This is a genomic window from Pseudomonas ficuserectae, from assembly GCF_024584585.1.
In the GTDB taxonomy this organism is placed as follows: Bacteria; Pseudomonadota; Gammaproteobacteria; order Pseudomonadales; family Pseudomonadaceae; genus Aquipseudomonas; species Aquipseudomonas amygdali.
This window is the reverse complement of sequence record NZ_CP085684.1, coordinates 3680616-3794440: the sequence shown is the minus strand read 5'-3', so window position 1 is coordinate 3794440 and position 113825 is coordinate 3680616. Positions and strand designations below refer to the sequence as shown.

The following is a 113825-nucleotide window of genomic DNA, read 5'->3' as shown; positions in this document are numbered from 1 at the left end:
ATGTCCAGACCGTCGATGAAAGTCTGCAACGCTTCCGGGCCGATGCCCTTGCCGCGTGTCAGTTCTTTCAGTTTTTCGTACGGGTTTTCGATGTTGTAACGACGCATGACGGTCTGAATCGGCTCTGCCAGAACTTCCCAGCACGCGTCCAGGTCGGCAGCAATGCGTTGCTCGTTCAGTTCCAGCTTGCTGATGCCTTTGAGGCTGGCTTCATAAGCAATAACGCTGTGGGCAAAACCGACGCCCAGGTTGCGCAGTACGGTGGAGTCAGTCAGGTCGCGCTGCCAGCGAGAGACAGGCAGTTTGCTCGCCAGATGCTGGAACAGCGCGTTGGCGATGCCCAGATTGCCTTCGGAGTTTTCGAAGTCGATCGGGTTGACCTTGTGTGGCATGGTCGACGAGCCGATTTCGCCAGCAATGGTGCGCTGCTTGAAGTAGCCCAGGGATATATAGCCCCAGATATCGCGGTCGAAGTCGATCAGGATAGTGTTGAAACGCGCAATCGCATCAAACAGCTCGGCGATGTAGTCATGCGGTTCGATTTGCGTGGTGTACGGGTTGAAGCCCAGCCCCAGCTCGTCTTCGATGAACGCGCGTGCGTTGGCTTCCCAGTCGATATCGGCATAAGCGGAGAGGTGGGCATTGTAGTTGCCGACCGCACCGTTGATCTTGCCCAGCAATGGCACTGCGGCGATCTGGTTGATCTGGCGTTCCAGACGGTAAACCACGTTGGCCAATTCCTTGCCCAGCGTGGTCGGGGACGCTGGCTGACCGTGGGTACGCGAGAGCATCGGCACGTCGGCGAAGCGGATCGCCAGTTCACGGATAGCATCGGCAATCTGGCGCATCAGCGGCAGCATCACAGTGTCACGGCCTTCACGCAGCATCAGGGCGTGAGACAGGTTGTTGATGTCCTCGCTGGTGCAGGCAAAGTGGATGAACTCGCTGACCTTGTCCAGCTCCGGCAGTTTGGCAGCCTGCTCCTTGAGCAGATACTCAACGGCTTTGACGTCGTGGTTGGTGGTGCGCTCAATCTCTTTCACGCGCTCGGCGTGCTCAACCGAGAAGTCTTCAGCCAGGGTGTCGAGGATGGCGTTGGCTTGCGCAGAGAACGCCGGGACTTCGGTAATCTGCGGGTGGGCCGCCAGACGCTGGAGCCAGCGAACTTCAACCATCACACGGAAACGGATCAGGCCGTATTCGCTGAAAATAGGGCGCAAGGCCTGGGTTTTGCCGGCGTAGCGGCCATCAACAGGGGAAACCGCAGTGAGCGAAGAAAGCTGCATGGGATGCTCTCGGACAGTCGGGCAACGAAAAGGGCGCATATCATACATGAAAAGTCACTCGGACCGGAGCCCGCTGACCAGCGTAGACAGCGCCGTGCCTGTGGTGGTGAAGGTCATTGGTGCGTGGCGGATCAGCCGTGCAGCAATGGGTAGAGTTCTTTCAATAGCTTGCGACGGCTGAACACCAGTTGCCAGCGATGACCGCCAACTTGTCGCCACAGGCGTGCGGAGCGAATGCCTGCCAGCAGGATGGCGCGAATCTTCGACGCGTTGTTCGGTTGCTGCAGGTTGCGCATGTCGCCCTGGACCTGAATGCGTTGGCGCAGGGTGCTCAGGGTGTCTTCATAAAGGGCGCCGGTCGCAGCGATCACGTTTTCGTGAGCGATACCGAAATGTTCGACCTGAGACTGAATCACCGGGATGCGCCTGCCGATGATTTCGAGCAAGTCGTCGCGCTTGGCCAGCTGTCGCTCCAGGCCGAGCATCGACAGGGCGTAACGCAGCGGTTCGCGCTGCAGTGTTGCAGGGTCGCGTTCCAGAGCGCTGGCCATGGCGCGATAGCCTTCGTGCAGGTTGAGGTCATCGCCGCCGTAGACGTCCAGCGTATCTTTCGGGTCAACCACCAGCAAGCTGCCGAGCATGCAGCTCAGCGCGGCTTCGCTGACCTGTCCGGTCTTGGCGATCCGGTCGACCAGTACGGCGGCCTGAAATACGCCACCCAGAGCGATCAGTTGTTCCTGAATCGGGGTCATCAACGCTTGTCCTTGCTGGTCCAGGGTTCGGCAATTTCGATCACGCCGCCGCCCAGACATATTTCGCCATCGTAGAACACCACGGACTGTCCGGGTGTGACGGCCCGCTGCGGATCATCGAATGTGGCTCGGTAGCCGTCGGCGGTCTTTTCCAGTGTGCATGGCTGGTCGCCCTGACGATAACGGACTTTGGCCGTGAGTTTGCGCGGGCTGCTCAGATCAATCGGGTTGACCCAGTAGATTTCCGAAGACACCAGTGCGCGGGAGAACAGCCACGGGTGGTCGTTGCCCTGGCCAACGATCAGTTCGTTGTTGTCCAGATCCTTGACCAGCACGTACCACGGATCATCGCTGGCGTCCTTGAGGCCGCCAATCCCAAGGCCCTGGCGCTGGCCGATGGTGTGATACATCAGGCCGCTGTGACGACCGATGACTTCACCTTCGGTGGTCTTGATCTCTCCGGGCTGGGCGGGCAGGTACTGACGCAGGAAGTCGGTGAAACGGCGCTCGCCAATGAAGCAGATTCCGGTGGAGTCCTTCTTTTTGGCCGTCGCCAGGCCGTGTTTCTCAGCAATGGCACGTACTTCCGGTTTTTCCAGCTCGCCCACCGGAAACAGCGTCCGGGCGATCTGTTCGCCACCGACGGCATGCAGGAAGTAGCTTTGATCCTTGTTCGGGTCCAGGCCCTTGAGCAGTTCGGTGCGGCCATCGATATCGCGACGGCGCACGTAGTGACCAGTGGCGATCAGGTCGGCACCCAGCATCAGCGCATAGTCGAGAAACGCCTTGAACTTGATTTCCCGGTTGCAGAGGATGTCCGGGTTGGGGGTGCGCCCGGCCTTGTACTCTTCAAGGAAATGTTCGAAGACATTGTCCCAGTACTCGGCAGCGAAGTTGGCCGTGTGCAGTTTGATGCCGATCTTGTCACATACGGCCTGGGCATCTGCCAGGTCTTCGCGGGCGGTGCAATATTCCGTTCCGTCGTCTTCTTCCCAGTTCTTCATGAACAAGCCTTCCACCTGATAACCCTGCTCCATGAGCAGTACGGCGGAAACGGAAGAGTCCACGCCGCCGGACATGCCGACTATGACGCGCTTCATTTCTGAGTTCGAGGGGGCTGGATCACGCATGGGGATTCAACGGCTGACCTGTAAAAGGACGCGATTCTATCAGGCTGAGGGCGTCGAGTCTCACGCCTTGTCGCGCAGCAGGTCGAGACTGAAATGTTCGGCATTGAGGTAATCGTCCAGGCAGCGCAGTACCAGCTCGCTGCGCCAGCGTTCCTGTTGGGCCAGCAGTTCGTCGCGAGTCAGCCAAACGGCGCCAACGATGCCTTCGTCCAGCTGATATTCAGGGTTATGGCGTATGGCCTTGGCGGCGAAACATATCCGCTGGTAGGTCACGCCGTTGCTCGGCGCGGTGTACAGGTAAATGCCCACCACGCTGGTCAGTTCGACATCCCAGCCGGTTTCTTCAAGAGTCTCCCGCACTGCCGCACGTTGCAGGCTCTCGTTCGGGTCAAGGTGCCCGGCGGGTTGGTTGAGTACGGCGCGTCCGCCTTTCATTTCTTCGACGAACAGGAAGCGTCCCTGATCTTCGACGATGGTGGCGACGGTAACGTGGGCTTGCCAGGTCATGGATTGATCCTCTGCTGCCAGATAAGAATGTTCAGTACGTGGGCTGCCGGTCTGTCTTTGGCCTTAATGCAAAAGCCCCGACACGCGGGCCGGGGCTTTTGGCTGGGCGACGCAGTAATGCGTCGCACCGGTCTCATGCCGCTTACGCTTTCAACGCATCGATAGCTGCGTTGAGAGTGGCGCTTGGGCGCATGGCCTTGCTGGTGACTTCCGGGTTAGGGAAGTAGTAGCCGCCAATTTCCACCGGCTTGCCCTGAACAGCGTTCAGCTCGGCAACGATTTTTTCTTCGTTGTCAGTCAGGGTTTTGGCCAAAGGCGTGAACTGTGCCTTGAGGTCTGCATCGTCGTTTTGAGCAGCCAGTGCCTGAGCCCAGAACAGGGTCAGGTAGAAATGGCTGCCGCGGTTGTCGATGCCGCCGACCTTGCGCGAAGGCGACTTGTTGCGGTCCAGGAACTCGCCAGTGGCCTGGTCGAGGGTCTTGGACAGAACCAGCGCTTTCGGGTTGTTGTAGGCATTGCCCAGGTGTTCCAGGGACGCCGCCAGAGCCAGAAACTCGCCCAGCGAATCCCAGCGCAGGAAGTTTTCTTCAACAAACTGCTGCACATGCTTGGGAGCCGAACCGCCAGCGCCGGTTTCGAACAGACCGCCGCCGTTCATCAGCGGAACGATCGACAGCATTTTCGCACTTGTGCCCAGTTCCATGATCGGGAACAGGTCGGTCAGGTAATCGCGAAGCACGTTGCCCGTTACCGAGATCGTGTCCTTGCCGGCGCGAGTGCGTTCCAGGGTCAGCTTCATCGCGTCGACAGGTGACAGGATCTGGATATCGAGGCCCGACGTGTCGTGGTCGCCCAGGTACTTGCGGACTTTCTCGATCATCACGCTGTCATGGGCGCGAGACGAATCCAGCCAGAAGATAGCCGGTGTGTTGCTGGCGCGAGCGCGGTTGACGGCCAGTTTTACCCAATCCTGGATCGGCGCGTCCTTGGCCTGGCACATGCGCCAGATATCGCCCGCTTCGACGTTCTGTTCCATCAGCAGGTTGCCCTGGCTGTCGGTTACACGAACCACGCCGTTGGTCTGGATGTGGAAAGTCTTGTCGTGGGAGCCATATTCTTCGGCTTTTTGAGCCATCAGGCCAACGTTCGGTACGCTGCCCATAGTGGTCGGGTCGAATGCGCCATTTTTCTTGCAGTCTTCGATGACCGCTTGATAGATGGTGGCGTAGCAGCGATCCGGGATCACTGCCTTGGCATCGTGCAGTTGACCGTCGGTGCCCCACATCTTGCCGGAGTCACGGATCATCGCTGGCATCGATGCGTCGACAATTACGTCGCTCGGCACGTGCAGGTTGGTGATGCCCTTGTCGGAGTTGACCATCGCCAGTTGTGGGCGAGTGGCGTAGACCGCTTCGATGTCAGCCTTGATTTCGGCCTGTTTTTCAGCAGGCAGGCTGGTGATACGCTCGTACAGGTCACCGATGCCGTTGTTCAGGCTGAAGCCGATCTGCTTCAGCGTGTCAGCGTGCTTGGTCAATGCATCCTTGTAGAACTCATCAACGATCTGGCCGAACATGATCGGGTCGGAGATCTTCATCATGGTGGCTTTCAGATGCACCGAGAACAGAACGCCTTGCTTGCGGGCGTCTTCGATCTCGGCGGCAATGAAGCTGCGCAGAGCTTTGGCGCTCATTACCGAGCAGTCAACGACTTCGCCAGCCTTGACGGCGGTTTTTTCCTTCAGAACGGTGGTGGTGCCATCCTGAGCGATCAGTTCGATTTTAACGGTGTTGTCGGCTGCGATCTGGGCTGCTTTTTCGCTGCCGTAGAAGTCGCCGTTGCTCATGTGCGCAACGTGGGCCTTGGAGTCGGCAGACCAGGCGCCCATTTTGTGTGGGTGCTTGCGAGCGTAGTTCTTGACCGACAACGGTGCGCGACGATCGGAGTTGCCTTCGCGCAGCACCGGGTTCACGGCGCTGCCCTTGGTCTTGTCGTAGCGTGCGCGGGTTTCTTTTTCCGCGTCAGTGGCAGGGTTTTCAGGGTAGTCGGGAATCTTGTAGCCCTGATCCTGAAGCTCCTTGATGGTCGCCTTCAATTGAGGGACCGAGGCACTGATGTTAGGCAGCTTGATGATGTTGGCTTCTGGCGTAGTGGCCAGTTTGCCCAGCTCGGCGAGATGATCCGGCACTTGTTGATCGGCGCCAAGCGACTCCGGGAAGCTTGAAAGAACACGGCCCGCCAGGGAGATGTCGCGCGTTTCCACGTCGATATCGGAGGAGGCTGTGAAAGCTTCGATAATAGGCAGCAGCGAATAGGTGGCGAGGGCCGGAGCTTCGTCGGTGAAGGTGTAGATGATCTTCGAGCGGTTGGACATTCGTATTAACTCTCTGTTTTGCTGAGCATGCACAAAATCTCGATACGCGCAGGGTATGCACTCTTGCCCACGGTTCGGCCATGGGCCCAGGTCGAGGTTCATTCGCGGTGATGTTGGGTGCATCAGTCGAGCGTCAAGCTGTCAGGCCAGGTAGCGACCCGACGCATAGGAAGGTTGAGGGTCTGATTTCAGACGGGTCAGCCTTTATGACTCTTCGGTCACGGCGCGAGTATATCAAACCATTGGCGCGAGGCATTAATGCTATGCGTGCTATCGAATAATGAACATCCGCCGTTGGTCGAACGACCGGGATGTCTACGAGGTGTCAATCAGGCGTCAAGAGGCGGGATCTGGCGGAGGAGTGGGGCGCTGATGGCTCTGTCACGGTAGGGGCATCCGCGGTGCAATAACCGCTAATTCGATACCCTGTGGAGTCGCATCGGTTCAAGCTACCAAAGCTGCGGTTTCTCAAGATCCGGTACAGGCTCATTGCGTGTTTCTGATTACTCAGTCAGCTGGCGCGAAAGGCCATTGATCTGCTGTCAGGCTGTTTCCATGGAGGATTTCAAGCGTGTGCATGTTCAGGTTCATGCTCAGACGCAGCATGGGTTTCCTTCACAGGCTCACCTGCTTTAGCCAGCAATGGCGCGATATTCACGGCATGCAGCCCTTTTGGCCCCTGAATGATTTCAAAACTGACCGGCTGGCCGGCTTTGAGGGTCTTGTAACCTTCCATCTGGATGGTCGAAAAATGGGCGAACAAGTCGTCATCCGGCTTGCCGTCTTCGATTATGAATCCATAACCTTTTGCATTGTTGAACCACTTGACTTTTCCGTTAAGCATCGCCATATCCCTCTGCAAAGGACTCCGTCAGGAGTATCATCCACTTCAATCCGCCTCCCCAAAAATTTTGGTTGACTGCGCGGACCCTTTTTACCCAATGTGGGCTCTATTGTTTGTAACACCGTTTAGCTGATAGTCAAGGTCATGTGGCGGTCTGTTTGAAAAGCGTCCAAACTGCGACTGACAGCTCAATCCGCCCTCAAACGAACATTTCTTTCCATGCATGCATTTAGCAAGATTCGACTAACATTCAATCAGGACAGTCCGCAGTCGCACGAGGACGACGCGGCAGGCATCGCGGTGCAGGACGCCAAGCCGACCCTGCAGGCGCCACCGATGTACAAGGTGGTTTTATTCAACGATGACTACACCCCGATGGATTTCGTCGTAGAAGTACTCGAGGTGTTTTTTAACCTGAATCGTGAGCTGGCCACCAAAGTCATGCTGGCCGTCCATACAGAGGGACGGGCAGTCTGCGGATTGTTTACCCGCGACATCGCCGAGACCAAGGCAATGCAGGTCAATCAATACGCCAGGGAGAGCCAGCATCCGCTACTCTGTGAGATCGAGAAGGACGGTTAAACGCCGACCACTTGGGTATGAGGTGAAGCTATGTTAAACCGTGAGCTCGAAGTCACCCTCAATCTTGCCTTCAAGGAGGCACGTTCGAAGCGTCATGAGTTCATGACGGTCGAGCACCTCCTGCTGGCTCTATTGGATAATGAGGCTGCAGCCACTGTTCTGCGTGCCTGCGGTGCAAACCTCGATAAACTCAAGCATGATCTGCAGGAGTTCATCGACTCCACCACTCCGCTGATCCCCGTTCATGACGAGGATCGCGAGACACAACCGACGCTCGGGTTCCAGCGTGTGCTGCAACGGGCAGTTTTCCACGTGCAGAGCTCCGGCAAGCGCGAAGTAACCGGCGCCAACGTGCTGGTTGCAATTTTCAGTGAGCAGGAAAGCCAGGCCGTGTTTCTGCTCAAGCAGCAGAGCGTGGCCCGGATTGATGTCGTCAACTATATCGCCCACGGTATCTCCAAGGTTCCGGGGCATGGCGAACACTCTTCTGAAGGTGAACAGGATATGCAGGACGACGAGGGCGGTGAAGCATCTTCCTCAGGCAATCCTCTGGATGCCTATGCCAGCAATCTGAACGAATTGGCGCGCCAGGGGCGCATCGATCCGCTGGTCGGTCGCGAAAGCGAAGTCGAGCGCGTAGCTCAGATTCTGGCTCGTCGTCGCAAGAACAACCCGTTGCTGGTCGGTGAGGCTGGGGTCGGTAAAACGGCTATTGCCGAAGGCCTGGCCAAGCGTATCGTGGACAATCAGGTCCCTGATTTGCTCGCCAGCAGCGTTGTCTACTCGCTTGATCTGGGTGCCCTGCTGGCCGGGACCAAATACCGCGGCGATTTCGAGAAGCGTTTCAAAGCGTTGCTCAATGAGCTGCGCAAGCGTCCTCAGGCGATCCTGTTCATTGACGAGATCCACACCATCATTGGTGCTGGTGCGGCATCAGGCGGGGTGATGGATGCCTCTAACCTGCTAAAACCGTTGCTGTCGTCTGGCGAGATTCGTTGCATCGGCTCTACGACCTTTCAGGAGTTTCGCGGGATTTTCGAAAAAGACCGCGCCTTGGCGCGTCGCTTCCAGAAAGTCGATGTGTCCGAGCCTTCGGTCGAAGACACCATCGGCATCCTTCGTGGCCTGAAAAGCCGTTTCGAGCAGCATCACAGCATCGAGTACAGTGACGAAGCGCTGCGCGCCGCAGCTGAGCTTGCGTCGCGTTACATCAATGACCGTCATATGCCCGACAAGGCGATCGATGTTATTGATGAAGCCGGTGCCTACCAGCGTCTGCAGCCTGTCGAGCAGCGCGTCAAGCGCATCGATGTGCCTCAGGTCGAAGACATCGTCGCCAAGATCGCGCGTATTCCGCCAAAACACGTCAACAGCTCGGACAAGGAGCTGCTGCGTAACCTGGAGCGCGATCTGAAGCTCACCGTGTTTGGTCAGGATGCAGCCATTGACTCGTTGTCGACGGCGATCAAGCTTTCGCGTGCAGGCCTCAAGTCGCCTGACAAGCCGGTCGGTTCGTTCCTGTTCGCAGGCCCTACCGGTGTCGGCAAGACCGAAGCCGCTCGCCAGTTGGCCAAGGCGTTGGGTGTCGAGCTGATTCGTTTCGACATGTCCGAGTACATGGAGCGGCATACCGTTTCCCGTCTGATCGGCGCGCCTCCGGGCTACGTCGGTTTCGATCAGGGCGGTCTTTTGACCGAAGCCATCACTCGTCAACCGCATTGCGTGCTGCTGCTCGATGAAATCGAAAAGGCTCACCCGGAAGTCTTCAACCTGCTTTTGCAGGTGATGGACCACGGTACGCTGACCGATAACAATGGGCGCAAGGCAGATTTCCGCAATGTGATCGTGATCATGACCACCAATGCCGGGGCTGAGTCCGCCGCGCGTGCTTCGATCGGTTTCACGCATCAGGACCACTCGTCTGATGCGATGGAAGTGATCAAGAAGAGCTTCACGCCGGAGTTCCGCAACCGTCTGGACACCATCATTCAGTTTGGCCGTCTCAGCCACGAAGTCATCAAGAGCGTGGTCGACAAGTTCCTTACCGAGCTTCAGGCCCAGCTGGAAGACAAGCGCGTACTGCTCGAAGTGTCCGAGGCGGCGAGAAGCTGGCTGGCGCAGGGTGGTTACGATGCGGCGATGGGTGCCAGACCGATGGCTCGCCTGATTCAGGACAAGATCAAGCGGCCACTGGCCGAAGAGATCCTGTTCGGCGAATTGTCAGAGCACGGCGGTGTGGTTCACATCGATATCAAGGATGGCGAGATTACCTTCGACTTCGAAACCACAGCAGAAATGGCCTGACGCCCAAGCCTCGCTCCGCATCGTGAATGGATGCGGGGCAGGCCGAGGTCTCTGGTTGTATGAAACAGGCAAACAAAAACGCCCGGCTTATGCCGGGCGTTTTCGTCAATGCCTGTTTAACGAGCGCGGTAGGTGATGCGCCCTTTGCTCAGGTCATAGGGCGTCAGTTCTACACGCACTTTGTCACCGGTCAGAATACGGATGTAATTCTTGCGCATCTTGCCGGAGATATGCGCGGTTACGACGTGCCCGTTTTCCAACTCCACGCGGAACATGGTGTTGGGCAGGGTGTCGACGACAGTGCCTTCCATTTCGAAGCTGTCTTCTTTCGACATGCAGTAAAGCCCTCGGTATACAAATGAGTGGCCCGGTGCAAGTGGCGCCAGGCAAAAGCGGCGTGCATTGTGCCCGAAAAAACCAGTTTAAGCCAAGGGGTTCAATACAGAGTGACCCATCTTTGATTGGTAAGTAGCTCAATGGGCCGATATTGGGTCTTGTAATTCATCTTTTTGCAGTTTTTGATCCAGTAACCCAGGTACACCGCCTGCAGTTGAAGTCTGGCGGCTTCGGCGATCTGCCACAAAATCGCGTAACGGCCCAGACTGCGGCGCTCTTCATCAGGTTCGTAGAACGTGTAGACCGCGGAAAGGCCGTTGGGCAAAAGGTCGGTGACCGCAACTGCCAGCAGTCGTTGGTCGACGCGAAATTCGTAAAAACGCGAAAAGGGCAGGTCGCGAACCAGAAATGTCGAAAACTGCTCGCGGCTGGGTGGAAACATGTCGCCGTCAGCATGCCGTTGCTCTATGTAACGTTGATAAAGATCGAAATATTCCTCGGTGAAAGCCGGTCTGGCGCTTTGCACCTGTACATCGGCATTACGTTTCAAAATCCTTTTTTGCTGTCTGTCGGGTACAAAAAGGTTCACGGGGATGCGTGCGGGCACGCAAGCGCTGCAGTTCTGGCAGTGGGGGCGGTAAAGATGATCGCCGCTACGGCGAAAGCCCATGTCCGAGAGGTCGGCGTAGACCTGCACATCCATTGGCTGGCTGGGGTCCAGAAACAGGGTCGTCGCCTGCTCTTCAGGCAGGTAACTGCAGGTGTGCGGTTGAGTGGCATAAAACTTCAGCCTCGCCAGCTCTGTCATGGTCGTCGCCTAATGGTAAATCCTTACGTGTGAGTGTATGCCAGCCTGTCAAACTCCCCTAGATGACCAGTCGGCACCGCTTGGCTGATCAAGATGCCGGGACAGATAGTCGGCAAAAGTCTGCCGAGGAATCGAGCGTGCGCCGAAGCTGTGAAGGTGTTGGGTCGGCATCTGGCAATCGATCAATACAAAACCCCAGTCAGTCAGGTGCTGCACCAGTGTGGCGAATCCGACTTTGGAGGCGTTGTCTGCACGGCTGAACATGGACTCACCGAAGAACAGCTGGCCCATTGCCAGGCCATACAGCCCGCCGACCAGTTCATCCTGATCCCAGACCTCGACGCTGTGCGCATGGCCGCGTCGGTGCAACTCAAGATAGGCATCCTGCATCGAGCCGGTGATCCAGGTTTCATTGGCGTAACTTCTCGGCGCAGCGCAGGCCTTGATCACGCTCGCAAAGTCCCGGTCAAAGGTCACGTGGTAGCGAGACTGGCGCAACATTTTGCCGAGGCTGCGCGAAACATGCAGTTCTTCGGGAAACAGTACGGTACGCGGATCGGGAGACCACCAGAGAATCGGCTGGCCGTCCTGAAACCACGGAAAGCAGCCGTGCCGGTAGGCATTGATCAGGCGATCGGCTGACAGGTCTCCACCGGCGGCAAGTAATCCGTTGGGCTCGCGGAGGGCTTTCTCCAATGGCGGGAAATCCAGGCTATTGCGGTTCAACCAGGTCAGCATGGCATCACAACTTTGCGGAAGGGGAGGGCGCACCCGCCTGTCAGTGCAACTCTGTGCGGCAGGCGTGGTCACAAGCGGTTGTCATTATGGCGCGTACCTGACACATACGGTAGGGCAAGGGCGCGGTGATGATGGTGCAGCCCTTGAAGTTGTGGGCGGTTGATAGAAACACGTCATAAGCCTTTGTCACAAAACGGAATGCATGCTCAAATTGAACATCATCAACGAACATGAAAGCATGTCCGGCGTTGCGGAACTGGCTGAAGTCGGTCTGACGCGTTTTCGTACAGACCCAAGCGCCCGTAAAGCCGTACAATGCCTGCTTTGGGCGTTATCATTCAAACGTCTGCCGAACGGGCTTCCCGATGTCTGCTATCCCTGTTCATGCGGGAGCATTCAGCGCCGTCCGACAGCCGTTTCTGGTCAATCAACGAGATGTTCGCGCTACAGCGCAGGAATTAAAGCGTTTTGAAGAAATCCACCCCAGCACCCAGCGCTGTTCCGCTTTGGCGGCAGCAATTGCACTACCGGCTCAAGGAAGGGGCCCTGATCGCCTTTGGCGCCCTGTGCCTGTACCTGATAATGGCATTGTTGACCTACGATCAGAGTGATCCCGGCTGGAGCCACACCAGCAGTAACGCCGCGCAGGTACAGAACGCTGCGGGGCGTGCCGGTGCCTTCTGTGCCGATATCCTGTTCATGATCCTGGGCTATTTCGCCTATATTTTCCCGCTGCTGCTGGCAATCAAGGCCTGGCAGGTGTTTCGTCATCGTCACGAACCCTGGCAGTGGAGCGGCTGGCTCTTCTCCTGGCGTCTGATCGGGCTGGTATTCCTGATACTGGCGGGCGCGGCGCTGGCGCACATTCATTTTCACTTTTCGGCAGGCTTCCCGGGCTCGGCGGGCGGTGTGCTGGGCGAAGTGCTGGGCGATCTGGCCAAGAAAGCCCTGAACATCCAGGGCAGCACCTTGCTGTTCATCGCCCTGTTTCTATTCGGTCTGACAGTGTTTACCGATCTGTCATGGTTCAAGGTGATGGACGTCACCGGCAAGATCACCCTTGACCTGTTCGAATTGTTCCAGGGAGCGGCGAACCGCTGGTGGACCGCCCGTGCCGAGCGCAAGCAGATGGTCGCGCAGTTGCGTGAAGTCGACATGCGCGTCAACGATGTTGTCGCGCCCGTTGCCCCTGACCGTCGCGAGCAGGCCAAGGCCAAAGAGCGCCTGATGGAGCGCGAAGTGTCGCTGAGCAAACACATGACCGAGCGCGAAAAGCACGTGCCTGCGGTTATTGCGCCAGCCCCTTCAAAGCCTGCAGAACCGAGCAAGAGGGTCATGAAGGAAAAACAGGCCCCGCTGTTCGTTGACAGCGCAGTCGAAGGCACCTTGCCGCCCATCTCCATCCTTGATCCGGCAGAAAAGAAGCAGCTCAACTACTCGCCAGAGTCCCTGGCGGCGGTCGGTCATCTGCTGGAAATCAAGCTCAAGGAATTTGGTGTCGAGGTCTCGGTTGACTCCATCCATCCCGGTCCGGTCATCACCCGTTACGAGATTCAGCCGGCCGCTGGCGTCAAGGTCAGTCGCATTGCCAATCTCGCCAAGGACCTTGCCCGCTCACTGGCGGTCACCAGCGTGCGCGTGGTCGAGGTGATCCCGGGCAAGACCACCGTCGGTATCGAGATCCCCAACGAAGACCGCCAGATCGTGCGCTTCTCCGAGGTGCTGTCGACCCCTGAATACGATAATGCCAAGTCGCCGGTCACCCTGGCGCTGGGCCACGACATCGGCGGCAAGCCGGTGATTACCGACCTGGCCAAGATGCCCCACTTGCTGGTGGCCGGTACGACCGGTTCCGGTAAGTCGGTTGGTGTGAACGCCATGATCCTGTCGATCCTGTTCAAGTCCGGCCCGGAAGACGCCAAGCTGATCATGATCGATCCGAAGATGCTTGAGCTGTCCATCTACGAAGGCATTCCGCACCTGTTGTGTCCGGTCGTTACCGACATGAAGGACGCTGCCAACGCCTTGCGCTGGAGCGTTGCCGAGATGGAACGCCGTTACAAGCTGATGGCGAAAATGGGTGTGCGTAACCTTTCGGGCTTCAACCAGAAGGTCAAGGATGCGCAGGATGCCGGGGAGCCACTTGCCGATCCGCTGTACAAGCGGGAAAGCATTCATGACGAAGCGCCGTTGCTGAGCAAGCTGCCGACGATCGTGGTAGTGGTGGATGAATTCGCCGACATGATGATGATTGTCGGCAAGAAGGTCGAAGAGCTGATCGCCCGTATCGCCCAGAAGGCTCGTGCGGCAGGTATCCACCTGATCCTCGCGACACAGCGTCCTTCGGTGGATGTGATTACCGGTCTGATCAAGGCCAACATCCCGACGCGCATGGCGTTTCAGGTGTCGAGTAAGATCGATTCCCGGACCATTATCGACCAAGGCGGTGCCGAACAACTGCTGGGCCATGGCGACATGCTGTACATGCCGCCGGGCACCAGTCTGCCAATTCGCGTGCATGGCGCGTTTGTTTCCGACGAGGAAGTGCATCGCGTGGTAGAAGCCTGGAAACTACGTGGTTCGCCTGACTACAACGACGATATTCTCGCCGGTGTGGAAGAGCCCGGCAGCGGCTTTGATGGCGGTGGCGGCGAAGGCAGTGAAGACAGCGAAAGCGACGCGCTTTACGATGAGGCGGTCAAGTTTGTACTCGAAAGCCGTCGTGCATCGATTTCCGCAGTGCAGCGCAAGCTGAAGATCGGCTACAACCGCGCTGCGCGCATGATCGAAGCGATGGAAATGGCTGGCGTCGTGACCTCCATGAACACCAACGGCTCGCGTGAAGTTCTGGCTCCAGGACCGGTGCGCGACTGATTTTTATCACCCCGAACTGCGGCGGCAGCGTGCCAGGCACGCTGCCGCATCATCATCGACTTCAAAGAGGAATCCCATGCGTCTTATCCGCATGCTGTTGGCCACCGCACTGACCTTCTCCGTGATGTCCGCCCATGCCGACAGCAAGGACGTGGCTCGCCTGACCCAGTTGCTGGAGAAATCCCAGACCCTGACCGCACGCTTCTCGCAATTGACGCTGGACGGTGGCGGCACGCAATTGCAAGAGACTACCGGCGAAATGACGTTGCAGCGTCCAGGCCTGTTCAACTGGCACACCGATGCGCCACAGGAGCAATTGATGGTTTCCGACGGCAAGAAAGTGTCGTTGTGGGACCCTGATCTGGAGCAGGTCACCATCAAGAAGCTCGATCAGCGCCTGACCCAGACCCCAGCCTTGCTGCTGTCCGGTGACGTGTCGAAGATCAGCGAAAGCTTCGATATCACGGCGAAAGAGGCGGGTGGTGTGATCGACTTCGTGCTCAAGCCCAAGACCAAGGACACCCTGTTCGACAGCCTGCGTTTGTCGTTTCGTAACGGCATCATCAACGACATGCAACTGATCGACAGCGTGGGCCAGCGCACCAATATCCTGTTCACCGGCGTCAAGGCCAACGAGCCTGTTGCGGCCAGCAAGTTTCAGTTCCAGATTCCCAAGGGTGCTGATGTCATTCAAGAGTAAAAGGGTTAATTCCTGATCATGGATCTGTTCAGCCGCGAACCGATAGCTCAGCCTCTGGCTGCACGTTTGCGTGCTACCAATCTGGATGAATACGTCGGTCAGGAGCACGTGCTTGCCCACGGCAAGCCTCTGCGTGAGGCGCTGGAGCAGGGTGCGCTGCATTCGATGATTTTCTGGGGCCCGCCCGGTGTGGGCAAGACCACCCTGGCGAGGCTGCTGGCCAAGGTGTCGGACGCGCATTTCGAGACTGTTTCCGCCGTGCTGGCGGGGGGCAAGGAAATTCGTCAGGCAGTGGAAGTCGCCAAACAGCAGGCCGGGCAATATGGCAAACGCACGATTCTGTTCGTCGACGAAGTGCACCGTTTCAACAAGTCGCAACAGGATGCGTTCCTGCCTTATGTCGAGGATGGCACGCTGATTTTTATCGGCGCTACTACCGAAAATCCTTCGTTCGAACTCAATAATGCCTTGTTGTCCCGTGCCCGTGTCTATGTGCTCAAAAGCCTGGACGAGGCGGCGCTGCGCAAGCTGGTCCATCGTGCTCTGACCGAGGAGCGCGGGTTGGGCAAGCGCCAACTGACCCTGAGCGATGAAGGCTTCACGATTCTCATGGCCGCCGCTGATGGCGATGGTCGGCGCATGCTCAATCTTCTGGAAAACGCGTCCGATCTTGCCGAAGACGGCAGCGAGATCGACGTCGAGCTGCTGCAGAGCCTGCTGGGTGACAGCCGACGCCGCTTCGACAAGGGCGGCGAGGCGTTCTATGACCAGATATCGGCCTTGCACAAGTCAATACGTGGTTCTGACCCCGACGCAGCCCTGTACTGGTTTGCCCGGATGATCGACGGCGGCTGCGATCCGCTGTATCTGGCGCGTCGCGTGGTGCGCATGGCCAGTGAAGATATCGGCAATGCAGATCCGCGCGCCTTGCCGCTGTGCATGTCGGCCTGGGACGTACAGGAGCGTCTGGGCAGCCCCGAGGGCGAACTGGCGGTAGCGCAGGCCATCGTCTATCTGGCCTGTGCGCCAAAAAGCAACGCGGTCTACATGGCCTTCAAGGCAGCAATGCGCGAAGCCGGCGAGCATGGTTCGCTGGAGGTTCCGCTGCATTTGCGCAATGCGCCGACCAAGCTGATGAAGCAGCTCGGTTATGGCGAAGAATACCGATACGCCCATGACGAGCCTGAAGCCTATGCGGCGGGTGAGGACTACTTTCCGGACGAGCTGGAACCACGGCAGTATTACCAGCCTGTGCCACGCGGTCTGGAACTCAAGATCGGTGAGAAGCTCAGGCATCTGAGCGCATTGGACGATGCCAGTCCCCGCCAGCGGAGAAAGTGATGATTCAGACCATTCTTGCGGTGTCGATTGCCGGGATCGCTGGTACATTATTGCGTTTTGCAGCGGGTATCTGGGTAAGCGCCAACTGGCCACGACATTTTTACGCAGCAACGCTTGCGGTCAACATCGTAGGGTGCCTGATAATCGGCGTACTGTATGGATTGTTTCTGCTGCGCCCGGAAGTGCCCATCGAAATTCGTGCCGGCTTGATTGTCGGCTTTGTAGGCGGTCTGACGACCTTTTCATCCTTTTCACTGGATACGCTGCGCCTGCTGGAAAGCGGGCAAGTACCGCTGGCCCTTGGTTATGCCGGTATCAGCGTATTCGGCGGGCTGCTCGCAACATGGGTTGGCCTGTCCCTGACCAGACTTTTATAGACGAGAGAACGATATGCTCGATTCCAAACTGTTACGTACTCAACTTCAGGACGTAGCGGATCGCCTGGCTTCCCGTGGCTTTACACTGGATGTGGCGCGCATTGAATCGCTGGAAGCCCAGCGCAAGGTGGTGCAGACCCGCACCGAACAGCTGCAGGCCGAGCGCAATGCACGTTCCAAGTCCATCGGTCAGGCCAAGCAGCGCGGCGAAGACATTGCGCCGTTGATGGCTGACGTCGAGCGCATGGGCAACGAGCTGAGCGAAGGCAAGGTCGAGCTGGACGGCATTCAGGCCGAGCTGGATGCGCTGGTGCTGAGCATTCCGAACCTGCCTCACGAATCGGTGCCGGTCGGTGCTGACGAAGAAGGCAACGTCGAAGTGCGTCGCTGGGGTACGCCGACTGCTTTCGATTTCGAGGTCAAGGATCACGTCGCTCTGGGCGAGAAGTTCGGCTGGCTGGATTTCGAGACCGCTGCCAAGCTGTCCGGTGCGCGTTTTGCGTTGCTGCGTGGCCCAATCGCGCGCCTGCACCGTGCGCTGGCGCAGTTCATGATCAATCTGCATATCAACGAACACGGTTACGAAGAGACCTACACGCCTTACCTGGTGCAGGCACCTGCGTTGCAGGGTACGGGCCAGTTGCCCAAGTTCGAGGAAGACCTGTTCAAGATCACCCGCGAAGGCGAAGCTGATCTGTACCTGATTCCGACCGCGGAAGTATCGTTGACCAACATCGTGTCGGGTGAAATTCTTGATGACAAACAGCTGCCTCTCAAGTTTGTTGCCCATACCCCTTGCTTCCGCAGCGAAGCGGGCGCGTCGGGTCGTGATACGCGTGGCATGATCCGCCAACACCAGTTCGACAAGGTCGAGATGGTTCAGATTGTTGCGCCTGAGGACTCCATGGCTGCGCTTGAATCGCTGACCGGCAACGCCGAGCGCGTTCTGCAGTTGCTGGAACTGCCGTACCGTACGCTGGCGCTGTGCACCGGCGACATGGGTTTCAGTGCCGTGAAGACCTACGACCTGGAAGTGTGGATTCCAAGCCAGGCCAAGTACCGCGAAATCTCTTCGTGCTCCAACTGCGGTGATTTCCAGGCGCGCCGCATGCAGGCCCGCTGGCGCAATCCGGAAACCGGCAAGCCGGAACTGGTCCATACCCTCAACGGGTCGGGGCTGGCGGTGGGTCGTACACTGGTCGCGGTGCTGGAAAACTACCAGCAGGCGGATGGGTCGATTCGTGTGCCCGAGGTGCTCAAGCCTTACATGGGCGGCCTTGAGGTCATCGGTTAAATGGAATTTCTGCCGCTGTTCCATAACCTGCGTGGCAGCCGGGTGCTGGTGGTCGGCGGTGGTGAAATTGCCCTGCGCAAATCACGCCTGATTGCCGACGCTGGCGCAGTGCTGCGCGTGGTTGCGCCAGAAATCGAGGCCCAACTGAGCGAGCTGGTCGTCCAGAGCGGCGGTGAGATGATCCTGCGTGGCTACAGCGAAAGCGATCTTGATGGTTGTGTGCTGATTATTGCCGCGACCGATGACGAGCCGCTCAATGCCCAGGTTTCCCATGACGCCCGGCTGCGCTGCGTTCCGGTCAATGTGGTGGATGCCCCGGCGTTGTGTACGGTTATCTTTCCGGCGATTGTCGACCGCTCGCCATTGGTGATCGCTGTGTCCAGTGGCGGCGATGCGCCGGTGCTGGCACGTCTGATCCGTGCCAAGCTGGAAACCTGGATTCCCTCCACCTACGGGCAGCTCGCCGGGCTGGCTGCGCGCTTTCGCAATCAGGTCAAAGGTCTGTTTCCGAATGTGCAGCAACGCCGAGCGTTCTGGGAAGATGTTTTTCAGGGTGCCATTGCCGACCGCCAGTTGGCCGGGCAGGGGGCCGAGGCCGAGCGTCTGCTGATCGCCAAGATCGCTGGCGAGCCGCCGCCGGAGACCGGCGAGGTGTATCTGGTCGGTGCTGGCCCCGGTGATCCTGACTTGCTGACCTTCCGTGCGTTGCGCCTGATGCAGCAAGCGGATGTGGTGCTGTATGACCGCCTTGTCGCGCCGACGATTCTTGACCTGTGCCGTCGCGATGCCGAGCGTGTCTATGTCGGCAAGCGTCGTGCAGAGCATGCTGTTCCGCAGGAGCAGATCAACCAGCAGTTGGTTGCACTGGCCAAGCAAGGCAAGCGGGTAGTGCGCCTCAAAGGCGGCGATCCGTTTATCTTCGGCCGTGGCGGCGAGGAAATCGAAGAACTGGCTGCGCATGGCATTCCGTTTCAGGTGGTTCCAGGTATTACTGCCGCCAGCGGTTGTGCGGCGTATGCCGGTATACCGCTGACGCACCGTGATCATGCACAGTCTGTGCGTTTCATTACCGGTCACTTGAAAGATGGCACAACAGACCTGCCCTGGTCAGACCTGGTTGCGCCTGCTCAGACGCTGGTGTTTTACATGGGGCTGATCGGTTTACCGGTCATCTGTGAAGAGCTGATCAGGCATGGTCGCTCTGCCGACACGCCTGCTGCGCTGGTCCAGCAGGGCACGACGGTCAATCAGCGTGTGTTTACCGGCACTCTGGCCAATCTGCCGCAACTGGTTGCCGAGCATGAGGTGCATGCGCCAACGCTGGTAATCATCGGCGAAGTGGTCAAGTTGCGTGAAAAACTGGCATGGTTCGAAGGGGCTCAAGCGACTGTCTGAAGCCGATTGCGGATAGCCCGTTCGGGCTATCCATCCTTTTTTGCCAATCTGTCAATTGCTCCAGACACCCTCACCGGACAGCCGCTGCCGGTCGTGACCTGCTTGCAGATCAAGCGCTGGCCCCTTGGGTATGATGCCGGTCGGGTTGATGGTGCGATGGCTCGCGTAGTAGTGGCCCTTGATGTGCTCGAAGTTCACGGTCTCCGCGATACCTGGCCATTGGTACAACTCACGTAGCCAATTGCTGAGGTTCGGGTAATCCGCGATGCGCCGCAGGTTGCACTTGAAGTGGCTGTAATACACCGCATCGAAGCGCACGATGGTGGTGAACAGGCGTATGTCGGCTTCGGTCAGGTGCTTCCCTGTCAGGTAGCGCTTTTCCCCGAGCAGGTTTTCCAGCACGTCCAGTTCGGCAAACACATCATTGAATGCATCTTCGTATGCCCCCTGTGAGGTGGCGAACCCGGCCCTGTAGACACCGTTGTTGACGTTCGGATAAATCTGCTCGTTGAGCTCGTCGATGCTCGCCCGCAAGGCTTGCGGATAAAAATCCAGCGTGTTGCCGGTCAGTTCGTCGAATGCGTCATTGAACATGCGAATGATTTCCGCAGACTCATTGCTGACGATGCATTTCCGCTGTTTGTCCCACAGCACAGGGACAGTAACGCGTCCGGTATAGCTGGGATCATCGGCCGTATAGCGTTGGTGAAAGAACTGGAAATCATCCAGCGCATCGCCGCTGGAGCCTTTCTGCTGATCAAAAGTCCAGCCATTTTCCAGCATCAGCCAACTGACCACTGAAACACCGATCAGACTTTCCAGGCCTTTGAGCTTGCGTACGATCAGCGTGCGGTGTGCCCACGGGCATGCCAGTGAGACATACAAGTGGTAGCGGCCGGCCTGTGCAGCAAAACCGCCCTCACCGGATGGCCCCGCTTGTCCATCGGCTGTGACCCAGTTGCGTCGTTGCGCGTTTTCTCGCTGAAAGGCGCCATCTTTGCTGCTTTCGTACCACTGGTCTTGCCAGTGTCCTTCGACCAGAAGGCCCATGTCTGACTCCCATTTCCAGGTTATAGAGCTTGGAGGTCAGCCAGGGCGCATCGGTTCGACCGAAAAAGCGCAAGATTATGGGGGCTGGTGATCGTCACAGCCGATAGGTCAGAGGTTCTTGTCGCGGCGATCCCAGAACACTCGGGCTTGCTCGAACGCTTCGTCGCGAGCGACACCCAGGCCGCGCAGGGCAAGCGCGATGGTCGATATCAACGCCAGTTGCGGGTAGCTGTCTTCGATTTCCCCGCGCCACAAGGCCAACAGTTGCTGCGGGTCGAGTGTCGCTGGTTTTACGTGACGGCGCGGCGAAAGCGCTGGCCACTCCTCGTCCCAAGGCTGGCCGCCAGTGGTGCCGTACAAATGGCTGATAGTGTCCGGGTTGATCTCGATTTCGCCACCGTCACCCTTGACCACAATGGCGTTGTCGCCCAGCAGGCTGCTGGCATCGCGATGCACGCTCTGATAGCCCGGATGAAAGATGCTTTGCAGGCCGCAACGGGCCTGAAGCGGGTTGAGAATGCGTGCCAGAGAATGAATGGGGGAGCGCAGGCCCAGCGTGTTGCGCAGATCAATCATGCGTTGCAGCTGTGGTGCCCAGTCCCCTAGCGGAATGAACGCTATATTGCCTTGCTCAAGCGAGGTTTCGACTGCCGACCAGTTGCGGCACAGGGGAATATTCAGCAGGCCGAGCAATTGTTCGGTGTACAGGCGTCCCGCAGTATGGGCACCGCCGCCGTGCAGGAGGATCTTCACGCCGTTTTGCGCCAGACACTTGGCCGCCAGCAAGTACCACGGCAGATGACGCTTTTTCCCCGCGTAGGTCGGCCAGTCGATATCGACCTGAATCGCCGGAGCATTGAGGCGTTCGCGCACGGCTTCGGTAAACCCCGCCAGTTCCTCGGGGCTTTCTTCCTTATGGCGCAGCAGCATCAGAAAAGCCCCGAGCTGGGTGTCCTCGACTTTTTCATCGAGCAACATACCCATGGCCTCTCGCGCTTCTTCGCGCGTCAGGTTGCGCGCACCGCGTTTGCCTTTGCCCAGGATGCGCACAAATGTCGCAAAGGGATGTTCTTCAGGTGTTTCGGTAACAAGCGCGGTGTAATCGTTCATATGCAATTGGTCGGTTTAGGCAGGCCCGCCAGCTTGGCGGCGAGTTTGGCGGGAGTGCCGTTGAACAGGCGGTTGAGGTGCATGCTGTTGCCTTTTTCCGTACCCAGCTTCAGTGCGGTGTATTTGATCAGCGGCCGAGTGGCCGGCGAAAGCTGAAACTCGGCGTAGAAATCCCGCAGCAACTGGAGGATTTCTACGTGCTCGGCACTCATGGCGATACCTTCCTCGGCGGACAGGGCGTGGGCGACGTCAAGCGACCAGTCGTTGAGGTCCTGCAGAAAGCCATCCTTGTCCAGTTCGATGCTATGCCCGTCAATCGTCAACTGTTTCATAGCCAGGTATTGACCTTGTCGAAGCGTAAGGACAGTTCCACGAAGGCAGGGTAGTCGATGCTGTTTACTCCGGTGGGCAGTGGCAGATTGCGTGCCTTGATGTCTTCATCAAGCACAAATAACTGCAATGAATCGACCAGGGGCTGTAGGGATTTCAATGGTGCGCATGACGGCGTCAGTGCATAAGTAGCGTCGCCACAGAGCAATACGCCGTCGTCACGCCCCAGCAGGCGCAGGCAGCTGTCCAGTCGGGTGTCAGCAAAAGGCGAATGGGAGAGAACGTGCAAAGTAGCCATCAGATCGTAATCACCTCGTCGTAGCGGTCAAAAAGTGCCGACAGTTCGGAGCGTGTGTACAACTGACTGATTTCTTCGCTCAATGCGCTGGCAGGGATGCCGCGCTCGGTCAGGCTTTGCCCGCAGGCATACAGGTCTTCAACGCCGAACATCGACAGGGCCTTGAGGTTTGCGGTCAGGTCTTTCTGTTGCAGGGCGTCGGGCAACTGCTTCGGCGACAACTGGAAAACCCCGTCATCCAGAAACAGCAGTCCGACCGACAGATCGAATGCACCACCCGCCAGCACGATGTCCAGCGCTTCACGGGCACCGGGACCGGACCACGGCGACTGGCGGCTGACTACCAATAATGATCTGGGCATGTCACGGCCCTCCAAAGCAGATCAAACGATCAGCCGATTGCACGGCATCGTGCAACTGCCCCAGCCCAGACAATTCCCAAGGCTCCCGCAGATTCGCCGCTGGCCGCTGATAACGCTCGGCCTCTTGGGCATCAAGCACGCCACGACGCAGCGCGGCGGCGATGCATACCACGCCATCCAGGTGGTGTTCGGCGATGAAGTCACGCCATTGCAGGGCCATATCCTGCTCATCCTGAGGCGTCACGACATTGGCCGACGCGCTGTGTACGCCGTCCTGATAAAAAAACAACCGGACGATCTCATGTCCGCCTGCGAGTACGGCTTTGGCGAACAGCAAGGCTCTTCGCGAGGAGGGCGCATGGGCGGCGGAAAAAAGTGAGATGGCGAATTTCATGATCGGCTCTGCCAACAAAACATCCGCAATGATAAAGAATTCAAGGGCCGACGTGTGAGTTTGGCGCGGTTCGACCTGCAAGCGTTGGGTCAGGGCGAAACCGTCTGAGTGTCGATTGATGTTCATCGGGCATCAATCGATGAAAACATAGCACTTATCGTTTCAAAGTGTGTCCGGCAGACTCCTTCCCCATAAGCGCTTACAACACTCTAATAAGATCGCTGGAGAACACTGATGCACAACTCATCCCCATCAGGAACAGGCAACACCCGGTCGAAGGCCGGAGCAGTATTTCGCGTCACTTCAGGCAACTTCCTCGAGCAATTCGACTTCTTCCTATTTGGCTTTTACGCCACTCAGATCGCCTCCGCCTTTTTCCCGGCCAGCAGTGAGTTTGCTTCGCTGATGATGACCTTCGCGGTCTTCGGTGCGGGCTTCCTGATGCGCCCGCTGGGTGCCGTGATTCTGGGCGCTTACATCGATGACGTGGGCCGGCGCAAAGGCTTGATCGTGACCCTGTCGATCATGGCCAGTGGCACGTTACTGATTGTCCTGGTGCCCGGTTACGCGAGCATCGGCTTGTGGGCACCGGCATTGGTGCTGGTCGGCCGCTTGCTGCAAGGCTTTTCCGCCGGCGCGGAATTGGGCGGCGTGTCGGTGTATCTGGCAGAGATGGCGACACCCGGCCGCAAGGGCTTCTACACCAGCTGGCAGTCAGGTAGCCAGCAGGTGGCAATCGTTGTCGCCGCCGCGCTGGGTTACGGCTTGAACCAATGGATGACACCTGCTGCTGTCGCCGACTGGGGCTGGAGAATTCCGTTCGCCATCGGCTGCCTGATCATCCCGTTCATTTTCCTGCTACGCCGCAGCCTGCAGGAAACCGAAGAGTTCGCCACGCGCGCTCACCGTCCGACCATGAGACAGGTGTTCGCGACGCTGCTGCAAAACTGGCGCGTGGTGATTGCCGGCATGCTGATGGTGGCGATGACTACCACCACGTTTTACCTGATCACCATTTATGCACCTACATTCGGCAAAACCGTACTCAATCTGAGTACCTCCGATGCGCTGCTGGTGACGTTGCTGGTCGGTGTATCCAACTTTATCTGGCTGCCGGTCGGCGGCATGTTGAGCGACCGTTTCGGACGCAAGCCGCTGCTGGTAGCGATGACCCTGCTGACCATCATCAGCGCTTATCCGGCGCTGTCCTTTCTCGCTCAGGCGCCAAGCTTTGCTCATATGCTGGAAGTGCTGTTGTGGTTCTCGTTTCTCTACGGTTTGTATAACGGCGCGATGATTCCGGCACTGACTGAAATCATGCCGGTAGAGGTACGGGTGGCCGGTTTTTCTCTGGCCTATAGCCTGGCGACAGCGGTTTTCGGCGGTTTTACCCCGGCAATCTCGACCTGGTTGATCCATCTGACCGGTGACAAGGCCGCACCTGCTTACTGGATGACGTTCGCTGCAGCTTGCGCGCTTGGCGCGACCCTGCTGCTCTACCGGCACCTTTCGGTTCGCCCGCAACTGGCTGTTTAATAAAGGAAAAAACTATGAAACTGTTGCATAAACATCAATTGGCGGTGCTTTTTCTGGGCTGTATGGCAGTCAGCGTTGCCGCTCAGGCTGAAGAGCTCAAGGTCATGACATCAGGCGGCTTTACTGCTGCATATAAACTGCTGGGGCCGCAATACGCGACGTCTTCCGGGGATACACTGGACACCATCCTTGGCCCGTCGATGGGCAAGGCCCCCGAGGCCATTCCAAACCGCCTGGCTCGTGGCGAGCATGCCGATGTGGTGATCATGGTCGGCTATGCGCTGGATGATCTGATCAAGCAAGGCAAGGTAGACCCGGCATCGCGGGTCGAGCTGGCCGATTCGCGGATCGGGATGGTGGTGAAGGAGGGGGCGGCCAAGCCTGCAATCGGTACCGACAGCGAGTTGAAAGACACGCTGCTCAAGGCGAAGTCGGTTGCTTACTCCGACAGCGCCAGTGGTGTGTACATCGAAAAAGAGCTTTTCAAAAAGCTCGGTATCGAGAAGGAACTCGCGCCGAAGGGCAAGATGATCGAGCGCATCCCGGTTGCTTCAGTGGTTGCCAAGGGCGACTACGAAGTGGGCTTTCAACAGGTGGCCGAACTGTTGCCGGTTCCCGGCGTGACATTCGTGGCGAAGATTCCGGAAGACGTTCAGTCGGTTACCCGCTACGCCGCTGGCATTCCGGTCAATGCCGAGCACCCGAAGCAGGCGAAGGCATTGCTCGATTACCTGGCGTCCCCAAAAGCGCAGGCCACGGTGCAGTCTACCGGGCTGGATTCAGTTCCCCGCTGAACGTAGCGGCATCTTCCTGACCAGTCGTTCCAGTTCAAGGGCTGCAGGCGTCAATGTCCTCCCGCGACGTTTGATCAGCCCTACGTTGCGAACCACTTCAGGTGCAACCAATGGCACGCTCACCAGAAACGGGTGAGCGGTCATCGGCATGGCAATCGAGGGCACCGCCGCCACGCCGAGGCCGGCCTCCACAAGGCCGATCATGGTGGTGACATGCACTCTCCTTGTTCGGGCGTGAGAGCGCCAGTGCCTGATCCAGTACCAGCCGGTTCCCTGACGTTATGTCCAGAGCGATGTAGTCGTGGCGGTACATTTCCTCCCAGCTCACGCTGGCGCAGGTCGCAAGCGGGTGATCCCGGCGGCAGGCCATCACATAGCGTTCCTGCAGAAGCAATTCGAAGTCGACCTCCGGTGCCAGATTGCCGCTGAAACTCACCCCGAAATCTGCCTCGCCAAGGGCAACTGCGCTGTTGACCTCGTTGGCGCTGGCATCCATGACGCGGATTCTGATTTTTGGAAACAGCTTATGAAACTCGCTGATGACCTGCGGCATGAAGTAGTAGGCGGCTGACGGCACGCAAGCAATGGTGACGCTACCCATCCGGGTGGAACCGACGCCATCGATGGTCATCAATGCGATGTCGAGGTCATCCAGTATTCGCTCGACCTGAGGCAGAAATGCGCGGCCCACCGTGGTCAGGCTGACCCTGCGGGTGGTCCGTTCGAACAGCTTCACGTTCAGCGCAGACTCAAGCTTTTCTATACGGCGGCTGAGTGCAGGCTGGGTGATCTGCACGGTTTCAGCGGCCTTGCGGAAGCTGCCATTCTCGACCACGGCACGAAATGCCTGGAGGTCGTTGAGGTCGAAATTGATGGGCATTGCATGACCAGGATTATTGATTCGGTATGGACATCAATATATCAGGTTGCGCGGGCCCGCTGGCAAAGGGGAGGAGAGGGGGTATTTTCATAAACCCCAGAAACGACAAAGCCCTGAATAATCAGGGCTTTGCGCTACCAAATATGGCGGAGGCATAGAGATTCGAACTCTAGGACCTGTTACAGTCGGCAGTTTTCAAGACTGCTGCCTTAAACCACTCGGCCATACCTCCACTATCGTTGCGGGCGCCATAATACCGGAATGAAACAAGCTGTCAAACTCTGTGACTAGCCAGTTGCAGCGCCTCTGTTATGATCTTTGCAACTCAACATTTCAACAGGAAGGAGTTTCGCCATGCGCGAACAGGATTACAGCCTTAAAACCGGCATGCAGGCCGACCAGCTAGAGGTTAGTCGTGTCCTGCGCAACACTTACGGTCTTCTCGCTCTGACGCTGGCTTTTAGTGGTGTCATGGCATTTGTCGCTCAGCAGATGCGCGTCGGCTATCCGAACATTTTCGTGGTACTGATCGGCTTCTACGGTCTGTTTTTCCTGACCAATAAATTGCGCGATTCGGTCTGGGGCTTGGTTTCGACCTTCGCCCTGACAGGTTTCATGGGTTTCCTGCTGGGCCCGATCCTCAATCGTTATCTGGGCATGGCCGGTGGCGCTGAAGTCGTCAGCTCCGCTTTCGCGATGACCGCACTGGTTTTCGGCGGTCTGTCGGCTTACGTGTTGATCACCCGCAAGGACATGAGCTTCCTGGGTGGCTTCATCACCGCAGGCTTCTTCGTTCTGCTTGGCGCAGTAGTGGCCAGCATGTTCTTCCAGATCAGCGGTTTGCAACTGGCGATCAGCGCAGGCTTCGTGCTGTTCTCTTCGGTCTGCATTCTGTTCCAGACCAGCGCGATTATTCAGGGTGGTGAGCGCAACTACATCATGGCGACGGTCAGCCTGTATGTATCGATCTACAACCTGTTTATCAGCCTGCTGCAGATTTTCGGCATCATGAGCCGCGACGACTGATGACTTCGGCCTGAGTACTCAGGCCGTTGCGCTTCAAACGTGTTAAACAAAAGCCCCGATCTTTCGGGGCTTTTGCATTTCCGGGATTTGAGAAGTGTCAGGATCCCAGGTGATAGCGATATGCCTTTCCGGCAGCCTGGGAAGGGCAAGCCGGATTGGTCAGAGACTGTCCGTCCAGTCAAATTACGCATGGTGGGCAACTTGACCGATCAGTCATCTTTATCAAGATTGTCCTCGTCTGCTCAAGCACTTATCAGCTTTTGATCATCACAAAAAATAATATCGGACGATTCCCCAAGGCCTGTGGGCACTTCCTCGTTTTGGGCTAATTGACATCATGGAACAGAGCTGGACACAAGATTTCTAAATGTGTCAGCTTTGTTACGCTTCAATGCATTACGCATCACAAGGCGAGTGACTGGACTCTCTCGCTACAGGGGGAGTCCCGCCGTACCTAACCTGTTAATCAGCAAACAAGGAAGTGTCATGACGAAAGACAAAGAAAATGCTGCAATTCAACTCTCTGCTGCTACCAGCACCTCTTTCGACCAGATCAATACGTTCGCTCACCAGTATGACCGTGGCGGTAACCTCACGATCAATGGCAAGCCTTCGTACTCGGTCGATCAGGCCGCCGATTACATCCTTCGCGACAACGCTGCGTGGACTGATCGCGATGGCAACGGCACTATCAACCTCACATACACCTTTCTGACCGCCAAACCTGCCGGGTTCGACAATTCGTTGGGGACTTTCAGTGCGTTCAACGCACAGCAGAAAGCACAGGCCGTATTGTCGATGCAATCCTGGGCAGACGTTGCCAAGGTCAGCTTTACCCAGGCTGCTTCCGGCGGCGACGGGCATATGACCTTCGGTAACTACAGCAACGGCAGCGCAGGCGGGGCGGCTTTTGCCTACCTGCCCAGCGGCAACAGCCGTACTGACGGTCAGTCCTGGTACCTTGTCGATAACAGCTACAAGGTCAACACGACACCGGACAATGGCAATTACGGTCGTCAGACCCTGACCCATGAAATTGGCCACACCCTGGGCCTGTCTCACCCTGGCGACTACAACGCTGGCGAAGGCAACCCGACCTACAAGGATGCCAGCTACGCAGAAGATACGCGTGGCTACAGCGTCATGAGTTACTGGAGTGAGTCCAACACCGACCAGAACTTCGTCAAGGGCGGCGTTGCCGCGTAGTCCTCGGCACCGTTGCTGGACGATATTGCGGCTGTTCAACAGCTCTATGGCGCGAACATGAGCACCCGTGCCGGTGATACGGTCTACGGTTTCAACTCCACCGCCGGGCGTGATTTCTACAGCGCCACTTCTGCCTCTTCCAAGGTGGTGTTCTCGGTGTGGGACGGCGGGGGCAAGGATACCCTCGACTTCTCGGGTTTCACCCAGAACCAGAAGATCAACCTCAATGCGGCCTCGTTCTCGGACGTGGGTGGCATGGTGGGCAACGTCTCAATTGCCAAAGGCGTGGTGGTTGAAAACGCGGTGGGCGGTTCGGGCAACGACCTGTTGATCGGCAATGCCGCTGCCAACGACCTCAAAGGTGGTGCCGGCAACGACATCATCTACGGCGGTGGCGGTGCCGACAGCCTGACCGGTGGTGCTGGTGCAGACATTTTTGTGTTTGGTGCCAGTTCCGATTCCAACCGTGCAGCGCAGGATACGATTCGTGACTTTGTCAGCGGTCAGGACAAAATCGATGTATCGGCCATTTCCACGCTGAGCGCTCTGCAGTTCGTCAACGCGTTCAGCGGCCATGTCGGCGAAGCGATCCTCAGCTACAACCAGAGCAGCAACCTGGGTAGCCTGGCGATCGACTTCACGGGTCAGGGTGTGGGGGACTTCCTCGTAGGGACTGTTGGTCAAGCGTTGGCTACTGATATCGTGGTTTAATCTGTAACAATCATGGACGACCCTGCTGTCGTCCATGATTTGGAAAGTACCCCATCATGAAGATCAATCACGTTGTTCGAATCGTGCCAGTGGCCTTTGCGCTGCTGGTGGGTATTTCTGGAGCAAGCATGGCCATGAGTTTGAAACTGCCCGACCCAGCTGAGCTAAGTGGCAAGTGGCGACTTTCGCTTCAGGGAAACACGGACGAAGTTTGTGAGCTGCACCTCAACACTGATGTACCGAAACTGACGGGCGATCTCGCCTGCGCAGTAAAGTGGTTGCACGAAGCCCCCACTGGCTGGTTTCCGACTCCGGATGGCCTGGCATTTACCGACAAGGAAGGCAATCGCCTGATTCACCTCAATAACATGGGGGAGCAGATCTACCAGGCGCGTCTGCCCGGCGGTGAAGTGCTGGTTCTTGGACGGCTCGCCGATTAAGCGTTTCATGGACCTGCGCGAGTTGTTTTGTTAAAACCCAGGGATGTCACTACGTCACCAGCAAGACCATCAAGGAACAACCATGAGTGCGTTGCCCCAAAGCGCCCGGCCGCCGCTTTATAAAGCGCTGGCTGACTACAAGAGCGCGTTGATTGGTGTCGGTTGTTTTACCGCGCTGATCAACGTGTTGATGCTCGCTCCATCGATTTACATGTTGCAAGTCTATGACCGTGTACTGACGTCGCAGAACCAGACTACCCTGGCCATGCTGACGCTGATGGTGGTCGGGTTCTTTGCGTTTATCGGCCTGCTGGAGATGGTCCGCAGCTTTGTGGTAATCCGCATCGGCAGCGAGCTGGAGAGGCGTTTCAATCTGCGCGTCTATCAGGCTGCGTTCGAGAGCAACCTGCACGCCGGACAGCGTCAGGCTGGGCAGGCGCTGGGTGACCTGACCTTTATCCGTCAGTTTCTCACCGGGCCGGCGTTGTTCGCGTTCTTCGACGCCCCGTGGTTTCCCATCTACCTGGCGGTGATCTTCCTTTTCGACCCTTGGCTTGGCGTGCTGGCCAGTGTGGGGACAGTGTTGCTGGTCGGACTGGCCTGCCTCAACGAATGGCTGACCCGCAAACCGTTGGCCGAGGCCAGCGGGTACTCGCAGCAGTCTGCGCAATTGGCGACCCGGCACCTGCAACAGGCCGAGGCGATCCAGGCGATGGGCATGCTCGAAGTGTTGCGGCGTCGCTGGTTCCATGTGCATGGGCGCTTTCTGGCCTTGCAAAACCGTGCCAGTGACACTGGAGCGGTGATCAGTTCGATCAGCAAGGCCCTGCGCCTTTGTCTGCAGTCGCTGGTGCTGGGCCTGGGCGCACTGCTGGTGATAAACGGAGACATGACCGCAGGCATGATGATCGCCGGTTCGATCCTCATGGGAAGGGTCCTCAGCCCCATCGATCAACTGATCGCAGTCTGGAAACAATGGAGTTCTGCACGCCTGGCTTACGGACGTCTGGACCAGTTACTCAAGACCTACGCCGAGCCCGCGCCGCGCATGCCACTGCCAGCACCGCGCGGTCAGATCAGCGCGGAACAGGTCAGCGCTGCGCCTCCGGGCAAAACATCGCCGACGATTCAGCAAGTGAGCTTTCAACTGCAAGCTGGTGAAGTGCTCGGTGTACTGGGAGCATCCGGTTCCGGCAAATCGACCCTGGCACGCGTGCTGGTCGGTGTCTGGCCGGTGCTGGGTGGAACGGTACGTCTGGACGGGGCCGACATGCATCGCTGGGACCGCGAGGCGCTGGGCCCCTATATCGGTTATCTGCCGCAGGACATCGAGCTTTTCGGTGGCACCGTGGCAGAAAACATCGCGCGTTTTAGCGAGGGCGACGCGAGCGCCGTGGTTGCTGCTGCGCAACTGGCGGGCGTACACGAATTGATTCTGCGCCTGCCGCAGGGCTACGACACGCGGCTGGGCGACGATGGCGCTGGCTTGTCAGGCGGTCAGAAACAGCGCGTCGCGTTGGCCCGAGCATTGTATGGCGATCCGCGACTGGTGGTGCTTGATGAGCCCAATTCCAATCTGGACGCCGCTGGCGAAGCGGCCCTGACTCAGGCGATCGCTGAGCTCAAGACTCGCGGCTGTACCGTCGTGCTCGTCACTCACCGCACTCAGTCGTTGAACCAGACCGATCGTCTGCTGGTGCTGAGCGAAGGTCGCATGCAGGCATTCGGCACCACGGCTCAGGTGTTGCAGGCCTTGTCCGGACAGGCATCGCCCGGGCAAGCACCGCAAGCGCACCCTCAATCGCAATCTCGCCCTGCACCCGCCGGGCTTTCCATGAGCCGTCAGTACGGCACGCAGAACAGGCAGTCCGACGTATGAACAGCCCCATCGACACTCATTACGCCGTGCCAGGCAAGGAGCGCGGCGTGCAGTTTTTCGTTCGCGCAGGCTGGATTCTCATGCTGGCAGGGGCGGGCAGCTTCTTTCTGTGGGCCAGTCTGGCCCCGCTGGATCAGGGCATTGCCGTGCAAGGCACCGTCGTGGTGTCGGGCAAGCGCAAGGCCGTGCAGTCGCTGGATGGCGGCGTTGTAAGCAAAATTCTCGTCAGCGAAGGCCAGTCGGTAAAGGAGGGCGAGCCGCTGTTTCGCCTTGATCAGACTCAGGTCGAGGCCGACGTGCAATCGTTGCGTGCCCAGTATCGAATGGCCTGGGCCAGCCTGGCCCGCTGGCAGAGCGAGCGCGACAACCTGGATGAGGTGCACTTTCCCGCAGAACTGATTGCCGCCGGGCAGGGGCAGAACCCCGACCCGCGTCTGGCGCTGGTGCTTGAGGGCCAGCGGCAACTGTTCAGCAGTCGGCGACAGGCCCTGGCTCGAGAGCAATCAGGTTTGCAGGCGAGTATCGAAGGTGCCGGGCTGCAACTCGCCGGTATGCGCCGCGCTCGATCGGACCTGCTGGCTCAGGCTGACTCGCTACGCAAGCAACTGAGTAACCTGGAACCCTTGGCGCAGAACGGTTTCATTCCGGGCAACCGTCTGCTGGAGTTTCAACGCCAGCTTTCTCAAGTGCAGCAGAGCCTGGCGCAGAACGCAGGCGAAACCGGGCGGATAGAGCAGGGGATCGTCGAGTCGCGGTTGCGTCTTCAGCAGCAGCGCGAGGAATATCAGAAAGAAGTGCGCAGCCAGTGGGCCGATGCCCAGGTCAAGGCGCTTACCCTTGAGCAACAACTGGCTTCGGCAGGTTTCAGTCTGCAGCACAGTGCAATTCTTGCCCCTGCTGATGGCATCGCCGTCAACCTGGGCGTGCACACCGAAGGCGCAGTGGTGCGTGCCGGTGAAACCCTGCTGGAAATCGTACCGCAGGGCACACGGCTTGAAGTCGAAGGGCGTCTGCCGGTGCAGTTGATCGATAAGGTCGCCAGCCATTTACCGGTCGATATCCTCTTCACTGCGTTCAATCAAAGTCGCACGCCGCGGGTTTCCGGTGAGGTAAACCTGATTTCTGCCGATCAGATGCAGGATGAGAAAACCGGCCAGCCCTATTACGTGCTGCGCACTTCGGTGGGCGATGCGGCACTGGAAAAACTCAACGGGTTGGTGATCAAGCCGGGCATGCCCGCTGAAATGTTTGTGCGCACGGGTGAACGCTCGCTGCTCAATTATCTGTTCAAACCTTTGCTGGACCGTGCCGGCTCCGCGTTGACGGAGGAATAGGATGTCTCGTCATCCCCTGAAAGCCGCTTTGCTGACGGCCATCCTGCTGGGCACTGCTTCATTGAGTCATGCGATGGGCCCGTTTCAGGTCTATGAGCTGGCGCTTCGCAACGACCCGACTTACCTGGGCGCGCTCAAGGAGCGCGATGCGGGCCTGGAAAACCGGGTGATTGGTCGTGCAGGCTTGTTGCCGCGTGTTTCATACAGCTACAACAAAGGACGCAACGACTCCAAGGCCACCCTCAAAGGCGGCCGTGAAGACACCACTGACCATCGCCACTACAACAGCTTTGGTTCAAGCCTGACGATTCAGCAGCCGCTGATCGATTACGAGGCCTACGCCAATTACCGCAAAGGCCTGGCTCAGGCGTTGTTTGCCGACGAGACCTTTCGCAGCAAGAGTCAGGAATTGCTGGTGCGGGTTCTGACCCTTTATACCCAGGCACTGTTCGCGCAGGACCAGATCAATATAGCCCGCGCCAAACAGCAGGCGTTCGAACGCCAGTTTGCACAGAACCGGCAAATGTTCCAGCAAGGCGAGGGTACCCGCACCGACATTCTTGAAGCGGAATCGCGCAACGAGCTGGCGATTGCCGAGCAGATAGAAGCCAGCGACGAGCAGGACGCGGCCTTGCGCGAACTGGCCGCGTTGCTGGGGGAGTCGAGTATCGATGTTGCGCAGTTGGAGCCGTTGAGAGACAGTTTTCAGGCGCTGGTGCTGGCACCGTCCAGCTTTACCGAGTGGCATGCGCTGGCCATGGCCAACAGCCCGATCCTGGCCTCGCAACGCCAGTCGCTGGAAGTGGCGCGATACGAGGTGGAGCGCAATCGCGCCGGGCATCTGCCGACGGTGAATGCTTATGCAAGCATCCGTCAGAACGAATCGGACAGCGGCAACACCTACAATCAGCGTTACGACACCAACACGATAGGTATCGAGCTCAGTCTGCCGCTGTACGCCGGAGGCGGCACCAGCGCCTCGGTGCGTCAGGCCAACAGCAAGCGCGAGCAGGCGGAATACGAGCTGGAGGGCAAGACCCGCGAAACCCTGATCGAGCTGCGTCGCCAGTTCAACGCCTGTGCGTCAGGGGTGAGCAAGTTGCGCGCTTATCAGAAAGCACTGGTCTCTGCGCAGGCACTGGTCGAGTCGACACGTCAGAGCATTCTCGGCGGCGAGCGCATCAGCCTGGACGCACTCAACGCCGAACAGCAGCTTTACAGCACCCGGCGTGATCTGGCGAAAGCCCGTTACGATTACTTGATGGCCTGGATCAAACTGCATTACTACGCCGGTACGTTGCGCGACACCGATCTGGCGCGTATTGACGAGGCCTTCGTTGTGGCGCGCTGAATGTCGTTGGTCAGTTCTGCGCGGTGAAACGCGCCAGCGAGAAGGCTGAAAGGTCTACATCGCTGGTGCCGTGAATACAGCGTTGCGCAAGGGCCAGCCCGAGCCCGGCTGAGTGTTTGAAGCCGTGACCGGAGCAGGCCGAAACCACTGTCACGTTCTTCAGATGGGGGTGTTCATCAATGATGAAGTGATAGTCCGGCGTGACGGTGTAAGCGCAGACCGAAGACTTGACCACGTTTGGCGTCAGTCCCGCAATCTTGCCCTTCACCTGGGTCTGGAACATTTCCTGCTCCTCCCTTGCCGTAACAGTGCGATCCAGCTGGTCGGCAGCGGATGCTTCAATGTATTGCTCGGTGGCGACCTTCATACTGTTTTCACCGGGCAGGGGCGGGAAGCCATAGTTGACATCATCCTCCCCGGGCCCGTGAGTCAGAATGAAGCTCGGCGAACGTGGTGCAAAAGCGGCATTCTCCTGCAATTCGAACCAGAACAGCTTTTGCCGACACACCCGCAGCAGATCGCTAAAAGGCGCGCCGAGCAATTCGGCTGACCACATGCCCGCACTGACCATGACTTTGTCGGCGATGATTGAGCCCTTGTCGGTGGTAATGCGCACCTGATCACCCTGTGCCTGTAAGTGCGTAACCGTTTCATGGGTCAGCAACCTTGCGCCGTGTTGCCTCGCCAGCCGCAGCTGTACCTCGATGCAGCGCTCTGGACGGACAAATCCGCCTTCGGGTTCAAAGTAGCCAATGGAGGTATCCCGAACAGGGGTGAACTGGGGAAAGCGCTCGCGAATGGCCGCCGCCGACAGCACTTCGTGCGTCACGCCATAGGTGCGGGCCAGGGCGATGGTCTTGTGGGTGAAGTCGTTACTGTCTTCAGGATCGTACGCAGGGCTGGAAGTCATCACCAGTACACCGCACTGCTCGAACAGCGACTCGCCGCTCAGCGCCTCAAGTTCGCGCCAGATGCTGTGCGAACTGCGTACCAGCGGCAGGTATTGCGGGCCCTCGCCAACCGACAGTCGTGTGATGCGGGTATCGCCGTGGCTGGAGCCTTGTGTGTGCGGAGGGGCGTAGCGATCGACGCCAATTACACCGACCCCGGCCTTCGCCAGTTGATAGACAGTGGCTGCACCCATGGCACCCAGACCGAGCACGGCCACTTCACAACGCTGCTGCATAATCGGAATGCCTCGATAAATCTCTTATTTCACGCCGGACAGTCTGCCGAATCAACCGCCAAACGTGCATAAGGTTATGTCACGAAGCCCCAAGGGCCATTACCAGTGCCATCACACATGAGGGTGTGGGGAACCTGTAAAAATTTACGCTTGCGCTGCTCCGGGTTTTTAAGGTCCGAAATTGATGAAAAGTTGTCCACGGAAATCGTGGGTATGTCTGTGGGTAACTTTTTGAAACCCTTGTTACACGTGGCTTACAGCTGTGTGGTTATTTTATGAACAGCTCATGTCTTGCACTTCCATGGTGCTGCCACCAGGCTGGAAAACAGGTCCGCTATAAGCGATTTAAAGCACAAAAAAGAAATATTTTTCAAAAAAAAGCGCGACCCTCATCAGGTCGCGCTGCTTTTTTTACGAGTCAAGCGATGGTTGTTACACGAGAGGCTGATCGCTCCATTCACCGTTGACCAGACGACGCAGACCCAGCGGGTTGGCATTCTGCAATGCAGGCGGCAACTGGCTGTCGGCCAGGTTCTGATAGCAGACCGGGCGCAGGAAACGGTCGATGGCCAGAGTGCCTACCGAAGTACCGCGTGCGTCCGAGGTTGCCGGATATGGACCGCCGTGAACCATGGCTTCACAGACCTCGACACCGGTCGGGTAGCCGTTGAACAGAATGCGCCCGACTTTCTCTTCGAGTATCGGTTGCAGCCAGCTGTACTGGCTCAAGTCCGCAGGCTCGCCGATCACGGTCGCAGTCAGCTGACCACGCAAGGCCTGCAGCGCGTCTTTCAACTGCGCATCGTCAGCGACCTCGATTATCAGCGTGGTCGGGCCGAAGACTTCTTCCTGCAACAACTGGTCGCCGTTCAACAGCAGACTGACGTCAGCCTTGAACAACTGAGCCTGCGCCTTTTTGCCTTCCTGCGGTTTGCCAGCCAGATGCGTCACGCCCGGATGCGACAGCAAATGCTCGACGCCTTTGCTGTAGCTGCGCAGACCGCCTGCGTTGAGCATGGTCTGCGGTGCCTGACTGCCCATCTGTTCGGTCAGTTGTTCGACGAACGTCGAAAACGCCGGGGAGCGCAGGCCGATGACCACACCGGGGTTGGTGCAGAACTGACCGGCACCCATCACCACCGAACCGGCGAGCTCTTTGGCCACGGTTTCGCCGCGTGCCTGCAGGGCACCTGGCAGCAAGACTACCGGGTTGATGCTGGACATCTCGGCAAACACCGGAATCGGCTGTGGACGCTCGGCGGCCATTTTGCAAAGAGCGTTGCCGCCGTTCAGCGAGCCGGTGAAACCGACGGCCTGGATAGCCGGGTGTTTGACCAGACCTTCACCCACGCCGTTACCGAAGATCATGTTGAATACGCCTTTCGGCATTTGGGTGCGTTCTGCGGCGCGGATGATAGCGCTGGCCACCAGATCGGCAGTCGCCATGTGGCCACTGTGCGCCTTGAACACCACCGGGCAACCGGCAGCCAGTGCAGCAGCGGTGTCACCGCCAGCAGTGGAAAACGCCAGCGGGAAGTTGCTCGCGCCGAACACGGCAACCGGGCCCACACCGATGCGGTACTGGCGCAGGTCGACGCGTGGCAACGGTTTGCGATCCGGCAGGGCCAGGTCAATGCGTGCACCGACGAAATCCCCGCGACGCAGAACTTTGGCAAACAGGCGCATCTGGCCGCTGGTACGACCGCGCTCACCCTGAATACGTGCCTGGGGCAGAGCGGTTTCCTGGCAGACGATGGCGACGAAATCATCACCCAACTGATCCAGTTCATCGGCAATGGCGTCGAGGAAGTCGGCGCGACGGGCCGGGCTCAGTTGACGGAATTCTGGAAAGGCAGCCTTGGCGGCGAGGGCGGCAGCGTCGATTTCGCCGTCGGTAGCCTGATGGAAGCTGTAAGGCAGTTCTTCGCCTGTTGTGGCATCCAGACTTTTTTGCAGGCTTTGGCCAAGAGCGCTGCGGCCGCCAGCGATGAAATTCTGGCCGAGAATGTTAGGCATCGGTATCTCCTGTTGTTTTGAGGTTGGAGGTCGGTATGGAAGGTATCCGGACCGGCGCTCCTTATGGGTTGCCGAGTTGCTTTACAGATTGTCAGTGATGTGGCGTGTAAAAGCAGGCCAGCGATCATTTTTTCTAAAACCAGTGGGCAGTCATCGTACAACTTGATTCGCTGCTGATGCAACTGTCGGCCTGATTTGCCAAGTCAAGCGCCGCTGCTCTTTATAGCGCATGGGCGCGATCAGGCTTCTATCGTGGCGCGCTTTTGTGACCTTTTAAGGTGGTGTGGCGTTGAGGTTGTGCAATGCATCCAGCACCTGGCGCAACGCCTTGCTGACCGGTTTGTCCTGGCGCAATGCAATTCCCAGCGTGCGGCTCAACCCCGGCACCAGCTGCAGCACCTGCAAACCGCGGCGGTGATGGACTGCAGCAACCGCCATGCGCGGCACGATGCTGTAGCCCAGGCCCGCAGCAACCATTTCCTTGATGGCCTCGATGTTGCCCAGTTCCATGACCGGTTTTATCCGGATCCCGGCCTGCAAGAACCATTCATTGATCAGCAGCCGCGTACTGCTGCCTGCTTCGAAGACCACCAGCGGTAGTTCGCAGAGGTGCTCCGGGGTCATTTCAGCGGCAATCGGCTGCTGGCTGCTGGCGAAGATCGCCACGAACTCATCCTCAAGCAGCGGGGTGATATGCAGACTGCGACCCGAGGCGGGCAGCGTCACCAGTGCGAGATCCAGACGGTTTTCTTCCACAGCCTTGAGAATGCCGTCCGTGTTGCCGGTGCTGACCCGCACATCCAGTTGTGCAAAGCGACGGCGCAGTGCCTGCAACATGGGCGGCAGCAGATGAATGCAGGCGGTCGCGCCGGTACCGATCGCAACCTTTCCGGCAACGCCGCTGGCGTGACTGGACAACTCCAGCAGGGCGTCTTCGACCACCGCCTCAATGCGCGCAATATGCTCCAGCAGCGTAGTGCCCGCCGAGGTGGGCTTGAGCCGCTTGCCTACGCGCTCGATCAATTTCAGGTTCAACTGGTCCTCCAGCTGCCGAATTTGCAGGCTTACCGCTGGCTGGGTCAGGTGCAGTCGCTCGGCCGCTGCGGAGAAGCTGCCATGCGCTATGACCAGCGAGAAGGTGTGCAAGTGATTCAGGTTGAGTCGGCGCATGGCAAAGTATTTCTTATGCTGTGAATGATAAATCATAGCTTTTTTAACAGTTTGGTGAGCGGCATGATTGCACTCATCCAACGACATTTGCCCAGAGCCCGATATGACCCCGACCTTTATCCTGCGTGATGCGTGTGATCAAGACATGCCTGCCGTACAGGCGATCTACGCCGATCATGTGCTGCATGGCATTTCCAGTTTCGAACTCGATCCGCCGAGTGTCGCCGAGCTGCTGCAGCGCCGTGCGCAGGTGCTCGTCAACGGCCTGCCATATCTGGTGGCCGAGCTCGCCGGGGAGGTGGTCGGCTATGGCTACGCCACACCCTATCGTCCGCGTCCTGCCTACCGCTTTACCGTAGAAGACTCGGTTTATATACGGGACGGTATGGGCGGGCGGGGCATCGGTCTGGCATTGCTTGGCGAGCTGGTACAGCGCTGCGAGCAGGGCGGCTGGCGGCAGATGGTCGCGGTGATCGGCAATAGCGAGAATATCGCGTCGCTGCGTCTGCACGAGCGCCTGGGTTTTCGCCGTGTCGGGGTATTCGAGTCAGTCGGCTTCAAGCACGGTCGCTGGGTGGACACCGTGCTGATGCAGCGCATGCTCGGCGCCGGCTCGGGCAGTGCACCTTCCGAGCGGGCCTGACTGACGTGGACCGCGCTGATCTGTCCAGGCTGGCGGTAGTCAAACTGGGGCTCGCGCAACTGATCAGTTGGGGTGTGACGTTTTATCTGCCGGGGGCTTTCGGCAATGCGATTGCCGATGATCTGGGCTGGAGCGGCCAGCAGGTCTTTTCCGGGCTGTCAGTCGCACTGTTGATCATGGGCCTGGTTTCGATCTCCAGTGCGCGTTTGCTCCAGTGTCTCGGTGCACGGCAGGTGTTGCAATACGGGGCCGGGCTCAACGCACTTGGCTGCTGCATGCTGGCTGTGTGCGAGACACCTCAGTCGTGGTTTTTTGGCTGGGCAGTGCTGGGCGTCGGCATGCGTTTGTCACTTTACGATGTGCTGTTTGCTGCCCTGGCAGCGCTGTTCGGTGCACGCTCGCGGGCGCTGATGGTGCAGATTACCTTGTTGGGCGGGCTGGCCTCGGCGGTATTCTGGCCGCTGGGCCACGGCTTGTTGAATGCGTTGGGCTGGCGTAGTGCGATTGCGGTCTACGGCTGCCTGGCATTGCTCAGCGGGTTATTGGTCAGCGGCCTGCCGGACTCCCGGTTGCCGGTCTTGAACGCCGGGCCAGCCGCGCCTGCGCCCGCTGACACCACGGCCTGGATACCTCAGTTCGGCTACGCCCTGAGCATGTCCCTGATCGCGTTCCTGTCAGCCGGCTTGTCTGCCCATTTACCCGCGTTGCTGGCTGGTTTGGGCGTGCCGGTCGTGCTGGCAGCGCTGTGGGGCATCGGTCAGACCTGCGCGCGTCTGGCGCAAGCTTTGTTGGCGCAGTCGATGCCTGCACTACGCCTGAATGTCTGGGTCGCTGCCGGAATGGTGCTGTGTTTTACCCTGGGGCTGCTCAGTCAGGGCCATACCCTGCTGGCCTGCATGTTCCTGTTCGGTTATGGCGCGATGAACGGACTGGCCACATTGCTGAGGGCGAATCTACCCTTTGAGCTGTTTGCACATTCGCATTACGTACACCTGCAGGGCCGATTGCTGGCTCCTGCCTTTCTGCTGTCAGCTGGCGCTCCGTGGTTTTTTGCGTGGGCGCGTGAAGCGCAGGGCGGTAGCGGCCTGCTGTGGTTGTCGCTGGCGATCAGCCTGATGTTGATTGCAGTGGCAATTGCATTGAATCTAAATGGCCGCGCAAAATGAAATTGTCCAACAATCCGGTTCAATAGCGTTGCCAGTAGTCGCCTGAATGGTTAGGGTACGCGGCTGTTCAAGAAGGAGCCTGATATGACTCTGCATGACCCCACGGAAACGGGCACGGCAGTCACCCGGCAGCGGCGCGCGCCAAAGGGTGAAAAGCGCCGCAAAGAGCTGCTTGATGCGGCCTTGCAAGTGTTTTCCCTTGAGGGCTATACCGGCGCTTCGGTGGCTAAGGTAGCGGCCATTGTCGGTATTTCCGTCGCCGGGCTGCTGCACCATTTTCCCAGCAAGATTTCGCTGTTGATGGGCGTGCTGGACCGACGCGATGAGGTCAATAGCCGAATTGCTGCCGAGGTGCGCACCGACAACACGTTGACCGGCCTGCTTGGCGGCCTGCGCGCAATCAACCGTTCAAACGCCACGGCGCCCGGCGTGGTGCGTGCCTTTTCGATTCTCAATGCTGAAAGTCTGCTGGAAAACCAGCCAGCCTTTGAATGGTTCCAGACGCGCTACGAGCGTATTCACGCGCACTTGATGGGACAGTTTGCAGGTTTGGTGGAGCGCGGGGAGGTGCGTGCGGATGTGGATCTGGACAAGATCATCCGGCAGATTCTGGCGATGATGGATGGCTTGCAGATTCAGTGGTTACGCTTTCCCGATCAGGTGGACCTGGTCGAGTGTTTCGATACCTACATTGCGCAGGTCGATGCAGCGGTAAGGGCTCGTCCCTGAGCCTTTATTTGTCCGTTTACCCTTCAGTCAGCTAACGCTTACTCGACGGTCTGCTTGAATACACCGCCGGTCTTGATCGGTGGTTTCTCGACCAGAACCGAGTTCAGAGCGGAGCGTGGCAGCGGGTTGCTGGTGGTGGTCGACAGTTCCTGACGGAACGAGTTGACCAGCTTGGCGTTCAGGCGGATGTCCTGCGACGAACCACCGAGCGACAGGTTGAAGGTGTCGGCATCAACCACCCACTGATTGGTTTTAACGTCGAAGTAGGCCAGCGAGCGATCATTGAGCTCAATGGTCACGCGCTTGCTTTCGCCCGGCTTGAGGAACACTTTCTTGTAGCCTTTGAGTTCCTTGATCGGACGCTCGACTTTCGGGTTCTGCTGGCCCACGTACAGCTGAGCGACTTCAGAACCGCCAACCTTGCCGGTGTTGGTCAGATCGAAGGACACCTTGATCGGCGTATTGCCCACCGCAACGCCCGGCGTCACTTTGATGTTGCTGTAACCGAACGTGGTATACGACAGGCCGTAACCGAACGGGTAGAGCGGCTTGATGCCTTTCTTCTCGTAACCACGATAACCCAGCATCAGGTCATCCTTGTAATCCATGTCGGTCAGAGTGTTCTGATTGTCGAATTTCGGGAAGGAAGCGTAAGCCGGGTTATCTTCGATGTTGCGTTCGATACTGATCGGCAGCTTGCCCGATGGGTTGACCTTGCCGAACAGGATCTCGGCCAGGGCCTGACCACCGTTCTGACCCGGGTAGAAGGCATGCAGCGCTACCGGAACCTGTTCGATCCAGTCGCTCATCTTCAGACCCGTACCGCCATACATGGTCACCACGGTGTTCGGGTTGACCTTGGCGATGTTCTGGATCAGCTCGTTCTGGAACTCAGGCAGATCGAAGCTGTGGTCGAAACCTTCACCTTCGTATTCGTTGCTGTTACCCACTGCAACCACGACCGCATCGTAGCCGGACAGGTCCTGAGGAGCGTTCAGCGAAGCCGAACTCAGCTGCACACCTACCAGGCCACCCATGGTCGACAGGTAACCGGCGCGACGCGAGTACTCGAGCTTCACATCGTAAGACTGGCCAGCTTCCAGATTGATCTTGGCGAACTCTGGAATGGTCGGCGGGATGCTGTTGCCCGGCAATGGCTTGCCGTCACCGTTGTCGATGATTTTCTTGCCGTTGACCCACAGACGCACGGCGCCGTCGGCACGAACCTTGAACACCTGCTCGCCGCTCTGGGTCGGGGTGACCTTGCCGGTGTAGCGAATCGAAGTCGACGATGTATCGCCATTCAGTTCGCCAGCGGTCGAACCTTTGCTGGTGTACGGATCGGACGTCGAAGTGTTGCTTTCGAACGGCAGGTTCTTGTCGTTGGCCCAGTCCAGGTCGACATGCTTCTCGGTACGGTGACCGCTGCATCACCAGACCAGTTGGTGTTGCTGAAGTACTCGACTTTCATGCCCTGGACTTCATTGCCAGTTGCGTCGGTGGTGGTCCAGGCACTGGTGCTTGGGTCCAGCGACAGGCCTTCGATGAAGTCGACTTTGGCGTTGGGCGCGATTTGTTGCAGACCGCTCAATTCGCTGACGTAATGGCTGGCCATGACGTTGGCGCTGCCGAAACCGGTCGGTGGCGAGTACTTGGCCAGGGTGCCGACAACGGCGATTTTCTTGACCTTCTGCTTGTCCAGCGGCAACAGATCGCCCTGGTTTTTCAGCAGCACGATGCCTTCACGTGCAGCATTCAGAGCAACCTTGTTGCTGGTCGAGCTGTTCATGTTGTGCGTGGTCAGCGGCGTCTTGCTGTCGAACTTGTACAGGTAGATCTGCTTGAGGATGCGGCGGACCTTGTCGTCGATGGTCGCAGCGCTCAGGTCACCGGCGTCCAGATGAGGCTTCAGCACGGAGCTGTTCATCTGGTAGCCCATCATGTCCAGATCGGCCCCGGCGCGGGCGGCTTCGAAGCCGTGCACGACAGCGTTGTAGTCGCTCTGTACGAAGCCCTTGAAGCCCCATTCCTTTTTCAGGATCTGCGCGATCAGGTGCTCGCTTTCGCAAGCGAAATCACCGTTCACTTTCTGAAAGGCGCACATCATCATCGCAACGTTGCCGTTCTTCGAGGACGACTCGAATGCAGGCAGCGACATTTCGCGCAGGACGCGCTCTGGCATCTTCTGGTCCAGGTTGAAGCGGTTGCTTTCCTGGTCGTTGGCCGCGTAGTGCTTGGCGTTGGCCCATACACCACGAGACTGGATACCGTTGATGACGCCCGGTGCCAGGCTGGCACCCAGGAACGGGTCTTCACCGGAGAGGTATTCGAACGCGCGGCCGCCGTAAGGCATGCGGTACAGGTTGACGCCGGGGCCAGTGATGAACTGGTAGCCGCCGACGGCAGTGTCATAGCCCAGCGCACGGCCGAGGTCGATGGCACGACGCGGGTTGAAGGTGGCTGCCAGGTTAGGGCCGGACGGATAGACCACGCCCTGATCGTTGCCTTCGCTGGTGTAGCGCACGCCCACGCCGCCGTCGGCACCGTGAATCTGCGGAACGCCGTAGTTGGTCAGCGGCTTGACATCCCAGCCGCCGGTGCCGCCGATGTAGGCCAGCTTTTCTTCCATGGTCATCTTCGCCAGGGTCTTCTGCGCGGCTTTTTCAGCGCGGTCCTCGCGACCTTGTTGCACAGTAGGGTCAGCGGCGTGCACCTGGGATACTGCCAATGCCAGCAAGGCCAGCGCCGAGTGCGCGCCTATCATCTTTCGCTTGTTCATATTGCTCTCCAACTACGTTTCAATTAACTGGTTGCCTGCGCACGTGCGAAGGACTAACTCGTCGTCATTTGCCTTTGCGGCTTACTCTTTTCTCCGGGCAAAAGTTGCCCGCTGTCGCGTTTTTTCCCCTCTTAACAGGGGAGCGACTTATGGCTGTTTAATTACTGTTTCGATGTTTTATTTATTATCTTTTCTACTTCTCGAAAGCCATCAAATTGCTATCGCATGGTGGCACTTTGAATATCAAAACAGTTACAATTAACCCTAAAACAAGGCATAAATGTCAAATAAAAGCGTATTTTTCTTTCATTTCGTATTTTTTCTTTACAATTTAGGAGCTCTTGTTAAACCTACTGTTCGATGGGTTTAAGATTTTTCAGGACGAAGAAAGACAGCTCGCAAGTTGCGATGCGTGCTGTACGCTATTTCTTGCCCGGTCTTTATCCGATTTCTGCCTTTTGCAGAATTCACTTCTTTTTTCTGTGGAGTTAACTACGATGAAATTCTCTGTAATCAGTGCGGGCGTTGTTCTGGGTCTGGCCCTTAGTGGTGCAGTAGTTGCCGCTGAAGCGACCGATGACGATGCAACATCCGGTGCAAGCGATTCGACGGTCATGACTCAGACCCAGGACGCCAAGGCAGCGCAGAAGGCGCAAAACCAGAAGACCGAAACGACAAAAGGTGGTCGCCCGCAGAACGCAACCCCTCAAAAGCAGTCAAACTGATCGTTTGAAGCCTTTTAACACAGCACTTTCCTGTCGGAGAGTGCTGTAACATGTCCCTCCGAAGTAGCAAAATGCCCTCATTCATGCCGCCAGTTCCCGTCGATGTTTCCCGCCTCCTCATTCCGGATGCCGCGCAGGTTTGCGCCTGGCTGACCGAGCACGCGGGTCTGAAAATGGCCGATCTGGAGCGGGCGCAACGTTTGCAGCAGGAGTCTGAAGGCACCGAGCTGCTCGGGCTGTTGACTCGTCTGGGTCTGATTTCCGAATTTGAACTGGCCCGCGCATGGGCAGCCCTGTTGCAGGCACCGCTGCTACTTGCTGACGCTGTGCCGCCGCTGCTCGACCCCTTGCCGCCTTTGACCGAGCGCTTCATGCGCCACTATCAAGTCGTGCCCGTAGGCTGGAGCGATCAAGGGCTGCAAGTGCTCAGCGCCAACCCCGGTACGCTGTACCCGTTCCAGGCCATCGCTTATGCCTGCGAAGTGCCGGTGCGGCTGTCCATCGGGCCGCGCAATGAAGTCGAAACCCTTATTGAGCGTTATTACGGACAGGGCCGCTCGGCAATGGGCACCCTGATCGAGAACCTGGATGAGGAGGGCGGCTCGCTGGAAGACATCGAGCACCTCAAGGATCTGGCCTCCGAAGCGCCGGTCATTCGTCTGGTCAACCTGATTCTGCAACGCGCGGTCGAACAGCGTGCGTCGGACATTCATATCGAGCCGTTCGAGAGCCAGCTAAAAGTGCGCTATCGCATCGACGGCGTGTTGCATGAGGCCGAAGCGCCACCGTCCAGTTCTTCGGCGGCGGTTATTTCCCGGGTGAAGATCATGGCGCGGCTGGACATCGCCGAGCGTCGTCTGCCGCAGGATGGCCGGATCATGCTGCGCATCCAGGGCAAGGAGCTGGACCTGCGGGTGTCTACGGTGCCCACCAGCTTCGGCGAATCGGTGGTCATGCGTTTGCTGGACCGGCAGACCATCAATTTCGATTTCCCCAGCCTGGGTTTCGACGGCGAGCGGCTGGATGAATTTCTCGACGTGCTGGAGCGTCCGCACGGCATTCTGCTGGTCACCGGGCCGACCGGCTCCGGCAAGACCACCACTCTTTATACTGCGCTCTCACGGCTCAATACCGCCGAGCGCAAGATCATCACCGTCGAAGACCCGGTCGAGTATCAGCTCGAGGGCATCAATCAGATTCAGGTCAAGCCTTCCATCGGCCTGGACTTCGCCGGGGCACTGCGCTCCATCGTGCGTCAGGACCCGGATGTCATCATGATCGGTGAGATGCGTGACCTGGAAACCTGCCGTATCGCCATTCAGTCCTCGTTGACCGGTCACCTGGTGCTCTCGACGCTGCACACCAACAGCGCGGCGGCGAGTATTACCCGTCTGCTGGACATGGGCGTCGAAAGCTACCTGATCGCTTCGACGGTCAACGGCATTCTGGCCCAGCGTCTGGTCCGCCGTCTTGATCCGGCAACCCGGGAAGCCTTCGATGCGCCGCCGGAGTTGATTGCCGAGCACGGGCTGGAGCGCTTCACTGACGAACGCCCGATTCGCCTGTATCGCCCGCGTGCCGATGCACCTGGCGGCGGTTACCGGGGGCGCAGTGCAATCACCGAGTTGCTGGTCATGAACGAAGAGCTGCGCAGTCTGTTGATGCGCCACGCCGATGCGTCGACTCTGGAAGAAGCTGCCCGACGTGGCGGCTTGCGCACGCTGCATGAAGAGGGCCTGCGCCAGGCCGTGGCCGGGGTGACCTCGCTGGAGGAAGTGCTGCGCGTCACCCGAGGTGAAGGCACATGAGCCTGTTCAAGTACCGCGCACTGGATGCTCAAGGTGCGTCGCAGAACGGCACGCTGGAAGCCCGCGACCAGGATGCTGCAATCGCCGCGCTGCAAAAACGTGGCCTGATGGTCTTGCAGATTGACGCGGCCGGTATGGGCGGGTTGCGCCGCGCACTGGGCAGCGGCTTGCTCAATGGGGCAGCGCTGGTCAGTTTCACGCAGCAGCTCGCAACGTTGCTCGGTGCCGGACAGCCGTTGGAACGATCTCTTGGAATTCTGCTCAAACAGCCTGGACAACCGCAGACCAAGGCATTGATCGAGCGCATCCGCGAACAGGTCAAGGCCGGCAAGCCATTGTCCGTTGCGCTGGAAGAAGAGGGCACACAGTTTTCGCCACTTTATATAAGCATGGTCCGCGCCGGTGAAGCCGGGGGCGCGCTGGAAAGCACGCTGCGTCAATTGAGTGATTACCTTGAACGTAGTCAGCTGCTGCGTGGCGAGGTCATCAACGCGCTGATCTATCCGGCCTTTCTGGTGGTCGGCGTACTGGGCTCGCTGGCCCTGTTGCTGGCTTATGTAGTGCCGCAATTCGTACCGATCTTCAAGGATCTCGGCGTGCCGATTCCGTTGATCACCGAGGTCATTCTCAACCTCGGACAATTTTTGAGCAACTACGGCCTGGCTGTTCTGGCGGGCCTGATCGCGCTGATCTGGGGCATGGCCATTCGCATGCGCGACCCACAGCGCCGTGAACGCCGCGACCGCCGCATACTCGGCATTCGGGTAATCGGTCCCTTGCTGCAACGCATCAAAGCAGCGCGTCTGACTCGAACGCTTGGCACGCTTTTGACCAATGGAGTGGCGTTGTTGCAGGCGCTGGTGATCGCTCGCCAGGTCTGCACCAACCGCGCCTTGCAGGCGCAGGTGGAGCAGGCTGCCGAGTCGGTGAAGGGCGGCGGCACGCTGGCCAGTGCGTTCGGCGCGCAACCGCTGCTGCCGGATCTGGCGCTGCAAATGATCGAGGTCGGCGAACAGGCGGGCGAACTGGACACCATGCTGATGAAGGTCGCCGATGTGTTCGACGTCGAGGCCAAGCGCGGTATCGACCGCATGCTGGCCGCGCTCGTACCGGCGCTGACGGTGGTTATGGCGGGCATGGTCGCGGTGATCATGCTGGCGATCATGCTGCCGCTGATGAGCCTGACCAGCAATATCTGAATCCATGAAAGAGGAAACCACTCCGATGACTTTTAGCCGCACACGCTTCAAACCCGCACGCCGACAGGGCGGTTTCACTTTGCTGGAAATGCTCGCGGTTATCGTATTGCTGGGCATCGTTGCGACCATCGTCGTGCGCCAGGTAGGTGGCAACGTCGACAAGGGCAAATACGGCGCAGGCAAGGCTCAGTTGGCCAGCCTGGGCATGAAGATCGAAAGCTATGCGCTGGACGTCGGTTCGCCACCCAAGACTTTGCAGCAATTGACCGAGAGACCGGGCAACGCCTCGAACTGGAATGGCCCTTACGCCAAGCCTTCGGACCTTAAAGACCCGTTCGGCCACGCGTTCGGCTACCGCTTCCCGGGCCAGCACGGCAGTTTCGACCTGATTTTCTACGGCCAGGACGGTCAGCCGGGCGGCGAAGGGTACAGCGCCGACCTGGGCAACTGGGAGTAACGTTCAGCATGAGAACGCCTGTCGCAAGCCGGGGTTTTACCCTCATGGAAATGCTGGTAGTGCTGGTGTTGATGAGCATTGCCGTCGGTCTGGTGGGTTTCGGTCTGCAACAGGGTTTGAGTACCGCCAGTGAGCGACGCGCGGTCGGCGACATGGTCGAGGCGCTAAGGGCAACCAGAGTGCGCGCGATTGTTACCGGTCAGCCTGCGCGCACCGAGTTCAATCTGCGCAAGGCGACTTTCAAGGCGCCCGGCAAGCGTGAGGTGCACTGGCCTGAAAATCTGCATGTGACCATGCAGACCGCGTCGGATCTCGGCTCGTCCGTGGAGTTCTACCCGGATGGCGGTTCCAGTGGCGGCAACGTGGTTGTCGCCGACGGCGACCGGCGCTGGCGTATTGATATTGGCTGGCTGACCGGTAGCGTTCAGGTACGGTCGCTTTAATGAAAACATCGCAGTCGGGGTTCACCCTGCTGGAGATGCTTGCTGCATTGACCGTTATGGCAGTGTGCAGCGGCGTTCTGCTGGTTGCATTCGGGCAGAGCGCTCGCTCCCTGCAACATGTTTCGCGCAGTGACCGGATCAGCCATGCAGCACGCACGATTATGGATCAAGAAAGCGCCGGCCCACTGGAAAACGGTACGCGTCAGGGAACACTCGCAGGCATCGACTGGACCCTGGATATCCGTCAACTGTCGGGTGCCAATGGTGAGGCACGGATGTTTCGCCTCGACCTGATGCTCAGCGAGCACCAGCGCAAAGCGCAGTTCAGTACGCTTAAACTGCGCGGCGCTGTCAGCGGGGCCGGATCATGACCCGTACCCAGCGTGGTTTCACGCTGCTGGAAGTACTGTTGGTGATCAGTCTGTTGGGCGTGCTGCTGGTGTTGGTTGCGGGGGCGCTGCTGGGTGCCAACCGTGCGGTGCTCAAGGCCGAACGTTACACCGTGAACCTGGACGAAGTCCGCGCCGCGCAGGCGTTTCTGCGTAGCTCGATTGGTCAGGCCCTGCCGCTGGATACGTCTGCCGAAGACGACGTCAACAGCGGTTTTTTTGAAGGCTCGGCGCAGCAGTTGCGCTTTGTCGCCACGTTGCCCGGTGAGCTGGGCGGTGGCATACAGGTGCACAGCCTGGAACTTGGAGGGCCGCAAGGCCATCGGTCTTTGCAAGTCTCTTTTGCTCAGGTCCAGTCTGGTGCAAACGGCATTGCCCTGAAACCTTGGGGTGAGCCTCAGGTGTTGTTGCAAAACGTCGAGTCACTGACGTTCAGTTATCGCGGGCTGACCCCCAAGGGCAAGCCGACAGGCTGGATGGCCGAATGGCCCTGGCCGAATCGTTTGCCCGGTGCTGTAAGGATCGACCTGAAGACCAGCGGGGCGGTGAAGTGGGTCCCTGAAGTAGTCGCTTTGCGTCTGGACCTGTCCGGTGGGGCGGGCGGCGAATGAATATAGCCAGTCGACAGCAGCGTGGTGTTGCGCTGCTGGTGGTGCTTTGGGTGCTCGCGCTGTTGAGCCTGCTGCTCGGCGGGTTGGCTGGGTGGGTGCAACTGGAAAGCCGGCAGGCACTCTGGTTGCGCCAGAACACTCAGGCACTGATGGCCGCCGAAGCTGGCATGAATATGGCTGTGCAGGGTTTGCTTGATCCTGCGCAGCGCAAACGCTGGATTGCCGATGGGCGTCTGGTGTCGTTGCGGATGGATGATACGCAATTGCTCGTCAGCATCAGGAGCGAGCGCGGCAAGCTGGACCTCAACAGCGCGCCGGTGGCGGATATATCGCGGCTGTTGCAGGCCTGCGGCGCAGCTAAGAATCAGGCCAGCGGTATTGCCCAGGTGCTGGAAGAACAGCGCAACGGCGGTCAGTCACCGTTGCGGGTGGTTGAGGAAGTACGCCAGTTGCCGGGCATGAGTCAGGCGCTTTATGCCCGGCTGTTGCCGGAAATAACATTATGGAGCGGCCTGTATCGGCCCGACCCGGCATTCGCTTCGGCGTTGCTGCGACGGGCCTTGAACCTGCCGAACCAGAGCGCGGTCGGGGCCGATCCAGGTGAAGTGCTGGCCATCGACAGCCGCGCAGAACGACCGGGCGGTGTGACTGCCCTGTTACAAACCACTGTTTTATTGAGCCCATCGGAGGGAGGCGCACAGCCCTACAGGGTGTTGCGTTGGCAAGAATGAATTCATCAGTTTCTGCACGTCTGGCGCCTGTCTACGCGTTACGCGAACAGGTCGCCCGGCAGTGGCGTGGCAGTCCGGCGCAACACGGTTGGCAATGGTGGGTCGCGGAGCTTCGCGCCTGCCTGCCGCCGCGTGTGCGTCGCTGGCTGGGCCGCGAGACCCTGGAGCAGGCGCACGTCTGGCCGCTGGTCGAGCCGCTGCCCGATGCATCGCCTCAGGCACGACGTGTGTTGTTGCTGCCAGCGTCGGCGGTGCTGGTGCAGCCCCTGCAACTGCCAGCTGCCGCGGCGCGCAATCTGTCGACTGTCGTCGGTTACGAGCTGGACCGCTTCACCCCGTTCGACGCTGGCCAGTTGTATTTTGTGGCCCGTCAGGACAGTCGCAGCGCCAGCTTTGTGCAGGTCACACTGGTGGCGATATTGCGCGAGCGGCTGGACGCGATACTCAGTGAGTGCGCCGAGCGCGGTTTGCGTCCCGATGCGGTAGATGTCGTCACTGACATGGGGACTGCCGCCATGGGTACTGGCGGGCAGCGTATGGGCATCGACCTGTTGCCGATGCCACTGCGCCCGCAGCAATCGCACTCCGGTCATCGTTTGCAGCGCTGGCTGCTCTGGCTGTGTGCCGGTTTGCTGCTGAGCGCCATGCTGTTGTGGCTGAATGACCGGCAGAGTCTGCTCGATGACATGCAGGCCAGTGTCCAGGCGCAGAAGGCCCAGGTGGGTGAGATTCAACAGCTGCGTCAGCAGTTGACCAACACGCTGGGCGCAGCCAATTACCTGATCCGCCGCAAGGCTGCGCAACCGCCGCTGTCGGCGCTGCTCAGTGAATTGACCGCTTGCCTGCCCTCGGACACCTGGATCGAGCATCTGGAAATCAGTGACAGCGCCGAAGTCGCGTTTTCCGGGCAAAGCGCCAAGGCCAGTGCCCTGATCGGCCGCGTCAAGGATTGTCACAGTCTGGACAACGCGCAGTTTCAGGGCGTGATCCAGCCCGACACCAAGACCGGCAAGGATCAGTATTCACTGCGTGCGCATTTGCACCAGAACCAGCATCAGGAGAACGCCGATGCGCCGTCCACTGACAAGCCGTGAGCGGCGGGGCGCGGCCCTGATGATTCTTGCCTTGGTGCTGTGCCTGGCTTATTGGCTGTTGATCGACAGTTGGTTCGCCGGACCCTTGCGCGACATCAGCGAGCAGACCGACCAGTTGCGCGAACAGCAGCAGCGTTACGCCGGCCTTCTGCAGCAGGGCGACTCATTGCGTGAGCAATTGGAACAGGCCCGTCGTGACCCGGCCAGCAGCACCAGCTTGTTGCCGGGCGAAGACCCGAGCGCTGTGGCGGCGGATCTGATGCAGCGTATTGCCGACCTGATCAGCAGTCAGGCCAGCACCGGCGGCGGCTGCGAGCTGACCCAACGCATGCCGATCACGCCAGAGCAGGACAGCGCCGAGCCGTATCGGCAGGTCAAGGTCAGCCTGACCCTGAACTGCGCTATCGAACCACTGACGGCCATTCTGCATGCGCTGGAGTACCAGCGCCCGTTTCTGTTCATTGACGAGATGAGTATGCGTCGTGATGCCAATGCTCCGGCCAGCGGTGCCGCCGGCAAACTGGTGGTGCACCTGCTGGTGCGCGGCTACCTGCAACCGGCCAGCGCCGGGGAGGGTGAGCAATGATCGGTTCCTTACGCCCGCTGGAGTGGTCGCTACTGGCTCTGGCCGCGCTGCTGGCGGGGCTGATCGCCCTGATTTTCAGTGGCGCTGCACACTCGCCCGACTGGCTGCCGGAGCAGGCACCGCGCAACCCGATCGATCAGAAGGCGCAGACCCACAATGCGCCGTCGGCGACGCTGGACAGCCTGGCCAATACCTGGAAAACCCCGCTGTTCAGTCCTGACCGCAGCCCGGATGTGACGGTTCGCAAAGCCGACGCGCAGGCCACCAGCCTGGCCGGCCTGACCCTGACCGGGGTGATCATGGACGGCTCGCTGCGTGTCGCACTGATCAAACAAGCCAGCGGTCCAGCGTTGAAGATCCGTCAGGGCGATCGCCTGCCCAACGGCTGGACGCTGGACCGTCTGGAGCCTACCCAGGCCACCTTTCAACTCGATGGCCGTACGCAAATGCTACGCCTGCCCGCGTTGCGTCTGCCGCCGCCGTCGAGTACACCGCCGATTACCTTAACCAACGATTCCACCCTGTGATGGGTACCTTTTCTGGAGTTTCTGCCATCGCTACCTTGCGCACACCCTTGCTTTGCCTGGCTACTGCCGTCGCCCTAGGCGGCTGCGCGTCAAAGCCCGACACTCTCGATCCCGACAATGGCATGCTGCAGGAAGCGCTCCAGGGAACCGGTTCACAACGCCCGCCGGTAGACCCGCGCAGCGAACGACCGCCAGTCGAGCCACCTTCACAGCAACCGGCGAGCTCGCCGCAGCGCCAGATCATCAAGGGCAACCAGCGTTTCATCCGCCAGCCCGCTGCTGCTCCGGCGGCGCGTCCGGCCGAAACCGGTGACATCGTCTTCAATTTCACCAATCAGCCGATTCAGGCGGTGATCAACAGCATCATGGGTGATCTGCTGCACGAGAATTACAGCATTGCCCAAGGTGTAAAGGGCGATGTCAGCTTCTCGACCTCCAAGCCGGTCAACAAGCAGCAAGCGTTGTCGATTCTTGAAACGTTGCTGTCCTGGACCGACAACGCCATGATCAAACAGGGCAATCGCTATGTGATCCTGCCCTCGAATCAGGCCGTTGCCGGCAAGCTGGTGCCGGAAATGCCGGTGGCGCAACCGTCTGCGGGCATGTCGGCGCGGTTGTTCCCGTTGCGTTATATCTCGGCGACCGAAATGCAGAAGCTGCTCAAGCCGTTCGCCCGGGAAAACGCGTTCCTGCTGGTTGATCCGGCGCGCAATGTACTGAGCCTGGCGGGTACGCCCGAAGAGCTGTCCAACTATCAGGACACCATCGACACGTTCGATGTGGACTGGCTCAAGGGCATGTCGGTCGGCGTATTCGGTCTGCAACGTGCCTCGGTCGGTGAACTGATGCCTGAGTTGCAGAAAATGTTCGGTCCGGAGAGCGGCATGCCGCTGGCGGGCATGGTGCGTTTCCTGCCGATCGAGCGGACCAATTCGGTGGTGGCGATTTCCTCGCAGCCTGAATACCTGCGCGAAGTCGGCGAGTGGATTCATACCATCGATGAAGGCGGCGGTAACGAGCCGCAGATGTACGTGTACGACGTGCGCAACATGAAAGCTACCGATCTGGCCAAATACCTGCGGCAGATCTACGGGTCGGGTGCCATCAAGGAAGACTCGGCAGCCAAGGTCGCGCCGGGGCTGCGCACAACCACCTTGTCATCGCTCAACTCCAATGGCGGCAGCGGTGTTGGCGGCATGAGCAGTTCCAACGGGCTGGGCAGCAACGGCGGTGGCATGAGTAATGGCGGCGGCTTTGGCAACAGCCAGGGCATGAACAACAGCCAGAACAGTGGCGACAGTGAATCCGAGAGCGACGATCAGAGCGGCGGTGAATCGGATTCGGCCAGCCAGGAAGGTGGAGGCGCGAACGGCAACAGCAAGTCGCTGGACGCCAGCACGCGCATCACTGCGCAGAAGAGCAGCAACCAGTTGCTGGTACGCACCCGTCCGGCGCAGTGGAAGGAAATCGAGTCGGCGATCAAGCGCCTCGACAATCCGCCGCTACAAGTGCAAATCGAGACGCGCATTCTGGAAGTCTCGCTGACTGGCGAGCTGGACATGGGCGTGCAGTGGTATCTGGGACGCTTGGCGGGCAACTCGGGTACAACCGGCAACGTGACCAACACTGCGGGCAGTCAGGGTGCGATTGGTACCGGCGGGGCTGCGCTTGCTTCTACTGACGCGTTCTTCTACTCCTTTGTCAGCAACAACTTGCAGGTCGCCTTACGTGCGCTGGAAACCAATGGTCGAACCCAGGTCCTGTCGGCACCATCGCTGGTGGTGATGAACAACCAGCAGGCGCAGATTCAGGTTGGTGACAACATCCCGATCAGCCAGACTTCGATCAACACTAACACCTCCACCAACACCACATTGAGCAGCGTCGAATATGTGCAGACCGGTGTGATTCTCGACGTCGTGCCGCGCATCAATCCGGGCGGACTGGTGTACATGGACATTCAGCAGCAGGTCAGTAGCGCCGACACCAATTCCACTAACAACGACGCCAACGGCAATCCGCGTATCTCCACGCGCTCGGTCGCTACGCAGGTGGCCGCGCAGAGTGGCCAGACCGTGCTGCTGGGCGGTTTGATCAAGCAGGATAACGCCGAGACGGTCAACGCTGTGCCGTATCTGGGACGCATTCCGGGCTTGAGGTGGCTGTTCGGCAGTACCAGTAAGTCCAAGGGCCGTACCGAGCTGATCGTGCTGATCACGCCGCGAGTCATCACCAGCAGTAGCCAGGCACGTCAGGTGACGGATGACTACCGTCAGCAGATGCAGTTGATCAAGCCGGAAGTTTCGCGGACCAGCATGCAGAACTGAGGCTGTGTCAGTTTCTGCTTCCGAGCCCACTCACGACGCTGCTTGCTGACAGCGTCAAACAGAGGTAATGAACCGATGCTGAAATTTTTCACTGCCTTGCTGTTTGCCGTTGCCGGCATGGCGCAGGCGCAGGACACCCTGCACACTGATCTGCCGCTGGATTACCTGGCACAGGTCAACGTCGAAACCCCGAACCGGCCGCTGGTGATCTTCATTCATGGCTACGGCAGTAATGCGGCTGACTTGTTCGGGCTCAAGGAACATCTTCCGGCCGGTTACAACTACCTGTCGGTGCAGGCTCCAGTGGAATTGCGCGCTGACAGTTACAAGTGGTTCACCCAGAAACCAGGCGTGCCTGACTACGATGGCGTGACCGAAGACCTCAAGAGCAGCGGCAAGCAGTTGAGCGCATTCATCACCCAGGCCACCGGCAAGTTCCACACGCAGCCGGGCAAGGTGTTTCTGGTCGGGTTCAGCCAGGGCGCGATGATGAGCTACGAAGTCGCTCTGCGTCAGCCCAAGCTGGTAGGGGGGATTGCGGCGTTGAGCGGGCGGTTGTTGCCAGTGGTGCAGTCCGAGCTAAAAGCCTCTGATGACCTCAAGCGCCTGAACGTCTTCATCGGTCACGGGGTACAGGATCGCCAGGTGGCCTACGCCAGCGGCCCGCAAGCCGAAGCCACGCTGAAGTCGCTTGGCCTGTCACCGCAATTTCATGGGTATGAAGGGCTGGGGCACAGCATCAACGAAGCCGAAGTCATTGACTTGGCTAACTGGCTGCAGCAGTCAGTCCGGTAGCGAATGCGTGCGTCGTCATACTCAAGACGACGCACCCTCTATGTTTGCTACTTAATTGACCTTGACCTCGTTGAACTTGAGCACGTTGTCCTTGTTCTCGCGATCACGGAAGGTCAGCTTCAAAGCAGGTGACTGCTTGACCCGGCCCTTGGCCGCTTCAAAGATCAGCGTCACGCGGGTAGGGACGTTACGGATCAACTGGAAGCTGTCCCAGCGGTCGTATTTCGCATCGCCGACACGCAGTTGCGAAAGGCCCAGAGCGCCGCCTGTTTCTTCGAACAGGCTGATCGGGTTCAGAAAACGGAAGTCGCGGTCTGTACTTTTGTTGGTCAGCTCCAGCATGCAGGTAGGCGACTGGCCATTCTGATCACAACCCAGCAACTCCATACTCACGTTGTCGACCGTCTCGGAGCGTTTGCCGAACAGGTTGGCGCTTTCATTCTCGGTGAACAGTGTTTGACCGCGGGCGAAATCGACCGAAGGTTTAGCGTATTCGCCGCCCAGTTTGAAGAACACCGCGCAGAGAAACAGTGACAGCGCCAGCCACACGCCGAGCTTGAGCGGCGATGGAAGCTTTCTGGCCATGATTGCGATGTACAGCCCGCTTATCACCATACCGGTGCCGACGATAATGACCAGTGTCTTCCAGTTGATGAAGTCAATGCTGAGGCCAAGAACGGCCGGGTCCGGGAAAAGGTAGGTGAAGATGCTCCAGATAGCCCCGATCATGCCGCTGATGCCGAGCGATATCCTGGCGAAAATCGCGGAAATTTTGCTTGTTCGTGGTGCTGCGTCCATTGCTGTTTTGCCTTGTTCGGGTTGCGCAAGTGCGTACCGATGCGCTTGAAAAGCAGTATCGGCGGATTCGGGGCCTTGGGATGAGGCATCTGTACAATCCGTGTTCAATCGCGCAGATCCAGAGGTGCCGGATACGCGAGCCTTGAGGTGCGAGAGAGAGCCAGAAGGGCGATGAGCCATGCCATCGCCGCGGCATTATCCTGCAAATCAGTTACAAAGTGCAGCGTTTACGCATTCTGTCTGGATCGATCCCTGAGCAGCGCCAGCAAGGCAGTCAACGGCAGCACCGTGCCTGCGATCAGCACCCAGGTCCAGCCGCCATGATCAAACAACGGGCTGGCCACCGCCGAGCCAATCGCGCCACCGATGAAAATGCTGGTCATGTACAGGGCGTTGAGCCGGCTGCGGCTGGCGGCATCCAGTGCATAGACGGTTCGCTGGCCCAACACCATGCTGGTCTGCACGCAGAAATCCAGCACCACGCCCGTTACCGCAAGGCCTATCACGCTGTAGGCAGGATGAATAAGGCCCGGAAGAAAGCTCAGTGCACCGAACAGAAGTGCGCCCAAAGACGCGATGCGGGTGTAACCGGCGTCTGCCAGGCGGCCGCTGATGGGGGCCGCAATGGCACCGATTGCGCCGATCAGGGCAAAGATCGCGATCTGGCTTTGCGACAGCCCGTGATTGCGTGACAGCTCCAGAGGTACGGCGGTCCAGAACAGACTGAAAGTCGCGAACATACATGCCTGATAAAAAGCCCGCTGGCGCAGCACCGGCTGGGTGCGCAAAAGCGTCCAGAGCGAAAACAGCAACTGGCCGTAGGATGCACGATGATCCGGAACGCGTTTGGGCATGGTGGTTGCCAGCACCACACTGATACCGATCATCACCACGGCAGCTGCCCCGAACACTGCGCGCCAGCCGAAATAGTCGGCCACCAGACTGGCAATCGGCCGCGCCAGCAGAATCCCCAGCAACAGCCCGCCCATGATTCCGCCCACCACTCTGCCGCGGGATTCTTCCGGTGCCAGATGCGCCGCCAGCGGGATCAGCATCTGCACCGACACCGAACTGAAACCCACCAGCAGCGACACCAGCAGAAACAGATTCGGCTGCTCGGCAAAAGCAGCGCCCAGCAGGCTGAGCACCGCAACCGCAGTGGTGATCAGCATCAGCCTGCGGTTCTCCAGCAAATCCCCCAGTGGCACCAGAAAGAACAAGCCCAGCGCATAACCGATCTGCGTTAACGAAACGATCAGACTCGCCGCCGTACTCGACAGCCCGATGTCCGGGGCAATCAGCTCGATGATCGGCTGCGCATAGTAGATGTTGGCGACAATCGCGCCGCAGCAGAAGGCAAACAGCATGACCATGGCCGGGGTCATGCTCACGGCTTTGTGCGCCGCGTGGGACGAGTGGGGCATGAAGATTCTCGCTTGAGCGTATACCTGACAGGCACGCGAGGCGCATCTGTCAGGCGGGTTTTTGACTGATGGCAAGCAGGCTAACGGTTTTGTCGGGGATTAAGTAGGTGCGGCGAGTTGATACAGGATATTTCCAGGAATGATGATTTGATGTAAGTCGTTTTATGGCGAGGTCTTCACGGAGCGTGCAGGAGTGCCATAATGCCGACCGTCAGTGTGTTCTGTATCAATCCCCTCAGAGACCTTCATGGAAATCAAAAGCTTCAAGCTTGTTAACGTTGGGCGTTTCAGCGATCTGGAAGTCGCTCTGGCGCCTACCGAAAGACACGCGTCGAAGGTGACCGTACTGGTCGGCAATAATGGGGCGGGGAAGACTACGCTGCTCAAGTCTGTCGCTACATCGTTGAGCTGGCTGGTAGCGAGAGTCAGGACGCCGAAAGGTGCTGGCAGTCGTATCGATGAGGATATGGTTCAGAACGGCACCGCTACATCCTCGATTACCATTCGGATAGAGGATGTGTTGATTTCGGATGACGAGATCAATCCACTTGAATCTGAATGGGCAATAACCGCTACTCGGAAAGGCCGAAACGCCACCTCATCCACAGTATTAAGCGAGCTCAACAGACTTGCTGATGGCTATCGCTCAAAGTTGACTGAAAAAAGTGATACGTCTCTTCCTCTTCTGGCTTTCTACCCCGTCGAGCGCTCTGTCATCGAGATACCGCTCAAAGTCCTCGCCAGACATACCTTTGATCAACTCGACGGCTACGACAACGCCTTGGGGCGTGGCGTGGATTTTCGCCGCTTTTTCGAGTGGTTTCGGGAGCGCGAAGACAGCGAGAATGAAACGGGTATCTCGACAGAGTTGCTGAATGAGCTGTCTCAAAAGATCTTGATTGATACAGAACTCTGGAAAGTGCTGACCAGGGAGCATGCCTCTTCACGTGACCGCCAGCTGACTGCGGTCAGAACTGCGGTTGAGGCGTTCATGCCAGGCTTAACAAAACTGCGTGTCAGGCGTAAGCCGCGCTTGCACATGGCTATTGATAAAGAAGGCAAGACGCTAAACGTATCCCAGCTGTCCCAAGGCGAAAAGTCGATGATGGCGCTCGTCGGCGACATCGCCAGACGCCTCGCCATGATGAACCCGGCGCTGGAAAACCCATTGCACGGCAATGGAATCGTCCTGATCGACGAAGTTGATCTGCACCTGCACCCCAAATGGCAACGCAGTCTCATCGCCCAACTCACTACAACGTTCCCCAATTGCCAGTTCCTCCTGACCACCCATTCGCCGTTGGTCATCAGCGACAGCAAGGATGTGCTGGTGTACGTCATGGACGATGGCGAGTTACGTGAGCAGGACAGTCTTTATGGTCTTGATGCCAATCAGGTGCTGTCGAGTGTCATGGACACTGATATTCGAAATGAGGAGATTCAAACAGCTCTGGATAAACTGCAGCACTTTTTGATGAGAGGAGAGCTCGATGAAGCTCGTACTCTCTACACAGAGTTGGCTGACGAGTTACCTGCAAATCACATCGAATTGGCGAAAGCTTCGCTGCTGATTCGTAAGCTGGAAGTGCGCCGTGAGAAAGATTGAAAAGGGAAGTCTCGCGGTGCTGGAAAAATGGAAGCGCGCGAACAAGGGAAAGAAATACGGCGACCTGGTGGGGCATGAAGATATCAAGGATGCCATTCGCCACGCCTGTGTCACTGAGCAGCATGGCTTGTGCGCCTATTGCTGCTGCAGGATCACCGCAGAGAAAGGCAGTGCCTGCAATGAACATGTTGAAGCGCAGCATCTAGCACCGCATCGCACTCTGGATTTCGGCAACATTGTCGCGAGCTGCACCAAAGCGGGGCGGTGTGACGCCGCTCATGGCCATCAGACTCTGCCGCTTACACCGCTGATGATCGAATGTGAAAAAGAGCTGCAGTTTGAGCTTTCCGGTCTTGTGGCAGGCACCACGCCCCGGGCGTGCGCAAGTATCAACGTGCTCAATTTAGGCGATACCCATGAATCGAACCGGGGTCTTGTGGGAGAGCGCAAGCAGATGATTGATGCGCTGCTGTTTTCTTGCAGCATTGACCCTGCTGAGCTGTTTACTGAGGAGGATGAGGTTCTCGATCTGCTAAGAAACGACCTGCTGGAGGTAAATGCTCAGCAGTTGCTTCAGCCCTTTTCTCCTGTTTTGGTGAATGTAATTATCGGCATCCAGCGTGCTCGACAGCGTTGACCCGGCTATTTCCGCACCACCAAGAAACCTTTTGAACTCATATCTCCGATCTGACGTGCTGACTATCGGCCCTTGACGCCCAACGGCGACGTGCCAATAATCCGCTCAAATATTCATATATATGACTGGATAACTACAACAATGAACAAGCTCTCCAGCGACGAACGCCTTCCGCTTTATCAACGCCTGCGCGACAGTCTGGCCGAACAGATTGCCAATAATCGTTGGCGTCCGGGTGAAGCCATTCCTACTGAAGCGGCGCTGTCCGCTGAGTATTGCCTGTCCACCGGCACCGTGCGCAAGGCCATCGATCTGCTGGTCAGCGACAACGTTCTGGAGCGCCAGCAGGGGCGTGGCACGTTTATTCGGCGTGCCAGGTTTCAGTCGTCGCTGTTTCGTTTTTTCCGTTTTCAGACCGAAGCGGGTGAGCGCCGTGTACCGGAAAGCCGGATTTTATCAATAGAGCCTGTGTCTGCGCCTTCAGCGGTCAGTCAGGCGCTGGGCCTGGTGGCCAATGCACCGGTCATTCGGATGATCCGGCTGCGCTTGCTGGATGGTCAGCCGGTGCTGGCTGAAGAAATCTGGCTGCCTCGGATCCGCTTCCAGGCGTTGCTGGATCTGGATCTCGATACCCAGGGGCCGTTGCTTTATCCGATCTATGAAGAGGCTTGCGGTCAGGTTGTGGCTTATGCGCAAGAGAGCCTGACGGCTGAAGCGGTCAACGAGGTGTACGGCCGGTTGCTGCAGGTTTCGGCCGGCAGCCCGGTAGTGGTCATTGAACGACTGGCGCGTAATTACGCCGGTGAACCTCTGGAGTGGCGACGTTCACGAGGGCACGCCAGCCATTTCCGCTACAGCGTGGAAATTCGCTGATCGCACTGCAATCACCCCGACTCATTCAACGCTCATAAGGATAGGAAGCCATGTTCAACTGGTATCGCGAAGTCACTCCCAAGGAGCGCAAGACCTTCTGGGCCTGTTTCGGCGGCTGGTCGCTGGACGCTCTGGAAGTGCAGATGTTCGGTCTGGCCATTCCGGCCTTGATTGCCGCCTTTGCCCTGACCAAAGGCGACGCAGGGCTGATCAGCGCCGTGACGTTGGTGACGTCGGCACTGGGTGGCTGGGTCGGCGGAACGTTGTCGGATCGCTATGGCCGGGTTCGCACGTTGCAATGGATGATCCTGTGGTTTTCCTTCTTCACCTTTCTGTCTGCCTTCGTGACCGGCTTCAATCAGTTATTGATCATCAAAGCGCTGCAGGGCTTTGGCATCGGCGGTGAGTGGGCGGCGGGCGCGGTGTTGATGGCCGAGACGATCCAGTCGCGCTACCGCGGCAAGGTGATGGCAACGGTGCAAAGCGCCTGGGCTGTCGGCTGGGGGCTGGCGGTGGTGTTGTTTACCCTGATCTATTCGTTTGTGCCGGAGGATATTGCCTGGCGGGTAATGTTTTTCGTCGGCCTGCTGCCGGCACTGATGATTATCTGGGTGCGCCGCAACGTCGAGGAGCCGGACAGCTTCCAGCGCATGCAGAAAAACGCTGCGCCGAAGGGTAATTTCTTCAAGTCGATGGGCGGAATCTTTCGCCCCGAATTATTGCGCGTCACTTTGCTTGGCGGCTTGCTGGGCCTTGGTGCGCACGGCGGTTATCACGCGGTCATGACGTGGCTGCCCACCTTTCTGAAGACCGAACGTAACCTGTCAGTGCTGAGCTCCGGCGGCTATCTGGCGGTCATTATCGTTGCATTCTGGTGCGGTTGCGTATGCAGCGGTCTGTTGATCGACCGCATTGGCCGACGCAAGAACATCATGCTGTTCGCGCTGTGCTGCGTGGTCACGGTGCAGTGCTATCTGATGCTGCCGCTGAGCAACACGCAAATGCTGTTTCTTGGCTTTCCGCTGGGGTTCTTCGCCGCTGGCATTCCGGCCAGCCTGGGTTCGTTTTTCAACGAGTTGTACCCGGCAGACGTACGTGGGGCAGGGGTTGGCTTCTGTTACAACTTCGGGCGCGTATTGTCGGCTGTGTTCCCGTTTCTGGTGGGCCATATGAGCGAATCGATGTCGCTGGGCACTGCCATCGGCATCGATGCCGGTATTGCCTATGGCGTGGCGATGGTGGCTGCTTTCTGCCTGCCGGAAACCCGTGGACGCAATCTTGATGCCACGCTGATTGCTGCCGACCCGCTGGATAAGGGCGCAGCGCAGCAGGCTTGAATATCCTTTCACCCGCGGTGTTACGGCACTGCGTTGACTACAGATGAACTCATGACCGACCCCTGTACCACGCCAATCCTGGGCATTGATGCCCATGCTCATGTCTTCAGCAAGGATTTGAGTCTGACGTCAGGACGACGTTACAGCCCGGACTACGATGCCACTGTGCAAGCGTATCTGGCCCACCTGCACGAACATGGTTTGAGTCATGGCGTACTGGTGCAGCCCAGTTTTCTGGGCACCGATAACCGATTTCTGTTCGACGCTCTGGCGCAGGCCCCTGATCGGTTGCGCGGTGTGGCGGTGGTTGACACCGATATCAGCCGTGGTGCCTTGCAGCGTATGGCGGGGCTGGGCATTGTCGGTATTCGCCTGAACCTCATCGGCAGGGCATTGCCTGACTTCACCGCACCTGAATGGAAGTCGTTGTTCAAGAACGTCTGGACCCTTGGTTGGCATGTTGAACTGCACCGTGAGGTTGCGGACTTGCCGGGGCTGATCCGGCAGTTGCTGCCATTCGGTTGCAAGATTGTGATCGACCATTTTGGTCGGCCCGATGCGCGCCTTGGTATTGATGACCCGGCGTTCCAGGCATTGCTGGAATTGGGCCTGAGCGGGCAGCTGTGGATGAAAGTCTCGGCAATCTATCGATTGGGCGGCACTGCCGAGCAAAATGCGGCGTTTGCCCACGCTGCATTGCCTCTGCTGCTGCAAAGCTTTGGTCCGCGCCGGTTGGTATGGGGCAGCGACTGGCCACACACCCAGCATGAGCAAGAGGTCAGTTACGCCAGTGTGGTCGAGCAGTTCCGGGCGCTTGAATGCCCGGAACCGCTCAAAAACATGTTGCTGGTCGAGGCTCCTCAGGGGCTGTTCGATTTTCTGCCAATCGAAATCTGACCCGCTAAGCCGCAGGCGGCCTGATCCTGTAGCTCACCACATACAGCGCAGGCAGAAAAAACAACGTCAGCAAGGTGGCAATGGCGATACCGCCGATCATGGCGATCGCCATCGGGCCCCAGAACACCTCGCGGGCAATCGGGATCATGCCCAGGCTTGCGGCTGCTGCGGTCAGCAGAATCGGCCGGCAGCGATGTTCGGTGGCCTTGACCACCGATGTCCAGGCACTCTCACCGGCAGCGATGAACTCGTCGATCTGTGTGACCAGAATCACCGAATTGCGAATAATGATGCCGATCAGCGCCAGAACGCCAAGAATCGCGACGAAGCCCAGCGGATAGCCGGATATCAATAACGCTGCGACCACGCCAATCAGACCGAGCGGCACCACGCTGACTACTAGCAGAAGTTTTTTGACACTGTGCAGCTGGATCATCAAAAAGCTCACCACCAGCAGCAACATCAGTGGCACGACCTTCAATATGGGCCCTTGCGAGCGGGCGCTGGCCTCGACCGCACCGCCAGTAGCCAGCGAATAACGCAGTGGCAGGCGGGCGCTGAAGGCGTCGACTTCCGGTTTTAATTGCCTGACCAGCGCGGCCGGTTGCAGTTTTCCGAGCACGCTGGCTTTAAGGGTGATGGTCGCCAGCCGGTCGCGACGCCAGACCAGCGGCTGTTCCTGCTCGTAGCTGAGCGTGGCGAACGCCAGCAGCGGCACGCTCGCACCGTTGGGTGTCGGGATCTGCAGGTTGCCGAGGCTTTGTACCGAGTTGCGCTCATCGTTTTCTGCGCGCGCGACCAGGTCGATCAGGTAGGTACTGTCGCGCACCTGAGTGATGGTCGTTCCGCTGACCATACTGTTGAGGATTTGCGCCACGTCTTCCGAAGACAGGCCGACTTGACGCACCTTGTCCTGCGCGATATCAATCTTCAGCACTTTGCCCGGCTCGTTCCAGTCATAGATGACCTGGCCGATGTTCGGGTTGGCGTCGAGGATGGCCGCCAGTGCCATCGCCTGGCTGCGCACTTGTTCGATGTCCGGCCCGCTGACCCGGTATTGCACCGGCCAGCCCACTGGCGGCACCATGTTCAATGGCTGGACGTAGCCGCCCACCCCGACATAATCGTCACGAAGGCGCTGGCGCAGACGCTCGATCAGGCGATCACGCGCTGGCTGACGATCACCAGTTGCCCATAAAAGGGATTGCTCAGTTGCTGGTCCAGTGGCAGGTAGAAACGCACCGCTCCTTTGCCTACATAGGAACTCCAGCGCAGCACATCGGGATCGTTCTTGAGCTTGGCCTCAAAGCGATCCATGGTCTGGCGTGTGCCTTCGATGGAGCCGTTTTGCGGCATATAGATATCCACCAGAATTTCCGGGCGGTCGGAGTCCGGAAAGAACTGGTTCTGCAGCATTCTGGTGGCAAACAGTGAGCCGATGAACATCAGTAACGTGATGCCGATCACCCACCAGCGGTGCTCCAGGGTTTTGACCAGCAGGCCGCTGAAACCGCGCATCCAGCGCCCCGGCGCGGCATGCGGCGCCGACGCCTTGAGAATGTGCACGCCAATCAGTGGCGCAAACAGCACCGCCACCAGCCAGGACAGCAACAGCGCCACTGCGATGACTGCGAACATGGTGAACACGTATTCGCCCGCTGAACTGGAATTCAGGCCGATGGGCACGAAACCGGCAACCGTCACCAGCGTGCCGGTCAGCATCGGGAAGGCCGTCGAGGTATAGGCGAAGGTCGCGGCCTGTGGCAACGAATCGCCGCTTTCCAGACGGGTCACCATCATTTCGACGGTAATCATTGCGTCATCCACCAACAGCCCCAAGGCGATGATCAGCGCACCCAGCGAGATGCGCTGCATGGTGATGCCGCTGTACTCCATGAACACAAAGACCAGCGCGAGCACCAGTGGAATCGAACAGGCCACCACCAGACCTGCGCGAATGCCGAGGCTGATGAAGCTCACGACCAACACAATCAGGATTGCTTCAAAGAGTGCATGGGTGAAGCCGCCGATGGCTTTTTCAACCACGTCGGCCTGGCTGGACACCAGATGCACGTCGATGCCCAACGGTAGCTCGGTGGTCAGCTCGTCGATGCGCTGCTGCAACTGCGTACCGAATGCCTGAATGTTGCCGCCTTGCTTCATGGCCACCGCAAGCCCGATGGCCGGTTGGCCGTTGAAACGGAACAGCGAGGAGGGCGGGTCAGCGTAGCGGCGTTCGATAGTCGCCAGATCGCTGAGGCGAAAGAACCGCTCGCCGAAGCGCAGATCGACGGCCTCAAGGTCTTCTTCACTGCTGAATTGACCGCTGGCGCGCACCGCAATGCGTTCCGGGCCTGCCTCAATCACCCCGGCGGGCGTTACCGAGTTTTGCGCTTGCAGGCTTTGCAGCACCTGGCGCTGATCGATGCCCAACGCCGCGAGCTTGCGGATCGAAAAATTCAGATAAATGACTTCGCGCTGGGCACCGAGCAGCTCGATCTTGCCCAGGTTGGGCACGCTGCGGATATCGGCGCGCACCTGTTCGACGTATCGCGCAACTGGCGGAACGACAGGCCGTCAGCGGTGAACGCATAGATACTGCCGAACACATCACCAAACTCGTCGTTGAATGCAGGGCCCTGAATGCCGCTGGGCAATTCGCTGCGTACATCGCTGATCTTCTTGCGTACCTGATACCACGCTGCCGGGATGTCGGCGCTACGGGTCTCGCTTTTGAGGAAGACAAAAAGCGTCGATTCGCCGGCCAGCGTGTAGCTTTTCACGTAATCCAGCGCGTCGATTTCTTCTAGCTTCTTTTCCAGCCGGTCGGTGACCTGTTGCAAGGTGTCGGGCAACGTAGCACCCGGCCAACGCGCCTGAATGACCATGGTCTTGATGGCAAAGGAAGGGTCTTCCTCGCGGCCCAGATTCAGAAACGACCAACTGCCCATCAGCAGTGAAACGAACATCATGTACCAGACCAGCGTGCGATGCCTGAGCCCCCAGGCCGACAGATTGAAACGCTCCCTCACAAACTGACCTCTCGCTGCATGCGTATTTTCTGTCCGGACTGCATGCCGTTAACGCCGGCAGTCACCACTTTTTCGCCCTCGTGCAGCTCGCCGCTGATCCGTACCTTCGAGCCCGTGCGCGTAAGTACCTGCACCGTGCGCGCAACGAGTGTCGAGGTCGATGGGTCGATGACCCATACCTGAGACAGGCCGTCGCGCTCCACAACGGCGCTGCCGGGCAGCTCGTGAAACGGCGGTGCGTCGCCGCTGATTTCGACCGTGACCGTCGAGCCCGGACGAAAGCTGTCGGGCATGTGCTGCAAGGCCAGGCGGACATGTTGAGTGCGGGTTTCGGCGTTGATTTGCGGTGCAAGCTGGCGGACTTTTGCGGCCACTGAGACTTGCTCATCGAGTTGCGAAATCACCCTGATGCGCTGATTGTCATCCAGTGCCCCCAGCGGCAAATCGACCACCGCTTCGCGGCTTTCCGGACGCGCAAGGCTGACCACTGCCTGACCGGTCGCGATGACCTGACCGACTTCGGCTTGCCATTCGGTGATCAGGCCGTCGAATTCGGCTGACAGGCGCGTGTAGGACACATGGTCAGTAGCTTGTTGCAGCGCAATGCTGGCCTGACTGCGAAGTGCGTCCTGAGTGCGCACTTCACTGTTCAACTGGTCCAGACGCGCCCGCGAGCCGATACCGCGCTCGTAGAGTTGCTGGTAACGCGTTTGCTCATCGCGCGCCTGCTGCCAGGCAGACCGGGCTCTGCCGAGTTCTGCATGGGGGGCACGGAAACGATGTTGCTGATCGCCTGGCTCCAGCGTGGCGAGCAGATCGCCTTTGCACACTCGGTCACCGACCTCTGCATGCCGGGTTGCCAGTCGTCCGGCCACACGAAAACCCAGTGCTACCTCGTATTGCGGCTGGATGACTCCGGCGAAGCGTGCATAAGAGGCGCTGTGCTGATCGGCAATTTCGGTGAACAGCACGGGCCGCTCGACCGCTTCGCGAAGCGGTTTGTCGCGGCAGCCCGGCAGCGTCATGATCAGCAAACAGAGCAGCCAGCAAGCATGTGTCGGTCGTGGTTCTGCAGGTGTGCTGCTCATTGCCCTGGTGCCGATGACGCCAACGAGACGGCCACCTCGACTGGCACTCGCTCGGCGATCTCGACCCGTTGCCCCGGGTAGAGAAACTGCAGCCCTCGGGAAACCACCCGATCGCCCTCGGACAGCCCCTCGGAAACGATCACCTGGCCCTGTTCATAGCGCAGCACGTTGACCCGCGTCAGCTTGTCCCTTGCCTGAGCGTCCACCTGCCAGACTGCCGGTTGACCCTTGGCGCGGCTCAGCGCTGACCAGGGCAGAGCGTACGCCCGTTGTGATCGAACCTGCAGGCGGGCGCTGACCACTGAGCCCAGTGCAGGTGCAACGGCGACGTCCGGCAGCGCAACGCGCACTCGCAATGTGCCGTTAGCGGCGGAAACGATGGGCGTGATTTCCCTGATGATGCCGGTCAACTGAAGGCCCTGTTCAGCGATAGGGCTAATGATCACCGTAGCGCCTGTCTGATCGGAGCGCAGCAGCGATTCATACACGGAAAATACGGCCTCGCGTTCGCCATCGTGAGCGACACTGAACACCGGTGCGGCGGCCTGGACCACCTGACCTTCTTCTGCATGCCGTGCAGTGATGACGCCATCAGCTACTGCGAGCAGTTCGGTGTAACCGACTTGATCACGTGCATTGGCCTGTTGAGCTTGCAGCGCTGCCAATTCAGCTCGCGCACTCTCAAGGCCGGAGCGTGCCTTCTGGTATTCACTGAGGTTGGTATAGCCCTTGGGCAGCAGTAACTGCTGACGCAGGTAATTTTGTTCGGCGAGGTATAAGCGCGACTGTCGCATGGCCACTTCGGCATTGGCCGACGCCAGCTCGTTCTTCTGTTCTTGCGGGTCCAGCCTGGCAAGCACTTGCCCGGCACGCACGCGGTTCCCGACATCCACGTAGCGTTTGATCAGCTTGCCCGACACGCGAAACGCTTGCTCGGTTACTTTGCGCGCCTGGATATCGCCTGTCAGCGTCACACTGCTTGAGACGTCCACCAAGGCAACTGGCTGTACCTCGACTCGCACCAGCGCCTTTTCTGCAGGTTTCCCTGCGGAACAAGCGCTGAGCGAGAGCAGTGAAATGAACCCCAGCACCAGGCCGGGCTGAACAGGTATGAGGTGCGATAGCCGGACATTTCCGGTAGCACGGCAGTACCAACGCAAGCGCGTTGCAAAGGGAAAAGTCATCAACGAATAGCACTGCCCGATCAAAGAAACCAACACCGGTGAACCACTGCGTCACGCCGGAAAAGCTGCACGGCTTCCCGGGCGCAGGCGAGCGTGTTTCAGGCCATCGCGGTGACGCTTGGCCACACCTGTTGAGTGGCTTCGGTGCGCAGGAACGTCAGTGCGGTGCGTTGCGAGTGGTGCCACGCCGCCTTGCTCTCAAGGTCCAGAAAGTGCCCGGTGTCCGGAACGACGTTGAAACTGCTTTTGGCGATGTAGTTGGAAAACATCCGCGCATCTTCAACGGTGGTGTACTCATCTTTTTCACCGCTGATGAACAGCACCGGAATCTTGATCGAGGAAAAACGCTCGACGTAGTTAGTGGCGCTTAGGGAAACTCTGAAAAAGACTTCCTAATTTGGCAAAATCTCCGGACACCAGTCGCCGAGCTTTTCGATGATGAAACAGATGACCTTCGCCGACGCCGAGTATGCCGGCAAGCGCAAGCAGACCCGTAAGGAATTGTTCCTGATCGAGATGGATCAGGTGGTGCCCTGGAAAGGTTTGATTGCCCTGATTGAGCCCTATTATCCAAAAGGAGAAGGTGGCCGGCCCGCCTACCCACTGATGGCGATGCTGCGTGTTCATCTGATGCAGAACTGGTTCGGCTACAGCGATCCGGCGATGGAAGAAGCGCTGTATGAGACGACCATCCTGCGTCAGTTTTCAGGCCTGAGCCTGGAGCGAATTCCAGACGAAACCACCATTCTCAACTTCCGTCGTCTGCTGGAAAAGCACGAGTTGGCGACCGGGATTCTCGGCGTAATTAATGGTTATCTGGGCGACCGCGGCTTGTCGTTGCGTCAAGGCACCATCGTCGATGCCACGCTGATTCACGCGCCCAGTTCGACCAAGAACAAGGATGGCAAACGCGATCCTGAGATGCATCAAACCAAGAAAGGTAACCAGTACTATTTCGGCGCCAAGGCTCACATCGGCGCCGACGACGAGTCAGGCCTGGTGCACAGCGTGGTAGTAACAGCGGCCAATGTGGCAGACGTCACGCAGGTTGCCAAACTGCTGCACGGCGAGGAAAACGTAGTCTGCGCCGACGCAGGTTACACCGGGGTCGAGAAGCGCGAAGAACACGCTGGGCGCAAGGTCATTTGGCAGATTGCCGCCCGCCGCAGCACTTACAAAAAGCATGGAAAACGCAGTATTTTGTACAAGGCGATCCGCAAAATCGAGAAGGCCAAGGCCCAGGTTCGCGCCAAGGTCGAGCATCCGTTTCGGGTCATCAAACGCCAGTTTGGCTATGAAAAAGTGCGCTTTCGGGGCTTGGCCAAGAACACCGCGCAGATGGTGACGTTGTTCGCCCTGTCAAACCTGTGGATGGCCCGTCGACATTTGTTGGCGAGCGCAGGAGAGGTGCGCGTGTAATGCAGGAAATGGTTACCGCAAAAGGCTTTGCAGCGGCCGAAAGAGCTGAAAAGCGAAGATAATTGAGCAAATTTCGACATGCATCGTTTTTTGAAAAGTGCTGAGGACTCGGTAGCCGGAAAACATCCGGCTACTTCAGACCTTCCTTAGTTTGCGAATCTGGCTGATGTGAAAGTCGATCTGGCGATATTCGTGTTCGGCAAGGCTGATCAGGTGCTTGTAGTTATAAAGTTTGAACAGGCGCGGCAGGTACTTGCCCACGGTGTCATTGAGCAGTGAGCCGATCTTGCGTTTCTCGCGGGCGGCCAGATAGATCTGGGCGTTATCGATGTAATCGAGCATGGCCTCGTTGAGGACCGGCGAGAACGAGCTGATGATCGCCTTTTCCACGGATGGCGGGCACTCGGAAAGGGCCAGTAGGGCCGATACACCGCCCCAGGATACCGACAGCAGGTGGTTCACCTGATAAAGGTCGATCAACTGCAGCAGGATGTTTACTTCATCTTCCTTGCTGACAATCATGTCGTCCGGGTTGTGGGCTCGGGACTGCCCCGAAAACGGCAGGTCGAATAGCACGAGGTTGTAGTGCGGTTGCAGGTACTTGACGGTCTGCCCGAAAGAGCCGGTGGTCGATAACGCACCGTTGACCAGCAAGATGGTCTTGGCCTCGCTGCCTTTCCAGTAAGTCTCGGTGTAAACCTTATACTGACCTACGCTTAAAATCTTTGATTGTGCGCCCATAACAGCCTCCCAGCCGATGTTGATCCAACTAATTAGTACAGCGTTCTCTGCTTTGGCAGCCATGTCAAAGCCTCGCCTTGTTAGTGGCGAAATCCGGTGAGTTATTATTTTGGGTGCAGCCAAGCGGTGCAGCAGGAACCTTGTTTGCCCGGTTATAGATAGCGCAGTGCCAGCGAAGCGACAAGACGCTGACGTCATAAAAATGTCTATTCGTTCACATTTTGCCTGGAAGGCGAAGAACCGCCATCTGCTCGATGGGGTGATTTATTCGGGGAAAACCGTCATATAAAGCCAGAAAAGCGCATTTATTGAGTGGAACTTGTGAGCGCTGAAACGGTCAAGCTACAGCGTTTTTTGAAATGTATTGTTACAAATTAGCGCTTGGCAGGCTGCGCCAGATAACTATCGAAAGCTCTGGAACCACCGACCCAGACGCTTCAAGCTCGTCAAAAAGCAGGCACGTAGTGTTTTGCGCAGGGGATCGCGATTGAATCTCAGGCCAGAGTGTTTACGGTGCGACATTCCAGCAACAAGCTTGCGCCGCCGTATTCGCTGATGCCTATTTGCAGCGTAAAACCATGCAGATTGACGATAGCGGCGACTACGGAGAGACCGAGCCCGAAGCCGCTCTGTTCAGTGCCGGTTTCGCTGCGATAGAAGCGCTGGAAGACGGCTGCGCGCTCGGCGACGGGGATGCCGGGCCCAGAGTCCTGTACTTCAATGCACGGCGTGATGCCGTCGCTGGAGGGGTAGGCGCTGATTTTTACAATCCCGCCGGAAGGGGTGAACTTGATTGCATTTCCCAGCAGGTTGGTCAGCGCTTCAAACAGCAGCGCTCGGTCGCCTACCAGCGTGGGTAATGTGTCGTGCAGGTCCAGCAGCAGGGTGATCTGGTCTTCTTCGGCCAGTGGCAGGTAGAAATCATGCAGTTCCTGCAGCAGTGGTTGCAGCTCGAGCTCAACGAACGCCGAACGTCGCTGGCGGTCTTCCAGTTCCGAAATGCGCAGCAGCCCACGGAAACGCGCCATCAGCGTGTCTGCTTCACTGATGACCTGGGCAATCTGGGTGGAATGGGGCGAATCGTGTGCTGATTGCTGCTGAATGCGATAAAGCTGGGCGCGCAGCCGGGTCAGTGGCGTGCGCAGGTCATGGGCGATATTGTCGCAGACGCCCTTGACCTCGTTCATGAGCTTTTCGATACGGTCGAGCATGGCGTTGACGATCACCGCCAGCATGTCCAGCTCATCACGTCTGTTCGAGACCGGCAGTCGGCCAGCCATGTCGCCGGCGATGATTGATTCGGCGCTGGCCTGAATGGCGCGTATGCGGCGCAACGGGCGGCGGCGCAGCAAATGCCAGCCGGCGACCCCGGGAATAATGGTCAGAGAGATGCCCCACAGCAAGGCATGCAGGATCAGAGTGCTGACGGCAAGCAACGAGCCATTCTCGCGCACCAGTACCAGCCAGCGCCCGTCGGACGTTCGGTTGACTATCGCATCACAGCTGCCTTGCGGCAGGCCCGGGTCATCCGATTCGATGCAGTCGCTCAGTACATGGATCTGGCCGTCGATGGGCAGATTTTTCGGCACACGGGTGATGGGGCCTGCCACGGGACGAAAGTTTCGGTCGAACAGGCCATAGGCGTCCACTGCGCGCGTATCGAAGGTCATGCTGGTGGCCAGAGCATCAACTAGGGCCTGGCCTTCAAAGCGCGAAAACAGCTGCTGGCGGTGAGTGAGTGACTGGCGAGCGAGGTTGTCCAGGTAGGAGTTGACCTCCCAGTAGAGGACGCCCAGCAGCATCACGCTCCAGGCGACAAACAGGGAACTGTATAGCGCCAGTAATCGGCTTGTTGAAGATCGCCAGCCCTTAGACGGGTTCGGCAATAACATAACCTGAACCTCGCACGGTCTGGATCAGCTGTGCGGTGCCAGGTTGGTCTATCTTCTTGCGCAGACGGCCAATGTGCACGTCGATCAGGTTGGTGCCCGGATCAAAGTGATAGCCCCAGACTTCCTGGAAAATCATCATGCGGGTGATGATCTGGCCGCTGTTACGCATCAGGAATTCCAGCAGCTTGAACTCGGTGGGCAGCAGGGTCAGCGGCTCACCGCCACGGCAGGCTTCGCGGCTGATCAGGTTCAGTTCCAGATCAGCGACCTGTAGCACTGTCTTGCCCGCGCTGACCGGGTTGCTGCGGCGCAGGAGCACTTCGACACGCGCCGCCATTTCGTCGGAAGCAAACGGTTTGGGCAGATAATCATCCCCACCTGCACGCAGCCCGCGCACCCGCTCGTCCACGTCGGAAAGAGCGCTGATCATCAGGATTGGCGTGGATATACCCTGGGCGCGCAGATGGGTGACGATGGTCAGACCATCCATCTCCGGAAGCATGCGGTCCAGAGTAATCAAGTCATAGTCGCCGCTCACTGCACGTGCAAGACCGTCACGGCCGTTGTCCACCCAGTCCACTTCCAGTCCGTGGTTGCTGAGTTCGGTCACGATTTCCTTTGCTGTGATGGCATCATCTTCGATTGCCAGAATTCGGGTCATGGTCCCTGCCTGAATAAGTGCGTTCAAAAACTCATTCTGCCTTTAAAAGCCACTGCGCTTCCTGAAAGAAAGTTTAATGATAGGGATCATATGTCATTCTGCATGCTGATATCGGCGTCCTTGAGCTTTTGCTGCTGCTTTTCCCGGCGGCTTTTTTCTGCCTTTTCCTGACGATCGCGTTCCAGTTTGGCGGTCGTGTCTTTTTCGCTGCGGATCTGTGCATGGCTGATCAAGGCAAAGATAAAGCTGCCACCAATGATATTGCCTGCCAATGTAGGACCGGCAAAGGTAAACCAGAAATCCTTCCAGCCCAGCTCTCCGGCAAATACCAGATAGGACACTTCGGCCGAGCCCACGACAATGTGCGTGAAGTCGCCGAGCGCCATCAGGTAAGTGATCAGAATGATGATGGCGATCTTGGCATTTTCCATGGATGCAATCATCCAGACCATGGTTGCGATCATCCAGCCGGACACGATGCCCTTGGAAAACATCTGACTGACGTCGTTTTCCATGACCTTGTGGCCAATCTCCAGAAATGCCTTGTCTGTACTGGTGTCGAAAATCGGCAGATTGAGCATGACATACGCCACCAGCAGCGTTCCTGCGAGGTTGCCCGCCAATACCACACCCCAGAGCCGAAACAATCGACCGATGTTGGCCAGGTTCAATTTGCTCATGATCGGCAGCACGGCGGTAATAGTGTTTTCAGTGAACAATTGCTGGCGCGCCAGGATGACCGCGAGAAACCCGGCCGAATAGCCAAGGCTGCTGATGACGTGACTGCCGGGTATGCCTTCCAGCCGCGACTTGAACAGCCCCATCGCCATCAACGACAGGCCCATCGTCAGCCCGGCTGCGAGTGCCGACCACCAGAGGGCGGCAACACTGCGCTCCAGTTCGTGATCGCCCTGAATACGGATAGTTTCGTGCAGCACCGCCGCGCGGGGCGGCTGGTTCTCATCAATCTCGCGCTCTTCCTCGGCTGACAGGCCGAGGGTCTTGCCGTCTACTTCGTGATCCATACAACATCCTCAGCGCCAGTGATGAAAGGGATCGGCACGGGCATTGCCGGTCCGATGGTTCAGACAGGCGCCGCGCGCGGTCGTTCGCTAACAGCGGGACGTATCAACGATTGTTTGCGCCGGTTGCAGGGTGCGCCCGTCTAGCCCAGCAGATCTGCGCTTTGCACGCGTTCTACACCCATGCTCAGGAGGTTCTTCCAGGCATTCTCCAGCGAGCCGTTCATGTCGATGGCGCGACAGCCATCTTCGATGACATACGTATTGAAACCGGCACTGCGTGCATCCTGAGCAGACCAGGCGACGCAGAAATCCAGCGCCAGACCGACCACGAATACCGTGTCGATGCCGCGCTCTTTCAGATACCCGGCCAGTCCTGTGCTGGTCGTGCGGTCTGCCTCCAGAAATGCCGAATAGCTGTCGATATGCGTATTGCAGCCCTTGCGCAGGATCAGTTGTGCGTGAGGCAGGTCAAGATCAGCGTGCAACTGCGCACCGTGGCTGCCTTGCACGCAATGGTCCGGCCACAGGGTTTGCGGGCCGTAGGGCAGGGTGATGCTCTCGAACGGCAGGCGCTGAGCGTGGCTTGAAGCAAACGAAATATGCCCGGCAGGATGCCAGTCCTGCGTAATGATCACTCGGGTAAAACGCGCGCCCAGACGATTGATCAACGGCAGCAACGCGTCGCCGTCAGCCACCGCCAGTTGTCCGCCGGGCATGAAGTCGTACTGCATGTCGATCACCAGCAAAGCACAACGCGGGTCGGCGGGCTTGTTGGAAAGAGGCATTGTCGGTTCTCTTGTCAGGTGCGATGAGCGCCAGTTTGCCTGTTTGTTCCCACGGTTGCGAAGTGTCATGCGCAGCATGGGCAAAAGATATTTTTGCGAATTTGTATCAGGTGTTAATACGAATCTGTACTATTCGCGAAAAATCCTGCCGGGTCCCAAGAGGCCTGGTTTCTTGCCAAGGGCTGCACGTCGATGCGTCGTACTCTCGTTTCACTTTGCGTCATTCAAGCGATCTCTCAAGCCGCCTGGGCTGACCAGGTTACTGCCGGGCAACCTTCCGTAGAGTTGCAGAATATCGACATCCAGGGCGCTGCCAATGCCGAAACGGCGCAAGGGCCGGTCGAAGGCTATCGGGCCACACGCTCCGCCAGCGCCACGCGCACCGATACCTCGCTGCATGAAACGCCACAGTCCGTCAGCGTTGTGACCCGCGACGCGGTAGAAGACATCGGTTCCACACGATTGCAGGACGCTCTGGACTACGCGGGTGGCGTGGGGCGGGCCAACAACTTCGGCGGTCAAGGGCTGACTACATTCACGGTGCGCGGTTTTACCACCGGCGAGTTCTATCGCAACGGCTTCCCGATCAATCGCGGCTATCCGAACATGCCGGATGCCAACACCATCGAGCGCCTTGAAGTGTTGCGCGGTCCGGCCACCACGCTGTACGGCCGGGGCGATCCGGGCGGCACCTTCAACGTGGTCTCCAAGCAGCCACTGGCCGAGCGCAAGGTCACGCTGGGTAGCCAGCTCAATGATCAGGGCATGAAGCGCGGCACGCTGGACGCGTCCGGTCCGCTCGATGACGAAGGGCGTTTCGCCTATCGCCTCAACGTCGTGGGCGAAGGCGGCGATACCTTTCGTGATCACGTCGAGACCGAACGCTATGGCGTGGCTCCGGTTTTGAGCTGGGAGGTCAATGACGCCACGCGCATTACCTTTGAAGGCGACTTCATGCGCAACAATGCACCGCTGGATCGTGGCCTGACGCGTTATGCCAACCAGGCGAGTACCGCCTCGCGCGATACGTTCTTCGGCGAGAAGAGCGTGGGCAAGCTGCATAACGACAACAACATGGCTCAGTTGCGCTTCGACCATGACCTCAATGCCGACTGGAAGCTGGGTGGCGGCGTCCAGCTTCTCGACGGTTCCCTGCAAGGCAATGCCATCGAGGCCAACGGCCTGGCGGCAGATGGTCGCACCCTCGGGCGCAACTTCAACTATCGCAAGCTGGAATGGACAGATCGCGATGTGCAGTTGAACCTGACCGGGCACTTTTCCGCCGGTGGTTTCGACCACACGCTGCTGACCGGGGTCGAGTATGAGGATTATGACTACAAGTCGATCATCCAGCGTTCCAGCGGCGCCGTCGGTGCCTACCCCATAGACATCTTCAACCCTGTCTATGGCCAGGCCCGGCCAGCACTTACCCGGACCACGACCCACGACAAGGAAAACCTCAAGACCTGGGCTGCCTTCGTGCAGGACCAGATGGCGTTGACCGAGCGCCTGAAGCTATTGGGCGGCGTGCGTCTGGAACGTTTTGAACATGACTACGATTCCTTTCTGCCCGGCACCAGCAGTTGGACCGCCAGCGATAATGCCGTCACACCGCGTGTGGGCCTGAGCTACGACCTGACCGACACCATCGCTGTCTACGCCAATACCGCACGTTCATTCAAACCCAACAGCGGCGCGAGCCGGCTGGGTGGCGGCTTCAAGCCGGAAGAGGGCAAGTCTTACGAAATCGGCACCAAGTGGGAAGCGCTGGAAGGCCAGTTGAGTGTTGATGCGGCGATCTACCAGATCGAGAAGCGTAACGTGCTGACCACCGACCCGGTTGATTCCACATTCAGTGTAGCGGCAGGCGAAGTGCGCAGCCGTGGGCTGGACCTCAACGTGGTCGGCAACCTGACGCCCGAGTGGCGGATGATGGGCAGCTACGCTTACGTCGACGCCGAAGTGACCAAGGACAACACCCTGCGCTCCGGCACGCGGTTGATGAACATCCCTGAGCAGACCTTCAGCCTGCTCAACGTCTACGAGTTTCAGGAGGGTGCCTTGCGCGGCCTGGGTCTGGGCGGCGGCGGTCGTTATGTCGACCAGCGCGCCGGGCGCACCGCCAATGTCGCCTTTTCGATGGACAGCTACACCGTGTTCGACCTGCTGGCCTACTACAAGGTCAACCAGCACGTGAAGCTCAACCTGGACCTGAAGAACGTCTTCGATACCGAGTATGAGGAAGGTGCGTTTGGCAACGTCTATGCGTATCCGGGGGCGCCGCGGACGGTGCAGGTGGGGATTGCTTATACGTTGTGATGGTGCAGGTACCTGAGATGCAAAGCCTGACCCTTTGAGGGGCAGGTTCAGCAGCGTGTGTCATGGATACCGGACCCTGATCACGCGCCGTATTGAATCATAAGAACTGATCTGACTTTGAAAAGCCGGCACGGCGGCGTAGTTTGCCATCCTGGAACTGGTCCTTGCCAGGTAGAATGTCCGCTCCGGCTGCTTTGAGAGCGGTCATATTATCCTGCAAGGCTTTGGTGGCTTCGTCCTTTTGCTGGAGCGTGTTTCCTACCAGAAATTTGGCGTTACCCACTTCGCCAATCTGGAATTTATAACCAGCCTCTCGCAGTGCCTTGATCTGTTTTCCGAGCCTGGAAGAGGCTTCGCTTTCCCTGGCGTACACATGAAAACTGCCAATCAGGGCAGGGTTGCCTTCGCCATTGGCGGCCTTTAATTGATCGGCAAACTTGACCAGGCCGCTTTGCGGGCCAGCAGTCAGGCCGCCCCCCCAGTTGCTGTCCTCGACAACAAAAGTTCCTTTATAGCCGGAATTGCGCGCGGCTTTAATTAATGTGGTCTGCATGTCAGCCCAGTCCTGACTGGCGCTTTTGCCGCCCTGATTGAAAGTGTCCAGTACGAAACTGGTACGACTGCCAAACTTTTTGACCACATTACTGATGTCGGCCGAGGCCTGCTTCAACTTTTCTCCGGTCAGCACGTTTCCGCCACCCTGGTTCGCATTGTCGCGAAAGGTGAACTGAACTTTCACACCCTGTTTGTCTCCTTCGCTAAGCAATGCCCTGAGCTTATCCATCTGCCTGGCGTCCTTGATCTGATCATGCGTCATCTGGAAGCGTAAGGTCCCGCCTCCAATCGTTTTCAGGTCCTGAATCATCTTCGTGGCAGCAGCAGGTGTGGCGATGTCATCAGGATTGGCGTTGGCTCCCCCGCGCGAGACTTTCTCGGCGATTTTGACAGGCTCTGCAGAGGCGACCTTGTCTTTGTCTGTGACTTTCGTTTCTGGCGCGGAAGGGGTTGCGTTGTCTTTGACAGCGGCCACTTCGTCGCGCAGAGCCTTGGTATCGCCCTGAGTGGCAAGCGTCTGTTGACTGGCAAGCAATGCCATATCCGACGGGGATGCTTCGCTCTCCAGTGACCGAGCATTTCGACTGAGCATGGTTCTCGTGTAGACCGGAAAAGCTTCCTGTGCCTCGGCGGAGCGGCTGTCAGAGGCGGTGTAGGTGTCGAGCTTCGCCTGCGTATCCGGATTCGCTTCAGTAACGCCAGCGTCCACGGCCCGCGTGGTTCTGTATGCCGTTGCAGGCTTTTCACTGGTGGCCTTGAGGGGGTCATAGGACCTGTCTGAGCGAATATTCATCGAATGTCTCTGTAGGACCCGTGCGACAAGTGGCTGCGCCCTGCGAAACAGGAGAATAAGTCGCCAGGCCAGCTATAACTTAGTGGATTGCAGTATTCATATAACGGGGAGGGAAACTTAAGATGACGCTTTTATTAACGTTTTTCTTTTTCTGTTCTTCCTTGAAATATGGCTTCCTAGCGTAATCCTGTTTTGAGCGTTATCTGTTAGCGGAGCAGGGTCGCATAAACAGGGTTTTTAGAGCAACAAAAAGTCTGAGTGACTGAGCCGACAGATTACCGTTTTGACGGCGTACAACGTGTCAGCCAAGCAGCCGAATCGGCGAGCCCGCATGCCAGGCCTGAATGTCTTCGATCATCTGCCCATAAAAGGTCCGGTAGTTGTTTTCGGTGACGTACCCGATATGCGGTGTTGCCAACACGTTGTCCAGCGTGCGGAACGGGTGATCGGCCGGCAGCGGTTCGATGTCGAACACGTCGAGTGCGGCGCCTGCGATGTTGCGCTGTTGCAGTGTTTCAAGCAGCGCAGTCTGATCGATGATCGGGCCGCGTGACGAGTTGATCAGGTAGGCGCTCGGTTTCATCCAGCCCAGTGCCTCTGCGTCCACCAGGCCACGGCTGCGGTCGCTGAGTACCAGGTGCACCGAGAGCACGTCCGCCTGTTCGAACAATTGCTGTTTGCTGACGTACGTGACGTCCGATTCGACAGCGGCTTCGGGTGTCAGATTCTGGCTCCAGGCAATGACCTGCATGCCGAACGCCTGACCGTAGCGGGCAATCCATTTGCCGATACTGCCCAGCCCGAGAATGCCCAGGGTCTTGCCGTGCAGGTCGCTGCCCAGCCCGACCTGCCAGTTGCCCGCGCGCAAAGAGTTGGCCTCGGCCACCAGATTGCGGGTGATGCCCATGATCAGCGCCCAGGTCAGTTCCGGTGCCGCGTGTTTATAGCTTTCTGTTCCGCACACCACAATGCCGTGCCGCTTGGCCGCAGGGATATCAATCGCCGCATTGCGCATGCCGCCTGTGACCAGCAATTTGAGCGCAGGCAGTTGGCTGAGCAGTGCCTCATCGAACAGGGTTCGCTCACGCATCAGGCAAATGATGTCGAAGCCTTGCAGGCGTTGCGCCATGGTTGCGGTGTCGGCCGGGAAGTCGTGCAGAAAGCTGATGTCGCCCACTGAGTCGAGCACCGACCAGTCCACCACATCGCTGGCTATGTTTTGCCAATCATCGAGCACTGCGATTTTCAACGGGGTCATTGTCTGAAGGCCTCTTGACGGGTTTGTATGAAACCGAGCACTAATTGAACAGGCTGGCAGCGATATTAATCGAAAAGCCCAGAATCGCGGTGTTGAACACAAAGCAGATCAACGACTGACCAAGCACAACCTTGCGCATTTCGCGGGTCGCGACGCCGACGTCGGAGGTCTGTACCGCAACGCTGAGGGTGAACGAAAAGTACAGAAAGTCCCAGTAGTCGGGGTGCTTTTCTCCGCCGACAAACGCCAGCGCGGGCTCCTTGCCTTTCCAAGTATAGAACATGCGTGCGTAATGCAGGCTGAAGATCACTCCGATCATCAGCCAGGAACCAATGACGGTAAGACCGGTAAAGGCGTGATGGAGCATTTTGGCGTCGCTGGACAGGCCCTTGCTGCTCGCGACTTCGAAGATGATCGCCGCCAGACTCGCCAGTGCCGCCACGCAGACCGTTACCAGAATGACGCCCGCGTTTTCGTCTTCCATCATCGCGACTCGGCGGACATCGTCAGCATTGCTGCGCAGTGTGCGAACGAAAATAAGGATCAGATACAGCCATACGCCTGTGTCCCAGCCGGTCAGCAGGCTCTGAGTGAGTGTTGCGTGGGGGATCAGCCAGGACCAGGCAATGCCGGCGGTGAGGCCAACCAAAGCTGCGAGCGTCAGGCGAGGGCGGGTGCGGGCAAGATGGCGCATGCGGTCTAGTCGTTACAGGAGATTACGAGACAGTAGCATGCCCATTTTGCATGCCAAGCCGGATTTGAAAAAAACGGCGCGCAAGGGGGGTGCGCGCCGTGTGCCAGCCAGATTGTCAGCAGGCGGCGAGTGTTTTTTTAAGCTGGCTCAACGCACCAGGCAGGGCTGCTTGTTGTTGAATTTCCAGTCCGGGATCAGAAACTGCATGGCCACTGCGTCATTGCGTGCGCCCAGGCCCATGCCTTTGTAGAGTTCGTGAGCCTTGGCCAGCTGGTCCATGTCCAGCTCGACGCCCAGCCCCGCCTGCTTGGGCACATCGACCTTGCCGCCGATAATCTGCAACGGGGCCTTGGTCAGGCGCTGGCCGTCCTGCCAGATCCAGTGGGTATCAATCGCCGTGATGTTGCCCGGTGCCGCAGCGGCAACGTGGGTGAACATCGCCAGAGAAATATCGAAATGGTTGTTGGAATGCGAGCCTCAGGTCAGACCCCACTCGTTGCACATCTGCGCCACACGTACCGAGCCCTGCATGGTCCAGAAGTGCGGATCAGCCAGTGGAATGTCCACCGATTGCAGTTGAATGGCATGGCCCATTTCCCGCCAGTCGGTGGCGATCATGTTGGTGGCAGTCTTCAGGCCGGTGGCGCGGCGGAACTCGGCCATCACTTCACGACCGGAATAACCGTTTTCCGCGCCGCATGGGTCCTCCGCATACGCCAGCACGTGATGCTGATCGCGGCATAGGCGGATGGCTTCCTTGAGCGACCAGGCTCCGTTGGGGTCAAGGGTAATACGCGCATCGGGAAAACGCTCAGCCAGCGCCGTGACAGCTTCGATCTCTGCGTCACCGCTCTGTACGCCGCCCTTGAGCTTGAAGTCCTGAAAGCCGTAACGCTGGTGCGCAGCTTCAGCCAGACGGACCACCGCCTGCGGAGTCAGCGCTTCTTCATGACGAATGCGGAACCAGTCATTATCGGCGTCGGGCTCGCTGCGGTAGGCCAGGTCGGTTTTGCGCTGGTCGCCGACATAAAACAGGTAGCCGAGCATCTCGACCTGATCACGTTGCTGACCTTCGCCCAGCAATGCAGCAACCGGTACGTCCAGGTGCTGACCAAGCAGGTCGAGCAGGGCGGCTTCCAGCGCGGTGACAGCGTGAATGGCAATGCGCAGGTCGAAGGTCTGCAGGCCGCGGCCGCCCGAATCGCGATCGTCGAAGGCTTTGCGTGCCTCATTGAGGATCTTCTGGTAAGTGCCGATGCTGCTGCCCACCACCAGCGAGCGTGCGTCTTCCAGCGTCTGGCGGATCAACTCGCCACCCGGCACTTCGCCGACGCCGACATGCCCGGCATTGTCCTTGAGTATCACGATATTGCGGGTGAAGTAAGGGCCATGTGCGCCGCTGAGGTTGAGCAGCATGTCGTCATAGCCAGCCACTGGCACTACTTGCATCTCGGTAATGACAGGGGCCTTGCTGGTGATGTTGGCTTGTTGAATGTTCATAGCTGATCCCGTAAAAAATATGGCCTGTAATGGCGTCGCTTCGAACCTGCATCAATGCGTGGCCGGGGTATGGATGGCGGCTACCGGCGTCGCGCCTGGCTTGGGCGTATTGCGCGCAGCGAAGACGATGATTGCGGCAATGATCGATGTGACCGTCAGACCATACAGCCCGCCCTGGATCGAGCCGGTGTGCTCTTCCAGCAAGCCGAAAGTGGTCGGCGCCACGAAGCCACCCAGGTTGCCCACCGAGTTGATCAACGCAATGACCGCTGCGGCGATACGTGCATCCAGATACGCTTGCGGGATGGGCCAGAACAGCGACGAAGCCGACTTGAAACCCAGTGCTGCAAAGCAGATGGCAACGAAGGCGAAGATCGGGCTGCCAGTGGTGGACATGAACATCCCGGCAGCGGCAATCAGCAGCGCAATCGCTACCCACGCCTGCTGGCGCTTCCACTTGGCGGACAGCGTGGCGAAAGCGTACATGCCGATGATCGACAGCAGCCATGGAATGGAGTTGAACATGCCGACTTCAAAGTCAGTCAGGCTGCCCATTTTGCGGATGATGCTCGGTAGCCAGAAGGTCGCTGCGTAGATGGTCAACTGAATGAAGAAGTAGATCAGGCAGAACAGAATGATCTGGCTGTCCTTGAGCAACTTGCCGATGGAGGCTTTGACTGGCGTCGCCGCTTCGCGGGCAGCCTGTTCGGCATCGATGGCGCTGACCAACGCGTCCTGTTCTTCGCGGGTCAGCCATTTGGCGTCGTGCGGTTTGGAGTCCAGCCAGAACCAGACGAAGAAGCACAGGCCCACCGAGAACATGCCTTCGATGAAATACATCCACTGCCAGCCTTTCATTCCGAAACCGGTGATCTGCAACAGCAGGCCTGACAGTGGTCCGGAAATCAGCGAAGCGATGGCCGAGCCGCTGAGGAAAATGGCAATTGCCTTGCCGCGCTCAACCCCGGGCAACCAGCGGGTGAAGTAGTAGATCACGCCTGGAAAGAAGCCTGCCTCGGCCACGCCCAGCAGAAAGCGCAGGATGTAGAAGTGGGTTTCGTTCTGGATGAAGGCCATGCAGGCAGCAACGATGCCCCAGGTAAGCATGATCCGCGTCAACCAGATACGTGCGCCGACTTTCTGCAGCAGGATGTTGGAAGGGACTTCGAAGAGGGCATAACCGATGAAGAACAGTCCGGCACCCAGGCCATAGGCAGCAGCACCGATACCCAGGTCATGCTCCATGTGCGAACGCACAAAGCCGATGTTCACCCGGTCGATGTAGTTGACGATAAACATGATGACGAAAAGCGGCAGGACGTGACGTTTGACCTTCGATACGGCTGAACTCAGAACCGAATCAGTGCCGTCGGCCATCCTGGAATTGGATGTGCTCACAGTTGAATCTCCCACTCGTTGTTTTTATGCGGGTATGTGCGAAGTGTGTCCCTCGCATTGTCGGTCATCATACAAGTAAAAAAGGCTTGTGCAATCCCCTGATGCTGATGATTTGGACGATTGGGAAAGTTTTTCTGGGTGCAGGTACATGCGCAGGGCACGTCAGTATGACGATGTTAATTTAATATTTTTACCCATTGATTGCTGGGTATTAGCCTTTTTTATGAGTCGGGTATGACCTATTCACGGGCCGTTTCTTTCAAGCTGTGCTGTTGAAAAAAACGCTTCGAGGTTAATCAAGAGCTTTGACAGTGACAGATAGCTTGTAATACAAGTAAGACAACCGCGCAGGCCGATGCCACCGGCCTTTTTGCGCACTCAACCTAACATTCGCGCAGTTATGACCGTGATACGGCAGCCCAACCAGACAAGTCAGGATTCATTCGCCATGCAAGAGCCTGTCAGCGCAGCGCCCAAACGTCGTCAGCACAGCCTGGCCACCGATCTGGTCACCGAACTGAGCCAGCGTATTTTGCTGGGCAAAATCGCACCCGGTCAGAAGCTGCCTTCCGAAAACCAGATCGTTCGTGAGCACGGCGTCAGTCGCACTGTCGTGCGCGAGGCCATTTCCAAGTTGCAGGCGTCAGGGCTGGTGGTGACCCACCACGGCATCGGTACGTTTGTGCTGGAGCGCAGTGACCAGACCGGCCTGCGTCTGAAGGTTGAAACCGTTTCACGGGTGCGCGATATCATCGAACTGCGTATTGGCCTGGAGACCCAGGCCGTCGCGCTGGCCGCTGTGCGCCGCACCGATGAGCAACTGGCGGCCATGCGTCAGGCACTGGACGATTATCAGGACCTGCTGGCCAATGACGACAGCTGTGTGGAGGCCGATAAACGCTTTCACATGCTCATCGCCGAAGCCACCGGCAACCCGTATTTCATGGAAATCATGCAGCACCTGGGCAGCGCGATCATTCCGCGTAGCCGCATTGCGTCAAGCGAGCGGGCGGGCAATAACCTCGCGCATCAAGGCTATCTGGCCAACCTTGAACACGAAGCACTGCTCAGCGCTATTCGCCGCAAGGACCCGGATGCAGCGCGTGCGGCGATGTGGACGCACCTGAGCAACAGCCGTGAGCGACTGGTGCCGCTGGAGTAAGAGCCTTTGAGTTTTACTGTGTTGCATTCAGCACGCCGAGCATCACTTGGGTTTGCCACTCGAAATACGGGTTGAAGGTCAGGCGTGCGTGGATCTTGCCCGGTTCGGTATAGCCCCAGTCCGAATACCACACCGGCTCGCCCGCCATGCATTTCGCGGTGTCCGGTGTGCTCTGGCCGTTCCAGCAGATGCGCTGGCTACCGGATACGCCATAAAGCGGGTTATCCGCTGAAAAAAGCAGGCCCATGTGGGAAAAGCGGCTGATGCGGTATTCCGGCAGGTAGTCCTTGCGCACCTCGACGCGCGGCGTATTGGCAGCGCGGGCGGGCAGGTCGCCGTACCAGATCAGGCGACTGGCGGGGTTACTGAAGCGCTGGCTGAAATTGTCCAGCACGTAATCAGTGTCGAGTACCGAGTCGTGCTCGGCGATGGCGATGAACACCGGCTTGTCATAGCGACGTTGATGCAGGCGGTCCTGAGCCAGCGCGCTGCTGCGATAGAACTGGGCGAAACCGTTGGTGGGCATGTTCATGTAACGAACCGGCGTCTGCATCGGGCGCAGGCCGTCGTTGGGGGCGGCAAGCCACGGCCTGGCCCAGCCGATCCACGGGGTCAGCCAGGCATAGCCGCTGTTGGAACGAAATGCCGGCGAGAACAACACCAGCCCGGCAATTTCTTCGTGGTCATAGGCGTAATCGAGCACCAGATTGGCCCCGGTTGAAAAGCCCCCCAGATAGACTTTCGGCACCTCGCGGCTCAGCTGTTGCGTTTGCTCTCGCACCACCTGCTGCCACTGCTCCAGACGCACATCAAGCATGTCTTCGGGCCTGGTGCCATGCCCCGGCAGCAGCACAGTCCTGACCAGATAGCCCTGAGCGGCGAGTTTCTGTGCCACATCATTGAAGGACCACGCTGAGTCACCCAGCCCGTGCACCAGCAGAACGCCGCCTTTAGGCGTTCCAGTCGGGGTCCATTGGCGCGGCGCGTTCCAGCCCAGTTCGGCCTCATGGTCGGCGGTCTGGAAGTTGCGGTGCTTGCGGATCAGTTCAATGGTTTGCTGACGGTAGTCTTCAAAACGCTGCGTCGGTGCTTCGCTTTCCGCCATTGAGGTGCAGGCTTGCAGGGTCAATAGCGACAGCAGACTGGCGAGTCGGGATTTGATCAAAAGGGGGCCTGTGCACGTGTGTGGAAATTCAAAAGGTCGACGCGGGCACTCTGCCATGTACGTCGCGCCGGTGACCACTTTCAGGCACACTCGGGCGTTCTATAACTTCAACAAAATGTATCCATATGCCTAACCATTGCAAGCCTCGCCACGTGTCTGGAGCTTTTCATGTTCGCCCTTGATCGGGCGCTGGCCCAAGACATCGTCGACCGGGCCATGGCCATTCTGCCCTACAACGTCAATGTCATGGACTACCTGGGCATCATCATCGGCAGTGGCGACCCCGAGCGCTTGTGTACCCGTCATGAGGGCGCGCAGCGGGTGCTGGCCAACCGGCAGGTGGTGGAAATTGATTCGCAGGCTGCGTTGCAGCTCGGTGGCGTCAAGCCGGGGGTCAATCTGCCGCTGATGCTCGATCATCAGTTGGTCGGCGTGCTCGGCATCACCGGCGAGCCGGACGAGGTTCGGGTGTACGGCGAGCTGGTGAAGATGACCGCCGAGATGCTTATGGAGCACCGCCGTCAGCAGGCTGACCTGCAATGGCGGGCACAGCGCAGCGAAGACCTGCTGGCGCGCCTGCTGCTGCCGGATTGCCCCGATAGCCTGGTGGATGAAGCCCGCCAGCTTGGTTTGCAGCCGCATGTGGCGCGTCAGGTGGTATTGATCCAGTTTGACCAGCAAGGGCAGGTTGCCAGCCAGGTGGCAACCTGGCTTGGCACGCGTTACGCCGACAGCTGGTGCGTGCTGCGCGAGCCCACCTTGTTGTACTGGTGCCGAGCGACGGGCAAGGAACGTGACGATGCGCTGCTGCTCAAGCAGTTCGATGAGCACCGCTGGCCGGTGCTGCGCATGGCCACCGTGGCTCAGTCTGCTGATCTGCCTGCCTTGCGTCATGCCTGTGCGGCGGCGCGGGATCTGCTCGATTACGCCAGTCAGGCTCTGCCGGGGCAACGCTTGCTGCGTCTTGAGGCGTACCGTTTGCCGGTGCTGTTCTGGCGCTACCGCCACGACTGGCTGGCTGAAGACGTCGCCGAGCCGATTGGCCGTTTGCATAACCACGTACAACTGCTTGACACCCTGTGCAAATGGTTCGAGTACAGCGGCGAAAGCCAGGCCTGCGCCGAAGCCCTGGGCATCCATCGCAACAGCCTGCGTTACCGGCTGGAGAAGATCGGCGAGCTGACCGGCTGCGATCCTTACAAGACCGATGACCTGCTGCGTCTGTATCTGGGCGCGCAGATGATCACTCGTCACGACTGAACACGGTTTTTGTTCAAATGCCCGATAACGGTTGCCGATCGTTGTGCGAAGGGCTGGCGGCAAACCTGGTGGCGGATGAGAGCATGCGAGCATCGGATATGGAGAACAACAATGAAAATAGTCATCGCCCCCGACTCGTTCAAGGACAGCCTCAGTGCACAGGCCGTTGCCGACGCCATCGCCAGTGGTCTGGCCGAGGTCTGGCCGCATGCCCAACTGATCAAATGCCCGATGGCAGATGGCGGGGAGGGCACCATCGAAGCGCTGCTGGCAGCCTGCAATGGTGAACTGATGAGCGCCCGGGTCAGCGGACCGCTGGGCGATCCGGTCCAGGCTCATTGGGGCTGGCTGGCCGAGAGCAGAACGGCAATCATCGAAATGGCCATGGCCAGCGGCTTGCAATTACTGACGCTGGCACAGCGCGACGCCTGTGTGACCAGCACAGCAGGTACGGGCCAGTTGATCTCGGCGGCACTGGATGCGGGTGCCCGTCGCGTGATTCTGGCCATCGGTGGCAGCGCAACCAACGACGGCGGCAGCGGCATGCTCTCGGCATTGGGCGCACGCTTTCTAGATGCCGACGATCAGCCCTTGCCATCGGGCGGTCTCGCGCTTGCCGATCTGGCCCGTATCGACCTGAGCGGCTTTGATCCGCGCTTGTCTGACGTGTGCGTCGAGATTGCCGCCGACGTCGATAATCCTCTGTGTGGACCGAATGGCGCCTCGCATATCTTCGGCCCGCAAAAAGGCGCATCGCCCGAGCAGGTTGTGGCGCTGGATGCCGCACTTGGGTGTTTCGCCGACCATTCGGCGCGGATCCTCGGTCTGGACCAACGCAACAGCCCTGGCAGCGGCGCGGCAGGCGGAATGGGCTTTGCTGCCAAGGCGTATCTGAATGCCTCCTTTCGCGCAGGCGTTGAGGTGGTTGCCGAGCTGACCGGGCTGGAGCAGGCGTTGACCGGGGCCGACCTGGTCATCACCGGCGAAGGCCGTTTTGATGCGCAGACCTTGCGCGGCAAGACGCCGCTTGGCGTCGCGCGCGTCGCGAAGCGCCAGCAAGTGCCAGTGATCGTGCTGGCTGGAACGCTGTGCGAAGGCTACGAGCAGCTTTACCCGCACGGCATTGGCGCGGCCTTCGCGCTGGCCAGCGGGCCGATGAGCCTTGAACAGGCCTGTCGCGATGCCAGTCGCCTGCTGCACGACCGCGCGCGTGACCTGGCGCGGCTCTGGCAAATGGCGGCAGAACGCTGAAGGCTGCCCTTCGGGCAGCGCCTTGCACAGGCTCGGTCCAGTTGGCCGATCGGCCTTTTGAGTAAAAAACCTGATTATCACCAGCAATCCTAAAGAATTGTCGGACAAGGGCGATATGCTCTCGGTTGTCTGACAACTTGGCGTCAGATACTGCCCTCCAAATACAAAAGAGCACTGGTCATGAATCTACGCACACTCACAATCGCTCGTCGTGCCGGTCTGGGTTTTACCCTGATTTCCCTGTTGGTGGCTTTACTTGGATGGTTCGCGCTGGCACAGATGTCGACCATTCGCCAGAGCGAAGTGGCAGTGGAGAGCAATTGGCTGCCCAGCATGCGAGTGGTCAACGATATCCGGGAAATCATGCTGCGTATCCGGACCATCTCCTTGCGCATGGCGCTGGACACCGACCCTGCGAGCATTCCGACCTATCGCGGGCAACTGGACGTACGTCTGGGTGATCTGGACAAGAAGCTGGGCATTCTCAAGACGTTCGTCGACACCCCTGAAGAGAAGACCCTGACTGACCAGTTCATGGTCACCATGGGTCAATACCGCAGCGCGCTGGATCGCTCTTTTGTTCTCGCCGGGCAGGGCGACAGCACCGGTCTGAACAAGCTGCTGCTGGTCGATATGAAACAGATCGTCGACGGTTCCGGCAAACAGCTCAATGATCTGGCTGATTTCTACGTCACCAAGGTGGATGCCGAAGGCAAGTCGGCCGAAGCCCAGTACGACAAATCGCGTGACATCGTCATTGTCTTTGTCGTTATCGCCGCATTGTGCACCATCGGTCTGGCGCTCTGGCTGACCCGCAGTATCGTTGGGCCGTTGCAACGTGCCGTCACTGCTGCCGAGCAGGTTGCCAACGGCGACCTGACCCATACCATCGAGGTCGACGGCGAAGACGAAGTCACCCGACTGCTGCGTGCCTTGGCAATGATGCAGGTCAATCTGCGTGAAGCCATGCGCCACATCGGCAGCTCGGCTACCCAGCTGGCGTCGGCGGCCACTGAACTCAACTCGGTCACCGAGGACAGCTATCGCGGATTGAACCAGCAGAATGCAGAGATCGATCAGGCCGCCACGGCGATCAACGAAATGACCTCGGCGGTAGAAGAAGTTGCGCGTAACGCCGTGTCCACGTCGGACGCCTCCACCCAGTCCAGCACCTCGGCACTGGCAGGCCAGACGCGGGTGATCGAGACGGTGCAGTCGATCCAGACACTGACCGACAACGTGCAGGCCACCTCGACACTGGTGCAAAACCTCGCCAATCAGTCTCAGGATATCGGCAAGGTGCTGGACGTGATCCGCTCGATTGCCGAACAGACCAACCTGCTGGCGCTCAACGCGGCCATCGAGGCGGCGCGCGCGGGCGAGTCGGGCCGCGGTTTCGCGGTAGTGGCGGATGAAGTCCGTGCGTTGGCGCATCGCACCCAGCAGTCGACGCTGGAAATCGACTCGATGGTCAATGCCATGCGCAGCGGTTCTGCGCAGGCGCTCGACTCGATGAACACCAGCCGCGACCGGGCCGATTCGACGTTGGCGCTGGCCAAGGGCGCGGGCGAGTCGTTGAGTGAGATCACATCGTCGATCAATCAGATTTCCGAGCGTAATCTGGTGATTGCCAGCGCTGCGGAAGAACAGGCGCAAGTGTCGCGTGAAGTCGACCGCAACATCGTCAACATTCGCGATCTGTCCATGCAGTCGACTCAGGGTGCCAACCAGATCAGTGCGTCGAGTCATGAATTGTCGCGTCTTGCTGCTGACCTGAATCAGGTGGTCTCACGCTTCAAGGTGTAAAACCCTACATTGATACAGGTTGTGTCCGCTTGCCGACGATCGACCGGGCGCGCATTATGCCCTCGGTCGAAATGACCTCCGGTACAGTCTGGGCACAACCTTATCGAAGGGGGCGGCATCGCGTCATGGATAATAATAATCACACCTTCAGCAGTTGGCTGCGCTCGCCAGCCCATCATCAATGGCTGGCACTGGAAGGCAACCGTCTGTTGACCTTCGCCAAGGCTTCCCGACTCGACAACGGTTTTGGCAGTCTTGATAACTACGGCCGTCTGATGGTCGGCGCCACGGCCGAAACCATGAATACCGCACGTATGACCCACTGTTTTGCCATGGCCCATGCGCAAGGCATACCCGGCTGTGCCGCACTGGTCGATCATGGCATCGCCGCATTGCGTGGCCCGTTGCGCGATGCCGAACACGATGGCTGGTTCAGTGCCGCGCTCGAAGACGGCGGCAAAACCGACAAACAGGCGTATCTGCACGCTTTCGTCGCACTGGCGGCCAGTTCTGCCGTGGTGGCGGGGCGGCCTGGCGCGCAAGCATTGCTGTCCGAGGCCATCCAGATCATCCAGACCCGTTTCTGGAGCGAGCAGGAAGGTGCCATGCGTGAGTCGTTTGCGCAGGACTGGAGCAACGAAGAGGCCTATCGCGGCGCCAACAGCAACATGCACAGCACCGAAGCCTTCCTCGCGCTGGCCGACGTAACCGGCGATGCTCAATGGCTCGACCGGGCGTTGAGCATTGTCGAGCGGGTGATCCATCAACATGCCGGGGCCAACAATTTTCAGGTCATCGAGCACTTCACACAAAACTGGCAACCGCTGCCCGATTACAACCGCGAAAACCCGGCTGATGGCTTCCGGCCGTTCGGCACCACGCCGGGGCATGCCTTCGAGTGGGCACGGCTGGTGCTGCATCTGGAGGCCGCGCGTCGTCACGCCGGGCGCGCAAATCCGGAATGGTTACTGGATGACGCCCGCCAGCTGTTTGCCAATGCCTGCCGCTACGGCTGGGATGTCGACGGTGCGCCGGGTATCGTCTACACCCTGGACTGGCAGAACCAGCCAGTGGTCCGTCATCGTCTGCACTGGACCCACTGCGAAGCGGCCGCTGCTGCCGCCGCGTTGCTGCAACGTACCGGCGAGCAACAGTATGAAGACTGGTATCGCTGCTTCTGGGAGTTCAACGAGACCCTGTTCATCGATCATGAGCATGGCAGCTGGCGCCATGAGCTGAACCAGCGCAACGAACCCAGTGCTGATATCTGGCCGGGCAAGCCTGACCTTTATCACGCCTATCAGGCCACGCTGTTGCCGGTGTTGCCGCTGGCACCCAGCCTGACCAGTGCTCTGGCGGGGCATGAGTGAACGGCTGAGCCTGGCATCGGCAATCAGAGCGCAGGGATGCGTTTGTCGCTCAGGCGGATAATCTGCCGGGCCAGGAAGCTGCCGGTCAGGATCACGCCGAACAGGCGCAGGGTCTGCATGGCCAGCACGAAGCCGACATCGGCATGAGTATCGATGGCAATAATGGCCATGGTGTCCAGGCCGCCCGGGCTGGTTGCCAGGTACACCGAGAGATAATCCTTGCCCATCATCGCTGCAATCAGCCAGGCCGACAGGGCACACAGTACGATCAGAAGCAGTGAGGCCAGAATCATCATCGGCAGTCGTCGCCACACGTATTGCACTGTCGGCCGGTCGAAACGCAGCCCTACATAACAGCCGATAGCACCATAGCCAATTGGCAGCAGCCAGTCAGGAATGCTGATCTGCATGACGCCGCTCAGTTGCAGCGCGCCGCCCAGCATCAACGGCACCAGTAAGGCACCCGCTGGCAGGCGCGAGCCCAGTGCCACGCCCGTTACGATCACTGCCAGACTCAGGGCGAGGTCGATCAGGTTCAGGCTATGTAAGGCTGCTGCGGTGCTGTGCAGGTCAGCCCCGGAATCAGGTGCGCCGATGAAATGGCTGACCAGCGCGCCGATGGTGACCACGCAGACCACGCGCACATATTGCATGGTGGCAACGACTCGCGAGTCTGCGCCGTAATCCTCGGACATGGCGACCATCGCCGAAGCAGCGCCGGGCGACGTGCCCCAGGCGGCAGTGTTACTCGGGATTCCGCCAAAGCGCACCAGTACCAGGCCTACCGCCGCGCTCAGCACCACAGTCAGGATCGTGGCCAGCAGCATGACGTGCCAGGACTGTAGCGCCGTGAGCAATACGCTGACTGACATCGCATGCGCAATCAGCACACCAACGGTGCCTTGGCCGAGCTGAAACGCCCGCTTGGGCATGCGGATGGTGGCGCCCGACACGCCAAAGCCGATAGCAACCAGCATGGGGCCGAGGAACATCGCAGCAGGCATGTTGAACAGTTTGAGCAGTTGACCGGCAGCACCGGCCATCAGGATCAGGCCCGCCCATTGAGTGAGCGGGGCAAGGGTGGAAAGCGAAAAGCGTGAAGCGTGTGACAAGGACGTTCTCCTTGAATCGGGTGGATCACATGCAAACAGTATCGACTTGGCAACCGATCAAGTCTATTTTCTAATAATCATGAATTGATAACTTTGGTTGATAGATATGGACCTGCGCGATCTCACTTATTTTGAAACCATTGCCGAACTGGGCCACCTCGGGCGAGCCGCGGAAAAGCTCAATCGCAGTCAGCCCGCGCTGACAAAAAGCATTCAGCGGCTGGAGGAATCATTCGGAACGCGGCTGTTTCAGCGTGACGGTCGACGCATCAAACTGACCCCGGTGGGTGAGCTGTTGCAGGCACGCGGCAAGGAACTGCAGCAGAGCATTGCCCAGACCCAGCGGGAAGTAAGGGATTTCGCCAGTGGCATGGTGGGCAACATTCGCGTCGGCTGCGCCGCGACGATGGCGGAATACCTGATGCCGAAACTGACCTCGGCCCTGTTACAGCGTACGCCGGATGTCACTTTCAAGCTGGTGATAGGCCAGGATGACCTGTTGCGTGAGTCGCTGCGTTCAGGGCAGCTGGACATGATCATCTGCGCACTGGCACCCGACAGCGAAGACGTCACCAGCTTTGCCATACTCAGGGACGAAGCCGTGGTGGTCGCCAGCAAAAAACACCCGATCTTCAAGACCTCATTGAAGATGAGTGACCTCTGCGCATATCGCTGGGTACTGCCGCCGGTCAGCGTTTCATCACGCAAGTGGCTGGACGCGACCTTTGCTGCCAACGGCCTGCCGCTGCCGACAGTGCAGATCGAGGCGAACTCGATCTCCCTGTTGCCAGGCTTGATTGCTCAAAGCAACCTGCTGAGCTTCATCGCCCGCGAGTCGCTGGAGTTTGGCAAGACCATGCAACACCTGCGTGAAGTGCCCCTGGAACAGACCACGCTCAAGCGCACCATCGGCGTGACCCTGCGCAAGGGCGGCTACCTGTCGCCAGCGGCAGAGGGCATGTTGCAGATGCTGCGTGACAACGGCGGGGACTTTCTGGGTTGGGGGTGAGCGCGTGCGTTCAGCTACTCGCCGGGCATGACCTTTAAGCCATTCAGGTACCTTGCCAGTGCCTCGGCACCCAGCTCCACGGTAGAGCTGGTACCCGCCCAGCTACAGGCGAGCATCAGGTTGCGGGGCAAGTCGAAGTCCTCAACCATAAAGCCGTCGCGATCAAACCCGTGTTCATCATGAGAAACCAGTTCGCGCAACGAGGTCACTGGCTCGAAGTACGCCCAAACGGGCTTGTTCAATGCCACCGCCATACCGACTTCAAATGCGCTGCCCGAATCCGGCTCCAGACCGCGAAACACATTCAGGTTGACCAGTACGGCAGAGCAGCGATGAATCATCGCGATATTCATCGAGTAAATCTGCTGCGCAGTTTCATGCGGCGTGCGCCCGAGCGTCACTTCATTGTCGAAGGGGTACAAACCTTCAAGCCCGTGTGCCGAGCATAACGCCTTGAGGTAGCGTCCGTACTCGACGGCGTCTGGCCGGAACACGTCGAAGCCTGCGAGATAAACCAGTGGCGTTTGCATATCCGACTCTTGGCTACAGAGGTTATCCCACTGATTCTAAGGCCGACTGTCTGGCCGCGATACGTGCCATTGATCGGCCGACCGGCGCTCAGCAGGTATTTGAGCTGGAATCTGTACGGATAACCAGTATTCTTGTCCAGTCTGATCATTTTCATGTGAACGCTGGCCTTGAATACTGCTCCTCTCGACAATCCGTTCTATTACCTGGAAAACTTCCGGCAGGTCCTTACCTGGATTGCCCTGCGCTACGACGACCTGCTCGACGCAGCCGAGCGCCGTTTCATCAGCGAGTTTGCCGAGGCGCCCGTGCGTGCCCAGGGTCTGCTGGTACGCATGGTGATGCGCAAGGGCGTATTGTTTCGGGCCAGCAAACTGAGTTACGTCGAAATCGGCGACCCTCGTGAGGCAGTGCAGCCGCTGCTGGATCGCGGCTGGGTCGTCACCAGCCCGCCACTGGGTTTGAGCGAACTGTTCCAGTTGCTGCGCCGCGACGAGCTGACCCAGTGCTTCAAAGCCCATGCAGTCAAGGGGCCAGAGCGCAAGCAGGCATGGCTGGAGCGCTTGCAGCCGTTGTATGAAGCGCCACAGGCACTTGAGCATTGGCACCCGACGTTGTCTGACGTCGTGTTCGGCCTGAACATCATGCCGCTCTGTGACCGCCTGCGATTGTTGTACTTCGGCAATCTGTATCAGGAGTGGTCGGAGTTCGTGCTGGCTGATCTGGGCATCTACCGCTACGAAAAGGTCGAATTTTCGGTGCAGTCGCGCGTCATCAATCAGCGCGCCGACATCGATGCGTGCCTGCAATTGCATGCCTGTCGAGAAGCGCTGGAAACCTGCATCGATCTGCATGCGCTGGCCGAACAGGTCATCGCGGTCCAGTGCGGCAATGCGTGGTTGCATATGCGTCGCGCCAAACTGCTGTTTCGCATCGGGCAGCAGGCCGAGCGCCTGCAGGACTGGCCTCTGGCGATGGCAGTGTACCGTCAGTCCAGCTACCCCGGCGCGCGTTCGCGGCAGATCCGGGTGCTGGAACGCAACGCCGAATACGCAGCCGCCATGACGCTTGTGCAGCAGGCGCGGAGTGCCCCGGAAAGTGATGCCGAGGTTCAGCATTTGTCGCGCGTGTTGCCACGACTGCAACGCAAGCTCGGCCTGACGGTCGAGCGCAGGCGCGCGGCGCGTATCGTCTCGCGGCTGGACGTGCAGGTTGCGCCATTGGCGGGGGTGAGTGTCGAACGTCTGATACGCCAGCACCTTGAACAAGAGCAGGGTGGGGAAGTGCATTACGTCGAGAATGCGCTGGTCAATTCCCTGTTTGGTCTGCTGTGCTGGAAGGCCATTTTCGCGCCCTTGCCTGGCGCATTCTTTCACCCGTTTCACAGTGCACCCAGCGATCTGTACAGCCCGGACTTCTATCAGCGCAGGGTGGCATTGTTCGATGCCTGCCTGATGCAACTGGAGTCAGGCGAATACCTGGCGACCATTCGCGAGCATTTTCAAAGCAAATTCGGCCTGCAGTCACCCTTCGTATTCTGGGCTGCATTGACGCCGCAGCTATTGGAGCAGGCACTGCGCTGCCTGCCCGCTGAGCATCTGCGTCACTGGTTTCGTCGTCTGTTGCAGGATGTAAAAGCCAACCGGACCGGAATGCCGGACTTGATCCAGTTCTTCCCGGAGCAGCGGCGCTATCGAATGATAGAGGTCAAGGGACCAGGGGATCGTCTCCAGGACAACCAACTGCGCTGGCTGGATTTCTGCGCCGAGCATGGTATGCCGGTGGAGGTGTGTTATGTGCAGTGGGCAACTGAACATGCTGCCGAAGTCATTGAAGAGCTGGCCTGTCATCAAGGCGCTTTGTGTTCACCCTGACTGTCTTGGTGATTGGCGTCATGCGGTTGTTTCGAGTCATGAGGCTTGTCAGCCGCACTGCCGTTCTTTCCGGGCAGCGGGTCCATGCCTTTGGTGCCGGGGCTTGTTCCTGGCGCGCCGGGACTGGTTCCGTCCACGTTCTTTTCCGCTCCGGTGCCGGGTACTTTCGGACCGTCGCCTACCGGGTTCGTTGGGCCTGTAGAGCCTGCGAATGCGCTTGCGCACGAGAGCGCCAGCAGTGCTGCAAGGCCTAATGCCCCCAATCTATTCCTGATCATGCTGCAACCTCCGTGAGTGCAATGGGGTAGAACGGTGTTACGGAATCTGCCACTGACCCGCGAGCAAAACATGTTGTCCTGCCCGCGTCAGAAGCATGATTACTGAGTCTTGGTTTTTTCAGTAACGTTGCTCTTGTCGTGCGTGCCATGTGCGCCCTTGTCATGATTCATCGACTTTTCGGCAGCCGCTTTTTTGCTGTCTGTTTGCGCGCCAGGAGTTTCGGAAGAGGTGCGGTCCATCGGCTGGGTGTTAGTGCCCGGCAGCTTGGTCGCATTCTTGTTGATTGGCGTTTCAGAGCTGGTGGTCGATTCGGCAAAGGCTGCACCCGAAGCGACGGCCATCAGGCCTGCCAGGGTGAGGGCAGTCAGTTTGGTCTTGATCATGATGCTTACTCCGTTGTTTTAAAGTAGTTCTTTAAAGTACGTATATTGGTCATTGGCCAGTGGCCATAGGTGCCCTTTAACCCGACGAACGGTAGCTGTGTGCCACGCGCGCGCACTTGGTACCGACTCTTTGATTCGGCGGTTTCAAACCTTTCGCGTTCGTCTGTTTACATAGGCTTGATCAGCGCGTTTGGAACAGTTTTAAGTTGATTTAGCTATAAGCTGACCGCCCGGTCATCCCCAACGATTCTTAAAATCATACTTTCTTACATTTTTATAACGCAGCTGGCGTTTAGCTATCCATCTAGAGGTGGCAAAAAGCTATTTAGCGCTTGAGTGTGTGATTTCGCCGTAAACACTGGGCTTTACAGGGTTTTTCAACGTCGACAGCGTAGGAAATCGCCTACAAAAAAGTTCCTTCGCTGACACGATTCGTTGGATTGTCATGAAACAGCAACATTTCAGGTTTTAAATCCGCCTCGGGCCTCCCTAACTGGGCCACCACACAATCTCCTGGACTGAGGTATTACCGTGATACTGCTGACTAAAAAACGCTTGTCGCTTCTGATCGCTTCGCTGTGCCTCAGCGGTGTGGCCCATGCGACTGATGTCACAGGTGCTGGTTCGAGTTTCGTCTACCCGGTTATTTCAGCGTGGTCCCAGGACTACAGTAAAACCAAGGATAACCGTATCAACTATCAGTCCATCGGTTCGGGCGGCGGTATTGCCCAGATCAAGGCAGCGACTGTTGACTTCGGTGCATCCGACGCCCCTATGTCCGCTGAGGACCTGCAGGCTGGCGGTCTGGGTCAGTTCCCGAGCGTCATCGGCGGTATCGTGCCGATCGTCAACGTCGAAGGCGTTGGAAGTGGCGAGCTGAAGCTGGACGGCCCAACTATCGCCAAGATCTTCATGGGCGACATCAAGAAGTGGAACGACCCGGCAATCACTGCCCTGAACTCGGGCGTGAAGCTGCCTGATACTGCGATCACCGTTGTTCACCGCTCGGACGGTTCGGGTACCACTTACAACTTCACCAACTACCTGAGCAAAGTCAGCCCGGAGTGGAACGAGAAGCTGAAGTTCGGTTCGACCGTGCAGTGGCCAGCCGGTGTGGGCGGCAAGGGTAACGAAGGTGTTTCTGCCTACGTGAAACAGATCAAGGGTTCGATCGGTTACGTTGAGTACTCCTACGCGACGACCAACAAGTTGTCTTACACCCAGTTGAAAAACGCTGCCGGCAAATTCATCAAGCCAGACGCCAAGGCTTTTGCTGCCGCTGCTGACACTGCCGACTGGGCGAGCGCCAAAGACTTCAACCTGATCATGACCAACGCGCCGGGTGAGGCTGCATGGCCGATCACCGCGACCACCTGGATCATCATGTACAAGAAAGCCAAGAACGAAGAGAAAAGCGCAGCCGCTTTCGACTTCTTCAAATGGTCGCTGGAAAACGGCCAGAAACAGGCCGAGAAGCTGGAATATGTAGCATTGCCGAAATCGCTGGTTGAACGCGTGGAAAGCTACTGGAAAACGGAATTCACCAAGTAAGTGATTCAACCCGTACCACCCCTGTCATCAGCCGCGATATCGGCTCGGTGACAGGGGCTTTTCCTTGCGAGTGGCCTCAACATGACTGAAAACACCCAATACCTGTCCGCTAACGTCTCCGCTGGTGAGTCCGAGGGCGAGAAGCGCGCCAAACGGGATCATCGTCATGACCTGTGGTTCAAGCGTTCATTGCAGGCCGCAGCGATGCTGGTGCTTGCTTTGCTGGGTTGTATTGCCTTGTCGACCCTGTGGGGCGGCAGTCTGGCATTCCAGACTTTCGGGTTTGGCTTTCTGACCAGCACCGAGTGGGACGTGAACGCCGGCAAGTTCGGCGCACTGGTTCCGATCTACGGCACCCTGGTTACCTCTTTTCTGGCTTTGCTGATCGCCGTCCCGGTGAGTTTCGGCATTGCAATCTTTCTGACCGAAGTAGCTCCGCCTTGGCTGCGCATGCCGATTGCCTCGGCCATCGAGCTGCTGGCAGGTATCCCATCGATCATCTACGGCATGTGGGGGCTGTTTGTCTTTGGCCCGTTCATGGCTGAACACCTGTCACCCTGGATCACCGAAAACCTCGGCGCACTGCCGCTGATCGGTCCGATGTTTCAAGGCCCGCCGCTGGGTATCGGCATGCTGACCGCCGGTATCGTGCTGGCGATCATGATCACGCCGTTCATTACCTCGGTCATGCAGGAAGTCTTCCGCACTGTACCCGTAGCCCTCAAAGAGTCGGCCTACGCACTGGGTGGCACCACTTGGGAAGTGGTCTGGGACATCGTGCTGCCTTACACCCGTTCGGCAGTGGTCGGCGGTGTGTTCCTCGGCTTGGGACGCGCGCTGGGCGAAACCATGGCGGTCACCTTTGTACTGGGTAACGCTCACCAGTTCTCTGCATCGCTGATGATGCCAAGCAGTTCCATCGCCTCGGTAATCGCCAACGAGTTCAACGAGGCTTATACCGACTTGCACCGTTCGGCACTGATCGCCCTTGGCTTCCTGTTGTTTGTGGTCACCTTCATCGTGCTGGCCCTTGCACGTCTTATGCTGTCGCGCCTTTCGCGTAAGGAGGGGTTATGAGTAAGGATGTGACAGGCAGCGAGAGCCTGTATCGGGTTCGCAGCATCAAGAACAAGATTGCGATGGTGCTCAGCTGTGGTGCCACTGCCTTCGGCCTGCTGTGGCTGGTGTGGATTCTGCTGACCACCATCATCAAGGGTATCGACGCGCTCAACCTGCAGTTGTTCACTGGCATGACCCCGCCGCCTGGCACCGAGGGTGGCCTGGCCAACGCGTTCTATGGCAGCGTGCTGATGTCGGGCATAGGTCTGTTGATCGGTACACCAATCGGCCTGATGGCCGGCATCTGGCTGGCCGAGTTTGCTCGCTACACCAAGCTGGGTAACGCAGTACGCTTCATCAACGACATCCTGCTGTCGGCACCTTCCATCGTGCTCGGCCTGTTCGTTTACACCGTTGTGGTACTGCCGCTCAACGCAGTCACAGGCCATCAAGTGGGCTTTTCGGCGATTGCCGGTGCGCTGGCTCTGGCATTGCTGGTGATCCCGGTGGTGGTGCGTACCACTGACGAAATGATGCAACTGCAACCCTCGACCATGCGTGAAGCCGCACTGGCGCTGGGTGTGCCGCAATGGAAGCTGACTCTGCAAATCGTCCTGCGCGCTGCCAAGGCGGGTGTGGTTACCGGCGTATTGCTCGCATTGGCACGTATCACCGGCGAAACCGCGCCGCTGCTGTTCACCGCTTTCGGCAACCAGTTCTGGAGCAGTGATCTGCTCAAACCAATCGCCAGTGTTCCGGTGGTGGTTTTCCAGTACGCCATGAGCCCGTTCGATGACTGGCACTCCCTGGCATGGGCCGGTGCGCTGGTCATGACGTTGTTCGTACTGATACTGAGTCTGCTGTCTCGCTTAATTCTTCTGCGCAATAGGGCGTCCTGATGAACAACCTTTCCCTGGCCAACGAAAAGACCAAGATCCAAGTGCGCGGTCTGGAGTTTTTCTACAACAACCAGAAGTCGTTGAAGTCCATCGACATGACCATCCCCGAGAAGCGCATCACTGCGATCATCGGCCCGTCGGGTTGCGGTAAATCGACCCTGCTGCGCGTTTTCAACCGTATCTACGCGATGTACCCGAAACAGGAAGCGCGCGGCGAAGTGCTGCTCAATGGCGAAAACATCCTGGCGCCAGGCTACTCGATGAACCGCCTGCGCAGTCATGTGGGCATGGTGTTCCAGAAGCCGGTGCCGTTCCCGATGTCGATCTACGACAACATTTCCTATGCTATCAAGCACCACGAAAAGCTGTCGCGTCGGGAAATGGAAGATCGCGTCGAGCAGGCACTGCGTGGTGCGGCGTTGTGGGATGAGGTCAAGGACAAGCTCAAGCAGAGCGCAACCGGTCTGTCCGGTGGTCAGCAGCAACGTCTGTGCATCGCCCGCACCATCGCGCTGCGCCCTCAGGTGTTGCTGCTCGATGAGCCCACTTCGGCACTTGACCCGATTTCGACCGGGCGTATCGAACAGCTGATCACTGAACTCAAGGAGCAGTTCACCGTGATCATCGTGACCCACAACATGCAGCAGGCGGCGCGTTGCTCCGACTACACCGCCTTCATGTTCATGGGTGAACTGATCGAGCACGGCGACACCGACACCATCTTCACCAAGCCCTCCAAGACCCAGACCGAAGACTACATTACCGGTCGTTTCGGCTGATCAGCCGGCCAGGGCGGGCGCTTCCTGGCGCTCGCCCATGAACTCCTCGATCCTGCTGCGCAGCCAACGCTCGGCAGGGTCGCTGTCCATCACACTCAGCCACGTCATCGACAGGTCCAGCCCCGGCGTGGGGAAGGGCAACGGCTCGTCATACAGCAGACCCAAGGCGCTCATGGCCTTGGCCGCGTAGTCGGACAGGCCCGAAATCATGTCGGTGCCAGCCATCAGTGCGGGCAGGGTGGCGAACTGCGGCACTGACAACACGACCTGACGCTTGCGACCCAGTGCGGTCAGCCACTCATCGGCAAAGCTGCTGATGCTGGCCACGTGCGACACCACCACATGAGGTCGTGAACAATACTCGTCGATGCTCATCGGGCCGCGCGGTTTGTCGGCGCGCACCAGCCGTGGCTGCATGTTGCGCAGCGTCTTGCGTTTGGCATTGGCCGGTAGTTCATGGGTCAGGCAGACGCCGACGGTGATGTCGCCGGACATCAGCACTTCGGAGATATTCAGGTAGTCGACGTGCTTGACCACGATCACCACGCCAGGCGCCTCCTCGCGGATGGCCTTGAGCATGGCGGGAAACAGGCCGAATTCGACGTCGTCGGTCAGGCCGATGCGAAACGTCATCTTGCTGACCGAAGGATCGAAATCGGTGGTCAGGCTCAGCGCGGTAGACATGGCATCCAGCGCTGGCGTCAGGTGCTTGAGAATTTCATGGGCACGCGCGGTCGGCTCCTTACGATGCCCCACGCGGATGAACAACGGGTCATTGAGCAGGTTGCGCAGGCGATTCAGTGCGGCGCTTATCGTGGGTTGGCCGAGAAACAGCTTTTCGGCTGCCCGGGTGACGTTACGCTCCTGCATTAATGTCTCGAAGACCACCATCAGGTTGATGTCGGCCTTGCGCAGTTCATTTCGATTCATTGCTGTTCCTTGGCATCAGACCTGGCTGACCACGACGGCCTGTAACCGACGGCTCAGTCTAGGCAAGCGTGGCAGGGGGCGTCCAGCGTTTTGCCGCCGTCGGGCTGGCATGATGAAACGTCTGCTTACGGTTCTACAGGTAGGAAAGGGGCGAATCTGTAGTGGGAAACAAGGTCTACTTGCTGGTCTGCGGTTTAACGTGGAAGCGGCTGCAGATTTCGACCCCTATCCATAGGCTACAGGAGGTGCCCCTTATGCGGGCTGCAAAGATTGCCGGCATGTTGATGTCGTTGACGCTGTCAGGCGCAGCACTGGCTGAAACGCCCGGTTATGGCCAGCAACTGGAAGGTTTCACTTACCCCCACGCGCTGCACAAATTCAGTTTTCAGTCCCAGGGCCAGACGCTGGAAATGGGTTACATGGATGTCGCACCCAACGGCAAGGCCAATGGCCGCACCGCGGTGCTGATGCATGGCAAGAATTTCTGCGCCGCGACCTGGGAAGACACTATCAAGGGGCTGAGTGCCGCGGGCTATCGCGTTGTTGCGCCTGACCAGATCGGTTTTTGCACCTCGACCAAACCTGCGCACTATCAATACAGCTTCCAGCAGTTGTCGATGAACACCCATGCGCTGCTTGAAAAGCTGGGTATCGACAAGGTGTCGGTGGTCGGCCATTCCACCGGCGGCATGCTGGCCACGCGTTACGCGCTGATGTACCCGAAACAGACCGAGAAGCTGGTGATGGTCAACCCGATCGGTCTGGAAGACTGGAAGGCTCTTGGCGTGCCGTACCGCAGCGTCGATCAGTGGTATGAGCGCGAACTGAAGACCACCGCCGAAGGCATTCGCGCCTACGAGCAGAAGACCTACTACGACGGGCGCTGGAAGCCTGAATACGACAAATGGGTCGACATGCTGGCGGGCCTGAACAAGGGGCCGGGCCATAAGATCGTTGCCTGGAACTCGGCGCTGATCTACGACATGATTTTTACCCAGCCAGTGTTCTACGAGTTTCCCAGGCTGCAGGTGCCGACCGTGTTGATGATCGGCGATGCCGATACCACCGCCATCGGCAGCGACATCGCGCCGCCCGAGGTCAAGGCGAAGATCGGCAATTACAAGGTACTGGGCAAGCAGGTGGCGCAGATGATCCCTGGCGCCAGACTGGTGGAGTTCAAGGGCAAGGGGCATGCCCCGCAGATGGAAGATCCGCAGGGCTTCAATAAAGCGCTGGTGTCCGAGCTGCAATAGTCGGTCATTCATCCCACGCAACAGCCTGGTCGGCCAGCGACCAGGTTGTCTGGCCCTATTGTTATCAGCTAGACGGCAATCTCTACCTGATCTCCGTTAAGCCGTACCGGCCAGACCTCCAGACGTTGCTCCGGGTACTCGATGCAACTACCGTCGTGCAGGCGAAAATGCTGCTTGTACAACGGCGAGGCAATCACCAGCTCGCCAGCGATATGGCCAATCAGTCCGCGACCGATCACATTGGCGCCGGACTTGGGGTCGCGGTTGTCGATGGCAAAGAGCTGTTCGCCCTCAGGGGTTTCAGGCAGGTAGAACAGCGCTACCTGCGCGCCGTCCAGCCACGCTACCACGCCGGAGTTGGCGACCAGATCCTTGCGTCCGCACAGGGCATGCCAGTGCAGTTGCAGTGCAGAATGGGCGTTTTCGCCCGCCAATACGGTGTTGGACGAATTCATTACACCACCTCCTTGAACAACGGGATAAGGGCCAGCTCTTCGGGTTTTGCCGGACGAGGCTGGGCGCGCTCCTTGACGAAATGCACGTCCGGGTCGCCACGTCCGTCATTGACGAAGGTGCGGAAGCGCTTGAGCTTCTCCGGGTCCTTGAGGGCATTGGCCCATTCACATTCATAGCGGTCGACCACCAGCTGCATCTGCGACTCCAGCTCTGCGGCCAGGCCCAGGCTGTCGTCGATGATGACCGCCTTGAGATAGTCGAGGCCGCCTTCCAGCGATTCTCTCCAGACCGAGGTGCGTTGCAGCTTGTCGGCAGTGCGGATGTAGAGCATCAGGAAACGGTCGATGTAGCGAATCAGGGTTTCGTCATCCAGGTCGGTGGCGAACAGCTCGGCGTGGCGCGGACGCATGCCGCCGTTGCCGCACAGGTACAGATTCCAGCCGTTCTCGGTGGCAATTACACCCACATCCTTGCTCTGCGCTTCGGCGCACTCGCGGGTGCAGCCGGATACGGCGAACTTGAGTTTGTGCGGTGAGCGCAGCCCCTTGTAACGGTCCTCAATGCGCAGTGCCATCGCGACGCTGTCCTGTACGCCATAGCGGCACCAGGTACTGCCGACGCAGGACTTCACCGTCCGGGTCGATTTGCCGTAGGCATGCCCGGTCTCGAAACCCGCCTCAATCAACTCACTCCAGATGTCCGGCAGTTCATGCAGTTGCGCGCCGAACAGGTCGATGCGCTGGCCGCCGGTGATCTTGGTGTACAAGTCGTACTTCTTGGCCACGGCACCAATCGCGATCAGCCCGTCGGGGGTGATTTCGCCACCCGGAATACGCGGTACGACCGAGTAGGTGCCGTTTTTCTGCATGTTGGCCATGAAGGTGTCGTTGGTGTCCTGCAGTGGCACCAGCGAAGGTTCGGTGATGGGGCGGTTCCAGCACGAAGCGAGAATCGAGCCGACCGCAGGCTTGCAGATGTCGCAGCCATGCGCGCCTTTGCCATGGCGAGTCAGCAGTTCGTCAAAGGTCTCGATACCTTCGACGCGGACCATCGAGTACAACTCCTGGCGGGTGTAGGCGAAGTGCTCGCAGAGGCTTTTGTCGACCGCCACACCGCGCGCCATCAACTCATGCTCGAACACCTGCTTGAGCAGCGCGGTGCAGCCGCCACAGCCGGTGGCCGCTTTGGTGCAGGCCTTGATCCCGGCGAGGTCGGTGCAGCCATTGTCGATTGCCGAACAGATAGAGCCCTTGCTGACGTTATGGCAGGAACAGATGGTCGCGGTGGCGGGCAGGGCATCGGCACCCAGCGTCGGCGCGCCTTCCCCACGCGGCAGAATCAGGCTCGATGGATCGGCGGGCAGCGGGATGCCGTTCTGCGCATATTGCAGCAGGGTGTCGTAGTAACTGTTGTCGCCGACCAGCACAGCGCCGAGCACTTGCTTGCCATCTGCCGACACCACCAGCCGGCGATAGCTGGCGGTGGCTTCGTCAATGAAACGATAACTGACAGCCCCGGCCAGCGCACCGTGCGCGTCACCAATGGAGCCGACATCCACGCCCAGCAGCTTGAGCTTGGTGGACATGTCGGCACCGAAGAACGGCTCAGTGTCCTTTTCGCACAACTGTGCAGCTACGCCACGGGCCATCTGATAACCGGGTGCTACAAGGCCGAATACGCTGCCGTTCCAGGCCGCGCACTCTCCGATTGCATAGATATCGGCGTCACTGGTGCGACAGTGCTCGTCGATTGCAATACCGCCACGCGGGCCGAGTTCCAGTTCACACTGGCGAGCCAGAGCGTCCTGCGGGCGGATACCGGCAGAGAACACGATCAGATCGGTTTCCAGAAATTCGTCGTTGGCGAAGTTCATGCGATAGCGGTATTGCTTGCCGTCGCTGATCGATTGTGTGGCGCGCGACAGGTGTACGCCGACGCCCAGCGCTTCGATACGCGCTTTCAAGGCGGCCCCGCCGTGCTCGTCCAGTTGCACCGGCATCAAGCGCGGGGCGAACTCGACAACATGAGCTTCCAGGCCAAGCGACTTCAGTGCGTTGGCCGCTTCAAGCCCGAGCAGACCACCGCCGACTACCACGCCACGGCGAGCTTTCGAGGCGGCGTAGCGAATGGTGTTCAGGTCCTCAAGCGTGCGATAGACCAGCCGCGAGTTGCCCTGTGCGCCCTCGATCGGCGGTACGAACGGGAAGGAGCCGGTGGCCAGGATCAGCTTGTCGTAGCTGAAGCAGCCTTCGGCAGTGATGATTTCATGACGATCACGATCAATCTCCAGCACCGGTACGCCCAGGTGCAGCGTAAGGCCGGGTTGTTGGTAGACAGACATTTCACTCATGGCCAGCGACTCGGCATCGCGGCCGGTAAAGTATTCGGACAAATGCACGCGGTCGTAGGCACGCTGTGCTTCTTCTCCAAATACATGGATGCGATAACTCTCCAGTGCGCCGCCTGCGATCAACTGCTCGACGCAATGGTTCCCGACCATGCCATTACCGACGACGATCAGGGTTTTTACATCGTTCATGGGGAAGACTGTGGTGTTCATAGCAAGTCCCGGCCGAGGCCAATCAGGTTTTTTGAAGCAAAAAAAAGCGCCCGGAACCTTTCGGTTCCAGGCGCCTTTGCCTGTTCTCTTATTGGGTGTTCGGGGATGCCATCAAGCCACGTTGCCGGATGCACCCATGTCGCCCTCTGGTCTCTTCGAGACTGGCGATCAACGTCGATCAACCGGGGCGGCCCGACCACATTCATGGTGGGGTTGTTGAGGATTATGCAGAGGTTGTGCCAGCTTGCGTCGGCAGTGCTCCAAGCCCGAATTGCCAATGCCCGCAAGGCTGCGCAGCGTTTACAACGGCGTCCGGCGCATGATTTTTCCTGCCTTGCATTGGTGCGCATCGAAGGGTTTGCGCTGTAAAGCTGTGCGCCGCATTGCCCGCTCACGATAACCGGCGTTTTTGCCTCCGGGCGCCCCAGTCGCTCCAGGCACATATCGTTACTCACGCACCGGGTGGGAATGCCTGTCGTGACGCTCCGCGTCACAATTCTGCGCCGCGCCGCCTGCTCTATAGTTAAGCCGTGCGTCCAAAGGCCCATCTCTGGCGTAACATTTGTATCACCCTGCAATTCCCCCAATAAGTCCGTGCTCATGAACATCACTATTACTGAGGTACACCCCTCCGAAATCCCGCACACCGTCGATTTCGTCATGCGTGCACGTGCCGGGATCTTTCCCTTGCTCGACACCGTCACCGTTCCGCCCGATCTGGCCGGTTTCGAGCAGGTGTATCTGGACGGGGAGGACGGCAAGTTTCTGATCGCCCGCAGTGAAGGGCAGATCATCGCGGCTGTGGGCTACCTGCCGTTCGATCATCGTTTCCCGCAGCTCGATTATCGCGGGCGCAGAACCGTTGAGATCGTGCGCCTGTTCGTCACGCCGGAGTTTCGCGGCGACGGGCTGGCCAGCCGTTTATGTCAGGCGCTCTGGGCCCATGCCGAGGCAGGTGGCATAGAGGTTTTGTACCTGCATACTCATCCGTTCCTGCCCGGCGCGATCCGTTTCTGGGAGAAACAGGGCTTTGCCGTGACCTATGTGGAGAGCGATCCGGTGTGGAACACGACCCACATGGAGCGCGTTCTTTAAGATTGCTTTGTCAGAAGACGCAAGGGGCTGGCAGGGCGCCAACCCCCCTTATACCGATCAGCGAGTGGAACGCTGACGCGCAGTCTTGAGCAGGTCTTCCGGGGTGATGTGGCCGACCACCGATTTAGCCGCAGCGCTGCCGGGCAACGGCAGGTCGAGAATGTGACCTTTCATCTTGCCGATTACGTGCATTTCGCAAGGTTTGCAATCGAATTTCAGGGTCAGCACTTCATCCCCCTGCACCAATTGCATAGGCGCGACCTTGGTGCGCACGCCCGTCACACCTTTGGCCTGTTTCGGGCACAGGTTGAACGAGAAGCGCAGGCAATGCTTGGTGATCATCACGGGCACTTCACCGGTTTCTTCGTGGGCCTCGTAGGCCGCGTCGATCAGTTGCACGCCGTGGCGATGGTAGAAATCGCGGGCCTTCTGGTTGTAGACGTTGGCCAGAAAGGACAAATGCGACTCCGGGTACACCGGCGGCGGGGTAGTCTCAGCCTTGCGGCCACCGCGTGGATGCGCCTCGATGCGCGCTTCGGTCAGCGCCTCGATGGCATCGCGACGCAGGGTCTTGAGCTGCGAGTTGGGCACGAAGAACGCCTGCGGCGCGTCGAGCCTGACATCCTGAGCATGGTAGATCGTGGTGCCCAGCTGAGTGAGCAGGTCACGCAGTTGATCCAGCGCCTGCTCGGGCTTGTTGGCTGCGCCGAACGGGCCGTCAAGGTTTACCGCGACGCTCACACCTTCTTCACTGATGGCTTCCAGGCGCAGGTGGTCTTCACGAAGGGTAACCTGCCACTGAATGCCGATGCGGCGCTCGGCCGAGGTCTTGAGCAGCGCTTGCTGCCAGTTGTGGTCCAGGTTGCGATTCAATGGATGGTTGGGACGCACACGGGAAAGGGCCGCAGGCATCTCGTTGGGCTCTACACGGTAGCGCCAGCGCTTCTGGCCGTCTTCTTCGAACTCGCCTTTGAGCTCGGCGATATTGGCACGGAAGCCCACCACTTCACGCTTGATCTGCACATTGAGACCGTCACCGTTGGACAGCGGCTCATGGGTCACGGCGATCAGGTCACGCTTGCCGAGTTTTTCGACGGTGCCGACTGCCAGACCGGTAAACGTCGGCGTATCGAACGCACCGATGTCGATCTTGCGGTCACTGACGAAATAATCGGTGCTGCCGCGGTGAAAGGTCTTCTCCGGGTCGGGCACGAAGAAGTGCGCGGTACGGCCGCTGGAAGCGCGTGCCAGGTCCGGACGGTCTTCGAGAATCTCGTCCAGACGCTGGCGGTAATAGGCGGTGATATTTTTGACGTAGCCTGCGTCCTTGTAGCGACCTTCGATTTTGAACGAGCGCACGCCTGCGTCCACCAGATCGCGCAGGTTGGCGCTCTGGTTGTTGTCTTTCATCGACAACAGATGCTTTTCGAAGGCAACGACGCGGCCCTGATCATCCTTGAGCGTGTAGGGCAGGCGGCAAGCCTGCGAGCAGTCGCCGCGGTTGGCACTGCGGCCGTTTTGCGCGTGGGAAATATTGCACTGCCCGGAGAACGCCACGCACAGCGCGCCATGAATGAAAAACTCGATAGCGGCATCGGTTTCACGGGCGATGTCACGAATTTCCTGCAGGTTCAGCTCGCGGGCCAGCACCAGTTGCGAGAAACCGGCCTGATCGAGGAACTTCGCCCGGCCCAGGGTGCGGATGTCTGTCTGGGTGCTGGCATGCAGCTCGATGGGCGGAATATCCAGCTCCATCACCCCGAGGTCCTGCACGATCAATGCGTCCACGCCTGCGTCGTAGAGCTGGTGAATCAGCTTGCGGGCTGGTTCCAGTTCGTCGTCATGCAGGATGGTGTTGATCGTGGTGAAGATCCGCGCGTGATAGCGATGAGCGAATTTGACCAGCTCGGCAATGTCGCTGACCTCGTTGCAGGCGTTGTGTCGCGCACCAAAGCTCGGCCCGCCGATGTACACCGCATCGGCACCATGCAGGATGGCTTCACGGGCGATGGTTACGTCCCGTGCAGGGCTGAGCAACTCCAGGTGGTGCTTGGGTAACGACATGGCAACGCGATCCTGCGGCGGGCAAAGCGCGCATTGTAGTGCTACAGGCCGCGCGGCGCACCTGTTGAAGCGTGCGTCAGGCGACCGGCTGACCATCGGCGAGTCTTCAGTGTGAGCGCAAACGCAGGATTTTCGCGCCGTCGAAAGGGTCGGTCAGCCAGTGCGCCACGACGCCGAAGGTGCTCAGCAGGCGTTCCGGGGTCAGCACCTCGACCGGCGCCCCCAGTGCGACCAGCCGGCCTTTCTCCATGACCGCCACGCGGTCGCAATCCAGCGCCTGATTCAGATCGTGCAGGGCTATCACAGTGGTTACCGGCAAAGCCCTGACCAGACCGAGAATGGTCAGTTGGTGCTGGATATCCAGGTGATTGGTCGGTTCGTCCAGCAGAAGGATCCTGGGTCGTTGCGCCAGCGCCCTGGCGATGTGCACGCGCTGCCGCTCGCCACCGGACAAGGTGTGCCAGGCACGTTTCTGCATGTGCAGCATGTCCACATCCTGCAACGCCTGGCGAACGATTGCGTCATCGTTCGCACTCCACGGCTCGAGTGCCGACAGCCAGGGCGTGCGGCCTAGCTCGACGGCATCCAGAACCGTCACGGCATCGCTGGTTTCCGCTTGTTGTTCGACCACCGCCAGCAAGCGCGCCACGTCTCTGCGGCTCATTGTCTCAAGTGGTTGCCCGCCCAGTCTGACCGTGCCGCTGACCGGTTTCTGAATTCCGGCCAATAGTTTCAGCAGGGTGGATTTTCCCGAACCGTTAGGGCCGACAACGGCCAGTGTCTCGCCGGCTGCGATGCTCAAGTCGACGTCGCGCAGCAGCGCAGTGCCACGCACCGAATAACCCAGCCCCGTGCAGCCCAGCACCGGTGCGTTGGCCAGATGAGGAAAGGCGTTCATCGCGTGCTATTGCCCCGGATAAGAATCAAAGCGAAGACCGGTGCGCCGATCAGCGCGGTAATGACGCCAATCGGCAGCGCCTGACCCTTGATCAGCGTGCGCGAGAGGATGTCAGCAGCGATCAGGAACAGCGCGCCGCTCAATGCATTCAACGGCACCAGCCGTGCGTGGCGCACACCGATCAGCATACGCACCGCGTGCGGGATCACCAGCCCGACAAAACCGATGGAGCCGACGATCGATACCATCACTGCGGTGACCAGGGCTGCGGTCGCGATCAGGATGATCTGCACGCGCCGCACGGCAATCCCCAGTGACGCCGCCGAGTCGCTGCCGAAGGTGAACGCGTCCAGCGCTCGCCGGTGCCAGAGGCATACCAGCAGACCGACCAGCACCGTCGGCACTGCCAGCCAGACCGAGTGCCAGCGTACGCCGCTGAGGTTGCCCAGCAGCCAGAACATGATGCCGCGTGCCTGTTCGGAGCTGGCGGATTTGGTGATCAGAAACGACGTCAGGGCATTGAACAGCTGTGAGCCGGCGATTCCGGCCAGAATGATCTGCCCGGCTGCTGTGGTGCCTCGCGACGAGTGCGCCAGCAGGGCGACCAGCGAAAACGCCGCTACGGCCCCGGCAAAAGCGCCTGCCGACATCGAAATAGCCCCCGCGCCAAAGCCCAGAATGGCGACCAGCACCGCGCCGGTCGAGGCCCCGGCGGAAATTCCCAGCAAATAGGGGTCTGCCAGCGGGTTGCGCAACAAGGATTGCAACACCACGCCACAGATCGCCAGCCCGGCCCCGCAGGCTGCCGCGACAATCGCGCGGGTCAGCCGGTAGTTCCAGACGATGCCTTCGTCGATAGGGTCGAGCACATAACCGGCAGCCCAGAGTTTGTTGGCCAGCACCTGAAAAACCACCTTCAGGCTGATCGAGGTTTCGCCAATCGCTGCACCGACCATGATCGCCAGCACCAGCACTGCCGAGACCCAGAGCACATGGCCCAGCGCTACCTGTAATCTCATTGTGCAGCGTTGAAACGGTTGGCGGCCTCAGCCAGTTCCTCGAACCCGGTAAACAGGCGCAGGCCAGCCTGCATGCCTTCGGCGTCGATGATCACGATCCGGTCATGCTTGACTGCGTCCATGTTGCGCGTCACCGGGTCGCTCTTGAGGAATTCGATCTTTTTCAGGTAGTCGTCGGCCGGGAAGCGGCGGCGATCCATGCGCGCAATCACCAGAATGCTTGGGTTGGCCTTGGCAATGGTTTCCCAGCCCACTGTCGGCCATTCTTCGTCGGACTTGACGATATTGCGCATGCCCAGGCTGTTGAGCATGAAGTCCGGGATGCCTTTGCGGCCTGCCACGAACGGGTCGCTGGCGAGGTCGGAACTGGAAAACCAGAACAGCGCCGAGACGTCGTTCGCCTTGTTCTGTTTGACGTTGGCAATCGCGGCGCTCAGGCGGGCCTTGAGGTCGGCGACCAGCGTGTCACCGCGGTCCTGTACGTCGAAAATCTGCGCCAGTTGCTCGATGCTCTTGTAGATGGTTTCGATGCGGAACGGCTCCAGGCGTGTGCCGTCGGCACCGACCAGATTGTCTTTGCCTTCGCAATCGGACGGCAGAATGTAAGTGGGTATTTTCAGGTCATGGAACTGCTCGCGTGTGCCGACCACGCCCTGTTTGCCGACCATCCACTCCAGCTGCACCGCCACCAGTTCCGGACGTTTGCCAATCACCGCCTCAAAGCTTGGGTCGTTGTCGGCCAGACGTTCTACCTTGTCGTTCTGCGCCTTGAAGCGTGGCAAAACGTTGTTGAACCACAGCGAAGTGCCCACCAGCCGGTCGCCCAGGCCTAGTTCGTAGAGCATTTCAGTACCGGCCTGGCCAATGGTCACTGCCTTGGTCGGCGCATGTGCGAACGTCAGGGTCGAACCACAGTTTTCGAGGGTCAGCGGATACTGAGTAGGCGCGGCGAGGGTCAGGGTGGACAGCGTCAGGCTGGCGGCAAGTACGGCAAGGCGGGGCAGCGACATGAAATGCGGTCTCCGTTGGAGCAGGTGCCAAGGCGCAATGCACATCAGGAAACACATCCCCGGCAAATGACCGGGCACGACGGGAAATGCCGCCGCGTGCGGATGTCCTTCCCGGACACCCCGCCGGTTAGTGGGTTGAAGCAGGTCGGCAGGTCTCCTGACTGGCATGTCATCGCCGGGCTCCGGCCTTCCCGGAGCTTAATCCAGTGGCAGTCATGGAGCAGGCTCGATGCCTACAGTTGCGGGGGCAGTTTCGTTTTGGCCTTGTGCAGACAAAGCGTGCGAATTCCCTGTTAGTTCCTCTCGGAAACCGACGGGCGGCATGGTAAACGATAAGCGTTTTAGTGGCTAATCCTTTGCGCGCAGGCGCAGCAGACTGTTGATCAGATGCAGGCGCATCGCGGCTCGGGCGGCATCCCGATCCTGATGGACAATGGCGTCGAAGATGGTCTCCTGTTCGCGTTGCTGGATGCCTGGGTCGTCCTCTGCGTGCAACGACGTGATATTGCCGAAGCCGCTGCGGGTGCGGGGCAGGATGCTGCTGCCGAGCTGGCTCATTACGTCGGTAAAGAAGCTATTGGCTGTGCACAGTGATATCTGCCGGTGAAACTCGAAATCGGCCTTCATGGTGTCGTGCCCCAGGCGCGCACAGCGATGCAGCTCATCGAGTGCCTGACGGATGGCATCCAGTTGTTCGGGCGTGCGGCGTTGAGCCGCGAGCGCGGCGGATTCCGGCTCGATGCTCAGGCGCAGCTCGATGATGGATACCGCGTCTCCGGGTGTACCGATTGGCGGTTCAACCTGTTGGAAATGCCCTGGCTGCGCGGCATCGACCACGAAGGTGCCGATGCCATGCCGGGTTTCGACCAGACCTTCGGCTTGCAGACGCGACATCGCTTCACGAACCACGGTGCGGCTGACCCCGGTTTCACGGATGATCACCTGTTCGGTAGGAAGCTTTTCACCGCTCTGGATCTCGCCTTCGCGAATTCTGCGCGAAAACTCGGCGACCAGTTGCTGAGTCAGGCTGGAGCGACGGCCTTTTGATGTGGAAGGTTGTTCCATGGCGGGTGATCGGGTCCGTGTCGGGTGGCTGAGTATAACCGTACTCAAGGCGTGTTTTGTGTGGGGATCGCAGCCTATACTCGCGTATCGGACAGAACTGAGGCTGCAATGTCGGACAACGCGCTTTCCTCGCAAAAGAACCATCGACGCCTGGCAGAAACCCTGGTCGACCGCTTCGCCCAGCGCATGCGTGACGGTGTGCTGGTGCGCGGCGAGAAATTGCCTTCCGAGATCCACATCATGGAAGCCGAGGGTGTCAGCCGCACGGTGGTGCGCGATGCGCTGTCGCGGATGCAGGCCGCGGGACTGGTGGAAACCCGGCATGGTGTCGGCACCTTTGTTCTAGAC

The 113825-nt window shown here is 58.8% G+C and carries 96 protein-coding genes, 1 tRNA gene, 8 pseudogenes and 1 riboswitch (2 of these 106 cut by a window edge); of the genes and pseudogenes, 54 read left to right on the top strand and 51 right to left on the bottom strand.

Translation table 11 applies throughout. The features are described from left to right. The 6 genes from purB to cspD all read right to left on the bottom strand — a co-directional run. Window positions 1-1286, bottom strand: the 5' portion of a protein-coding gene (purB, locus tag LJU29_RS16615; RefSeq protein WP_122322919.1) for an adenylosuccinate lyase. Its footprint begins 85 nt before the window's first position; 1286 of the gene's 1371 nt are visible here — the first part of the coding sequence; it begins with the start codon at window positions 1284-1286; the stop codon falls past the left edge of the window. 131 nt (window positions 1287-1417) lie between these two features. Then, entirely contained in the window at window positions 1418-2038 is a 621-nt protein-coding gene (hflD, locus tag LJU29_RS16610) for a high frequency lysogenization protein HflD (protein WP_002554006.1), read from the bottom strand. Next, window positions 2038-3168 carry a tRNA 2-thiouridine(34) synthase MnmA gene (mnmA, locus tag LJU29_RS16605; RefSeq protein ID WP_011168961.1) on the bottom strand — a complete coding sequence of 377 codons (1131 nt, stop codon included), beginning with the start codon at window positions 3166-3168 and terminating at the stop codon, window positions 2038-2040. Before mnmA ends, hflD begins: the two co-directional genes overlap by 1 nt. A 60-nt stretch (window positions 3169-3228) precedes the next feature. Then, entirely contained in the window at window positions 3229-3675 is a 447-nt protein-coding gene (locus LJU29_RS16600; protein WP_002554004.1) for an NUDIX hydrolase, read from the bottom strand. A gap of 142 nt (window positions 3676-3817) precedes the next feature. Continuing rightward, entirely contained in the window at window positions 3818-6049 is a 2232-nt protein-coding gene (locus LJU29_RS16595; protein WP_005755635.1) for an NADP-dependent isocitrate dehydrogenase, read from the bottom strand. Between the two features lie 565 nt (window positions 6050-6614). Beyond that, window positions 6615-6899, bottom strand: a complete 285-nt coding sequence (gene cspD, locus LJU29_RS16590; RefSeq protein WP_005731877.1) for a cold shock domain-containing protein CspD — start codon at window positions 6897-6899, stop codon at window positions 6615-6617. Window positions 6900-7112: 213 nt separating this feature from the next. Here cspD and clpS point away from each other — a divergent pair, with 213 nt between their 5' ends. Further along, the gene (gene clpS, locus LJU29_RS16585; RefSeq protein WP_002554001.1) at window positions 7113-7475 is read left to right on the top strand and encodes an ATP-dependent Clp protease adapter ClpS; all 363 of its coding nucleotides are present in this window, start codon (window positions 7113-7115) and stop codon (window positions 7473-7475) included. A gap of 30 nt (window positions 7476-7505) precedes the next feature. Beyond that, window positions 7506-9779, top strand: coding sequence for an ATP-dependent Clp protease ATP-binding subunit ClpA (gene clpA / locus LJU29_RS16580; protein ID WP_004665689.1), 2274 nt, complete (start codon window positions 7506-7508; stop codon window positions 9777-9779). Between the two features lie 116 nt (window positions 9780-9895). Here clpA and infA read toward each other — a convergent pair whose 3' ends face one another. The 4 genes from infA to LJU29_RS16560 form a co-directional block, all read right to left on the bottom strand. Beyond that, window positions 9896-10114: a translation initiation factor IF-1 gene (infA, locus tag LJU29_RS16575; protein WP_002553999.1), complete on the bottom strand. Its 219-nt coding sequence runs from the start codon at window positions 10112-10114 to the stop codon at window positions 9896-9898. 101 nt (window positions 10115-10215) lie between these two features. Then, on the bottom strand, window positions 10216-10923 hold the full coding sequence (locus LJU29_RS16570) for an arginyltransferase (RefSeq protein WP_004659516.1): 708 nt from the start codon (window positions 10921-10923) through the stop codon (window positions 10216-10218). A gap of 48 nt (window positions 10924-10971) precedes the next feature. Then, window positions 10972-11661 (bottom strand): leucyl/phenylalanyl-tRNA--protein transferase, encoded by a 690-nt coding sequence (gene aat, locus LJU29_RS16565; protein ID WP_257110953.1) that lies wholly within the window; start codon window positions 11659-11661, stop codon window positions 10972-10974. A gap of 40 nt (window positions 11662-11701) precedes the next feature. After that, complete coding sequence (locus LJU29_RS16560; RefSeq protein ID WP_019741997.1) at window positions 11702-11893, bottom strand: hypothetical protein; 192 nt, start codon at window positions 11891-11893, stop codon at window positions 11702-11704. Window positions 11894-12129: 236 nt separating this feature from the next. Here LJU29_RS16560 and ftsK point away from each other — a divergent pair, with 236 nt between their 5' ends. From ftsK to cysG, 6 genes are all read left to right on the top strand, one after another. Continuing rightward, the gene (gene ftsK / locus LJU29_RS16555) at window positions 12130-14535 is read left to right on the top strand and encodes a DNA translocase FtsK (protein ID WP_002553996.1); all 2406 of its coding nucleotides are present in this window, start codon (window positions 12130-12132) and stop codon (window positions 14533-14535) included. A gap of 76 nt (window positions 14536-14611) precedes the next feature. Further along, window positions 14612-15235: an outer membrane lipoprotein periplasmic chaperone LolA gene (lolA, locus tag LJU29_RS16550; protein WP_002553995.1), complete on the top strand. Its 624-nt coding sequence runs from the start codon at window positions 14612-14614 to the stop codon at window positions 15233-15235. Between the two features lie 18 nt (window positions 15236-15253). Next, window positions 15254-16576 (top strand): replication-associated recombination protein A, encoded by a 1323-nt coding sequence (locus LJU29_RS16545; protein WP_257110952.1) that lies wholly within the window; start codon window positions 15254-15256, stop codon window positions 16574-16576. Beyond that, window positions 16576-16953 carry a fluoride efflux transporter CrcB gene (crcB, locus tag LJU29_RS16540; RefSeq protein ID WP_257110951.1) on the top strand — a complete coding sequence of 126 codons (378 nt, stop codon included), beginning with the start codon at window positions 16576-16578 and terminating at the stop codon, window positions 16951-16953. The genes LJU29_RS16545 and crcB overlap by 1 nt, the downstream gene beginning before the upstream one ends. Before the next feature lie 13 nt (window positions 16954-16966). After that, complete coding sequence (serS, locus tag LJU29_RS16535) at window positions 16967-18247, top strand: serine--tRNA ligase (RefSeq protein WP_257110950.1); 1281 nt, start codon at window positions 16967-16969, stop codon at window positions 18245-18247. Further along, window positions 18248-19642: a siroheme synthase CysG gene (gene cysG / locus LJU29_RS16530; RefSeq protein WP_005745699.1), complete on the top strand. Its 1395-nt coding sequence runs from the start codon at window positions 18248-18250 to the stop codon at window positions 19640-19642. Between the two features lie 51 nt (window positions 19643-19693). On the opposite strand, the gene LJU29_RS16525 is transcribed toward cysG, so the two are convergent. The 6 genes from LJU29_RS16525 to tusD form a co-directional block, all read right to left on the bottom strand. Continuing rightward, the gene (locus tag LJU29_RS16525) at window positions 19694-20692 is read right to left on the bottom strand and encodes a glutathione S-transferase family protein (RefSeq protein WP_016982229.1); all 999 of its coding nucleotides are present in this window, start codon (window positions 20690-20692) and stop codon (window positions 19694-19696) included. 108 nt (window positions 20693-20800) lie between these two features. Continuing rightward, window positions 20801-21802 carry a glycosyl transferase family protein gene (locus LJU29_RS16520; RefSeq protein WP_005755650.1) on the bottom strand — a complete coding sequence of 334 codons (1002 nt, stop codon included), beginning with the start codon at window positions 21800-21802 and terminating at the stop codon, window positions 20801-20803. Further along, complete coding sequence (locus LJU29_RS16515; RefSeq protein ID WP_005755651.1) at window positions 21799-22134, bottom strand: TusE/DsrC/DsvC family sulfur relay protein; 336 nt, start codon at window positions 22132-22134, stop codon at window positions 21799-21801. Before LJU29_RS16515 ends, LJU29_RS16520 begins: the two co-directional genes overlap by 4 nt. Beyond that, window positions 22131-22430, bottom strand: a complete 300-nt coding sequence (tusB, locus tag LJU29_RS16510) for a sulfurtransferase complex subunit TusB (protein WP_005745694.1) — start codon at window positions 22428-22430, stop codon at window positions 22131-22133. The genes LJU29_RS16515 and tusB overlap by 4 nt, the downstream gene beginning before the upstream one ends. Further along, window positions 22430-22792 carry a sulfurtransferase complex subunit TusC gene (gene tusC / locus LJU29_RS16505; RefSeq protein WP_005755653.1) on the bottom strand — a complete coding sequence of 121 codons (363 nt, stop codon included), beginning with the start codon at window positions 22790-22792 and terminating at the stop codon, window positions 22430-22432. The genes tusB and tusC overlap by 1 nt, the downstream gene beginning before the upstream one ends. 1 nt (window position 22793) lies before the next feature. Next, window positions 22794-23186, bottom strand: a complete 393-nt coding sequence (tusD, locus tag LJU29_RS16500) for a sulfurtransferase complex subunit TusD (protein WP_002553985.1) — start codon at window positions 23184-23186, stop codon at window positions 22794-22796. Between the two features lie 234 nt (window positions 23187-23420). On the opposite strand from tusD, the gene LJU29_RS16495 reads away from it, so the two are divergent. Together LJU29_RS16495 and LJU29_RS16490 are read left to right on the top strand one after the other, a co-directional pair. Next, a complete protein-coding gene (locus tag LJU29_RS16495) occupies window positions 23421-24722 on the top strand; it encodes an MFS transporter (protein WP_257110949.1) in 1302 nt (433 codons plus the stop codon). A 14-nt stretch (window positions 24723-24736) separates the two neighbouring features. After that, window positions 24737-25516: a substrate-binding domain-containing protein gene (locus LJU29_RS16490; protein WP_004665682.1), complete on the top strand. Its 780-nt coding sequence runs from the start codon at window positions 24737-24739 to the stop codon at window positions 25514-25516. Here LJU29_RS16490 and LJU29_RS16485 read toward each other — a convergent pair. Together LJU29_RS16485 and LJU29_RS16480 are read right to left on the bottom strand one after the other, a co-directional pair. Further along, a pseudogene (locus LJU29_RS16485) lies at window positions 25502-26396 on the bottom strand (LysR family transcriptional regulator). The gene LJU29_RS16490 and the pseudogene LJU29_RS16485 overlap by 15 nt on opposite strands. Before the next feature lie 144 nt (window positions 26397-26540). After that, window positions 26541-26628: transfer RNA gene (locus LJU29_RS16480), tRNA-Ser, on the bottom strand. 122 nt (window positions 26629-26750) lie between these two features. On the opposite strand from LJU29_RS16480, the gene LJU29_RS16475 reads away from it, so the two are divergent. From LJU29_RS16475 to LJU29_RS16450, 6 genes and pseudogenes are all read left to right on the top strand, one after another. Next, window positions 26751-27422 (top strand): Bax inhibitor-1/YccA family protein, encoded by a 672-nt coding sequence (locus LJU29_RS16475; RefSeq protein WP_002553978.1) that lies wholly within the window; start codon window positions 26751-26753, stop codon window positions 27420-27422. Between the two features lie 486 nt (window positions 27423-27908). Further along, a pseudogene (locus tag LJU29_RS16470) lies at window positions 27909-29339 on the top strand (serralysin family metalloprotease). Window positions 29340-29395: 56 nt separating this feature from the next. Continuing rightward, entirely contained in the window at window positions 29396-29779 is a 384-nt protein-coding gene (locus LJU29_RS16465; RefSeq protein WP_005731893.1) for a protease inhibitor Inh/omp19 family protein, read from the top strand. Window positions 29780-29861: 82 nt separating this feature from the next. Then, a complete protein-coding gene (locus LJU29_RS16460; protein WP_005780048.1) occupies window positions 29862-31658 on the top strand; it encodes a type I secretion system permease/ATPase in 1797 nt (598 codons plus the stop codon). Continuing rightward, window positions 31655-32992: an HlyD family type I secretion periplasmic adaptor subunit gene (locus LJU29_RS16455; RefSeq protein WP_005745685.1), complete on the top strand. Its 1338-nt coding sequence runs from the start codon at window positions 31655-31657 to the stop codon at window positions 32990-32992. The genes LJU29_RS16460 and LJU29_RS16455 overlap by 4 nt, the downstream gene beginning before the upstream one ends. A gap of 1 nt (window position 32993) precedes the next feature. Then, entirely contained in the window at window positions 32994-34343 is a 1350-nt protein-coding gene (locus LJU29_RS16450; RefSeq protein WP_005745684.1) for a TolC family outer membrane protein, read from the top strand. A 10-nt stretch (window positions 34344-34353) separates the two neighbouring features. On the opposite strand, the gene solA is transcribed toward LJU29_RS16450, so the two are convergent. From solA to LJU29_RS16435, 3 genes are all read right to left on the bottom strand, one after another. Beyond that, window positions 34354-35529 (bottom strand): N-methyl-L-tryptophan oxidase, encoded by a 1176-nt coding sequence (gene solA, locus LJU29_RS16445; RefSeq protein ID WP_257110948.1) that lies wholly within the window; start codon window positions 35527-35529, stop codon window positions 34354-34356. A 432-nt stretch (window positions 35530-35961) separates the two neighbouring features. After that, a complete protein-coding gene (locus LJU29_RS16440) occupies window positions 35962-37545 on the bottom strand; it encodes an aldehyde dehydrogenase (NADP(+)) (RefSeq protein ID WP_057423344.1) in 1584 nt (527 codons plus the stop codon). A gap of 273 nt (window positions 37546-37818) precedes the next feature. Continuing rightward, window positions 37819-38715 carry a LysR family transcriptional regulator gene (locus LJU29_RS16435; protein WP_122358928.1) on the bottom strand — a complete coding sequence of 299 codons (897 nt, stop codon included), beginning with the start codon at window positions 38713-38715 and terminating at the stop codon, window positions 37819-37821. 103 nt (window positions 38716-38818) lie between these two features. Here LJU29_RS16435 and LJU29_RS16430 point away from each other — a divergent pair, with 103 nt between their 5' ends. The 3 genes from LJU29_RS16430 (at window position 38819) to LJU29_RS16420 (ending at window position 41253) form a co-directional block, all read left to right on the top strand. Continuing rightward, window positions 38819-39358, top strand: a complete 540-nt coding sequence (locus LJU29_RS16430) for a GNAT family N-acetyltransferase (RefSeq protein WP_257110947.1) — start codon at window positions 38819-38821, stop codon at window positions 39356-39358. A 5-nt stretch (window positions 39359-39363) separates the two neighbouring features. Further along, entirely contained in the window at window positions 39364-40524 is a 1161-nt protein-coding gene (locus LJU29_RS16425) for an MFS transporter (protein ID WP_257110946.1), read from the top strand. A gap of 84 nt (window positions 40525-40608) precedes the next feature. Beyond that, window positions 40609-41253: a TetR/AcrR family transcriptional regulator gene (locus LJU29_RS16420; protein ID WP_002553968.1), complete on the top strand. Its 645-nt coding sequence runs from the start codon at window positions 40609-40611 to the stop codon at window positions 41251-41253. A gap of 38 nt (window positions 41254-41291) precedes the next feature. On the opposite strand, the pseudogene LJU29_RS16415 reads toward LJU29_RS16420, so the two are convergent. Then, window positions 41292-44032: pseudogene (locus LJU29_RS16415) on the bottom strand (beta-glucosidase). Window positions 44033-44529: 497 nt separating this feature from the next. On the opposite strand from LJU29_RS16415, the gene LJU29_RS16410 reads away from it, so the two are divergent. From LJU29_RS16410 to LJU29_RS16350, 13 genes are all read left to right on the top strand, one after another. Continuing rightward, window positions 44530-44757: a hypothetical protein gene (locus LJU29_RS16410; protein ID WP_005745674.1), complete on the top strand. Its 228-nt coding sequence runs from the start codon at window positions 44530-44532 to the stop codon at window positions 44755-44757. A gap of 83 nt (window positions 44758-44840) precedes the next feature. Then, window positions 44841-46565 (top strand): type II secretion system ATPase GspE, encoded by a 1725-nt coding sequence (gspE, locus tag LJU29_RS16405; RefSeq protein ID WP_257110945.1) that lies wholly within the window; start codon window positions 44841-44843, stop codon window positions 46563-46565. Continuing rightward, the gene (gene gspF, locus LJU29_RS16400; RefSeq protein ID WP_257110944.1) at window positions 46562-47764 is read left to right on the top strand and encodes a type II secretion system inner membrane protein GspF; all 1203 of its coding nucleotides are present in this window, start codon (window positions 46562-46564) and stop codon (window positions 47762-47764) included. Before gspE ends, gspF begins: the two co-directional genes overlap by 4 nt. A 25-nt stretch (window positions 47765-47789) precedes the next feature. Then, a complete protein-coding gene (gspG, locus tag LJU29_RS16395; protein WP_002553963.1) occupies window positions 47790-48221 on the top strand; it encodes a type II secretion system major pseudopilin GspG in 432 nt (143 codons plus the stop codon). Window positions 48222-48229: 8 nt separating this feature from the next. Next, window positions 48230-48664, top strand: coding sequence for a prepilin-type N-terminal cleavage/methylation domain-containing protein (locus LJU29_RS16390; RefSeq protein ID WP_002553962.1), 435 nt, complete (start codon window positions 48230-48232; stop codon window positions 48662-48664). Further along, a complete protein-coding gene (locus LJU29_RS16385) occupies window positions 48664-49035 on the top strand; it encodes a prepilin-type N-terminal cleavage/methylation domain-containing protein (protein WP_257110943.1) in 372 nt (123 codons plus the stop codon). Before LJU29_RS16390 ends, LJU29_RS16385 begins: the two co-directional genes overlap by 1 nt. Continuing rightward, the gene (locus LJU29_RS16380; protein WP_002553960.1) at window positions 49032-49664 is read left to right on the top strand and encodes a type II secretion system protein GspJ; all 633 of its coding nucleotides are present in this window, start codon (window positions 49032-49034) and stop codon (window positions 49662-49664) included. Before LJU29_RS16385 ends, LJU29_RS16380 begins: the two co-directional genes overlap by 4 nt. Then, window positions 49661-50395, top strand: a complete 735-nt coding sequence (locus LJU29_RS16375; RefSeq protein WP_257110942.1) for a general secretion pathway protein GspK — start codon at window positions 49661-49663, stop codon at window positions 50393-50395. Before LJU29_RS16380 ends, LJU29_RS16375 begins: the two co-directional genes overlap by 4 nt. Then, window positions 50392-51489 carry a type II secretion system protein GspL gene (locus LJU29_RS16370; protein WP_004665667.1) on the top strand — a complete coding sequence of 366 codons (1098 nt, stop codon included), beginning with the start codon at window positions 50392-50394 and terminating at the stop codon, window positions 51487-51489. Before LJU29_RS16375 ends, LJU29_RS16370 begins: the two co-directional genes overlap by 4 nt. Further along, a complete protein-coding gene (gene gspM, locus LJU29_RS16365) occupies window positions 51464-52075 on the top strand; it encodes a type II secretion system protein GspM (protein WP_005745668.1) in 612 nt (203 codons plus the stop codon). The genes LJU29_RS16370 and gspM overlap by 26 nt, the downstream gene beginning before the upstream one ends. Then, window positions 52072-52602 carry a type II secretion system protein, XpsN-like gene (locus LJU29_RS16360; RefSeq protein WP_005755690.1) on the top strand — a complete coding sequence of 177 codons (531 nt, stop codon included), beginning with the start codon at window positions 52072-52074 and terminating at the stop codon, window positions 52600-52602. The genes gspM and LJU29_RS16360 overlap by 4 nt, the downstream gene beginning before the upstream one ends. Next, complete coding sequence (gene gspD / locus LJU29_RS16355; RefSeq protein ID WP_005745666.1) at window positions 52602-54929, top strand: type II secretion system secretin GspD; 2328 nt, start codon at window positions 52602-52604, stop codon at window positions 54927-54929. The genes LJU29_RS16360 and gspD overlap by 1 nt, the downstream gene beginning before the upstream one ends. Before the next feature lie 75 nt (window positions 54930-55004). After that, window positions 55005-55724, top strand: a complete 720-nt coding sequence (locus LJU29_RS16350) for an alpha/beta hydrolase (RefSeq protein ID WP_005755696.1) — start codon at window positions 55005-55007, stop codon at window positions 55722-55724. A gap of 51 nt (window positions 55725-55775) precedes the next feature. On the opposite strand, the gene LJU29_RS16345 is transcribed toward LJU29_RS16350, so the two are convergent. Both LJU29_RS16345 and LJU29_RS16340 read right to left on the bottom strand, forming a co-directional pair. Then, complete coding sequence (locus LJU29_RS16345; protein WP_005745663.1) at window positions 55776-56522, bottom strand: hypothetical protein; 747 nt, start codon at window positions 56520-56522, stop codon at window positions 55776-55778. A gap of 227 nt (window positions 56523-56749) precedes the next feature. Continuing rightward, window positions 56750-57946, bottom strand: coding sequence for an MFS transporter (locus tag LJU29_RS16340; RefSeq protein ID WP_057454574.1), 1197 nt, complete (start codon window positions 57944-57946; stop codon window positions 56750-56752). A gap of 247 nt (window positions 57947-58193) precedes the next feature. Between LJU29_RS16340 and LJU29_RS16335 the strand changes: the two genes are divergently transcribed. From LJU29_RS16335 to LJU29_RS16315, 5 genes are all read left to right on the top strand, one after another. Beyond that, window positions 58194-59552, top strand: coding sequence for an AAA family ATPase (locus LJU29_RS16335; protein ID WP_005755698.1), 1359 nt, complete (start codon window positions 58194-58196; stop codon window positions 59550-59552). Further along, window positions 59539-60189 (top strand): HNH endonuclease family protein, encoded by a 651-nt coding sequence (locus LJU29_RS16330; protein WP_005755699.1) that lies wholly within the window; start codon window positions 59539-59541, stop codon window positions 60187-60189. The genes LJU29_RS16335 and LJU29_RS16330 overlap by 14 nt, the downstream gene beginning before the upstream one ends. A gap of 141 nt (window positions 60190-60330) precedes the next feature. Next, the gene (locus tag LJU29_RS16325) at window positions 60331-61062 is read left to right on the top strand and encodes a GntR family transcriptional regulator (RefSeq protein WP_005755700.1); all 732 of its coding nucleotides are present in this window, start codon (window positions 60331-60333) and stop codon (window positions 61060-61062) included. Window positions 61063-61112: 50 nt separating this feature from the next. Continuing rightward, a complete protein-coding gene (locus tag LJU29_RS16320; protein ID WP_257110941.1) occupies window positions 61113-62399 on the top strand; it encodes an MFS transporter in 1287 nt (428 codons plus the stop codon). A gap of 51 nt (window positions 62400-62450) precedes the next feature. After that, window positions 62451-63296 (top strand): amidohydrolase family protein, encoded by an 846-nt coding sequence (locus LJU29_RS16315; RefSeq protein ID WP_054995276.1) that lies wholly within the window; start codon window positions 62451-62453, stop codon window positions 63294-63296. A 4-nt stretch (window positions 63297-63300) separates the two neighbouring features. Here LJU29_RS16315 and LJU29_RS16310 read toward each other — a convergent pair. The 4 genes and pseudogenes from LJU29_RS16310 to LJU29_RS16295 form a co-directional block, all read right to left on the bottom strand. Then, window positions 63301-66328 (bottom strand): annotated as a pseudogene (locus LJU29_RS16310) (efflux RND transporter permease subunit). Then, on the bottom strand, window positions 66325-67416 hold the full coding sequence (locus LJU29_RS16305) for an efflux RND transporter periplasmic adaptor subunit (RefSeq protein WP_057454571.1): 1092 nt from the start codon (window positions 67414-67416) through the stop codon (window positions 66325-66327). The pseudogene LJU29_RS16310 and the gene LJU29_RS16305 overlap by 4 nt, the downstream one beginning before the upstream one ends. Beyond that, complete coding sequence (locus LJU29_RS16300) at window positions 67413-68600, bottom strand: efflux RND transporter periplasmic adaptor subunit (RefSeq protein ID WP_122322931.1); 1188 nt, start codon at window positions 68598-68600, stop codon at window positions 67413-67415. The genes LJU29_RS16305 and LJU29_RS16300 overlap by 4 nt, the downstream gene beginning before the upstream one ends. A 98-nt stretch (window positions 68601-68698) precedes the next feature. Next, window positions 68699-68974, bottom strand: a pseudogene (locus LJU29_RS16295) (alpha/beta fold hydrolase); the annotation flags it as partial. 64 nt (window positions 68975-69038) lie between these two features. Here LJU29_RS16295 and LJU29_RS16290 point away from each other — a divergent pair. Further along, window positions 69039-70019 (top strand): IS5-like element ISPsy2 family transposase, encoded by a 981-nt coding sequence (locus tag LJU29_RS16290; protein WP_054078085.1) that lies wholly within the window; start codon window positions 69039-69041, stop codon window positions 70017-70019. 147 nt (window positions 70020-70166) lie between these two features. Here the strand turns inward: LJU29_RS16290 and LJU29_RS16285 are convergent. The 5 genes and pseudogenes from LJU29_RS16285 to pncA all read right to left on the bottom strand — a co-directional run. Beyond that, window positions 70167-70823: pseudogene (locus LJU29_RS16285) on the bottom strand (alpha/beta fold hydrolase); the annotation flags it as partial. A gap of 431 nt (window positions 70824-71254) precedes the next feature. Beyond that, window positions 71255-72652: a sensor histidine kinase gene (locus tag LJU29_RS16280; RefSeq protein ID WP_016981055.1), complete on the bottom strand. Its 1398-nt coding sequence runs from the start codon at window positions 72650-72652 to the stop codon at window positions 71255-71257. Then, on the bottom strand, window positions 72630-73313 hold the full coding sequence (locus tag LJU29_RS16275) for a response regulator transcription factor (RefSeq protein ID WP_004661386.1): 684 nt from the start codon (window positions 73311-73313) through the stop codon (window positions 72630-72632). Before LJU29_RS16275 ends, LJU29_RS16280 begins: the two co-directional genes overlap by 23 nt. A gap of 86 nt (window positions 73314-73399) precedes the next feature. Next, the gene (locus LJU29_RS16270; protein ID WP_257110940.1) at window positions 73400-74338 is read right to left on the bottom strand and encodes a formate/nitrite transporter family protein; all 939 of its coding nucleotides are present in this window, start codon (window positions 74336-74338) and stop codon (window positions 73400-73402) included. A 140-nt stretch (window positions 74339-74478) separates the two neighbouring features. Beyond that, complete coding sequence (gene pncA, locus LJU29_RS16265) at window positions 74479-75123, bottom strand: bifunctional nicotinamidase/pyrazinamidase (protein ID WP_122322905.1); 645 nt, start codon at window positions 75121-75123, stop codon at window positions 74479-74481. Between the two features lie 192 nt (window positions 75124-75315). Here pncA and LJU29_RS16260 point away from each other — a divergent pair, with 192 nt between their 5' ends. Further along, complete coding sequence (locus LJU29_RS16260; RefSeq protein ID WP_257110939.1) at window positions 75316-77442, top strand: TonB-dependent siderophore receptor; 2127 nt, start codon at window positions 75316-75318, stop codon at window positions 77440-77442. A 97-nt stretch (window positions 77443-77539) separates the two neighbouring features. On the opposite strand, the gene LJU29_RS16255 is transcribed toward LJU29_RS16260, so the two are convergent. The 5 genes and pseudogenes from LJU29_RS16255 to LJU29_RS16235 all read right to left on the bottom strand — a co-directional run bounded on the left by LJU29_RS16255 (window position 77540) and on the right by LJU29_RS16235 (window position 83619). Next, window positions 77540-78790, bottom strand: coding sequence for a cellulase family glycosylhydrolase (locus LJU29_RS16255; RefSeq protein ID WP_257110938.1), 1251 nt, complete (start codon window positions 78788-78790; stop codon window positions 77540-77542). A 301-nt stretch (window positions 78791-79091) separates the two neighbouring features. After that, window positions 79092-80048: a D-2-hydroxyacid dehydrogenase family protein gene (locus LJU29_RS16250; protein WP_054996528.1), complete on the bottom strand. Its 957-nt coding sequence runs from the start codon at window positions 80046-80048 to the stop codon at window positions 79092-79094. 40 nt (window positions 80049-80088) lie between these two features. After that, window positions 80089-80742: a DUF1345 domain-containing protein gene (locus LJU29_RS16245; RefSeq protein ID WP_054996527.1), complete on the bottom strand. Its 654-nt coding sequence runs from the start codon at window positions 80740-80742 to the stop codon at window positions 80089-80091. Window positions 80743-80889: 147 nt separating this feature from the next. Then, a pseudogene (gudD, locus tag LJU29_RS16240) lies at window positions 80890-82242 on the bottom strand (glucarate dehydratase). A gap of 51 nt (window positions 82243-82293) precedes the next feature. Further along, entirely contained in the window at window positions 82294-83619 is a 1326-nt protein-coding gene (locus LJU29_RS16235; protein ID WP_005745896.1) for an MFS transporter, read from the bottom strand. A 469-nt stretch (window positions 83620-84088) separates the two neighbouring features. Here LJU29_RS16235 and LJU29_RS16230 point away from each other — a divergent pair, with 469 nt between their 5' ends. Then, window positions 84089-84802, top strand: a complete 714-nt coding sequence (locus LJU29_RS16230) for a FadR/GntR family transcriptional regulator (protein ID WP_002553932.1) — start codon at window positions 84089-84091, stop codon at window positions 84800-84802. 13 nt (window positions 84803-84815) lie between these two features. Here LJU29_RS16230 and LJU29_RS16225 read toward each other — a convergent pair whose 3' ends face one another. Then, window positions 84816-85907 (bottom strand): alpha/beta hydrolase, encoded by a 1092-nt coding sequence (locus LJU29_RS16225; RefSeq protein ID WP_044293864.1) that lies wholly within the window; start codon window positions 85905-85907, stop codon window positions 84816-84818. A 228-nt stretch (window positions 85908-86135) separates the two neighbouring features. On the opposite strand from LJU29_RS16225, the gene LJU29_RS16220 reads away from it, so the two are divergent. The 5 genes and pseudogenes from LJU29_RS16220 (at window position 86136) to LJU29_RS16205 (ending at window position 91654) form a co-directional block, all read left to right on the top strand. Then, complete coding sequence (locus LJU29_RS16220) at window positions 86136-87227, top strand: sugar diacid recognition domain-containing protein (RefSeq protein WP_057405167.1); 1092 nt, start codon at window positions 86136-86138, stop codon at window positions 87225-87227. A 111-nt stretch (window positions 87228-87338) separates the two neighbouring features. Continuing rightward, on the top strand, window positions 87339-88478 hold the full coding sequence (locus tag LJU29_RS16215; protein WP_257110937.1) for a glycerate kinase: 1140 nt from the start codon (window positions 87339-87341) through the stop codon (window positions 88476-88478). A 180-nt stretch (window positions 88479-88658) separates the two neighbouring features. Further along, window positions 88659-89429: pseudogene (locus LJU29_RS29685) on the top strand (MCP four helix bundle domain-containing protein); the annotation flags it as partial. Beyond that, window positions 89418-90284, top strand: a complete 867-nt coding sequence (locus LJU29_RS29680) for a methyl-accepting chemotaxis protein (protein ID WP_371321916.1) — start codon at window positions 89418-89420, stop codon at window positions 90282-90284. The pseudogene LJU29_RS29685 and the gene LJU29_RS29680, both read left to right, overlap by 12 nt. A gap of 125 nt (window positions 90285-90409) precedes the next feature. Next, entirely contained in the window at window positions 90410-91654 is a 1245-nt protein-coding gene (locus tag LJU29_RS16205) for a D-mannose isomerase (RefSeq protein ID WP_257110936.1), read from the top strand. Between the two features lie 23 nt (window positions 91655-91677). Here the strand turns inward: LJU29_RS16205 and LJU29_RS16200 are convergent, their stop codons facing one another. Then, a complete protein-coding gene (locus tag LJU29_RS16200; protein WP_005755725.1) occupies window positions 91678-92766 on the bottom strand; it encodes an AbrB family transcriptional regulator in 1089 nt (362 codons plus the stop codon). Between the two features lie 106 nt (window positions 92767-92872). Between LJU29_RS16200 and LJU29_RS16195 the strand changes: the two genes are divergently transcribed. Then, window positions 92873-93775: a LysR family transcriptional regulator gene (locus LJU29_RS16195; protein WP_004665637.1), complete on the top strand. Its 903-nt coding sequence runs from the start codon at window positions 92873-92875 to the stop codon at window positions 93773-93775. A 14-nt stretch (window positions 93776-93789) separates the two neighbouring features. Here the strand turns inward: LJU29_RS16195 and LJU29_RS16190 are convergent, their stop codons facing one another. After that, window positions 93790-94305 carry a nucleoside 2-deoxyribosyltransferase gene (locus LJU29_RS16190; RefSeq protein WP_002553924.1) on the bottom strand — a complete coding sequence of 172 codons (516 nt, stop codon included), beginning with the start codon at window positions 94303-94305 and terminating at the stop codon, window positions 93790-93792. Between the two features lie 168 nt (window positions 94306-94473). On the opposite strand from LJU29_RS16190, the gene LJU29_RS16185 reads away from it, so the two are divergent. Then, the gene (locus LJU29_RS16185; protein ID WP_257110935.1) at window positions 94474-96177 is read left to right on the top strand and encodes a VRR-NUC domain-containing protein; all 1704 of its coding nucleotides are present in this window, start codon (window positions 94474-94476) and stop codon (window positions 96175-96177) included. Here LJU29_RS16185 and LJU29_RS16180 read toward each other — a convergent pair. Beyond that, entirely contained in the window at window positions 96153-96455 is a 303-nt protein-coding gene (locus tag LJU29_RS16180; protein WP_257110934.1) for a hypothetical protein, read from the bottom strand. The two genes, LJU29_RS16185 and LJU29_RS16180, sit on opposite strands and share 25 nt — an antisense overlap. A 99-nt stretch (window positions 96456-96554) precedes the next feature. Further along, window positions 96555-96839 (bottom strand): hypothetical protein, encoded by a 285-nt coding sequence (locus tag LJU29_RS16175; RefSeq protein ID WP_002553922.1) that lies wholly within the window; start codon window positions 96837-96839, stop codon window positions 96555-96557. 531 nt (window positions 96840-97370) lie between these two features. Here LJU29_RS16175 and pstS point away from each other — a divergent pair. The 4 genes from pstS to pstB all read left to right on the top strand — a co-directional run bounded on the left by pstS (window position 97371) and on the right by pstB (window position 101127). Next, window positions 97371-98390: a phosphate ABC transporter substrate-binding protein PstS gene (gene pstS / locus LJU29_RS16170; RefSeq protein ID WP_005755730.1), complete on the top strand. Its 1020-nt coding sequence runs from the start codon at window positions 97371-97373 to the stop codon at window positions 98388-98390. Window positions 98391-98471: 81 nt separating this feature from the next. Further along, a complete protein-coding gene (gene pstC / locus LJU29_RS16165) occupies window positions 98472-99467 on the top strand; it encodes a phosphate ABC transporter permease subunit PstC (RefSeq protein WP_003371940.1) in 996 nt (331 codons plus the stop codon). Next, a complete protein-coding gene (gene pstA, locus LJU29_RS16160) occupies window positions 99464-100348 on the top strand; it encodes a phosphate ABC transporter permease PstA (RefSeq protein ID WP_002553919.1) in 885 nt (294 codons plus the stop codon). The genes pstC and pstA overlap by 4 nt, the downstream gene beginning before the upstream one ends. Next, window positions 100348-101127 (top strand): phosphate ABC transporter ATP-binding protein PstB, encoded by a 780-nt coding sequence (gene pstB / locus LJU29_RS16155; RefSeq protein ID WP_002553918.1) that lies wholly within the window; start codon window positions 100348-100350, stop codon window positions 101125-101127. The genes pstA and pstB overlap by 1 nt, the downstream gene beginning before the upstream one ends. Here the strand turns inward: pstB and LJU29_RS16150 are convergent, their stop codons facing one another. Beyond that, window positions 101128-102057: a LysR family transcriptional regulator gene (locus LJU29_RS16150; protein WP_257110933.1), complete on the bottom strand. Its 930-nt coding sequence runs from the start codon at window positions 102055-102057 to the stop codon at window positions 101128-101130. It abuts the gene before it with no gap. A gap of 254 nt (window positions 102058-102311) precedes the next feature. Between LJU29_RS16150 and LJU29_RS16145 the strand changes: the two genes are divergently transcribed. Then, window positions 102312-103310, top strand: a complete 999-nt coding sequence (locus LJU29_RS16145) for an alpha/beta fold hydrolase (RefSeq protein WP_057454405.1) — start codon at window positions 102312-102314, stop codon at window positions 103308-103310. 68 nt (window positions 103311-103378) lie between these two features. Here the strand turns inward: LJU29_RS16145 and nirD are convergent, their stop codons facing one another. After that, window positions 103379-103765, bottom strand: coding sequence for a nitrite reductase small subunit NirD (nirD, locus tag LJU29_RS16140; RefSeq protein ID WP_002553915.1), 387 nt, complete (start codon window positions 103763-103765; stop codon window positions 103379-103381). After that, window positions 103765-106326 carry a nitrite reductase large subunit NirB gene (nirB, locus tag LJU29_RS16135; protein WP_257110932.1) on the bottom strand — a complete coding sequence of 854 codons (2562 nt, stop codon included), beginning with the start codon at window positions 106324-106326 and terminating at the stop codon, window positions 103765-103767. The genes nirD and nirB overlap by 1 nt, the downstream gene beginning before the upstream one ends. A gap of 600 nt (window positions 106327-106926) precedes the next feature. On the opposite strand from nirB, the gene LJU29_RS16130 reads away from it, so the two are divergent. After that, window positions 106927-107421, top strand: a complete 495-nt coding sequence (locus tag LJU29_RS16130; RefSeq protein ID WP_005755738.1) for a GNAT family N-acetyltransferase — start codon at window positions 106927-106929, stop codon at window positions 107419-107421. Between the two features lie 57 nt (window positions 107422-107478). Here LJU29_RS16130 and LJU29_RS16125 read toward each other — a convergent pair whose 3' ends face one another. The 5 genes from LJU29_RS16125 to LJU29_RS16105 form a co-directional block, all read right to left on the bottom strand. After that, window positions 107479-109485 (bottom strand): peptidase U32 family protein, encoded by a 2007-nt coding sequence (locus tag LJU29_RS16125; protein ID WP_016981377.1) that lies wholly within the window; start codon window positions 109483-109485, stop codon window positions 107479-107481. A 106-nt stretch (window positions 109486-109591) separates the two neighbouring features. Next, window positions 109592-110383 (bottom strand): ABC transporter ATP-binding protein, encoded by a 792-nt coding sequence (locus LJU29_RS16120; RefSeq protein WP_057454402.1) that lies wholly within the window; start codon window positions 110381-110383, stop codon window positions 109592-109594. Further along, window positions 110380-111402, bottom strand: a complete 1023-nt coding sequence (locus LJU29_RS16115; protein ID WP_257110931.1) for a FecCD family ABC transporter permease — start codon at window positions 111400-111402, stop codon at window positions 110380-110382. Before LJU29_RS16115 ends, LJU29_RS16120 begins: the two co-directional genes overlap by 4 nt. Continuing rightward, window positions 111399-112412: an ABC transporter substrate-binding protein gene (locus LJU29_RS16110; protein ID WP_057454401.1), complete on the bottom strand. Its 1014-nt coding sequence runs from the start codon at window positions 112410-112412 to the stop codon at window positions 111399-111401. The genes LJU29_RS16115 and LJU29_RS16110 overlap by 4 nt, the downstream gene beginning before the upstream one ends. A 130-nt stretch (window positions 112413-112542) precedes the next feature. Beyond that, window positions 112543-112742: riboswitch (cobalamin riboswitch) on the bottom strand. An 18-nt stretch (window positions 112743-112760) separates the two neighbouring features. Next, window positions 112761-113477, bottom strand: coding sequence for a FadR/GntR family transcriptional regulator (locus LJU29_RS16105; RefSeq protein ID WP_005755743.1), 717 nt, complete (start codon window positions 113475-113477; stop codon window positions 112761-112763). Window positions 113478-113585: 108 nt separating this feature from the next. Here LJU29_RS16105 and LJU29_RS16100 point away from each other — a divergent pair, with 108 nt between their 5' ends. Further along, window positions 113586-113825 carry the 5' portion of a FadR/GntR family transcriptional regulator gene (locus LJU29_RS16100; protein WP_005755744.1) on the top strand. The gene runs 495 nt beyond the window's last position, so the window shows 240 of its 735 coding nt (coding positions 1-240); it begins with the start codon at window positions 113586-113588; its stop codon lies beyond the right edge, outside the window.

What these genes read in the sequence shown, in the direction of transcription:
- LJU29_RS16175 (WP_002553922.1), bottom strand. Translation starts at nt 96,839, where the DNA reads ATGATCAAGACCAAACTGACTGCCCTCACCCTGGCAGGCCTGATGGCC.
- LJU29_RS16205 (WP_257110936.1), top strand. Translation starts at nt 90,410, where the DNA reads ATGGATAATAATAATCACACCTTCAGCAGTTGGCTGCGCTCGCCAGCC.
- cysG (WP_005745699.1), top strand. Translation starts at nt 18,248, where the DNA reads ATGGAATTTCTGCCGCTGTTCCATAACCTGCGTGGCAGCCGGGTGCTG.
- LJU29_RS16230 (WP_002553932.1), top strand. Translation starts at nt 84,089, where the DNA reads ATGCAAGAGCCTGTCAGCGCAGCGCCCAAACGTCGTCAGCACAGCCTG.
- LJU29_RS16125 (WP_016981377.1), bottom strand. Translation starts at nt 109,485, where the DNA reads ATGTCGTTACCCAAGCACCACCTGGAGTTGCTCAGCCCTGCACGGGAC.
- LJU29_RS16105 (WP_005755743.1), bottom strand. Translation starts at nt 113,477, where the DNA reads ATGGAACAACCTTCCACATCAAAAGGCCGTCGCTCCAGCCTGACTCAG.
- LJU29_RS16300 (WP_122322931.1), bottom strand. Translation starts at nt 68,600, where the DNA reads ATGACTTTTCCCTTTGCAACGCGCTTGCGTTGGTACTGCCGTGCTACC.
- gspG (WP_002553963.1), top strand. Translation starts at nt 47,790, where the DNA reads ATGACTTTTAGCCGCACACGCTTCAAACCCGCACGCCGACAGGGCGGT.
- LJU29_RS16255 (WP_257110938.1), bottom strand. Translation starts at nt 78,790, where the DNA reads ATGAATATTCGCTCAGACAGGTCCTATGACCCCCTCAAGGCCACCAGT.
- pstB (WP_002553918.1), top strand. Translation starts at nt 100,348, where the DNA reads ATGAACAACCTTTCCCTGGCCAACGAAAAGACCAAGATCCAAGTGCGC.
- LJU29_RS16180 (WP_257110934.1), bottom strand. Translation starts at nt 96,455, where the DNA reads ATGATCAGGAATAGATTGGGGGCATTAGGCCTTGCAGCACTGCTGGCG.
- LJU29_RS16345 (WP_005745663.1), bottom strand. Translation starts at nt 56,522, where the DNA reads ATGGACGCAGCACCACGAACAAGCAAAATTTCCGCGATTTTCGCCAGG.
- LJU29_RS16460 (WP_005780048.1), top strand. Translation starts at nt 29,862, where the DNA reads ATGAGTGCGTTGCCCCAAAGCGCCCGGCCGCCGCTTTATAAAGCGCTG.
- LJU29_RS16190 (WP_002553924.1), bottom strand. Translation starts at nt 94,305, where the DNA reads ATGCAAACGCCACTGGTTTATCTCGCAGGCTTCGACGTGTTCCGGCCA.
- LJU29_RS16290 (WP_054078085.1), top strand. Translation starts at nt 69,039, where the DNA reads ATGAAACAGATGACCTTCGCCGACGCCGAGTATGCCGGCAAGCGCAAG.
- LJU29_RS16380 (WP_002553960.1), top strand. Translation starts at nt 49,032, where the DNA reads ATGACCCGTACCCAGCGTGGTTTCACGCTGCTGGAAGTACTGTTGGTG.
- LJU29_RS16250 (WP_054996528.1), bottom strand. Translation starts at nt 80,048, where the DNA reads ATGACCCCGTTGAAAATCGCAGTGCTCGATGATTGGCAAAACATAGCC.
- hflD (WP_002554006.1), bottom strand. Translation starts at nt 2,038, where the DNA reads ATGACCCCGATTCAGGAACAACTGATCGCTCTGGGTGGCGTATTTCAG.
- LJU29_RS16410 (WP_005745674.1), top strand. Translation starts at nt 44,530, where the DNA reads ATGAAATTCTCTGTAATCAGTGCGGGCGTTGTTCTGGGTCTGGCCCTT.
- gspE (WP_257110945.1), top strand. Translation starts at nt 44,841, where the DNA reads ATGCCGCCAGTTCCCGTCGATGTTTCCCGCCTCCTCATTCCGGATGCC.
- clpA (WP_004665689.1), top strand. Translation starts at nt 7,506, where the DNA reads ATGTTAAACCGTGAGCTCGAAGTCACCCTCAATCTTGCCTTCAAGGAG.
- pstC (WP_003371940.1), top strand. Translation starts at nt 98,472, where the DNA reads ATGACTGAAAACACCCAATACCTGTCCGCTAACGTCTCCGCTGGTGAG.
- LJU29_RS16235 (WP_005745896.1), bottom strand. Translation starts at nt 83,619, where the DNA reads ATGGCCGACGGCACTGATTCGGTTCTGAGTTCAGCCGTATCGAAGGTC.
- LJU29_RS16455 (WP_005745685.1), top strand. Translation starts at nt 31,655, where the DNA reads ATGAACAGCCCCATCGACACTCATTACGCCGTGCCAGGCAAGGAGCGC.
- LJU29_RS16195 (WP_004665637.1), top strand. Translation starts at nt 92,873, where the DNA reads ATGGACCTGCGCGATCTCACTTATTTTGAAACCATTGCCGAACTGGGC.
- LJU29_RS16545 (WP_257110952.1), top strand. Translation starts at nt 15,254, where the DNA reads ATGGATCTGTTCAGCCGCGAACCGATAGCTCAGCCTCTGGCTGCACGT.
- serS (WP_257110950.1), top strand. Translation starts at nt 16,967, where the DNA reads ATGCTCGATTCCAAACTGTTACGTACTCAACTTCAGGACGTAGCGGAT.
- LJU29_RS16115 (WP_257110931.1), bottom strand. Translation starts at nt 111,402, where the DNA reads ATGAGATTACAGGTAGCGCTGGGCCATGTGCTCTGGGTCTCGGCAGTG.
- LJU29_RS16495 (WP_257110949.1), top strand. Translation starts at nt 23,421, where the DNA reads ATGCACAACTCATCCCCATCAGGAACAGGCAACACCCGGTCGAAGGCC.
- LJU29_RS16120 (WP_057454402.1), bottom strand. Translation starts at nt 110,383, where the DNA reads ATGAACGCCTTTCCTCATCTGGCCAACGCACCGGTGCTGGGCTGCACG.
- LJU29_RS16220 (WP_057405167.1), top strand. Translation starts at nt 86,136, where the DNA reads ATGTTCGCCCTTGATCGGGCGCTGGCCCAAGACATCGTCGACCGGGCC.
- tusB (WP_005745694.1), bottom strand. Translation starts at nt 22,430, where the DNA reads ATGGCTACTTTGCACGTTCTCTCCCATTCGCCTTTTGCTGACACCCGA.
- LJU29_RS16325 (WP_005755700.1), top strand. Translation starts at nt 60,331, where the DNA reads ATGAACAAGCTCTCCAGCGACGAACGCCTTCCGCTTTATCAACGCCTG.
- LJU29_RS16435 (WP_122358928.1), bottom strand. Translation starts at nt 38,715, where the DNA reads ATGCGCCGACTCAACCTGAATCACTTGCACACCTTCTCGCTGGTCATA.
- LJU29_RS16315 (WP_054995276.1), top strand. Translation starts at nt 62,451, where the DNA reads ATGACCGACCCCTGTACCACGCCAATCCTGGGCATTGATGCCCATGCT.
- LJU29_RS16515 (WP_005755651.1), bottom strand. Translation starts at nt 22,134, where the DNA reads ATGAAACAGTTGACGATTGACGGGCATAGCATCGAACTGGACAAGGAT.
- LJU29_RS16600 (WP_002554004.1), bottom strand. Translation starts at nt 3,675, where the DNA reads ATGACCTGGCAAGCCCACGTTACCGTCGCCACCATCGTCGAAGATCAG.
- LJU29_RS16130 (WP_005755738.1), top strand. Translation starts at nt 106,927, where the DNA reads ATGAACATCACTATTACTGAGGTACACCCCTCCGAAATCCCGCACACC.
- LJU29_RS16595 (WP_005755635.1), bottom strand. Translation starts at nt 6,049, where the DNA reads ATGTCCAACCGCTCGAAGATCATCTACACCTTCACCGACGAAGCTCCG.
- LJU29_RS16150 (WP_257110933.1), bottom strand. Translation starts at nt 102,057, where the DNA reads ATGAATCGAAATGAACTGCGCAAGGCCGACATCAACCTGATGGTGGTC.
- clpS (WP_002554001.1), top strand. Translation starts at nt 7,113, where the DNA reads ATGCATGCATTTAGCAAGATTCGACTAACATTCAATCAGGACAGTCCG.
- LJU29_RS16385 (WP_257110943.1), top strand. Translation starts at nt 48,664, where the DNA reads ATGAAAACATCGCAGTCGGGGTTCACCCTGCTGGAGATGCTTGCTGCA.
- nirD (WP_002553915.1), bottom strand. Translation starts at nt 103,765, where the DNA reads ATGAATTCGTCCAACACCGTATTGGCGGGCGAAAACGCCCATTCTGCA.
- mnmA (WP_011168961.1), bottom strand. Translation starts at nt 3,168, where the DNA reads ATGCGTGATCCAGCCCCCTCGAACTCAGAAATGAAGCGCGTCATAGTC.
- LJU29_RS16390 (WP_002553962.1), top strand. Translation starts at nt 48,230, where the DNA reads ATGAGAACGCCTGTCGCAAGCCGGGGTTTTACCCTCATGGAAATGCTG.
- cspD (WP_005731877.1), bottom strand. Translation starts at nt 6,899, where the DNA reads ATGGCGATGCTTAACGGAAAAGTCAAGTGGTTCAACAATGCAAAAGGT.
- LJU29_RS16225 (WP_044293864.1), bottom strand. Translation starts at nt 85,907, where the DNA reads ATGGCGGAAAGCGAAGCACCGACGCAGCGTTTTGAAGACTACCGTCAG.
- LJU29_RS16320 (WP_257110941.1), top strand. Translation starts at nt 61,113, where the DNA reads ATGTTCAACTGGTATCGCGAAGTCACTCCCAAGGAGCGCAAGACCTTC.
- tusC (WP_005755653.1), bottom strand. Translation starts at nt 22,792, where the DNA reads ATGCCCAGATCATTATTGGTAGTCAGCCGCCAGTCGCCGTGGTCCGGT.
- LJU29_RS16270 (WP_257110940.1), bottom strand. Translation starts at nt 74,338, where the DNA reads ATGGATCACGAAGTAGACGGCAAGACCCTCGGCCTGTCAGCCGAGGAA.
- nirB (WP_257110932.1), bottom strand. Translation starts at nt 106,326, where the DNA reads ATGAACACCACAGTCTTCCCCATGAACGATGTAAAAACCCTGATCGTC.
- LJU29_RS16560 (WP_019741997.1), bottom strand. Translation starts at nt 11,893, where the DNA reads ATGTTCGTTGATGATGTTCAATTTGAGCATGCATTCCGTTTTGTGACA.
- gspD (WP_005745666.1), top strand. Translation starts at nt 52,602, where the DNA reads ATGGGTACCTTTTCTGGAGTTTCTGCCATCGCTACCTTGCGCACACCC.
- LJU29_RS16450 (WP_005745684.1), top strand. Translation starts at nt 32,994, where the DNA reads ATGTCTCGTCATCCCCTGAAAGCCGCTTTGCTGACGGCCATCCTGCTG.
- LJU29_RS16440 (WP_057423344.1), bottom strand. Translation starts at nt 37,545, where the DNA reads ATGCCTAACATTCTCGGCCAGAATTTCATCGCTGGCGGCCGCAGCGCT.
- crcB (WP_257110951.1), top strand. Translation starts at nt 16,576, where the DNA reads ATGATTCAGACCATTCTTGCGGTGTCGATTGCCGGGATCGCTGGTACA.
- LJU29_RS16520 (WP_005755650.1), bottom strand. Translation starts at nt 21,802, where the DNA reads ATGAACGATTACACCGCGCTTGTTACCGAAACACCTGAAGAACATCCC.
- LJU29_RS16360 (WP_005755690.1), top strand. Translation starts at nt 52,072, where the DNA reads ATGATCGGTTCCTTACGCCCGCTGGAGTGGTCGCTACTGGCTCTGGCC.
- pncA (WP_122322905.1), bottom strand. Translation starts at nt 75,123, where the DNA reads ATGCCTCTTTCCAACAAGCCCGCCGACCCGCGTTGTGCTTTGCTGGTG.
- LJU29_RS16335 (WP_005755698.1), top strand. Translation starts at nt 58,194, where the DNA reads ATGGAAATCAAAAGCTTCAAGCTTGTTAACGTTGGGCGTTTCAGCGAT.
- LJU29_RS16215 (WP_257110937.1), top strand. Translation starts at nt 87,339, where the DNA reads ATGAAAATAGTCATCGCCCCCGACTCGTTCAAGGACAGCCTCAGTGCA.
- LJU29_RS16305 (WP_057454571.1), bottom strand. Translation starts at nt 67,416, where the DNA reads ATGAGCAGCACACCTGCAGAACCACGACCGACACATGCTTGCTGGCTG.
- LJU29_RS16280 (WP_016981055.1), bottom strand. Translation starts at nt 72,652, where the DNA reads ATGTTATTGCCGAACCCGTCTAAGGGCTGGCGATCTTCAACAAGCCGA.
- LJU29_RS16260 (WP_257110939.1), top strand. Translation starts at nt 75,316, where the DNA reads ATGCGTCGTACTCTCGTTTCACTTTGCGTCATTCAAGCGATCTCTCAA.
- LJU29_RS16245 (WP_054996527.1), bottom strand. Translation starts at nt 80,742, where the DNA reads ATGCGCCATCTTGCCCGCACCCGCCCTCGCCTGACGCTCGCAGCTTTG.
- gspM (WP_005745668.1), top strand. Translation starts at nt 51,464, where the DNA reads ATGCGCCGTCCACTGACAAGCCGTGAGCGGCGGGGCGCGGCCCTGATG.
- LJU29_RS29680 (WP_371321916.1), top strand. Translation starts at nt 89,418, where the DNA reads ATGATGCAGGTCAATCTGCGTGAAGCCATGCGCCACATCGGCAGCTCG.
- LJU29_RS16430 (WP_257110947.1), top strand. Translation starts at nt 38,819, where the DNA reads ATGACCCCGACCTTTATCCTGCGTGATGCGTGTGATCAAGACATGCCT.
- LJU29_RS16420 (WP_002553968.1), top strand. Translation starts at nt 40,609, where the DNA reads ATGACTCTGCATGACCCCACGGAAACGGGCACGGCAGTCACCCGGCAG.
- LJU29_RS16110 (WP_057454401.1), bottom strand. Translation starts at nt 112,412, where the DNA reads ATGTCGCTGCCCCGCCTTGCCGTACTTGCCGCCAGCCTGACGCTGTCC.
- LJU29_RS16275 (WP_004661386.1), bottom strand. Translation starts at nt 73,313, where the DNA reads ATGACCCGAATTCTGGCAATCGAAGATGATGCCATCACAGCAAAGGAA.
- LJU29_RS16340 (WP_057454574.1), bottom strand. Translation starts at nt 57,946, where the DNA reads ATGCCCCACTCGTCCCACGCGGCGCACAAAGCCGTGAGCATGACCCCG.
- aat (WP_257110953.1), bottom strand. Translation starts at nt 11,661, where the DNA reads ATGCTGACCTGGTTGAACCGCAATAGCCTGGATTTCCCGCCATTGGAG.
- LJU29_RS16490 (WP_004665682.1), top strand. Translation starts at nt 24,737, where the DNA reads ATGAAACTGTTGCATAAACATCAATTGGCGGTGCTTTTTCTGGGCTGT.
- lolA (WP_002553995.1), top strand. Translation starts at nt 14,612, where the DNA reads ATGCGTCTTATCCGCATGCTGTTGGCCACCGCACTGACCTTCTCCGTG.
- LJU29_RS16570 (WP_004659516.1), bottom strand. Translation starts at nt 10,923, where the DNA reads ATGACAGAGCTGGCGAGGCTGAAGTTTTATGCCACTCAACCGCACACC.
- LJU29_RS16370 (WP_004665667.1), top strand. Translation starts at nt 50,392, where the DNA reads ATGAATTCATCAGTTTCTGCACGTCTGGCGCCTGTCTACGCGTTACGC.
- gspF (WP_257110944.1), top strand. Translation starts at nt 46,562, where the DNA reads ATGAGCCTGTTCAAGTACCGCGCACTGGATGCTCAAGGTGCGTCGCAG.
- LJU29_RS16350 (WP_005755696.1), top strand. Translation starts at nt 55,005, where the DNA reads ATGCTGAAATTTTTCACTGCCTTGCTGTTTGCCGTTGCCGGCATGGCG.
- infA (WP_002553999.1), bottom strand. Translation starts at nt 10,114, where the DNA reads ATGTCGAAAGAAGACAGCTTCGAAATGGAAGGCACTGTCGTCGACACC.
- LJU29_RS16375 (WP_257110942.1), top strand. Translation starts at nt 49,661, where the DNA reads ATGAATATAGCCAGTCGACAGCAGCGTGGTGTTGCGCTGCTGGTGGTG.
- solA (WP_257110948.1), bottom strand. Translation starts at nt 35,529, where the DNA reads ATGCAGCAGCGTTGTGAAGTGGCCGTGCTCGGTCTGGGTGCCATGGGT.
- LJU29_RS16145 (WP_057454405.1), top strand. Translation starts at nt 102,312, where the DNA reads ATGCGGGCTGCAAAGATTGCCGGCATGTTGATGTCGTTGACGCTGTCA.
- tusD (WP_002553985.1), bottom strand. Translation starts at nt 23,186, where the DNA reads ATGAAATTCGCCATCTCACTTTTTTCCGCCGCCCATGCGCCCTCCTCG.
- LJU29_RS16525 (WP_016982229.1), bottom strand. Translation starts at nt 20,692, where the DNA reads ATGGGCCTTCTGGTCGAAGGACACTGGCAAGACCAGTGGTACGAAAGC.
- pstA (WP_002553919.1), top strand. Translation starts at nt 99,464, where the DNA reads ATGAGTAAGGATGTGACAGGCAGCGAGAGCCTGTATCGGGTTCGCAGC.
- LJU29_RS16465 (WP_005731893.1), top strand. Translation starts at nt 29,396, where the DNA reads ATGAAGATCAATCACGTTGTTCGAATCGTGCCAGTGGCCTTTGCGCTG.
- LJU29_RS16475 (WP_002553978.1), top strand. Translation starts at nt 26,751, where the DNA reads ATGCGCGAACAGGATTACAGCCTTAAAACCGGCATGCAGGCCGACCAG.